This window comes from Mycobacterium sp. NGS56 (assembly GCF_059812425.1).
This window is the reverse complement of record NZ_JCALCQ010000001.1, coordinates 570,327-685,669: the sequence shown is the minus strand read 5'-3', so window position 1 is coordinate 685,669 and position 115,343 is coordinate 570,327. Positions and strand designations below refer to the sequence as shown.

General features: G+C 66.8%; 97 protein-coding genes, 2 tRNA genes and 1 pseudogene (2 of these 100 cut by a window edge). 53 read left to right on the top strand and 47 right to left on the bottom strand.

Annotated features, from left to right (window positions below):
* From ku to AC5Y4F_RS03140, 5 genes are all read right to left on the bottom strand, one after another.
* Positions 1 to 872, bottom strand: partial view of a non-homologous end joining protein Ku gene (gene ku, locus AC5Y4F_RS03160; protein WP_499995077.1) — the 5' portion only. Its footprint begins 34 nt before the window's first position; only the first 872 of its 906 coding nucleotides appear in the window; its start codon is at positions 870 to 872; the stop codon falls past the left edge of the window.
* A 98-nt stretch (positions 873 to 970) separates the two neighbouring features.
* Entirely contained in the window at positions 971 to 1,879 is a 909-nt protein-coding gene (locus tag AC5Y4F_RS03155; protein ID WP_499995076.1) for a carbohydrate kinase family protein, read from the bottom strand.
* Positions 1,876 to 3,288, bottom strand: coding sequence for a mannitol dehydrogenase family protein (locus AC5Y4F_RS03150; RefSeq protein ID WP_067930145.1), 1,413 nt, complete (start codon positions 3,286 to 3,288; stop codon positions 1,876 to 1,878). The genes AC5Y4F_RS03155 and AC5Y4F_RS03150 overlap by 4 nt, the downstream gene beginning before the upstream one ends.
* Before the next feature lie 34 nt (positions 3,289 to 3,322).
* Positions 3,323 to 4,177 (bottom strand): HAD family hydrolase, encoded by an 855-nt coding sequence (locus tag AC5Y4F_RS03145; RefSeq protein ID WP_499995075.1) that lies wholly within the window; start codon positions 4,175 to 4,177, stop codon positions 3,323 to 3,325.
* A complete protein-coding gene (locus tag AC5Y4F_RS03140) occupies positions 4,174 to 5,700 on the bottom strand; it encodes a mannitol dehydrogenase family protein (protein WP_499995073.1) in 1,527 nt (508 codons plus the stop codon). The genes AC5Y4F_RS03145 and AC5Y4F_RS03140 overlap by 4 nt, the downstream gene beginning before the upstream one ends.
* Before the next feature lie 134 nt (positions 5,701 to 5,834).
* Here AC5Y4F_RS03140 and AC5Y4F_RS03135 point away from each other — a divergent pair, with 134 nt between their 5' ends.
* Positions 5,835 to 8,090, top strand: coding sequence for an ATP-dependent DNA ligase (locus AC5Y4F_RS03135; RefSeq protein WP_499995072.1), 2,256 nt, complete (start codon positions 5,835 to 5,837; stop codon positions 8,088 to 8,090).
* 21 nt (positions 8,091 to 8,111) lie between these two features.
* Here AC5Y4F_RS03135 and AC5Y4F_RS03130 read toward each other — a convergent pair whose 3' ends face one another.
* Positions 8,112 to 10,904, bottom strand: coding sequence for a helix-turn-helix transcriptional regulator (locus tag AC5Y4F_RS03130; RefSeq protein ID WP_067930133.1), 2,793 nt, complete (start codon positions 10,902 to 10,904; stop codon positions 8,112 to 8,114).
* Positions 10,905 to 11,080: 176 nt separating this feature from the next.
* Here AC5Y4F_RS03130 and mdlC point away from each other — a divergent pair, with 176 nt between their 5' ends.
* From mdlC to AC5Y4F_RS03110, 4 genes are all read left to right on the top strand, one after another.
* On the top strand, positions 11,081 to 12,697 hold the full coding sequence (gene mdlC, locus AC5Y4F_RS03125; RefSeq protein ID WP_067930132.1) for a benzoylformate decarboxylase: 1,617 nt from the start codon (positions 11,081 to 11,083) through the stop codon (positions 12,695 to 12,697).
* Positions 12,698 to 12,700: 3 nt separating this feature from the next.
* Entirely contained in the window at positions 12,701 to 13,108 is a 408-nt protein-coding gene (locus tag AC5Y4F_RS03120; protein ID WP_067930130.1) for a tautomerase family protein, read from the top strand.
* On the top strand, positions 13,108 to 14,979 hold the full coding sequence (locus tag AC5Y4F_RS03115; RefSeq protein WP_067930128.1) for an FAD-linked oxidase C-terminal domain-containing protein: 1,872 nt from the start codon (positions 13,108 to 13,110) through the stop codon (positions 14,977 to 14,979). Before AC5Y4F_RS03120 ends, AC5Y4F_RS03115 begins: the two co-directional genes overlap by 1 nt.
* A 345-nt stretch (positions 14,980 to 15,324) precedes the next feature.
* Positions 15,325 to 17,274 carry a fumarylacetoacetate hydrolase family protein gene (locus AC5Y4F_RS03110; RefSeq protein ID WP_499995068.1) on the top strand — a complete coding sequence of 650 codons (1,950 nt, stop codon included), beginning with the start codon at positions 15,325 to 15,327 and terminating at the stop codon, positions 17,272 to 17,274.
* Here AC5Y4F_RS03110 and AC5Y4F_RS03105 read toward each other — a convergent pair.
* Positions 17,222 to 17,638: a hypothetical protein gene (locus AC5Y4F_RS03105; protein WP_067930119.1), complete on the bottom strand. Its 417-nt coding sequence runs from the start codon at positions 17,636 to 17,638 to the stop codon at positions 17,222 to 17,224. The genes AC5Y4F_RS03110 and AC5Y4F_RS03105 overlap by 53 nt on opposite strands.
* A 76-nt stretch (positions 17,639 to 17,714) precedes the next feature.
* Here AC5Y4F_RS03105 and AC5Y4F_RS03100 point away from each other — a divergent pair, with 76 nt between their 5' ends.
* Positions 17,715 to 18,521: an enoyl-CoA hydratase/isomerase family protein gene (locus AC5Y4F_RS03100; protein WP_067930118.1), complete on the top strand. Its 807-nt coding sequence runs from the start codon at positions 17,715 to 17,717 to the stop codon at positions 18,519 to 18,521.
* A gap of 170 nt (positions 18,522 to 18,691) precedes the next feature.
* Here AC5Y4F_RS03100 and AC5Y4F_RS03095 read toward each other — a convergent pair whose 3' ends face one another.
* The 4 genes from AC5Y4F_RS03095 to AC5Y4F_RS03080 all read right to left on the bottom strand — a co-directional run bounded on the left by AC5Y4F_RS03095 (position 18,692) and on the right by AC5Y4F_RS03080 (position 22,917).
* Positions 18,692 to 19,558 carry an LLM class flavin-dependent oxidoreductase gene (locus tag AC5Y4F_RS03095; protein WP_067930117.1) on the bottom strand — a complete coding sequence of 289 codons (867 nt, stop codon included), beginning with the start codon at positions 19,556 to 19,558 and terminating at the stop codon, positions 18,692 to 18,694.
* Positions 19,559 to 19,673: 115 nt separating this feature from the next.
* Positions 19,674 to 20,420 carry an STAS domain-containing protein gene (locus tag AC5Y4F_RS03090; RefSeq protein WP_067930116.1) on the bottom strand — a complete coding sequence of 249 codons (747 nt, stop codon included), beginning with the start codon at positions 20,418 to 20,420 and terminating at the stop codon, positions 19,674 to 19,676.
* Positions 20,421 to 20,785: 365 nt separating this feature from the next.
* On the bottom strand, positions 20,786 to 21,775 hold the full coding sequence (locus AC5Y4F_RS03085) for a DUF4873 domain-containing protein (protein WP_499995758.1): 990 nt from the start codon (positions 21,773 to 21,775) through the stop codon (positions 20,786 to 20,788).
* A gap of 236 nt (positions 21,776 to 22,011) precedes the next feature.
* Positions 22,012 to 22,917, bottom strand: a complete 906-nt coding sequence (locus tag AC5Y4F_RS03080) for an AurF N-oxygenase family protein (RefSeq protein WP_499995066.1) — start codon at positions 22,915 to 22,917, stop codon at positions 22,012 to 22,014.
* A 124-nt stretch (positions 22,918 to 23,041) separates the two neighbouring features.
* Between AC5Y4F_RS03080 and cobF the strand changes: the two genes are divergently transcribed.
* The 4 genes and pseudogenes from cobF to AC5Y4F_RS03060 all read left to right on the top strand — a co-directional run bounded on the left by cobF (position 23,042) and on the right by AC5Y4F_RS03060 (position 25,448).
* Complete coding sequence (gene cobF / locus AC5Y4F_RS03075; protein ID WP_067930114.1) at positions 23,042 to 23,788, top strand: precorrin-6A synthase (deacetylating); 747 nt, start codon at positions 23,042 to 23,044, stop codon at positions 23,786 to 23,788.
* A gap of 4 nt (positions 23,789 to 23,792) precedes the next feature.
* Positions 23,793 to 24,035, top strand: a pseudogene (locus tag AC5Y4F_RS03070) (DNA-formamidopyrimidine glycosylase family protein); the annotation flags it as partial.
* 162 nt (positions 24,036 to 24,197) lie between these two features.
* Positions 24,198 to 24,656 (top strand): zinc finger domain-containing protein, encoded by a 459-nt coding sequence (locus AC5Y4F_RS03065; RefSeq protein ID WP_231986250.1) that lies wholly within the window; start codon positions 24,198 to 24,200, stop codon positions 24,654 to 24,656.
* A gap of 42 nt (positions 24,657 to 24,698) precedes the next feature.
* Entirely contained in the window at positions 24,699 to 25,448 is a 750-nt protein-coding gene (locus tag AC5Y4F_RS03060) for an SDR family oxidoreductase (protein WP_067930110.1), read from the top strand.
* A 3-nt stretch (positions 25,449 to 25,451) separates the two neighbouring features.
* Here AC5Y4F_RS03060 and pgi read toward each other — a convergent pair whose 3' ends face one another.
* Both pgi and AC5Y4F_RS03050 read right to left on the bottom strand, forming a co-directional pair.
* On the bottom strand, positions 25,452 to 27,116 hold the full coding sequence (gene pgi, locus AC5Y4F_RS03055; protein WP_499995063.1) for a glucose-6-phosphate isomerase: 1,665 nt from the start codon (positions 27,114 to 27,116) through the stop codon (positions 25,452 to 25,454).
* A gap of 78 nt (positions 27,117 to 27,194) precedes the next feature.
* Positions 27,195 to 27,515 carry a chorismate mutase gene (locus AC5Y4F_RS03050; protein WP_067930104.1) on the bottom strand — a complete coding sequence of 107 codons (321 nt, stop codon included), beginning with the start codon at positions 27,513 to 27,515 and terminating at the stop codon, positions 27,195 to 27,197.
* Between the two features lie 374 nt (positions 27,516 to 27,889).
* On the opposite strand from AC5Y4F_RS03050, the gene pcrA reads away from it, so the two are divergent.
* On the top strand, positions 27,890 to 30,247 hold the full coding sequence (gene pcrA / locus AC5Y4F_RS03045; RefSeq protein WP_499995062.1) for a DNA helicase PcrA: 2,358 nt from the start codon (positions 27,890 to 27,892) through the stop codon (positions 30,245 to 30,247).
* Positions 30,248 to 30,333: 86 nt separating this feature from the next.
* Here the strand turns inward: pcrA and AC5Y4F_RS03040 are convergent, their stop codons facing one another.
* A complete protein-coding gene (locus AC5Y4F_RS03040; protein ID WP_067930101.1) occupies positions 30,334 to 30,924 on the bottom strand; it encodes a hypothetical protein in 591 nt (196 codons plus the stop codon).
* 1 nt (position 30,925) lies between these two features.
* Positions 30,926 to 31,963 carry a M23 family metallopeptidase gene (locus AC5Y4F_RS03035; protein WP_499995060.1) on the bottom strand — a complete coding sequence of 346 codons (1,038 nt, stop codon included), beginning with the start codon at positions 31,961 to 31,963 and terminating at the stop codon, positions 30,926 to 30,928.
* Between the two features lie 329 nt (positions 31,964 to 32,292).
* On the opposite strand from AC5Y4F_RS03035, the gene sucC reads away from it, so the two are divergent.
* The 3 genes from sucC to AC5Y4F_RS03020 all read left to right on the top strand — a co-directional run bounded on the left by sucC (position 32,293) and on the right by AC5Y4F_RS03020 (position 36,014).
* Positions 32,293 to 33,456: an ADP-forming succinate--CoA ligase subunit beta gene (gene sucC, locus AC5Y4F_RS03030; RefSeq protein WP_067930100.1), complete on the top strand. Its 1,164-nt coding sequence runs from the start codon at positions 32,293 to 32,295 to the stop codon at positions 33,454 to 33,456.
* A 12-nt stretch (positions 33,457 to 33,468) separates the two neighbouring features.
* Positions 33,469 to 34,371 (top strand): succinate--CoA ligase subunit alpha, encoded by a 903-nt coding sequence (gene sucD / locus AC5Y4F_RS03025; protein ID WP_067930099.1) that lies wholly within the window; start codon positions 33,469 to 33,471, stop codon positions 34,369 to 34,371.
* Between the two features lie 119 nt (positions 34,372 to 34,490).
* Positions 34,491 to 36,014: an acetyl-CoA acetyltransferase gene (locus tag AC5Y4F_RS03020; protein WP_067930098.1), complete on the top strand. Its 1,524-nt coding sequence runs from the start codon at positions 34,491 to 34,493 to the stop codon at positions 36,012 to 36,014.
* Between the two features lie 21 nt (positions 36,015 to 36,035).
* Here the strand turns inward: AC5Y4F_RS03020 and AC5Y4F_RS03015 are convergent, their stop codons facing one another.
* On the bottom strand, positions 36,036 to 36,884 hold the full coding sequence (locus AC5Y4F_RS03015) for an LLM class F420-dependent oxidoreductase (protein WP_067930097.1): 849 nt from the start codon (positions 36,882 to 36,884) through the stop codon (positions 36,036 to 36,038).
* Positions 36,885 to 37,126: 242 nt separating this feature from the next.
* On the opposite strand from AC5Y4F_RS03015, the gene AC5Y4F_RS03010 reads away from it, so the two are divergent.
* From AC5Y4F_RS03010 to AC5Y4F_RS02980, 7 genes are all read left to right on the top strand, one after another.
* Positions 37,127 to 38,035 carry a DUF5336 domain-containing protein gene (locus AC5Y4F_RS03010; protein WP_067930095.1) on the top strand — a complete coding sequence of 303 codons (909 nt, stop codon included), beginning with the start codon at positions 37,127 to 37,129 and terminating at the stop codon, positions 38,033 to 38,035.
* 46 nt (positions 38,036 to 38,081) lie between these two features.
* Positions 38,082 to 39,542 (top strand): cell division protein PerM, encoded by a 1,461-nt coding sequence (locus tag AC5Y4F_RS03005; RefSeq protein ID WP_499995059.1) that lies wholly within the window; start codon positions 38,082 to 38,084, stop codon positions 39,540 to 39,542.
* A 220-nt stretch (positions 39,543 to 39,762) separates the two neighbouring features.
* Positions 39,763 to 40,410: a phosphoribosylglycinamide formyltransferase gene (gene purN / locus AC5Y4F_RS03000; protein WP_067930093.1), complete on the top strand. Its 648-nt coding sequence runs from the start codon at positions 39,763 to 39,765 to the stop codon at positions 40,408 to 40,410.
* A complete protein-coding gene (gene purH, locus AC5Y4F_RS02995; protein ID WP_499995057.1) occupies positions 40,407 to 41,990 on the top strand; it encodes a bifunctional phosphoribosylaminoimidazolecarboxamide formyltransferase/IMP cyclohydrolase in 1,584 nt (527 codons plus the stop codon). Before purN ends, purH begins: the two co-directional genes overlap by 4 nt.
* A gap of 93 nt (positions 41,991 to 42,083) precedes the next feature.
* Positions 42,084 to 43,475, top strand: a complete 1,392-nt coding sequence (locus AC5Y4F_RS02990) for a sigma 54-interacting transcriptional regulator (protein ID WP_156749896.1) — start codon at positions 42,084 to 42,086, stop codon at positions 43,473 to 43,475.
* Positions 43,468 to 45,501, top strand: coding sequence for a vWA domain-containing protein (locus tag AC5Y4F_RS02985; RefSeq protein ID WP_499995056.1), 2,034 nt, complete (start codon positions 43,468 to 43,470; stop codon positions 45,499 to 45,501). Before AC5Y4F_RS02990 ends, AC5Y4F_RS02985 begins: the two co-directional genes overlap by 8 nt.
* A gap of 105 nt (positions 45,502 to 45,606) precedes the next feature.
* The gene (locus AC5Y4F_RS02980; RefSeq protein ID WP_499995054.1) at positions 45,607 to 46,455 is read left to right on the top strand and encodes an aldo/keto reductase; all 849 of its coding nucleotides are present in this window, start codon (positions 45,607 to 45,609) and stop codon (positions 46,453 to 46,455) included.
* Positions 46,456 to 46,463: 8 nt separating this feature from the next.
* Here the strand turns inward: AC5Y4F_RS02980 and AC5Y4F_RS02975 are convergent, their stop codons facing one another.
* The 7 genes from AC5Y4F_RS02975 to AC5Y4F_RS02945 form a co-directional block, all read right to left on the bottom strand.
* Positions 46,464 to 47,066: a DUF1707 SHOCT-like domain-containing protein gene (locus tag AC5Y4F_RS02975; protein ID WP_067930076.1), complete on the bottom strand. Its 603-nt coding sequence runs from the start codon at positions 47,064 to 47,066 to the stop codon at positions 46,464 to 46,466.
* 131 nt (positions 47,067 to 47,197) lie between these two features.
* Positions 47,198 to 48,022 carry an enoyl-CoA hydratase family protein gene (locus AC5Y4F_RS02970; RefSeq protein WP_067930075.1) on the bottom strand — a complete coding sequence of 275 codons (825 nt, stop codon included), beginning with the start codon at positions 48,020 to 48,022 and terminating at the stop codon, positions 47,198 to 47,200.
* The gene (locus AC5Y4F_RS02965; protein WP_499995051.1) at positions 48,022 to 49,188 is read right to left on the bottom strand and encodes an acyl-CoA dehydrogenase family protein; all 1,167 of its coding nucleotides are present in this window, start codon (positions 49,186 to 49,188) and stop codon (positions 48,022 to 48,024) included. Before AC5Y4F_RS02965 ends, AC5Y4F_RS02970 begins: the two co-directional genes overlap by 1 nt.
* Entirely contained in the window at positions 49,185 to 51,173 is a 1,989-nt protein-coding gene (locus AC5Y4F_RS02960) for an acetyl/propionyl/methylcrotonyl-CoA carboxylase subunit alpha (RefSeq protein ID WP_499995049.1), read from the bottom strand. Before AC5Y4F_RS02960 ends, AC5Y4F_RS02965 begins: the two co-directional genes overlap by 4 nt.
* A 5-nt stretch (positions 51,174 to 51,178) precedes the next feature.
* Positions 51,179 to 52,768: an acyl-CoA carboxylase subunit beta gene (locus AC5Y4F_RS02955; protein WP_499995757.1), complete on the bottom strand. Its 1,590-nt coding sequence runs from the start codon at positions 52,766 to 52,768 to the stop codon at positions 51,179 to 51,181.
* A 2-nt stretch (positions 52,769 to 52,770) separates the two neighbouring features.
* Positions 52,771 to 53,919: an acyl-CoA dehydrogenase family protein gene (locus AC5Y4F_RS02950; RefSeq protein WP_067930063.1), complete on the bottom strand. Its 1,149-nt coding sequence runs from the start codon at positions 53,917 to 53,919 to the stop codon at positions 52,771 to 52,773.
* Positions 53,916 to 55,646 (bottom strand): acyclic terpene utilization AtuA family protein, encoded by a 1,731-nt coding sequence (locus AC5Y4F_RS02945; protein WP_067930061.1) that lies wholly within the window; start codon positions 55,644 to 55,646, stop codon positions 53,916 to 53,918. Before AC5Y4F_RS02945 ends, AC5Y4F_RS02950 begins: the two co-directional genes overlap by 4 nt.
* Before the next feature lie 285 nt (positions 55,647 to 55,931).
* Here AC5Y4F_RS02945 and rpmF point away from each other — a divergent pair, with 285 nt between their 5' ends.
* The 5 genes from rpmF to AC5Y4F_RS02920 all read left to right on the top strand — a co-directional run bounded on the left by rpmF (position 55,932) and on the right by AC5Y4F_RS02920 (position 60,681).
* Positions 55,932 to 56,105 (top strand): 50S ribosomal protein L32, encoded by a 174-nt coding sequence (gene rpmF / locus AC5Y4F_RS02940; RefSeq protein WP_036454720.1) that lies wholly within the window; start codon positions 55,932 to 55,934, stop codon positions 56,103 to 56,105.
* Positions 56,106 to 56,274: 169 nt separating this feature from the next.
* The gene (mprA, locus tag AC5Y4F_RS02935) at positions 56,275 to 56,961 is read left to right on the top strand and encodes a two-component system response regulator MprA (protein ID WP_067930060.1); all 687 of its coding nucleotides are present in this window, start codon (positions 56,275 to 56,277) and stop codon (positions 56,959 to 56,961) included.
* A 16-nt stretch (positions 56,962 to 56,977) separates the two neighbouring features.
* On the top strand, positions 56,978 to 58,546 hold the full coding sequence (locus AC5Y4F_RS02930) for a HAMP domain-containing sensor histidine kinase (RefSeq protein ID WP_067930059.1): 1,569 nt from the start codon (positions 56,978 to 56,980) through the stop codon (positions 58,544 to 58,546).
* A gap of 72 nt (positions 58,547 to 58,618) precedes the next feature.
* A complete protein-coding gene (locus AC5Y4F_RS02925; protein ID WP_067930058.1) occupies positions 58,619 to 60,124 on the top strand; it encodes a S1C family serine protease in 1,506 nt (501 codons plus the stop codon).
* Positions 60,125 to 60,183: 59 nt separating this feature from the next.
* A complete protein-coding gene (locus AC5Y4F_RS02920) occupies positions 60,184 to 60,681 on the top strand; it encodes a MogA/MoaB family molybdenum cofactor biosynthesis protein (protein ID WP_067356524.1) in 498 nt (165 codons plus the stop codon).
* A 37-nt stretch (positions 60,682 to 60,718) separates the two neighbouring features.
* On the opposite strand, the gene mscL is transcribed toward AC5Y4F_RS02920, so the two are convergent.
* The 4 genes from mscL to AC5Y4F_RS02900 form a co-directional block, all read right to left on the bottom strand.
* A complete protein-coding gene (gene mscL / locus AC5Y4F_RS02915) occupies positions 60,719 to 61,177 on the bottom strand; it encodes a large-conductance mechanosensitive channel protein MscL (RefSeq protein ID WP_067930057.1) in 459 nt (152 codons plus the stop codon).
* A gap of 67 nt (positions 61,178 to 61,244) precedes the next feature.
* On the bottom strand, positions 61,245 to 61,925 hold the full coding sequence (locus tag AC5Y4F_RS02910; protein ID WP_067930055.1) for an SAF domain-containing protein: 681 nt from the start codon (positions 61,923 to 61,925) through the stop codon (positions 61,245 to 61,247).
* A 64-nt stretch (positions 61,926 to 61,989) separates the two neighbouring features.
* Positions 61,990 to 62,340: an FmdB family zinc ribbon protein gene (locus tag AC5Y4F_RS02905; RefSeq protein ID WP_082947411.1), complete on the bottom strand. Its 351-nt coding sequence runs from the start codon at positions 62,338 to 62,340 to the stop codon at positions 61,990 to 61,992.
* Positions 62,341 to 62,428: 88 nt separating this feature from the next.
* Positions 62,429 to 63,028: a 5-formyltetrahydrofolate cyclo-ligase gene (locus AC5Y4F_RS02900; RefSeq protein ID WP_499995046.1), complete on the bottom strand. Its 600-nt coding sequence runs from the start codon at positions 63,026 to 63,028 to the stop codon at positions 62,429 to 62,431.
* A 76-nt stretch (positions 63,029 to 63,104) separates the two neighbouring features.
* On the opposite strand from AC5Y4F_RS02900, the gene AC5Y4F_RS02895 reads away from it, so the two are divergent.
* The 5 genes from AC5Y4F_RS02895 (at position 63,105) to AC5Y4F_RS02875 (ending at position 67,491) form a co-directional block, all read left to right on the top strand.
* Positions 63,105 to 64,016 carry a UTP--glucose-1-phosphate uridylyltransferase gene (locus AC5Y4F_RS02895; RefSeq protein ID WP_067930045.1) on the top strand — a complete coding sequence of 304 codons (912 nt, stop codon included), beginning with the start codon at positions 63,105 to 63,107 and terminating at the stop codon, positions 64,014 to 64,016.
* 137 nt (positions 64,017 to 64,153) lie between these two features.
* On the top strand, positions 64,154 to 65,443 hold the full coding sequence (gene glp, locus AC5Y4F_RS02890; RefSeq protein ID WP_067930042.1) for a molybdotransferase-like divisome protein Glp: 1,290 nt from the start codon (positions 64,154 to 64,156) through the stop codon (positions 65,441 to 65,443).
* A gap of 20 nt (positions 65,444 to 65,463) precedes the next feature.
* The gene (locus AC5Y4F_RS02885) at positions 65,464 to 66,117 is read left to right on the top strand and encodes a GNAT family N-acetyltransferase (RefSeq protein ID WP_197520442.1); all 654 of its coding nucleotides are present in this window, start codon (positions 65,464 to 65,466) and stop codon (positions 66,115 to 66,117) included.
* A 195-nt stretch (positions 66,118 to 66,312) separates the two neighbouring features.
* The gene (gene sepX, locus AC5Y4F_RS02880) at positions 66,313 to 67,368 is read left to right on the top strand and encodes a divisome protein SepX/GlpR (protein ID WP_499995044.1); all 1,056 of its coding nucleotides are present in this window, start codon (positions 66,313 to 66,315) and stop codon (positions 67,366 to 67,368) included.
* Between the two features lie 50 nt (positions 67,369 to 67,418).
* Positions 67,419 to 67,491, top strand: a tRNA-Ala gene (locus tag AC5Y4F_RS02875).
* A gap of 111 nt (positions 67,492 to 67,602) precedes the next feature.
* Here the strand turns inward: AC5Y4F_RS02875 and AC5Y4F_RS02870 are convergent.
* From AC5Y4F_RS02870 to AC5Y4F_RS02860, 3 genes are all read right to left on the bottom strand, one after another.
* Entirely contained in the window at positions 67,603 to 68,412 is an 810-nt protein-coding gene (locus AC5Y4F_RS02870) for a DUF1906 domain-containing protein (RefSeq protein WP_499995042.1), read from the bottom strand.
* A gap of 98 nt (positions 68,413 to 68,510) precedes the next feature.
* Positions 68,511 to 69,740, bottom strand: a complete 1,230-nt coding sequence (locus AC5Y4F_RS02865) for a cytochrome P450 (RefSeq protein ID WP_499995040.1) — start codon at positions 69,738 to 69,740, stop codon at positions 68,511 to 68,513.
* 261 nt (positions 69,741 to 70,001) lie between these two features.
* Positions 70,002 to 70,139: a hypothetical protein gene (locus tag AC5Y4F_RS02860; RefSeq protein WP_156749890.1), complete on the bottom strand. Its 138-nt coding sequence runs from the start codon at positions 70,137 to 70,139 to the stop codon at positions 70,002 to 70,004.
* A 485-nt stretch (positions 70,140 to 70,624) separates the two neighbouring features.
* Here AC5Y4F_RS02860 and AC5Y4F_RS02855 point away from each other — a divergent pair, with 485 nt between their 5' ends.
* The 5 genes from AC5Y4F_RS02855 to AC5Y4F_RS02835 all read left to right on the top strand — a co-directional run bounded on the left by AC5Y4F_RS02855 (position 70,625) and on the right by AC5Y4F_RS02835 (position 76,455).
* Positions 70,625 to 72,418, top strand: a complete 1,794-nt coding sequence (locus AC5Y4F_RS02855; protein WP_499995039.1) for a CocE/NonD family hydrolase — start codon at positions 70,625 to 70,627, stop codon at positions 72,416 to 72,418.
* 108 nt (positions 72,419 to 72,526) lie between these two features.
* A complete protein-coding gene (locus AC5Y4F_RS02850) occupies positions 72,527 to 73,660 on the top strand; it encodes a M20/M25/M40 family metallo-hydrolase (RefSeq protein WP_499995037.1) in 1,134 nt (377 codons plus the stop codon).
* Positions 73,661 to 73,943: 283 nt separating this feature from the next.
* Entirely contained in the window at positions 73,944 to 74,888 is a 945-nt protein-coding gene (gene pat / locus AC5Y4F_RS02845) for an acetyltransferase Pat (protein WP_156749894.1), read from the top strand.
* A gap of 199 nt (positions 74,889 to 75,087) precedes the next feature.
* Positions 75,088 to 75,777 carry a DUF5642 family protein gene (locus AC5Y4F_RS02840; RefSeq protein ID WP_499995036.1) on the top strand — a complete coding sequence of 230 codons (690 nt, stop codon included), beginning with the start codon at positions 75,088 to 75,090 and terminating at the stop codon, positions 75,775 to 75,777.
* Between the two features lie 27 nt (positions 75,778 to 75,804).
* The gene (locus AC5Y4F_RS02835; protein ID WP_067930025.1) at positions 75,805 to 76,455 is read left to right on the top strand and encodes a DUF5642 family protein; all 651 of its coding nucleotides are present in this window, start codon (positions 75,805 to 75,807) and stop codon (positions 76,453 to 76,455) included.
* A gap of 189 nt (positions 76,456 to 76,644) precedes the next feature.
* On the opposite strand, the gene AC5Y4F_RS02830 is transcribed toward AC5Y4F_RS02835, so the two are convergent.
* A complete protein-coding gene (locus AC5Y4F_RS02830) occupies positions 76,645 to 77,241 on the bottom strand; it encodes an alpha-ketoglutarate-dependent dioxygenase AlkB (protein WP_197520448.1) in 597 nt (198 codons plus the stop codon).
* A 93-nt stretch (positions 77,242 to 77,334) separates the two neighbouring features.
* Between AC5Y4F_RS02830 and arcA the strand changes: the two genes are divergently transcribed.
* Complete coding sequence (gene arcA, locus AC5Y4F_RS02825; RefSeq protein WP_067930021.1) at positions 77,335 to 78,546, top strand: arginine deiminase; 1,212 nt, start codon at positions 77,335 to 77,337, stop codon at positions 78,544 to 78,546.
* 76 nt (positions 78,547 to 78,622) lie between these two features.
* On the opposite strand, the gene AC5Y4F_RS02820 is transcribed toward arcA, so the two are convergent.
* On the bottom strand, positions 78,623 to 80,218 hold the full coding sequence (locus AC5Y4F_RS02820) for a dolichyl-phosphate-mannose--protein mannosyltransferase (protein WP_067930019.1): 1,596 nt from the start codon (positions 80,216 to 80,218) through the stop codon (positions 78,623 to 78,625).
* Between the two features lie 24 nt (positions 80,219 to 80,242).
* Here AC5Y4F_RS02820 and rsmI point away from each other — a divergent pair, with 24 nt between their 5' ends.
* Positions 80,243 to 81,079, top strand: a complete 837-nt coding sequence (gene rsmI, locus AC5Y4F_RS02815) for a 16S rRNA (cytidine(1402)-2'-O)-methyltransferase (RefSeq protein WP_499995033.1) — start codon at positions 80,243 to 80,245, stop codon at positions 81,077 to 81,079.
* Positions 81,080 to 81,089: 10 nt separating this feature from the next.
* Here the strand turns inward: rsmI and AC5Y4F_RS02810 are convergent, their stop codons facing one another.
* Genes AC5Y4F_RS02810 through AC5Y4F_RS02800 form a run of 3 tightly spaced genes read right to left on the bottom strand, consistent with a single transcriptional unit; the run spans position 81,090 to position 84,486 of the window.
* On the bottom strand, positions 81,090 to 82,340 hold the full coding sequence (locus tag AC5Y4F_RS02810) for an aminodeoxychorismate synthase component I (RefSeq protein WP_499995032.1): 1,251 nt from the start codon (positions 82,338 to 82,340) through the stop codon (positions 81,090 to 81,092).
* Between the two features lie 50 nt (positions 82,341 to 82,390).
* Complete coding sequence (locus tag AC5Y4F_RS02805; RefSeq protein ID WP_067930013.1) at positions 82,391 to 83,302, bottom strand: RNA polymerase sigma-70 factor; 912 nt, start codon at positions 83,300 to 83,302, stop codon at positions 82,391 to 82,393.
* The gene (locus AC5Y4F_RS02800) at positions 83,299 to 84,486 is read right to left on the bottom strand and encodes an NAD(P)/FAD-dependent oxidoreductase (RefSeq protein ID WP_067930011.1); all 1,188 of its coding nucleotides are present in this window, start codon (positions 84,484 to 84,486) and stop codon (positions 83,299 to 83,301) included. The genes AC5Y4F_RS02805 and AC5Y4F_RS02800 overlap by 4 nt, the downstream gene beginning before the upstream one ends.
* Positions 84,487 to 84,863: 377 nt before the next feature.
* Between AC5Y4F_RS02800 and AC5Y4F_RS02795 the strand changes: the two genes are divergently transcribed.
* A complete protein-coding gene (locus tag AC5Y4F_RS02795; RefSeq protein WP_067930009.1) occupies positions 84,864 to 86,528 on the top strand; it encodes a hypothetical protein in 1,665 nt (554 codons plus the stop codon).
* Positions 86,529 to 86,590: 62 nt separating this feature from the next.
* Here the strand turns inward: AC5Y4F_RS02795 and metG are convergent, their stop codons facing one another.
* Positions 86,591 to 88,162 (bottom strand): methionine--tRNA ligase, encoded by a 1,572-nt coding sequence (gene metG / locus AC5Y4F_RS02790; protein ID WP_067930007.1) that lies wholly within the window; start codon positions 88,160 to 88,162, stop codon positions 86,591 to 86,593.
* Between the two features lie 33 nt (positions 88,163 to 88,195).
* On the opposite strand from metG, the gene AC5Y4F_RS02785 reads away from it, so the two are divergent.
* The 5 genes from AC5Y4F_RS02785 (at position 88,196) to AC5Y4F_RS02765 (ending at position 94,230) form a co-directional block, all read left to right on the top strand.
* The gene (locus AC5Y4F_RS02785) at positions 88,196 to 89,038 is read left to right on the top strand and encodes a TatD family hydrolase (RefSeq protein ID WP_067930005.1); all 843 of its coding nucleotides are present in this window, start codon (positions 88,196 to 88,198) and stop codon (positions 89,036 to 89,038) included.
* Positions 89,039 to 89,197: 159 nt separating this feature from the next.
* The gene (locus AC5Y4F_RS02780; protein ID WP_197520441.1) at positions 89,198 to 90,325 is read left to right on the top strand and encodes a resuscitation-promoting factor; all 1,128 of its coding nucleotides are present in this window, start codon (positions 89,198 to 89,200) and stop codon (positions 90,323 to 90,325) included.
* Positions 90,289 to 91,242 carry a 16S rRNA (adenine(1518)-N(6)/adenine(1519)-N(6))-dimethyltransferase RsmA gene (rsmA, locus tag AC5Y4F_RS02775; RefSeq protein ID WP_499995029.1) on the top strand — a complete coding sequence of 318 codons (954 nt, stop codon included), beginning with the start codon at positions 90,289 to 90,291 and terminating at the stop codon, positions 91,240 to 91,242. The genes AC5Y4F_RS02780 and rsmA overlap by 37 nt, the downstream gene beginning before the upstream one ends.
* Positions 91,243 to 91,301: 59 nt before the next feature.
* Positions 91,302 to 92,258 carry a 4-(cytidine 5'-diphospho)-2-C-methyl-D-erythritol kinase gene (locus AC5Y4F_RS02770; RefSeq protein WP_067929997.1) on the top strand — a complete coding sequence of 319 codons (957 nt, stop codon included), beginning with the start codon at positions 91,302 to 91,304 and terminating at the stop codon, positions 92,256 to 92,258.
* Between the two features lie 337 nt (positions 92,259 to 92,595).
* Complete coding sequence (locus tag AC5Y4F_RS02765; RefSeq protein ID WP_067929996.1) at positions 92,596 to 94,230, top strand: fatty acyl-AMP ligase; 1,635 nt, start codon at positions 92,596 to 92,598, stop codon at positions 94,228 to 94,230.
* A gap of 13 nt (positions 94,231 to 94,243) precedes the next feature.
* On the opposite strand, the gene pth is transcribed toward AC5Y4F_RS02765, so the two are convergent.
* The 8 genes from pth to AC5Y4F_RS02725 form a co-directional block, all read right to left on the bottom strand.
* Positions 94,244 to 94,819, bottom strand: coding sequence for an aminoacyl-tRNA hydrolase (gene pth / locus AC5Y4F_RS02760; RefSeq protein ID WP_067929994.1), 576 nt, complete (start codon positions 94,817 to 94,819; stop codon positions 94,244 to 94,246).
* A 12-nt stretch (positions 94,820 to 94,831) separates the two neighbouring features.
* Entirely contained in the window at positions 94,832 to 95,500 is a 669-nt protein-coding gene (locus AC5Y4F_RS02755; protein ID WP_067929992.1) for a 50S ribosomal protein L25/general stress protein Ctc, read from the bottom strand.
* 336 nt (positions 95,501 to 95,836) lie between these two features.
* Positions 95,837 to 96,706 carry an oxidoreductase gene (locus tag AC5Y4F_RS02750; protein ID WP_067929990.1) on the bottom strand — a complete coding sequence of 290 codons (870 nt, stop codon included), beginning with the start codon at positions 96,704 to 96,706 and terminating at the stop codon, positions 95,837 to 95,839.
* Positions 96,707 to 96,907: 201 nt separating this feature from the next.
* The gene (locus tag AC5Y4F_RS02745) at positions 96,908 to 97,537 is read right to left on the bottom strand and encodes an LpqN/LpqT family lipoprotein (protein WP_369829662.1); all 630 of its coding nucleotides are present in this window, start codon (positions 97,535 to 97,537) and stop codon (positions 96,908 to 96,910) included.
* A gap of 17 nt (positions 97,538 to 97,554) precedes the next feature.
* Positions 97,555 to 97,911 carry an arsenate reductase (glutaredoxin) gene (gene arsC, locus AC5Y4F_RS02740; protein WP_499995026.1) on the bottom strand — a complete coding sequence of 119 codons (357 nt, stop codon included), beginning with the start codon at positions 97,909 to 97,911 and terminating at the stop codon, positions 97,555 to 97,557.
* Complete coding sequence (locus AC5Y4F_RS02735) at positions 97,912 to 98,892, bottom strand: ribose-phosphate diphosphokinase (RefSeq protein ID WP_064878996.1); 981 nt, start codon at positions 98,890 to 98,892, stop codon at positions 97,912 to 97,914.
* A 94-nt stretch (positions 98,893 to 98,986) separates the two neighbouring features.
* Positions 98,987 to 100,492 (bottom strand): bifunctional UDP-N-acetylglucosamine diphosphorylase/glucosamine-1-phosphate N-acetyltransferase GlmU, encoded by a 1,506-nt coding sequence (gene glmU / locus AC5Y4F_RS02730; protein ID WP_067930321.1) that lies wholly within the window; start codon positions 100,490 to 100,492, stop codon positions 98,987 to 98,989.
* Positions 100,493 to 100,591: 99 nt separating this feature from the next.
* Positions 100,592 to 100,663: transfer RNA gene (locus AC5Y4F_RS02725), tRNA-Gln, on the bottom strand.
* Between the two features lie 162 nt (positions 100,664 to 100,825).
* Between AC5Y4F_RS02725 and AC5Y4F_RS02720 the strand changes: the two genes are divergently transcribed.
* Positions 100,826 to 101,419, top strand: a complete 594-nt coding sequence (locus tag AC5Y4F_RS02720) for a TetR/AcrR family transcriptional regulator (RefSeq protein ID WP_156656103.1) — start codon at positions 100,826 to 100,828, stop codon at positions 101,417 to 101,419.
* 4 nt (positions 101,420 to 101,423) lie between these two features.
* Here AC5Y4F_RS02720 and lysA read toward each other — a convergent pair whose 3' ends face one another.
* Entirely contained in the window at positions 101,424 to 102,764 is a 1,341-nt protein-coding gene (lysA, locus tag AC5Y4F_RS02715) for a diaminopimelate decarboxylase (RefSeq protein ID WP_499995024.1), read from the bottom strand.
* Between the two features lie 131 nt (positions 102,765 to 102,895).
* Between lysA and mfd the strand changes: the two genes are divergently transcribed.
* The 8 genes from mfd to AC5Y4F_RS02675 all read left to right on the top strand — a co-directional run bounded on the left by mfd (position 102,896) and on the right by AC5Y4F_RS02675 (position 112,633).
* Positions 102,896 to 106,552 carry a transcription-repair coupling factor gene (gene mfd, locus AC5Y4F_RS02710; RefSeq protein ID WP_499995022.1) on the top strand — a complete coding sequence of 1,219 codons (3,657 nt, stop codon included), beginning with the start codon at positions 102,896 to 102,898 and terminating at the stop codon, positions 106,550 to 106,552.
* A 73-nt stretch (positions 106,553 to 106,625) separates the two neighbouring features.
* On the top strand, positions 106,626 to 107,669 hold the full coding sequence (locus AC5Y4F_RS02705; protein WP_067940104.1) for a nucleoside triphosphate pyrophosphohydrolase: 1,044 nt from the start codon (positions 106,626 to 106,628) through the stop codon (positions 107,667 to 107,669).
* A 312-nt stretch (positions 107,670 to 107,981) separates the two neighbouring features.
* Positions 107,982 to 108,710: a lytic transglycosylase domain-containing protein gene (locus AC5Y4F_RS02700; protein WP_156750235.1), complete on the top strand. Its 729-nt coding sequence runs from the start codon at positions 107,982 to 107,984 to the stop codon at positions 108,708 to 108,710.
* Positions 108,711 to 108,777: 67 nt separating this feature from the next.
* Positions 108,778 to 110,067 (top strand): phosphopyruvate hydratase, encoded by a 1,290-nt coding sequence (gene eno, locus AC5Y4F_RS02695; protein ID WP_499995019.1) that lies wholly within the window; start codon positions 108,778 to 108,780, stop codon positions 110,065 to 110,067.
* 20 nt (positions 110,068 to 110,087) lie between these two features.
* A complete protein-coding gene (locus AC5Y4F_RS02690) occupies positions 110,088 to 110,786 on the top strand; it encodes an FtsB family cell division protein (protein WP_067940110.1) in 699 nt (232 codons plus the stop codon).
* Positions 110,779 to 111,267, top strand: a complete 489-nt coding sequence (locus tag AC5Y4F_RS02685; protein WP_499995017.1) for a DUF501 domain-containing protein — start codon at positions 110,779 to 110,781, stop codon at positions 111,265 to 111,267. Before AC5Y4F_RS02690 ends, AC5Y4F_RS02685 begins: the two co-directional genes overlap by 8 nt.
* Positions 111,261 to 112,217 carry a Ppx/GppA phosphatase family protein gene (locus AC5Y4F_RS02680; RefSeq protein WP_499995015.1) on the top strand — a complete coding sequence of 319 codons (957 nt, stop codon included), beginning with the start codon at positions 111,261 to 111,263 and terminating at the stop codon, positions 112,215 to 112,217. Before AC5Y4F_RS02685 ends, AC5Y4F_RS02680 begins: the two co-directional genes overlap by 7 nt.
* A gap of 101 nt (positions 112,218 to 112,318) precedes the next feature.
* On the top strand, positions 112,319 to 112,633 hold the full coding sequence (locus AC5Y4F_RS02675; RefSeq protein ID WP_499995011.1) for a hypothetical protein: 315 nt from the start codon (positions 112,319 to 112,321) through the stop codon (positions 112,631 to 112,633).
* A 96-nt stretch (positions 112,634 to 112,729) separates the two neighbouring features.
* On the opposite strand, the gene AC5Y4F_RS02670 is transcribed toward AC5Y4F_RS02675, so the two are convergent.
* On the bottom strand, positions 112,730 to 113,410 hold the full coding sequence (locus tag AC5Y4F_RS02670; RefSeq protein ID WP_499995009.1) for a response regulator: 681 nt from the start codon (positions 113,408 to 113,410) through the stop codon (positions 112,730 to 112,732).
* Between the two features lie 49 nt (positions 113,411 to 113,459).
* A protein-coding gene (locus AC5Y4F_RS02665; protein WP_499995004.1) for a DUF4118 domain-containing protein crosses the window boundary here: on the bottom strand, positions 113,460 to 115,343 show its 3' portion. The gene runs 693 nt beyond the window's last position; the window shows 1,884 of its 2,577 coding nt (coding positions 694-2,577); the start codon falls outside the window, past its right edge; the stop codon is at positions 113,460 to 113,462.

The following is a 115,343-nucleotide window of genomic DNA, read 5'->3' as shown; positions in this document are numbered from 1 at the left end:
TTGGCCGGCGCCTTTTTGGCGGCCGTTTTCTTCGCCGGGGCCTTCTTCGCCGCGGCCTTCTTCGCGGGTGCCTTGCCGTTACCGGAACGCGCCTTCACGCTGGCCTCCAGCTTGGCGAGCAGATCCGAAACGTCCTCGGTCTCGTCCAGTTCCTTCGGCTGCTCCTCGGTGGTAAATGCTTCTCCGCCTTCGAGTTTGGCGTCGACCAGTTCTTGTAGCTGCTCCTGGTAGGTATCGTGGTAGCGGTCGGGGTTGAAGTCCTCGGCCATCGACTCCACGACCTGACCGGCCATCTTGAGTTCGGCCGGCTTGATCTCGACCTTCTTATCCAGGATGGGGAAGTCCGGATCGCGGATCTCGTCGGGCCACAACAAGGTATGCACCACCATCACGTCGCGCTTGCCGAAGTCCTTGACGCGCAACGCCGCCAGCCGGGTTTTATTGCGCAGCGTGAAGTGAACGATTGCCATCCGATCGGTCTCGGCGAGCGTTTTGGCCAGCAGCACATAGGATTTGGATGACTTAGAGTCCGGCTCCAAGAAGTAGCTGCGGTCGAACAGCATCGGGTCCACCTCGGTGGCCGGCACAAACTCCAGCACTTCGATCTCGCGACTGCGTTCCTCGGGTAACGTGGCGAGGTCGTCGTCGGTGATGATGACCATCTGACCGTCGTCGGATTCATAGGCCCGCGCGATGTCGCGGTATTCAACGACTTCGCCGTCCACCTCGCACACGCGTTGGTAGCGAATGCGGCCGTTGTCCTTGGCGTGCACCTGGTGGAACTTGATGTCATGGTCCTGGGTGGCGCTGTACACCTTGACCGGCACATTGACCAGCCCGAACGCGATGGAACCCTTCCAGATGGAGCGCATGCAAGTCAGTATGCCCGTAGGGCCGGTGGCAAAACAGCACGACAGGGCTACGACGCGGGATCGACCGGCCAGACTTCGAACTACGGGGGGGTGCGCGGCTAACGACGCGAAGCCGCGTCCAGCGCAGCCCGATCCGGCAGGTCGGCTCCCGCGCGAGCGACGGTGAGCGCCGCACACAGGCTCGCCACCTCCAACGCCGCAGTCAGCTCGTCGATGCCGATTCCGTGCAACTCGGCGCGCCGGTCGCCGCCCAACAACCCCGACTGCCACAGCGCGTCGAGCAGACCGGCCATGAACGAGTCACCGGCGCCGACGGTGTCAACGACGTGCACCGCCCGCGTCGGCACCCGGGCGACGCCGTCCGCGCAGAGCGCCATCGCGCCGCGGCCGGCCAAAGTCACCGCCACGATGGCCGGACCCAGCCGCAACCAGGTTTGTGCGATCTGCTCGGGGGGACGTGCGGGGTCCATCCAGCGCAGGTCTTCCTCACTGACTTTCACGATGTCGCTGCGCTCGACGAGGTGCTCGATGCGCTCCACCGCCAGTTCCCGGTCCGCGATCAGCGAGGGCCGGACGTTGGGGTCGAAGGTGACCGTGGCCGAAACACGATAGGTGTCGATCAGCGCGGCGACCGCCAGGCAGCCCGGATCCTGCACCGCCGCAATCGATCCGGTATGAACGAACAGCGGCGGCGCGACCGGCGGCGTTCCAGAGAGCCGCCAGTCCAGGTCGAACACGTAGTCGGCCGCCCCGTCTTCGGCGATGGTAGACCGTGCGGTCGCCGTGCGCTGCGCGGTCCGGCTTTCCGAAACCAGCTGCACCCCTGCGGCTTCGACGTAGTCGACGATGCGGCGTCCATGCGAGTCGTCGGCGATCGAGGTCAGGAAGTCGACCTCGCGGCCAAGCCGGCCGAGTCCGACGGCGACGTTGAGCGGACTACCGCCGACATGCTCGTCGGTCCCGACGACATCGATCAGCGACTCGCCGATCACCAGCCCGCGGGTCATCGCACCAAGGCATCGAGCGTCGCCCGAGCCCCCTTGCTGTGCAACGAATCCAGCGCCCAGCGGTACGCCTCGACGAAGCGGGGTTGGTGGGCCAGATCGCAGAACACCGCGGTGATCTCGATGAACGCGGTGGGATTCTCGCGCTGCGACCGGGCGATCGGAATGAGCGAGTCCGCCAGCTGGTCCAGTACCTCGTATGGCTTGCCCCACTCGTCGACGCCCTCGGCGTATCGTGCCCAGCTCGCCACCACGGCTGCCGCCAGCCGAACCGGCCCGCCGTTGGCCAGGTTGTCGCAGATGACCGGATACAGCCATTTCGGAATGCGATCCGACGAGTAGGCGCACAGCCGCGCGACCGTGTCGCGCACGGCCGGGTTGGCGAACCGCTCGACCAGCGTGCGGCCGTACGCTTGCAGGTCGATTCCCGGCACCTGCGGCAGCGTGGGAATGGCCTCCGATTCGAAGTAGGCAAGCAGGAATTCGGCGAACAACGGATCGCTTGCGGCCTCGTGGACGAACTTGAACCCGCAGAGATGGGCAAAGTACGCCAGGCACTGATGCCCCGCGTTGAGCAGTCGCAGCTTCATCAGCTCGTACGGACGCACATCGTCGACCAGCAGCACGCCCGCTTGTTGGAGCGGTGGCCGGCCATCGGCGAAGTCGTCTTCGATCACCCAGGCGGTGAACGGCTCGGCCACCACCGGCCACCGGTCGTTGACGCCGAAGTCGCGCCGCACCTCCGCGGCCATCTCCAAAGTCGTTGCCGGAGTGATGCGGTCGACCATCGAACTCGGAAACCGCGCGTGCTCCGCCACCCACTCGGCCAACTCGGGATCTATGCGGTCGGCGCTTGCGAGCACGGTACGCCTGGCGACCTCACCGTTGTTCTCGATATTGTCGCAGGAGACGATTGTCGGCGCGGTTATGCCGCGCCGGCGTCGGCGGTCCAGCGCCTCGACGATCAACGCGAACGCGGGGCCGTCCGGGTCGCGATAACCTCCCTCGGTGATGGTCAGCGAGATGATCCGGGTGGACGGGGCGGCCAGCACCTCCAAAGCTGAATCCGGATCGTCCGGGGCGTAGCGATAGTCGATGATCGAGCCGATCACCTGAGCATCCCGGGTGCCGTTGGGGTTCTCCAGGATCAGCGTGTAGAGGCCGTCCTGACCCTCGAGTACGTCCCGCATGGTCCAGTCCGCCGGCATGACCCCCACACCGCAGATGCCCCACTCGTGCGCCAGGCCTTGCTGCAGCAGCAGGTTGATGTACGCGGCCTGATGCGCGCGGTGGAAATGACCGGCGCCGATATGCGCGATGCCGACGGTCACCGTGCTGCGGTCGTAGCTGGGCGCGTCGATCGGCACCGTCGCGAGTGCCGCATTGTTCAAATTGATTCCGCTGGGCTCCATTGGCCAACTCCTCCCCGGGTCAGCGCCCGGGTCGTCACCGGGCCGCTGAACCTCCGGCCGGCATTGCCGATAGCAGCAACACATCCGCGAGCGCGCGCCATGAATCGGTGATAGCGACTGCGCCGGCATCGATCAATTCCACACGGCGGCAATCCCGTTCGTCGGGTAGCACGAACATCAGGTTGCCGATGGTGGCATAGCCGGCCGCGACTGCGGATGTCACGCCTGCCACGGAGTCCTCGATGGCCAGCCCCTGTTCGGCTGCGACGCCCAGCACCTGGCCGCAGTGCAGGTACACCGCCGGGTCGGGCTTGCTCGTCGGCACCGGAAGAGAATCCTCCGCGCTGAACGTCGCCGCCTCCGGTATGAGCGAGTCGAGGCCGGTGGCGGTGAAGCAGGCACGCAGACGCTGGGTGGCGCTGGAACTCACGGCGGCGAGCGCATAGCGGCCGGCGAGGCTTCGCAACGGCTCCAGCACCTCCGGATCCGGGGTCAATGTGACGGCCAGATGAGCCGTGACCCGCTCGCGCTCCTCGCGCACCCACTGCTCGAGCTCGTCGGCGGACAGCGCGTTGCCGCTCGCGAGGTCACTGGCCGAGGCGACCACCGCCGCGGGACGGCCCTGGACCAACGTTTCCTCAAGCGGCACTTCGCACTGCACCGCCAGATCGAGAGCCGTGTTACGGAAGTTCTTCCCGACGGCCCGCTTGCGCAGCTCCTCGCAGCTAAGCGGCGAGGTCACGCCGAACCTGGCCAGGAAACGGTTGGTCACCTCGGTCGAGGCGTCGAACGCCGGCCTCTCCGAGCCGAACAGGTTGTCATCGGCGTCGCAGAGCAAGGTCGTGATCGGCGCCGCGTCGAAGGTGCGCACAAAGCTCAGGCCGTTCATCGCGACACCAACTCTCGCTCGTGGTCGCGCATCGCGTCACGCAGGGTGGGCACGACACCACGCTCGTCGATATCGGCGATCATGGCGCCGAGGCGCTCGGCAAAACCGGGAACCGCGCGTACCTCGGCGAACATCTCATGGCTAAGTAGCGGATCGGGGTTCGTGCTCGCCATGTTGGCCAACCTAGTCACCGGAATCGCCTGGGAGTCTTCGAGGCGGAGCTTTCGCCCCTTGAGGTCGTGGCCGCGCATGTAGCGCGCCCATCCCGCAACCGCCAACATCAGCAGCGTGTGCGGCCTGCCCCGCGCGATCGCCTCCTGCAGGGAGGGCAGCACAAACGAGGCGATCTTGCTCGTTCCCCGCCGCGCCAGCCGCGACAATTGGTCACTCATGCGGGGATTGCCGAGCCGGTCGAGCAGGATGCCCCGATATCCGGGTGTGTTCATCCCGGGGACGGCGGGTAGCAGCGGCTGAATCTCGTCGCGCAGGAGGTTTTCGACGTAGTCGAAGATGACGCGGTCCCGCATCGCCTCGTCGGTGGACTGGTAACCGGCCAGCGTGGCCAGGCATGCAAGTGCGATATGGGTTCCATTGAGAAGTCGGGTCTTGATCAGCTTGTGGTCGCTGACATCGGCAACGAATTCGGCGCCGACCTCGTCGAGCGGCGGCCGCCCGTTGCTGAAGGAGTCCTCGATCACCCATTGGCGATGAGGCTCGGTCACCACCGGCCATTTGTCGGCGACCCCGAAGGTCCGCTCAACGAAATCGCGCTCCGATGTCGAGGTTTGCGGGGTGATGCGATCGACCATGGTGGACGGGAACGCGACATGCGTGTGGATCCAGCGGGCGAGCTTCGGGTTCTTCAGGGCGGCGAACGACACCAGTGCGGTTTTCGCCGGCCGGCTGTCACCGGGAATGTTGTCGCAGCAGAGCACGGTGAACGGCGTGACGCCCGCGCGCCGCCGTCGGTCGAGAGCCTCGGCCAGATATCCCCACGCGGTGGCATAGCCACCGGACGCGACGACGTCAGCGCGCACGTCGGGGTGGTCGGCGTCGAACTCGTCGGTGGCCGGATTCAGGAAATATCCGTTGCCGGTGATGGTCAGGCTGACGATCCGGGTTTGGGGATCTGCCAAGGCGGCGCGGACCGCTGCGTCATCATCGGGTGCGTAGTGAACGGCGCCGATCGAGCCGACCACGCGGGCAGTCTGGCGGTCGTGGCCACGCTGCACGACGGTGTACAGGCCATCTTGCGCTGACAGCAGGTCTTTGACGTCAGGGGAGTGCAGGCTGACGCCGGTGACGCCCCAGCGATCCGAAATACCCGAGCAGGCAAGGTCATCGAAGTACACGGCCTGATGCGCGCGGTGAAAGTTCCCCGCACCGATGTGAACGACACCACGCTGAAGGCTCGATCTGTCATACGCGGGCACGTCCACCCGCTGGGAATGCAGTCGCAATGTCGCGTCGCTCAAGGGGACGGCGCCGTCCCGACGCCAAGGGGGTGGGATGACATCAAACATTGCACTCCACCTGTACCCGTGCCCTGGGGGTCGGTCAACGCGTCCGTGGGTGATGTCACAAAACAGATCGACTGGGATATCGATAGTCGGTGGTCAGGCCTGTTCGACACTAGTCGAACGCGTAGGTTGACAACATGGCACCGCGGGTGAAACTGACCAACGCCGGCAAGGTGCTGTATCCCGCCACCGGAACCACGAAAAGCGACATCTTCGACTACTACACGCGCATCGCCGAGATGATGATCCCGCACATCGCCGGGCGGCCGGCCACGCGCAAGCGCTGGCCCAACGGCGTCAATGAAGAACCATTCTTCGAAAAGCAATTGGCCTCGTCGGCGCCGGCCTGGCTGCCGCGCGCCAGCGTGACCCATCGATCCGGGACGACCACGTATCCGATCATCGACAGCGTCGACGGGCTGGCGTGGATCGCCCAGCAGGCTGCGCTGGAGGTCCACGTACCGCAGTGGCGCTTCGTCGCCGAGTGGACCCGCAGCCGGGCCGAAGAACTGAAACCCGGCCCGGCGACTCGCCTGGTGTTCGACCTGGACCCGGGCGAAGGCGTCACGATGGCCCAGCTGGCCGAGGTGGCGCGCGCCGTCCGCGAACTGATCACCGGAATCGGACTGACGACGTATCCGCTGACCAGCGGCAGCAAGGGCCTGCACCTCTACACGCCGCTGCAGGAGCCGGTGAGTAGCAAGGGCGCCACCGTATTAGCCAAACGTGTTGCGCAACAACTGGAAAAGGCGATGCCCACACTAGTGACGTCGACCATGACCAAGAGCCTGCGGGCCGGAAAGATCTTTCTCGACTGGAGCCAGAACAACGGCTCCAAGACGACCATCGCGCCATACTCGCTGCGAGGACGTGAACAACCCACCGTCGCTGCTCCGCGCACCTGGGAGGAGCTCGACGACCCGTCGCTGCGCCAGCTGCGTTACGACGAAGTTCTGGACCGGGTCGCCCGTGACGGCGACCTGCTGGCACCGCTGGACGAGGATGCACCGATGCCGGATCGCCTGAGCAAATACCGCAGCATGCGCGACGCCTCGAAGACGCCCGAACCGGTGCCGGCAGCGAAACCCATTATAGGGCAAGGAAATAGCTTCGTCGTCCAAGAACACCACGCCCGTCGGCTGCATTACGACTTCCGGCTGGAACGAGACGGCGTGCTGGTGTCGTGGGCGGTACCGAAGAACCTGCCCGAAACCACCTCGGTGAACCACCTGGCGGTCCACACCGAGGACCACCCGCTGGAGTACGGCGGATTCGAGGGCATCATCCCCAAAGGGGAGTACGGCGCGGGGAAGGTGATTATCTGGGACTCCGGCACCTACGAGGCCGAGAAGTTTCGTGACGACGAAGTCATCGTTAATCTGCACGGCAGCAAGATCTCCGGACGCTACGCACTGATTCAGACCAACGGGGACCAGTGGCTGGCTCACCGGATGAAGGACCAAAAGCTTTTCGAGTTCGACACCATCGTCCCCATGCTGGCCACCCACGGCTCGGTCACGGCGCTGAAGGCAAGCCAATGGGCGTTCGAAGGCAAATGGGATGGCTATCGGCTCTTGATCGAGGTCGACCACGGCGCCATCCGGGTACGTTCTCGGCGCGGCCGCGAAGTCACCAGCGAATATCCCGAACTTCGTTCGCTGGCAGACGCTCTCGCGGAGCACCACGTGGTCCTCGACGGCGAGGCCGTCGTCCTGGATTCTTCGGGTGTGCCCAACTTCCACGAGATGCAGAACCGTGGCCGCGGCTCACGCGTCGAATTCTGGGCGTTCGACGTGCTGTACCTCGACGGCCGCTCGCTGCTGCGGGCCAGTTATCGGGACCGGCGAAAGGTGCTGGAAATGCTGGGCGCCGGCAGCGATCTCATCGTTCCCGAGCTACTGCCCGGAGACGGCGCACAAGCGCTGGAATACTCGGGCAAGCGCGGCTGGGAGGGGGTGATCGCCAAGCGGCGTGACTCCACCTACCAGCCCGGGCGGCGCTCGTCGTCATGGATCAAGGACAAGCACTGGAACACCCAGGAGGTCGTGATCGGCGGGTGGAAGGCGGGGCAAGGTGGACGCACCAGCGGCATCGGCTCACTGCTGATGGGCATCCCCAGCGCCGACGGCCTGCATTTCGCGGGGCGCGTCGGCACCGGGTTCACCGAGCGCGACCTGGCCAACTTGAAGAAGACGCTGGCGCCGCTGCACACCGACGAATCCCCGTTCCACCCCCCGCTGCCCAGGAGCGAAGCCCGGGGCGTGACCTACGTCAAACCCGTTCTGGTCGGGGAGGTGCGCTACAGCGAGTGGACCCCAGACAACCGGCTACGCCAATCGAGTTGGCGGGGGCTGCGACCGGACAAGGAAGCGAGTGAGGTGGTACGCGAGTGAATGATGTTCAAAAGCACTGTGTCACTTGCGCTGGACGAGGTCGAACACGGACGTACTGGCGTCTGACTTCAAGCCGTCACTCGAGCGGGCCCGCAAGTCGCGGCGGGACGATACTCCGAGCTTGGCGAAGATCCGACTGAGGTGCCATTCCACTGTGCGCGGGCTGATGAATAGATGACTGGCGATCTCGGAGTTGCTGTAACCGTCGCTTGCAAGTCGGGCGATGTAGCTTTCTTGTGTCGTCAAAGTCGTCGCCGTTCTGTCGCCCCGCTCTTTTTGTAGCGGCTCGCCCGCGGCCTGGAGTTCGCGGCGCGTCCGCTCGGCGAAGCCGTCGGATCCCATTTGTCGGAACATTTCATGAGCGATGCGCAATTCGGCGCGTGCTTCCGCTCGGCGGTTCTCGCGGCGCAGCCACTCACCGAAAATGAGGTGGGTGCGCGCGGTCATGACCTTCAGTGGTGAGCGCTCCAGTCCTTCTATTGCGTTGCGATACTCGTTTTCGGTTGCGGGTCCCGTGGTAGTCAGCGCTTTGGCGCGCGCTGCGTATCCGAATGCTGTTGGAGTTCCGGTTGCTTCGGCCCTCTCGATCACCTGTTCTGCTGTTGATTCAGCGATGCTGGTGTTGCCGGAACGTGCCGCAGCTTCCACCGTCTCGTTGAGTAGGTGGCCGTACATTCCTACGTCGTCGTATTCCAGCGCGGCCGTGCACGCCGTGAGCGCTTCGTCGTACTGGCCGAGTCCGTTGTGCAGGATGGCCAGCGAGAAGAGCACGACGGTGATTTCGCTGCCTTCGCCACGCGCGGTGGCGTCCCGGATGGTGGTTTGCGCGAGTTCTCTGCCGAGTTCCTCTTGCCCGCGACAGGCGGCGAGGTATGTCTGGATGGAGCGGTGCGGCGGCGCGCCGGTCGCGGTGCAGATCGCTTCCGACTGCGCGAGCAGATTCGCGGCCTGCGCGAAGTCGCCGGCGGTGACACATCCCCCTGCGTAGGTGGTCAAAGCGGCGGGGAGAACCGCCAATTCGCCCGCGGCACGGAGGAGTTCGACTTGGCGGCGGTTGAGCGAGTTGTAGGTATCCTGATCGAACAGATCGAGGAGGACCCGCAGTGTGATGTCATGTGACCGTGGATCCGCGATACCCGCTTCGTCTTCCTTCAGGTACTGGTTGATGGCCCGCCGCAGCAGTGGTGCCGCGACGGCGTGTCCCTCGGTGAGCCGGACGACGATTCCTTCGAGGAAAAGGTCGGCGGCCGTGGGACGGCCGGACGGGGGTAGGGCGTGTCGCGCGGCAGTCGCTATTGCTGCCGCGGATGTCTGTTCCTCCGCGAGGCGGCCGACGATCATCGCCGCCACGAGTGCGTCGAGATAGGTCTCGCGCGCGAGTCCGGCATCCAGTGGCTGCAGCCGTTGGGCGGCCGCCAGCAGCAGTGGAGGTGCGTCTCGGCCTCGTTGGGCGGCGAAGGCGATCTTGGCTCGCAGCAAATCCAGACGCGCACTGAGCATTTCGTTTTCGGTCCCCGCGACTGCCGCTAGCAACCGCGTTGCGGCCTCTGGGTCACCTGCGTCCAGCTTGGACAGGGCCGCGTCGAGTGCGCGCTCGGCCCGTCGCTCGGGGTCGGGCGTCAGTTCGACGGCATACGCCAGGAATGCCGCGGCGGCGGCGGTGCCACCGCGTCGGCGGACGCGCTCGGCGGACTGTATGAGCTCGACAGCGACAGTCTCATCGGGTGCGCTCGTGGAGTGGGCGCGATGCCAGGCACGGTGCTCGTTTGCGGCCGGGCCAATTATGACGTCGGCCAACGCGGCATGCGCCTGTCGCCGTTCAGACGGGGACGCGTTGCGGTAGACAGCCGAACGAACCAGTGGGTGGCGAAAGCGCAGACGGGATTCGACGGTGATCAGGCCGCAGCGCTCCGCCGGAACGACGGCATCGGCGTCGATGTGGAGTTGGGCGGCCGCGGCCCACAGCCATGTTGGGTCGCCGGTCGGTTCCGCAGCCGCAATAAGCAGAAGAGTCCGTGTCGCCGGCGGCATTTCGCGTAGGCGCTGGTCGTATTCTCGCTCGATCCGCTTCGCGACCGACGTCGCGGCCGTGAGCCCGTATCCGCCTGCTAACACCGCTGGTGCCATGGCGTGGCGTAGCTCGAGTAGCGCCAGCGGGTTTCCGTCCGCTTCGGCCAGGATGTTCTCTCTGACGGTGTGGTCCAACTGACCCGGCATGACTTCGGACAGCAGTGTGCTGGCATGGGTGTGTGCGAGCCTGCTCAGATTCAGCTCGGGTAGGCCGTCCAACTCGTGATGGGCGCCGGGTGAGCGGTTGGCGAAGATCATCACCACCGGGTCTGCGAGAAGCCGGCGTGCGGCGAACGCCAGCGCTTGCAGTGACGCGCGGTCGATCCATTGAGCGTCGTCGATAAGGCAGACGGTCGGGCGCTCCGCGCCGGCATCTCCGAGAAGCGTCAGCACGGCCAAATTCACCAGGAGGCGATCCGGTGCCGTACCTTCGCGCAGGCCTAGCGCCACCCGCAGCGCGTTCTTCTGTGGGTCAGGTAATCGGTCGATGTGAGCGAGAATCGGGCCACACAGCTGCTGCACGCCGGCGTAGGCGAGTTCCATCTCCGATTCCGCACCGCTGATGCGGATGATGCGAAGCCCGTCTTCAGCCGTCGCAAGTACCTCAGTGAGCAACGCCGTCTTCCCGATGCCGGCCTCGCCGTGAACGACGAGGACGCCGCTCTGGCCGGCTCGGGCGCGGTCACACAGCTCGACGAGCCGCTGCTGCTCGTCCTCTCGGCCGATGAGCGCACGGCTACCCATGCCGGTGATCTTGACATGCCAGCGAGCTGGCAGCGACCGGAGCCGCAGACGGATGTCAACCCACGGGGCTTCCCTGGTTTCGTCCAACCCGTCGTTTCCACGGGGTCCACGAAACCTCCCAGAGTGTGTGATCTCTGCATGCTTTGCCCACACGTGATCGACGAGGGATTAAAACGATGACCAGTGCCAAAACCGTCCACGAGGTCACCTACGACCTCCTGCGAACATTGGGATTGACCACGATATTCGGCAACCCCGGCTCCACCGAACAAACCTTCTTGCAGCACTTCCCAGACGACTTCACCTACGTGCTGGGCCTGCAGGAGGCCTCCGTGCTCGCGATGGCTGACGGCTTCGCGCAATCGACCGGCAAGCCCGCGCTGGTCAATCTACATACCGCGGCGGGCACCGGCAACGCGATGGGCAGCCTCGTCGCTGCCTACCGAGCCAATACGCCACTGATCGTCACCGCCGGTCAGCAGACCCGCGAAATGTCGCTGTGCGACCCGTATCTGAACAATCCCGACGCGACCCTGATGCCGCAGCCGTGGGTCAAGTGGGCCTACGAGCCCGCCCGCGCCGAGGATGTGCCCGCGGCATTTATGCGCGCCTACGCGGTGGCGACCCAGCCGTCGGCCGGTCCGGTGTTCCTGTCCATCCCGCTCGACGACTGGAATAAGCCGGCACTGGGCCCGGCCGTGGTCCGGACGGTCAGCCAACGCGTGCAGCCCGACGTCGAGCGGTTGCGTGAGTTCGCCACGCGGATCAGTCATGCGGAGCGTCCACTGTTGGTGCTCGGCCCTGAGGTGGACCGTGCCGGTGCCTGGGACGCCGGTATCGCGTTCGCGGAGAAGCTGCGCGCGCCGGTCCGCGGCAGTGGGCTCTCGGACAGGTGCTCGTTCCCCGAGGACCACTCCTTGTACGGTGGTCCGCTGCCGTTGACGATCGCCGGTGTCAGCGAGGCACTGGCTGGTTACGACCTGGTTATCGTGATCGGCGCGCAGGTGTTCCGGTACTACCCCTTCGTCGCCGGTGATTATCTGCCCGAGGGCACCGAGCTACTGCAGATCACCGCCGATCCCCATCTCGCCGCGACCGCGCCGGTGGGTGACAGCCTGCTCGGCGACATGGGCACCGTGCTCGCACAGCTCCTGAACCTCGTTGAGGTGCCGCGCGACCGGAAGCCCCCGCCGGGATTGAGCAAGGACTTGAGCGTCGAACTGCCGGTGGCCTCGGCGCCACTGGCGCCCAACGACGTCTACGCGGTACTCAGTTCGGTCAAGCCCGACGACGCTGCGGTCGTGATGGAGTCGACCTCGACGCTGGCGGACCTCATCAAGTGGTGGCCGACCCGACGGCCGGGGAGCTTCTTCGCCACGGGTAGCGGAGGCATCGGCTGGGGAGTGCCGGCAGCTGTGGGCATCGCGCTTGGAGACCAGGCCCGCGGGGTGAAGCGGACCATCGTCGCCTCGATCGGCGACGGTTCGTTCCAATATTCGATACAGGCCATCTGGACGGCTGCGCAACACAAGCTTCCCATCGTGTTCGTGGTGCAGCGCAATGGCGAGTACGCAGTACTCAAGTCGTTTGCGCTGCTCGAGAAAACTCGCAATGTGCCCGGAATGGACTTGCCTGGACTTGATATCGCCTCGCTGGCAACAGGTTTCGGATGCCGCGCGGCCACTGCGGACGGTACCGAGAGCCTGGTGCGCGAATTCAAGGCGGCCCTGGACGCCGACGGGCCCACCGTCCTGGTGGTGCCCACCAAGCCGCAACTGCCGTTCCTGGGCTGAGAGATGCCGGTCTACACGTGCACGGCAGTGCAATCGACGCTGAGCTCCGACACCAAGGCCAACCTGGCGGCCGAAGTCACCCGCATTCACTCGATGATCAACCACGTTCCAGGCACGTACGTCAACGTCGTCTTCCATGAACTGGCCCCCGACGACGTATACACCGATGGGAAACCGGCACAACCGCTTCTGATCAACGGCTGGGTTCGTACCGGACACCCCGAAGCGCAAAGTAGCCAACTGGTGGCTGAGATCGCTGCAGCGGCATCTCGAGTCACCGGCATCCCCGCCAAGCGGGTGCTGGTCGTCATCCAAAACAGTCCAGCGCATTTCGCGATCGAAGGTGGGCGGGTGCTACCCGCCCCGGGGGAAGAAGAGTCGTGGTTGCGACAGCAGAAGGAAGCAGATTGATGTCCACTCACGCTTCGCAAAACCCTACGGCTGCAGACGGTGTTGCCATTGAGCGGTTCGCCGCGGCGGCCGCTGCCCATGGCGACGTGACCACCGATTTGGGCCAGCTCGCCGAACGCGGCCGTGACTACTGGGGCGTCGGGGGGGTGGCAGGCCTACTGCTACGCCCCCGCGGCCGCGACGACATCGCACCGATCATGCGGCTGGCATCCCGGCACAACGTGGCGATCGTGCCGCGCGGCGGAGCCTCGAACTGCTCGGGCGGGATGATGCCCACCGCGGGCCGCGTCCTGCTCGACTTGTCCGGCCTCAACCAGATCCTTCACATCGATGCCGAGAATCGCCGCGCCCGCGTCGAACCCGGCGTCATCAACTCCGACCTGCAAGCCGCGCTGGCACCGCACGGATTGTGCTTCTCACCCGATCCCGTCTCAGCACACCTGGCCACCGTGGCGGGCAACATCATCGAGAACGCTGGCGGCCCACACGCGTTGAAGTACGGCGTCACCTTCAACCACATCCTGAGCGTCAACGTCGTCCTGCCCGACGGGTCGTCTGTCACCTTCAGCGCCGACGACGAGGGACCTGACCTCCTCGGTGTCCTCATCGGATCGGAGGGAACTCTCGGCATCGTCACCGAAGCCACCGTCGCACTGCGGCCGCTCGCCGAGGTCACCCACAGTCTGATGGGCGCGTTCGCCACCGCCAGAGAAGCCGCCGATACCATCGCCGCGGTCATCGCCACCGGCGTGGTGCCCGCCGCCGTGGAGTGGCTCGACCGAGCGGGCATCGCCGGACTGCAGCAGTTCTACGACACCGGCTATCCGCTTGATGCCGATTCCATCGTGCTGATCGACGTCGACGGCACCCCTGCCGAGGTGGCCCACGACCAGGCGATCGTGGAAAGGGTACTGCGTGAGCGGGCAACCGAAGTGCGGATAGCAAAGGACGAGAAGGACCGCGACGCCCTGTGGTACGGCCGCCTCAACGCCCCCAACTCGGTGGTGCAAAGCGGCAAGGGCTTCTTCATCGGTGACGTCACCGTGCCCCGTGACCGTATCCCCGAGATGCAGGAAGCCATTCAGGCCACCGCAGCACGCCATTCCGACGGCCTGCTGTTCATCGCGGTGTGCGGTCACGCCGGCGATGGCGACCTGCACCCCACGACGTTCTACGACAAGGACAACCCGCTGGCGACGTCCGCCCTGGAGGCCGCCAACAATGAGATCATAGAAGCCGCATTGGAATTGGGCGGCACCATCACCGGCGAGCACGGTGTCGGCACCGAGAAGATCCAATTCATGACCAAGCGCTTCACCCCGGTGGAGATCGCCGCACAACGCTCGATCAAGAAGGCATTCGATCCCGCCGGACTGCTCAACCCCGGGGTCATGTTGCCCGAACATAGTCCCGAGGAGCCCGACACCAGCGCGTTCGGCGCCGCGGTGCGTGCCGCCCTCACAGGCAGCCTGACGCCGGCGTCGGACCTCCCGCTCACCGTGGGTGACAACACCGACATGACAGTCAACCTCGGCAACCTCAGCCTGGTCGTCGGCGCCGATGCCACCGTCGAGTCAGTCAACCGCTACCTCGACGAGCACGGAGTCGCGTGCGCTGCGGTCCCCACTGCGGGCGGAAGGCGCACCATCGGACAACTCATGGCCACCGCGACTGGGGTCGAACGGGACCACATCAGGCACGCCCTGCTCGGTGCCGACGTCACCGTGACGGACGGACATACCCCCGCCCGATTCGGCGCTGAGACCATGAAGGATGTCGCCGGATATGACACCAAACGGCTGTATATCAGCGCACACGGCGCGTTCGGCGCCCTGACCGCCCTGATCTTCAAGATATCCGTCAAGGCGTGACCGGCCCGCTACGGCTACCGGTGGAGCGATTACCCGGCAGTGTCGATGGCTCGAGCGAACACGCCTGCCGCTTCCGACGATGGCCCGCAGCTTGGCGCTGATCTCACATGCAGTCATGACCGGATGGTCAATGCACGCCACCGGTGGCTGACTGCGATCAGAGTCCAGTCACAAGCTGCACATGCCGATCTCGTCGGTCGCTCGCCCCGGGTTTCCCCGTGGGGCAGACGGCCCGAAGGCGTCGATCGATCGCCTGCCTACACTCGAAAGGATGCTTATACGTCGCAATGTTGGCCTACGAATACCGCGCCCATTGAATACTGCGCCTTCGTCGGGTGTGCGCGAATGAAATGGGTGACCTACCTTGACGCCGATGGTGAACGCACCGGGTTGCTCTCCGACGACACCATCTACGCGATGCGTGTGGGTGTGACGCTGCTTGACCTGATCGGCCGCGGTGCCGACGGGTTACGCGCGGCCGGCGAGGATACGTTGCAAGCCCCGGCGGCGACAGTGCCCCTGGGTACGGTGCGGCTCTTGGCGCCCATCCCGCGCCCGCCGTCCATCCGGGATTCCCTGTGCTTCCTCGACCACATGCGTAACTGCCAAGCCGCGATGGGCGCCGGGCGGCTGCTCGCCGACAGCTGGTACCGCATCCCCGCGTTCTACTTCGCCTGTGCGGCAACCGTTTTAGGGCCCTACGACGACGCGCCGACGGCGCCCGGAAGTGCTTGGCAAGACTTCGAATTGGAGATCGCCGCGGTGATCGGCACCGGCGGAAAGGATCTCACCGTCGAACAGGCCGAGCGGGCGATCATCGGCTACACCATCTTCAACGACTGGTCCGCGCGCGACCTGCAGCAGATGGAAGGCCAATTGGGTATCGGACAGGGCAAGGGCAAGGACAGCGGCGTCACGCTGGGTCCTTACCTGGTGACCCCCGACGAACTCGAGCCGTACCGCCATCCCTCCCATCCGGGCAAGCTGGACCTGCGGGTCACCGCCCTGGTCAACGACGCCGTCATCGGTACGGGGTCGACGGCCCAGATGGACTGGACCTTCGGCGAAGTCATCTCCTACGCCTCGCGCGGCGTGACCCTCAACCCCGGCGATGTCATCGGCTCCGGGACGGTGCCCACCTGCACACTGGTCGAGCACCTCAATCCCCGTGCGCTGGAATCGTTTCCCGGTTGGCTACACGACGGCGACGTCGTCACGCTGCAAGTCCAGGGTTTAGGGGAGACCCGGCAGACCGTCCGCGCGAGCAGCGCGCCACACGCGTTGACCGCTCGGCCCAACCCCGACGTCGCGCCCGCAGCGCCGCGGGTCAATCGGGCACCGACCCGGGTGCCCTACACCCGCGGGCTGCATCAGGTGGCCGACCGGGTGTGGGCATGGACGCTGCCGGACGGGGGCTACGGGTGGAGCAACGCCGGGCTGATCGCCGGCGAGGGCGCGTCGGTGTTGGTGGACACCCTGTTCGACCTGGCGCTGACCCGCGAGATGCTCACCGCCATGCGGCCCATCACCGGGTCCGCACCCATCACCGACGCGTTGATCACCCACTCCAACGGCGACCACACCCACGGCAACCAACTGCTCGACAAGTCGGTCCGCATCATCGCCGCGCACGGCACCGCCGAGGAGATCGAGCACGGGATGGCGCCGGAGATGCTGGCCATGGCGCAAACCGCCAACCTCGGGCCGGTGGCGACCCCGTACACGCGAGAACGCTTCGGGCACTTCGACTTCAGCAACATCACGCTGCGCAACGCCGACCAGACCTTCGAGCGCAACCTGTCCATCGAGGTCGGCGGCCGGCGGATCGACATGCTGAATCTGGGTCCCGCGCACACGGCGGCCGACTCGGTGGTGCACGTGCCCGACGCGGGGGTGCTGTTCGGCGGCGACCTGCTGTTCATCGGCTGCACGCCCATCGTGTGGGCCGGCCCGATCGCCAACTGGGTCGCGGCGTGCGACACGATGATCGCGCTGGACGCGCCGACGGTGGTGCCCGGCCACGGCCCCATCACCGATCCGGACGGAATCCGCGCGGTGCGTGGCTATCTCGTGCACGTCGCCGAACAGGCCGAGGCCGCCTACCGCCGGGGCTTGTCGTGGGCCGAGGCCGCCGACATCATCGACCTCGGCGAGTACGCCACCTGGCTGGACGCGGAGCGGGTCGTGGTCAACGTGTATCAGCGATACCGTGAATTGGATCCGCAGACAACGCAATTGGAGGTCATGGCCCTGCTGGTGATGCAGGCCGAATGGCTGGCCAAACGGTCAGGCTGAACCGCGAAAGTGCAACTGCCAACGCGTTTCCCGAGAAGGGGCGTCGGCAGTTGCACGTTCGCGGGTAGGGTTGGACGGCCCGCACGAAAGTGATCCTCGCGGCCGCGCCCTGCCGCGCGCGCTCGTCCAGTGGCGGCAGGCCAGCCGCGGCGAACAGGTCGGTGAGCGAAAACGTGGTCGTCTCCCACCCGTCGGCGCGCAGGTGCGCGGCCACGTGGGTGTGCTCGCCCGGGTAGGCCAGCGCGGCGATATTCATGTCGGGCCCGTGTCGTCGCCGGCCCTCGGCCGTGCGCCGCGCCACCGTGGTGGCGGTGGCCCCCACGCTGTTGGTCAGGTCCCAGGTATCACCTTCGCTTCGTGCCATGTCTGCTCCGTCGACGCGGTCGCAAAACCACGGTATGCCTACTCGGTAAATGGCGATGTCGCCTACGGTTCCCCCTATGCCTGCAGTGACACTGGAACCTCTCGAAGACAACATCGCCTGCATCACCCTGAACCGGCCAGAGCGCCTCAACGCCATCGACGGGTCGTTGATCGACGGCGTCCACGAGGCTCTCGACGTGCTGGACAAAGGTGAGTATCGGGTGGCGGTCCTGACCGGTGCCGGACGCGGATTCTGCGCCGGCGCGGATTTGAGCGGCACCGGGCGGCCATGGACGCAGAACAAGCCGACCACGCCGCCGTTCAAGGCCAACTACGACGCCCAGGTTCGGTTGGCCAACCTGTACACGCGGATCTATGAGATGGACATCCCGGTCATCGGTGCGGTCAACGGTGTCGCCGTCGGGGGTGGCCTGGCGTTCGCGTTGGTCTGCGATATCCGCGTCGCCTCCGAGCAAGCCCGGTTCGGTTCGGTGTTCATCAAGGCGGGCTTCTCGTCGATGGACATGGGCACCAGCTACCTGCTGCCCAAGATCGTCGGCGCCGGGGTGGCGCGCGAACTCATGCTCACCGGACGCATCATCGACGCGGCCGAGGCCTATCGCATCAAGCTGGTGCACGAAGTCGTCGCATCCGATGAGCTGATGCCCGCCGCACTCAAGCTGGCCCGCTCGATCGCCGAGAACAACGCATACGGCGTGTGGCAGACCAAGATTGGCCTCAATGCCGCGCTGGACGCGCCAAGCCTGCGCCACGCCATCGAGATCGAGAACCGCACTCAGATCCTCAGCGGCTTCACGAACAACCCGGTCGAGGCCGCCATGGCGCACCGGGAGAAGCGCGCTCCGAAATGGGATGTGCTGTAACGCTTCACGTCATGGCGGCGGCCCACTGCGCCCGGCTGCGCCGCGCTTGTGACCACCGCTGTGCCCGATGGCGGCGGCCCACTGCGCCCGGCTGCGCCGCGCTTGTGACCACCGCGGTGCCCGATGGCGGCGGCCCACTGCGCCCGGCTGCGCCGCGCTTGTGACCACCGCTAGAGTTTCGCGATCACGTTCTCGGCAAACATCTCCAGGTTGCGGATCTTGCTGTCCAGGGGCTCGGTGTCCTTGCCCTTGATGTAGGGGATGCGGAAGCCGACGATGACGTCTGTGACGCCCTTGTCCTCGAGCCGCTTGATGCCGTCCGCGGTATAGGCGTCGGCCGAGATGACGTGGATCTCGAACGGCCCGGTCTTGCCGGCTTCTGCGCGGAACTTGTTGAGCTTGGCCAGGAGGTGGTCGAGTTCCTCGGGGTCGCCGCCGCCGTGCATCCAGCCGTCCAGGCGTGCCGCACGCCGCAGGGCGGCGTCAGCGTGCCCGCCGATCAGGATTGGGACGGGCTTGGTGGGCGCCGGCGTCATTTTGGTCTTGGGGATGTCGTAGAACTCGCCGTGGAATTCGAAGTAGTCACCGGTGGTGAGGCCCTGGATGATCTCGATGCATTCGTCCATCCGCTTGCCGCGCCGGGCGAACGGGACTCCCAGCAGCTCGTAGTCCTCAGGCCATGGGCTGGTGCCGACGCCGAAACCCACCCGATTGTCGGTCATCGCGGCCAGCGACCCAATTTGCTTGGCCACCAACGCCGGTGGCCGGATGGGCAGCTTGAGCACGAAGAAGTTGAAGCGCAGTCTCGTGGTCACCGCGCCCAATGCCGAAGTCAGCACGAAAGTCTCGATGAACTCCTTGCCGTCGAGGAAATCCCGGTTGCCGTCCGGGGTGTAGGGGTACTTCGAGTCCGATTCGAAGGGGTAGGCGATGCTGTCGGCGATCGTCATGGCGTGGTAGCCGGCCGCCTCGGCCGCTTTGGCCAGCGGGACGTAATACCGAAAGTCAGTCATCGCCTCTGCGTAGGTAAACCGCACGTCATCTGCCTTCCTGAAGGAGTCGTCCTTCGAGACTAGAACGTGTTCTAGTTTCAGCACAACCGGGCCGAGGGGCGCCACTGCCACCCGGTGGTCGCCGGAGGCAGGTATACGACTAAAGCTGGTTCTCGGGACCGATGATCGCCCACACCGTCTTGCCGGACGAGGTTGGCGTGCTGCCCCACGCGCGGGACAACGCGTCGACGATCGCCAGCCCCGACACGTCGATGCCTTTCTTCGGCGACGGCAATCGCAGCGCGGGTGTATTGCTCGCATCCGACACCGCAATAGTCGCGGTGGCGCCTTGCGCTTCGACTCGCACCGCCGGAACGCTCGCGGTGTGTTCCAGCACGTTTTCGACGAACACGTTGACCACCACCAACGCCACCGGAATGAGCTTGGACTGCGACCACGTGGTGAGCCATTCGCGGACCAGGCGCCGTGACTCGCGCAGGCTGGTCAGATCGGCGGGCAGCTGAACCTCGGCGCGCCGCACCGGGCGGCGGCTGTTCTGTCCGAGTGCCTTTAATGCGGCCTTCTCGCTCGAATAGACCGGGATGAAGTGGGTGACACCGCTACTAGTAATCGCTTCGCGGGCGGCCCGGTCGGTGCAGACCAACGCGATCGGAATGTGGGGGACGCTGCCGACCTGCCAGTACGCGCCCATGAAGGCCGACCATGCGGACTCCGTGTGCACCTTGAGCCCCGATACGTCGACGATCACGGCGGCGGTGGCATCGTCCAGCGTGGCCTTGAGGATGCGTTCGCGAAGTGGCGTCTCGTGGGCGGCATCAAGCTCACCGTCGACGGTCAGAACGGCAACCGAGCCATCCGTCCGCATTGCAACGGCCACCGGGCTCATTCCAGCTCGGTCCTGACGTCCGGTTCCATTTCCCGCTCCTCGCAATCCGCCGGGCCGATTGCTTGAGTATCCGCTCTCGGCGGCAAAAGTCTAATTCGCGGGGCGGCGGTCTCGATACCGGAGGAAACCGCAGGCCGCGTCTGGGATCGGACAAATACCGCAACACTCGTCTGCGATGAAAGCACCATGCGCCCCCCTCCGTCGGGAAGCCGACCACACCGCCCAACGCGCCACGAAGACGATCGCCCAGTACGCACTTTCTACGGGATTACCACATGGTGAGAGCCGCCAAACTTTTCGGTATGTCCGCGATCAGGGCGCTCACCGGGGCAAAGGCTCCGACGCACCGCCGCGTGTCAGCCTTCTCAGTGGTTGCTCAGCGCGTAGGGGGGAGCGCCCACTCCGGCGACCGAGTGCGTCCCCCACGGTGTTTGTTCGACGATGCGTGCCGGCGTGCTGCACTCACCGATGGTCAGCGTGCCGATCCTCGCTTGCTTGAGGATGTCGCCGCACAACGGTTCCGACGAGGAACCAAATACCGTTCCCTGCCAGTGGTAGTGGCCGTCGATCGGGTCCAGGTGGCCGGTGAGCCGGACGCGCACCGAGTGGCGGGTGCCTGCGATTTCCAGCGTGGCAGCGCCGTCGTAGGTGGCTTCGTCGGCGGGCGCGCTGGCCGAGAGATCGAAGGCGGATGCCACCGGGGGCGGCTCGGCGGCTCGCAACTGAGCCCGCTCGTTGAACACCTGCTGGCTGCTGGCCCGCACCTCGATGCGGCGACTGGCGGTACCCCGCATGATGTCCAGGCACTTGACGACGTAGCGCAACTGCGCGTCCGGATCGGGTCCGGTGAGGAAGAAGTAGTTGGGAAAGTCGCGAACGGCCACCCCGTAGAACGGCTCCATGCCCTCGTACCACGCCTGCCGAATGGTCAGGCCGGTAGCGCCGACCAAGGTCTGGTCGGCGAAGTCCTCGGGCACGGAGAACCCGGTGCCGTAGATGATGGCGTCGACGGCGTGGTCGACGCCATCGATGGTCCGCACGCCCGAGGCGGTCACCGCCTCAATGGCCGAAGCGGCGATCGCCACGCGGGCCCGGGCGGCCCGCAGGGTGCGGCGGCGCAGCCAATGTGCGGCGCGGGTGGACCACAGCGGGATTTCGGTCACGACGCGCCGCGGTGCGTAAGCGAACACGGTGACCGATGCGGCCGCCCGCGCCAGGCGCCCGAGGTGGTGTCCGGCCGCGGTGTCGGTGCCGACCACCGCGATGTGCTTGCCGGACGGATCGAATCCGGAATCCCAGGCCGCGGCGTGGAACGACACTCCGCGAAACTCGTCACGCCCGGGTATGCGGGGCAGCCATGGTCGCTGCACCGGGCGGTCGGTGGCAACGACGACATCGGCCCGGAGGTGTTCGCCGTCCGCCGCGGTCAACAGCCAGGAGTCGGAGTCGTCGTCAAAGCGCGCGTGCCGACCCCGCCCGTCCAGCGTCACCAGGTCGGTGAAATCGGCTGCCAGCAAGGCGGTTTGGGCACTTCGGCGAAATGCGCCTGCACCGACGACGGCGATATGGCAGCGGCGCTCGGGCGACCGCGTCACAGAAACCTGCTGCGCTTCCAGCCGCGGCGTGCGATCGGGCCCATCAGGCCGATCTCGGTCAAAAACGCCGCCAGTGGAGCGAAGCCGGCAACCTGCATGGCGCGCCGATGCGAACTGGTTCGCGCGACCTTGCGGGCCCGCTTAGGGTCGAGGCCGGTTCGGGCGTAAGGCACCGGATTGCTGAACAGGTAATTGAAGAAATATCCGCCCAGGCCGTTGATGTTGGCCATGAACCAGCGGTTGAACCGGGGCATCTCGACGACGCGCTTGCGCGCGCCGTCGCGCGCGAACTGGATGTGGCGCGCCTCTTCCGTGACGTGAATACGCATGAGCCGCTGAATGATCGGCTGGAGCTCCGGATCGTCCATCATCTGCCGCTGCAGCGAGTCGAAGATCTCCTCACCGATCAGGGCTGCCACCCAGAGCATGGACCCGCGCTGAAACGCCAGCGGCAGCGCGTTGATGATCCATCGGTGAAACAGTCTGGGGCGCACCGGCTTGGCGCCGATGCGTTCAATGGCCTTGCCGAACATCACCATGTGCCGCGTCTCGTCGCCCAGTTCGGTCAACTTGTAATGCGTCGACCTGCTGGTCGGGTCCTCGTGCAGGATGGTGCGCAGCAGCGACTGGTTGAGCATGTTCTCGAACCAGATCCCGGCCGACAGTGTGTTGACCAGTTCCTGCTTGGACAGCTCGATTTGTTCCTCGCGAGTCATCTCGTCCCACATCGGCGTGCCGTACAGCGACACCAGCCGGGGCGGCAGGTAGAACTTGTCCGGATCCAACGGGGCATCCCAATCGATGTCGACGACGGGCTCATAAGACTTTTTGACCGAGCCCTTCAGCAGGCGGTCGGAGAATTCTTCACGACTCGGCCCTGCGGGCTTTACCGCTGAGGTCATCGCTGGCGTCCCTCCATTGGGTGCTTCGACGGTACCCAGGGTACTGGGTACTTGTGGTCCCGGCTAGATGCTGGAGGTTGCGATTCGGCAATCTGACGGGCAACGAAGATCAGGAGGCGAGGTAGTGGGCCGGCACATCCACGTCATCGGCATCGGTGCCGGCGATCCCGCCTACGTGACCGTGCAGGCCATCGATGCGCTCAACGACGTCCAGGTGTTCTTCGCGATGGACAAGGGCGAGCAGAAGAGCGACCTGGTGGCGCTGCGACGCGAGATCTGCGGCCGCTTCATCCGCGAGCCGGGCTACCGCTTCGTGGAGCTACCCGACCCGAAGCGGACAGGTGATGCCGACTACCGGGACGCGGTTGCGGACTGGCATGCCGCCCGCGCGGCTATTTGGGCCGACGCCATCTCCGCCGAGCTGGGTCCGCATGGCGTCGGTGGTTTCTTGGCATGGGGCGATCCGTCGCTCTACGACAGCACGCTGCGCATCCTGGGTGCGGTGGCCACGCGGGTCGACTTCACCTTCGACGTCGTCCCGGGCATCACCGCGGTGCAGGCGCTGACCGCGCGGCACCGCATACCGCTAAACGAGGTCGGCGAACCCGTTCTGATCACCACGGGAAGGCAACTGCGCAACCGCGGGCCGGCCCTTGAAGCCGCCGTCGTGATGCTCGACGCCGACTGCTCGTTCCAGATTTGTCCGCCCGACACGCAGATCTGGTGGGGCGCCTACCTCGGCACCGAGAACGAACTGCTCATCGCGGGCACCGTCGGCGAGGTGGGGGCCCGCATCGTTTCGCTGCGAGCCGAAGCCCGCGCCCGGCACGGCTGGATCATGGACACCTATTTGCTGCGACCGGCACACTGAAACGGTGCCCGAACTACCCGAGATCGAAGCGCTGGTCGACCACCTGCGACGCCATGCCGTCGGCCTGACGATCGGCCGGGTCGACATCGGCGCCCTGTCCGTGTTGAAGACCTTCGACCCGCCGATCAGCGCGTTGCACGGCCAGAACGTGGCGGGCGCCGAGCGGTGGGGCAAGTACCTCGGGTTGCGGACAGACACCCTCTTCCTGATCGCGCATCTGTCGCGGGCGGGCTGGCTGCGGTGGTCGGACAAGCTGGCCGCGGCGCCGCTGCGGCCCGGCAAGGGCCCGATCGCGCTGCGGGTGCACCTGGGCACGCCCGGCGAGGCGCCGGGCTTCGACCTTACCGAGGCCGGCACCCAGAAGCGGCTGGCGGTGTGGCTGGTCGATGATCCGGCGCAGGTCCCCGGTATCGCCGCGCTCGGCCCGGACGCGCTCGACCTGGACGTGGACGCGCTGGGCAACCTGTTGGCGGGCAACACCGGCCGGATCAAGACGGTCATCACCGACCAGAAGATGATCGCCGGGATCGGCAACGCCTACAGCGACGAGATCCTGCACGTCGCCCGCATTTCGCCGTTCGCCACCGCCGGCAAGCTGTCCGAAGCGCAGCTCGCGACGCTGCACGACGCGATGGTCTCGGTGCTCACCGACGCGGTACGCCGGTCCGTCGGGCAGGGGGCGGCCACGCTCAAGGGCGAGAAGCGCTCCGGATTGCGGGTGCACGCCCGCACCGGGTTGCCCTGCCCGGTATGCGGGGACACCGTGCGCGAAGTGTCGTTCGCGGACAAGTCTTTTCAATACTGTCCAACGTGTCAGACCGGTGGGAAGATCCTGGCCGACCGGCGCATGTCGCGGTTGCTCAAGTAGTCACCCGACCGCGGACTTGACGCCTGTCGATATGCTGCCCCGATGACTCGCCAGAAGATCCTCATCACCGGCGCCAGCTCCGGGCTGGGCGCCGGAATGGCGCGCGCCTTCGCCGCCAAGGGCCGCGACCTCGCGCTGTGCGCGCGGCGCACCGACCGGCTCGATGAGCTGAAAGCCGAGCTCTCGCAGAAATATCCGGGCATCAAGATCGCGGTCGCCGCGCTGGACGTCAACGACCACGAGGCGGTCCCCAAGATATTCGCCGAACTCAGCGACGAACTGGGCGGCATCGACCGCATCGTCGTCAACGCCGGCATCGGCAAGGGTGCGAAACTGGGGTCCGGCAAGCTGTGGGCCAACAAGGCCACCCTCGAGACCAACCTGGTGTCAGCTCTGGTGCAGATCGAGACCGCCCTGGAGATGTTCAACAAGACCGGTTCGGGCCACCTGGTGCTGATCTCCTCGGTGCTCGGCAACAAGGGCGTGCCGGGAGTCAAGGCGGCCTATGCGGCGAGCAAGGCCGGGGTGAGCTCACTGGGCGAATCGCTGCGCGCCGAATACGCCAAAGGGCCCGTCAAGGTTTCGGTGCTGGAGCCCGGCTACATCGAGTCGGAGATGACGGCGAAGTCAAACAGCACAATGTTGATGGTGGACAACGAAACCGGCGTCAACGCCCTCGTCGCCGCCATGGAACGGGAGCCCGGCCGGGCGGCGGTGCCGTGGTGGCCGTGGGCGCCGCTGGTGCAGTTGATGCGGGTGCTGCCGCCTCGGCTGACCAAGATGTTCGCCTGAGATTCAGCTGGTTCGCCCACGTTCGCTGCGATAGCGACGCACCAGCGCGTCGGTGGAGCTGTCCGACTGCGGCGCCGGCGAGCCGTCCGCGGTGATCACCGGAAGCAGGGCCTTGGCCTGGGTCTTGCCCAGCTCCACGCCCCATTGGTCGAACGAGTCGATCCCCCAGATCACGCCCTCCGTGAAGACCTGATGTTCGTACAGCGCGATCAGCTGGCCCAACGCCGACGGGGTGAGCCGGTTGGCCAGAATCGATGTCGACGGCCGGTTACCGGGCATCACCTTGTGCGGCACGACGTCCGCGGGGGTGCCCTCGGCCGCAATCTCTTCGGCCGTCTTGCCGAAGGCCAGGACCTGGGTCTGGGCGAAGAAGTTGCTCATCAACAGGTCGTGCATGCTGCCGCTGCCTTCGGCGGTGGGCAGATCGTCGAGGGGCTGGCTGAATCCAATGAAGTCCGCGGGCACCAAGCGGGTGCCCTGATGCAGCAACTGGTAGAACGCGTGCTGCCCGTTGGTTCCCGGTTCGCCCCAGAAGATTTCACCGGTGTCCGTGGTGACCGGGCTGCCGTCGGCGCGGGTCGACTTGCCGTTGGATTCCATGGTCAGCTGTTGCAGATATGCGGCGAAACGCGCCAGGTCATTGGAATACGGGAGCACGGCGCGCGATTGCGCCCCCATGAAGTTGGAATACCACAGGCCGATAAGGCCAAGCAGCACAGGTGCGTTGGACTCCAACGGCGTGGTTTTGAAGTGCCGGTCGACGATGTGGAATCCGGATAGGAAGTCCGCGAAAGCTTGTCGGCCGATGACCGCCATCACCGACAGGCCGATCGCCGAGTCAACCGAGTAGCGGCCTCCTACCCAATCCCAGAACCCGAACATGTTTTCGGTGTTGATGCCGAAGTCGTCGACGAGGCGTTTGTTGGTGGACACGGCGACGAAGTGCTGGGACACCGCGGCGTCGCCGAGGGCATCGGTGATCCAGCGGCGCGCGGCCGTGGCATTGGTCAGGGTTTCCAGCGTCGAGAATGTCTTCGACGCAACGATGAATAGCGTTGTGGCGGGGTCTAAATCGGCCAGCGTGGCAATCAGGTCGGCCGGGTCCACGTTGGAGACGAACCGCGCCGAGATCCCCGCATCCGCATAGTGGCGCAGCGCCTGGTCGACCATTACCGGGCCGAGGTCCGATCCACCGATGCCGATGTTGACGACCGTGCTGATGCGTTTCCCGCTGGCTCCCGTCCATTCACCGCTGCGCAACCGGTCGGTGAAGTCGCCCATGGCGTCGAGCACCGAGTGCACGGCTTGGACGACGTTTTCGCCGTCGACGACCAACTCAGCGTCCCGGGGCAGTCGCAGCGCGGTGTGCAGGACCGCGCGATCCTCCGAGGTGTTGATGTGCACCCCCGCGAACATCTGGTCGCGCCGCTCTTCGAGGTTGGCCGTGCGCGCGAGATCGACCAAGAGCCGCAGCGTTTCTCGTGTGATGCGGTGCTTGCTGTAATCGATGTATAGGTCGCCGACCGAGACGGTCAGCTCCCGGCCGCGATCGGGATCGTCGTCGAAGAACTGGCGCAGATGAGTGTCGCCGATTTGGTCATGATGCCTACGCAGGGCGTCCCACGCCGGGGTGGCGGTGATGTCGGGGAGGATGTGCACGGAGGTCATGCCTCGACCCTATGGGCTGCGACGTGCCGGAGCCAGGTGTCGCAGCCAGCTCTGCGCCCGACCGATAAATCGTCGAGGTCAGTGACCGAGCCGTCCCCTGCCCAGACGCAGCAGCAGCATCGCCAGGTCCTTGCCTTCGGGGCCGAGGGCGCTGTAGCGCTCGATCACCTTCATTTCGCGGCTATGCACAAGCCGCGTGCCGCCGGATGCCATTCGGGCCTTGCCGATCGCCTGTGACACCTCGGTGCGCCGCTGCACGGCGGCCAGGATCGCAGCGTCGAGCCGGTCGATCTCGCGGCGCAACTCGTCGATGTCGGTGACCTCGTCGGTCTCTACCACCTCGATGTTCATTTCTGCTGACTCCGCGTCTTCGTCGTGATGTGGGGGTTCTGGTCTCATGCAGTATCGGGCCTCACAAAAGAAGAGCCCCGAATGCCGAAAGCGGACCACGGGGCTCTGCGGAAGCAGTTGACCCACGGGCGTCGCCAACCGGTACCCGTAGGGGAGTTACCGGCGCCACTCCATGAGTCGAGGAGTGTCGCCGGCACTGCGCGTTGAGCACCAATCGAGTTTGCCATTAAAAACCGTAGCCATACAAAGAAACGGATTTATGCACCGGGGTGCGAGTGCGCTGCGGGACGGGTCGAGACATCTCGTGTCGACACGCCGAATTGACGGAAGTCTGGGTGATGCCGCGGCCGCGGCTGCGGCCACTAGCCTGGTCTGATGCCAGGGCGCCGTGCGTCAGTGGGCGGCGGTAAGTTTGGACTGACATGAGTGTGCACGCAACAGATGCCAAGCCGGCCTCCGAAGCAGACCAATTGCTCGAGGGCCTCAATCCGCAACAGCGCCAAGCGGTGGTGCATGAAGGTTCCCCGCTGCTGATCGTCGCGGGCGCGGGTTCGGGAAAGACCGCGGTGTTGACCCGCCGGATCGCCTATCTGATCGCAGAACGCGGGGTCGGGGTCGGGCAGGTGCTGGCCATCACCTTCACCAACAAGGCAGCCGCCGAGATGCGCGAACGGGTGGTGCGGCTGGTGGGCAACCGGGCGCGGGCCATGTGGGTGTCCACCTTCCACTCGACCTGCGTACGGATCCTGCGCAACCAGGCGTCCGTCATCGAGGGCCTCAATTCCAACTTCTCCATCTATGACGCCGACGACTCACGGCGTCTGCTGCAGATGATCGGGCGCGACATGGGGCTCGACATCAAGCGGTACTCGCCCCGGCTGCTGGCCAACGCCATCTCCAACCTGAAGAACGAACTCATCGACCCGGCCGAGGCGGTGGGCAACCTGACCGACGATTCCGACGAGTTGTCCCGCACGGTGGCCAGCGTCTACGGCGAATACCAGCGGCGGCTGCGGGCGGCCAACGCCCTGGACTTCGACGACCTGATCGGGGAAACCGTGGCAGTGCTGCGGGCCTTCCCGCAGATCGCCCAGCACTACCGGCGGCGGTTCCGGCATGTCCTCGTCGACGAGTACCAGGACACCAATCACGCGCAGTACGTGCTGGTACGCGAACTGGTCGGCCGCGGCGGTCCTGCGAAGCTGGGACCGGCGAATGAGCCCGGCTCCGATGAGGTGCCGCCGGCGGAGCTGTGCGTGGTCGGCGATGCCGACCAGTCGATCTATGCGTTCCGCGGTGCCACCATCCGCAACATCGAGGACTTCGAGCGCGATTACCCGGACGCCACAACCATTCTGCTGGAACAGAATTACCGCTCGACGCAGAACATTCTGTCCGCGGCCAACTCTGTGATCGCCCGCAACTCCGGACGCCGCGACAAGCGGCTGTGGACCGCCGAAGGCGCCGGTGAGCTGATCGTCGGCTACGTCGCCGACAACGAGCACGACGAGGCCCGGTTCGTCGCCGAGGAGATCGACGCGCTCGCCGAGAAAGGCGCGATAACCTACAACGACGTCGCCGTCTTCTACCGCACCAACAACTCGTCTCGGTCGTTCGAAGAGGTGTTCATCCGCGCCGGAATCCCCTACAAAGTCGTTGGGGGAGTGCGCTTCTACGAGCGCAAGGAGATTCGCGACATCGTCGCCTACCTGCGGGTGCTGGACAACCCCGGGGACACGGTTAGCATCCGGCGCATCCTCAACACACCGCGCCGGGGCATCGGTGATCGTGCCGAGGCCTGCGTGGCGGTGTATGCCGAGAACACCGGCGCCAGTTTCGCCGATGCACTCGTGGCCGCGGCCGAGGGCAAAGTGCCGATGCTGAATTCGCGAGCGGAGAAGGCGATCGCCGGTTTCGTCGAGCTGCTGGACGATCTGCGCGGACGCCTGGACGACGATCTCGGAGATCTGGTCGAGTCGGTGCTCGAACGCACCGGATACCGCCGAGAACTCGAATCCTCGACCGATCCCCAGGAACTTGCGCGCTTGGACAACCTCAACGAACTCGTCAGCGTGGCACACGAATTCAGCACCGATCGGGCCAACGCCGCGGCACTGGGCGAGTCCTTGCACACCCCCGAGGACGAAGACGTTCCGGATACCGGTGTGCTGGCGGAGTTTTTGGAGCGGGTTTCGCTGGTCTCCGACAGCGACGAGATCCCCGAGGACGGCGCGGGCATGGTCACCCTGATGACGCTGCACACCGCCAAGGGCCTGGAGTTCCCGGTGGTCTTCGTGACCGGCTGGGAGGACGGGATGTTCCCCCACATGCGGTCGTTGGACGATCCGGTCGAACTGTCCGAAGAGCGGCGGCTGGCCTACGTCGGGATCACCCGGGCGCGGCAACGGCTCTACCTGAGCAGAGCCATCGTCCGGTCCTCCTGGGGACAGCCCATGCTCAACCCGGAGTCGCGCTTTCTGCAAGAGATTCCGCAGGAACTCATCGAATGGCGACGCACGGCGCCCGCCCCGTCGTTCAGCGCGCCGGTGAGCGGTGCCGGCCGGTTCGGCACGCCGCGGGCGGCGCCGACCCGCTCGGGAATGAGCAAGCGCCCGCTACTGGTGCTCGCACCGGGCGACCGGGTGACGCACGACAAATACGGGCTGGGCCGGGTCGAGGAAGTGTCAGGCGTCGGCGAATCCGCGATGTCGCTGATCGACTTCGGCAGCTCGGGCCGGGTGAAGCTGATGCACAACCACGCCCCGGTCAGCAAGCTCTAGCCCGACGACCACGACGCGTGCGTCGAACGTGCACTCAGTGCGAAAAATCGACGAAATCCTCGCCGTGCGTGCACGTTCGGCGAAACTCAGGCGTCGAGCCAGCGTTTGGTTTGCGGCAGCAGCACCAGCACCACCGTGGCGATCGGCAGTATCGGCAGCAGGTGCACCACCCAGGCGACTCGGGCCCCGGCGATGAACACCCCGATGTAGGTGAGAAAGGCGACCAGCGCACCGGCCATCAGGAGGTAGCGGCTGATCGAGCGGCGTTGCAGCAGCATGATCACGCCGGACACCGTCGTCGCCGCGAACACGAGGGCCAGGAACGCCACCGCGATGCAGAACAACCGGTCGGTTCGCCACCAACCGGCGATCAGATCCGTGGCCACCACCGACGTGGCCCAGCCGCTGATGATGCTCACCGCGCACGCGGCCACGGCGGTGCGATCGGTGGGTTCGAGGGGCGGCACTCCGGCGTAGCCGGTGCGACCTGCGCGAGAACCGGCCGGGTAGGGGGGCGATTGCGGGGCGAAGTGGGTGGTCGGAGTGTCCGGCGTGGTGGGGATGGGCCCGGTCGGCGCGCGCCGGATGATCCGCGTCCGTGAGTCGGAGGGCGGATCGTGCTCGGGCCTGGGCTCGGACGGATGCGGACCGGAAGGTTCTTCGTTCGGCGCGGTCACCTCAACCAGCGTAGTTGCCGACTGTAAGACCGCGCTTAGCGAGCCACGGCACGGGGTCGATCCGCTCGCTGCCGCCCTGCAGCACCTCGAAATGCAGGTGTGGACCGGTCGAATTGCCCCGGTTACCCATCGTGGCGATCTGATCGCCGGCCATCACGCGCTCACCGACGCTGACGAGCGCGGTATTGATGTGACCGTAGAGCGTGACCGTGCCGTCGGCGTGACGGAGTTTGACCAGCATTCCGTAGCCGCTGGCCGGGCCGGCGTCGATGACCACGCCGTCGGACACCGCATAGATCGGTGTCCCGATCGAGTTGGCCAGGTCGATACCGGCGTGCAGCACGCCCCAGCGGTAGCCGAAGTTAGAGGTGAAGATGCCTTTGGTCGGCATCACATAAAGCGGCTGCGACAACCGCGCCTCGCGCTGAGCGCGGTCGTTGGCGAAGGCGACTCCCTTGGCGAGCTCCTGATTGTGCAGCGCGGCGGTGGCCGCCGGCGCCGCCGCGACCACCTGCGGCCCGCGGACGGTGTTGGTGCCCGCCCCGCCGGTGAGCGCCGACGCGTTGGCGGCCAGCACGGCGTCGGTCTTGGGGGTCTCGGCGTGGCTGGTGGCCGTGTGGGCGGCCGCGGCGGCCGCACCCGCGGCCATCGCCGAGATCAGCAGCCGCCCCCGGGCCGCGCTGGTCGGTTCCTTGCGATGCTGTCCGCCGCGGCGGGTGACGCCTACGACGTCGGGGGCGTGCGAGCGATCCCGACGCCGCTCGGAGCGCGGTTCGACGCTCACCCGCGGAAGTACCTCGGTCACGGGTGCGGCCAGCCAGACCGGACGCACGTCGTCGGCATCGTTCAGGTCGTCGAGCTCGGGCGCCAGCAGCACCTGTGCTTCATTGTCGAACGGTGAGTCGCTGCTGAAGTCGAGGTCGCCGACATCGTCGCTGAGGTCGAAGTCGCCGAAATCAAAACCATCGAGCGGAAGGATTTCAGTGACTTCGGTGCGATGCGGTGCGTCGGCCCATCGGGCACCCGCCGCGCGACCCACCCTCACGACGCCTTCAGTTACGGCAGAAGACCGGGCAAAACGGTGCTGGGACAACCTGAAATGTCCTCGTATCGTGACCATAACGTTATCTGGACCCTAGGAAGGTATCCGCTAACGCGCGGGGCTGGCAACCTCGTTGCAAAATCCGGGCGGAATTGTGATTTGGATCACGCGAACGGTCAAACCATGGCTCGTGAGCTGTGCCACAAGGGCGGACGCGGCGGTAGGAGCCGTTTGAGGGGTGGATACAGTTCGTCCGTGCGAGTTGTCGAGTGCGGCAGCGCCCACCAAGAGGCCTAGTAGTTGAGTCGAGCGAAGACAGAGAGTCCATGGACCTTTTCGAGTATCAAGCAAAAGAGTTGTTCGCCAAGCACAACGTACCGACTACGCCGGGACGCGTGACGGACACCGCCGAGGGCGCTCGCGAGATCGCGACCGAAATCGGCCGTCCGGTGATGGTCAAAGCGCAGGTGAAGGTCGGCGGCCGTGGCAAGGCGGGCGGTGTCAAATACGCAGCGACACCCGAAGACGCCTACGAGCACGCCAAGAACATCCTCGGTCTGGACATCAAGGGACACGTCGTAAAGAAGCTGCTGGTCGCCGAGGCCAGCGACATCGCCGAGGAGTACTACATCTCCTTCCTGCTCGACCGCGCCAACCGCACCTACCTGGCCATGTGCTCGGTGGAGGGCGGCATGGAGATCGAGGAGGTCGCCGCGACCAAGCCGGAGCGGCTGGCCAAGGTTCCGGTGAACGCCGTCAAGGGTGTCGACCTGGCTACCGCGCGTTCCATCGCCGAGCAGGGCCACCTGCCCGCCGAGGTGCTCGACGCCGCGGCGGTCACCATCAACAAGCTGTGGGAGCTCTTTGTCGCCGAGGACGCCACCCTGGTTGAGGTCAACCCGTTGGTGCGCGACCCGCAAGACCGGATTCTGGCGTTGGACGGCAAGGTCACCTTGGACGCCAACGCGGACTTCCGTCAGCCCGGTCACGCCGAGTTCGAGGACCGCGACGCCACCGACCCGCTCGAGCTCAAGGCCAAGGAGCACGACCTCAACTACGTCAAGCTGGACGGCTCGGTCGGCATCATCGGTAACGGTGCGGGCCTGGTGATGTCGACGCTCGATGTCGTCGCCTACGCGGGCGAGAAGCACGACGGGGTCAAGCCGGCCAACTTCCTCGACATCGGCGGTGGCGCGTCGGCCGAGGTGATGGCCGCGGGCCTAGACGTCATCTTGAACGACAAGCAGGTCAAGAGCGTGTTCGTGAACGTGTTCGGGGGTATCACCTCGTGCGACGCGGTCGCGAACGGGATCGTGACCGCGCTGCACATGCTCGGCGACGAGGCCAACAAGCCGCTCGTGGTCCGGCTCGACGGCAACAATGTCGACGAAGGTCGCCGCATCCTGGCCCAAGCCAACCACCCGCTGGTTATCCAGGCCGAGACCATGGACGCCGGTGCTGACAAAGCCGCCGAGCTGGCGAACAAGTAAGGGAGTCAAGCCATGTCGATCTTTTTGAACAAGGACTCCAAGGTCATCGTCCAGGGCATCACCGGCGGTGAGGGCACCAAGCACACCGCGCTCATGTTGAAGGCCGGCACCCAGGTGGTCGGCGGCGTGAACGCGCGCAAGGCCGGCACCACGGTGTCGCACGTGGACCCTGTCGGCAAGGACGTCGAGCTTCCGGTGTTCGGCACCGTCGCCGAAGCGATGAAGGAGACCGGCGCGAACGCGTCGGTCGTCTTTGTACCGCCGAGGTTCGCCAAGGACGCGATCATCGAGGCCATCGACGCCGAGATCCCGCTGCTGGTGGTGATCACCGAGGGAATTCCGGTGCAGGACAGCGCCTTTGCGTGGGCATACAACGTGGACAAGGGCCAGAAGACCCGCATCATCGGGCCGAATTGTCCCGGAATCATCACCCCCGGTGAGGCCCTGGCCGGCATCACCCCGGCGAACATCAGCGGTCCCGGCCCGGTCGGCCTGGTGTCCAAGTCCGGCACGCTGACCTACCAGATGATGTACGAGCTGCGCGATTTCGGGTTCTCCACCTCGATCGGCATCGGAGGTGACCCGGTGATCGGCACCACCCACATCGACGCCATCGAAGCCTTCGAGAAGGATCCCGACACCAAGGTCATCGTGATGATCGGTGAGATCGGCGGCGACGCCGAGGAGCGCGCGGCGGACTACATCAAGGCCAACGTATCCAAGCCTGTCGTCGGCTACGTCGCGGGATTCACTGCGCCCGAGGGCAAGACGATGGGCCACGCGGGTGCCATCGTGTCCGGCTCGTCGGGCACCGCGGCCGCCAAGAAGGAGGCCCTCGAGGCGGCCGGCGTCAAGGTCGGCAAGACGCCGTCGGAGACCGCCGCGCTGGCCCGGGAGATTTTGCAGAGCCTGTAGTTCTTCACCGGACTGCGGTCAGGTCGCGTTTTCGCCCGACTCCGCGATCTGGCCGCGGTTTCGTTTTGGCTCCAGCCATCGGTTAGCCTGTCGAACTAACAGCTGCCAGGAGGTTTGTCATGCGGGTCGATCCGCGTACTCCGGTGCTCGTCGGTGTCGGCCAGTTCACCGAACGGATCGACGACCCCGAGTATCGCGGTATGTCGGCGGTCGACCTCGCGACGGCCGCCACGCGGGCAGCTCTGGCCGACACCGGTGCCAAGGCCGTTGTGAAGGCGGTCGACACGGTCTTCGGTCTACGGCAGTTCGAGATCTCTGGACCGATGCCGGCCAGGCTCGGCAAGTCGAACAACTACCCGCGTTCGGTGATGAACCGTCTCGGCGGCGATCCCGCCCGCGTGGTACTCGAACCGGTCGGTGGGCAGGGGCCGCAGAAGCTAGTGACCGAGGCGGGCACCTCAATCGTGTCGGGCGCCGCCGACGTCGTACTGATCATGGGCTCGGAGCCGGGGTCGACGGCTCGCTACTTCGCCGATCGGGTCGACAAGCCCGATTTCACTGAACACGTCGAGGGACAGCTGGAGGATCGCGGCCACCAGATTTCAAGCTACATCGACGATTACACGATCCAGCACGGCTTGACCAGTGCGCCCGTGCAGTACGGGCTCCTGGAGAACGCCCGCCGCGCCCGCCTTGGGTACAGCGTGGCCGATTACCGGTGCCAGATGGCAGAGCTGTTCGCCCCGATGTCCAAAGTGGCTGCCAAGAATCCGCTTTCATCATCACCGGTCGAGCGGTCGGTCGATGAGATCATCACGATCACCGACGACAATCGGATGATCTGTGACCCCTATCCACGTCTGCTCGTCGCCCGCGATCAGGTCAACCAGGGCGCGGCGGCGGTGCTGACCTCAGTGGAGGCGGCGATCCGCCTTGGCGTGCCGGAGGACAAGTGGGTCTATGTGCATGGCCACTCGGACATGATCGAGCAGGCGATGCTGGATCGCGTCGATCTCGGTGCCAGCCCGGCGGCGGTCCATGCGGCTCGAGAAGCGTTGCGCGTAGCTGGAATCGGCGTCGACGACATCGATACGTTTGATCTGTACAGTTGCTTCCCGTTCCCCGTGTTCGTCGCCTGCGAAGCCCTGGGGATCGACGGTGACGACCCGCGTGGCCTGACCCTGACCGGCGGATTGCCGTACTTCGGCGGTCCCGGGAACAGCTACTCGCTGCACGGTATCGCCGAAACCGTCGCGCAAATGCGGGACAGGCCAGGGCGATTCGGCCTCGTCGGCGCCAACGGCGGGATCATGAGCAAGTACTCGGTCGGTATCTACTCGACCACACCGGTGAATTGGCGCGCCGACGACTGTGCGGCGCTGAAGGCGGAGATCGACTCGCTGCCGAAGGTCGACGTCACGAAAGCACCCGATGGCGCGGCAACCATCGAGACGTACTCCGTGCGTTACGACTGGCCGGTCCGCACCGGCATCATCGTCGGCCGGCTCGCCGCGGACAACACGCGATTCATGGCCACGACCGATGATGACGATCTCGTCGCATTGATGTGCGACGGCGATCCGCTCGGCGCCCAGATCTGGGTGTGGTCGACCGACAACGGCAACCGGGCGTCGCTGGCCTAGTCCCCTCGCGCCGGCGTGGGCCTAAACCGTCGCCGAGAGCTTGCCGGCGAGCCGCTCGATGTAGGCGGCGACGTCGTTTTCGGACTTGTCCGGCAGACCGAACAGCACCTCGGTCACCCCAAGCTCGGCCCACTTGGCCAGCTTCTCGGGAACCGGCTTGAAGTCGAGTGCCACGATTTGAGGGGCGCCGTCGCGCCCCCCTGCCGCCCAGGTGTCCTGTAGCAGCTTCACCGGCTCGTCGATGTCGAAATCGCGCGGTGTGGTGATCCAGCCGTCGGCGCTGCGGGCGATCCACTTGAAGTTCTTCTCCGTGCCCGCGGCGCCCACCAGCACCGGGATGTGCGATTGCACCGGCTTGGGCCAGGCCCAGCTTGGGCCGAACTTCACGAATTCACCGTCATACTCGGCTTCTTCTTCAGTCCACAGCGCCCGCATCGCTTCGAGGTATTCACGCAGCATGGTGCGCCGCCGGCCCGCTGGCACGTTGTGGTCGGCGAGTTCGTCGGTGTTCCAGCCGAACCCGACGCCCAGGCTGACCCGTCCGCCGGACAGGTGGTCAAGGGTGGCAATACTTTTCGCCAAGGTGATCGGGTCATGCTCGACGGGGAGGGCCACCGCCGTGGACAGCCGCACCCGTGAGGTGACCGCGCACGCCGCGCCCAAGCTCACCCATGGGTCTAGTGTCCGCATGTAGCGATCGTCGGGCAGCGATTCGTCCCCTGTGGTGGGGTGAGCTGCCTCGCGCTTCACCGGAATGTGAGTGTGTTCTGGCACGTAAAAGGTCTGAAAGCCGTAATCGTCGGCGAGCTTCGCGGCCTTCGCCGGAGAGATACCGCGATCACTGGTGAAAAGCACAAGCCCGTAATCCATGCAAAGAATTAGAACGTGTTCTACCTCTATGGAGCAAGCCGTCCGTCCTGCGAGGCGGGCGCGGCACCGCCGTTATGGGTCCCGCCGTCCAAGCCAGTGGCAGCGGCACGGGTTGTCGCACGTGCGCTAGCGTGGGTGATCGACCGCGTCGCTAAGGCAGCGAGGCGCCTGTAGGCACAGCGTTGCACCGCACCGTGACGACCGCTAGGCAGTTCAAGGCACTGGAAGCAACAGGAGGAGCTATGACCTACTCTCCCGGAAGCCCGGGCTATCCACCGGCGCAAACCGGCGGCACCTATGCGGGCGGCACACCGTCCTTCGCCAAAGACGACGACGGAACGAGCAAACTGCCGTTTTACCTGAACATCGCGGTGGTGGTCCTCGGTCTTGCGGCTTACCTGCTGAACTTCGGTCCCACCTTCACCATCGGCGCCGACCTCGGCCCGGGCATCGGCGGGCGCGCCGGTGACGCGGGCACCGCCGTCGTGGTTGCCGTGCTGGCCGCCCTGCTCGCCGGGCTCGGATTGCTGCCGAAGACCAAGAACTACCCGGGGATCGTTGCGGTGATCGCGGTTCTGGCTGCGTTGCTGGCCATCACCGAGACGATCAACCTGCCCTCCGGTTTCGCGATCGGCTGGGCGATGTGGCCGCTGGTGGCGGCCGTCGTGCTCGAGGCGATCGCCGCGGTCGTGGTGGTCCTGCTGGATTCCGGCGTGATCACCGCACCGGCCCCACGCCCCAAGTACGACCCCTATGCGCAGTACGGCCAGTACGGGCAATACGGCCAGTACGGTCAGCAGCCTTATTACGGTCAGCAGCCGGGTGCCCAGCAGCACGGGGGCCAGCAGCAATCGCCGCAGGGATACGGGTCGCAGTACGGTGGCTATTCGCCGAGCGCGGCGCCCACCCAGAGCGGCGTTCCGACCGGCGGTTTCGGTGCTCAGCCCGCCGCGCAGTCCGGTCCCCAGCCGTCTTCACAGCAGCATGGCTCGTCGACACCGCCCACCGGCTTCCCCAGCTTCAGCCCGCCGCCGAGCGGCGGGGGGTCCGACACCGGTTCGGAGACGACGAACTTCTCCGAGCAGGGTGGGGGGCAGCAGTTCGGCCAGCAACAGTCGCCGTCGTCACCGTCTGGGCCAGCGCCCTCCTAACCTGCGCTCTCGCGCCTAGTCGCGGACGTGCCCCAGAGTGACACGAGTGGAGGACAACCGGGCAGCAGGCGCTCGCCAGGCGCGTGACCTCGCCAGGGTCGCGTTCGCCCCTGCGGTGGTTGCGCTGGTCATCATCGCCGCGGTCACGCTGGTCCAGCTGTTGATCGCCAACAGCGACATGACCGGTGCGCTGGGCGCGATCGCCAGCATGTGGCTGGGGGTGCACCAGGTACCTGTGTCGATCGGTGGCCGCGAACTCGGTGTGATGCCGTTGCTGCCGGTCCTCTTGATGATCTGGGCGACCGCGCGCAATACGGCACGAGCCACCACGCCCTATTCGTCATGGCTGGTCGTGCGCTGGGTCATCGCCTCGGCGCTGGGCGGCCCGCTGTTCATGACGGCGATCGCGCTGGCGGTCATCCACGACGCGTCGTCGGTGATCACCGAGCTGCAAACACCCAGCGCGCTGCGCGCGTTCCTCAGCGTGCTCGTGGTTCATGCCGTCGGCGCCGGGATCGGTGTGTGGTCCCGGGTGGGGCCGCGGGCGTTGGCGGCGTCGTCGCTGCCGTTTTGGCTAAGCGATTCCCTGCGCGCCGCCTCCGCCGGCCTGCTCGCCTTGCTGGGGCTGTCCGGACTGGTGACGGCGGGGTCATTGGTCGTGCACTGGTCGACCATGCAGGAGCTCTACGGCATCACCGATTCGATCTTCGGGGAATTCAGCCTGACCCTGCTGTCAATCCTCTACGCGCCCAACGTGATTGTGGGCACCGCGGCGATGGCCGTCGGCTCAAGCGCGCACATCGGGTTTGCGACATTCAGTTCGTTCACCGTGTTCGGTGGTGATATCCCGGCCCTGCCGGTGCTGGCCGCCGTCCCGAGGCCTCCGCTGGGCCCGGTCTGGGTGGCGCTGCTGATCATCGGCGCGTCGTCCGGCGTGGCGGTCGGCCAGCAATGCGCCCGACGCGCGCTACCGCCGCTGACGGCCGCGGCCAAGCTGCTGGTCGCCGCGGTCACCGGGGCACTAGTGCTGTCCTTGCTCGCGTACGCCGGCAGCGGCCAGCTGGGCAACTTCGGCCACGTCGGCGTGGACCAGGGCGCGTTACTCATCGGTGTCTTCTTCTGGTTTGCGGTCGTCGGCGGGGTCACCGTGGTGACGAGCGGTGGGGTCAGGCGTCGGCCCCGACGGCTCAAGGCCGCGACCGCCGCGGGGGAGGAGCCCGCGGACTTCACGGGAGTTTTCGATGACCGGCCGCCCGCGGACGTGGCGGGGGAGGGCGCGATCCCGGTCGACGCGGCCGCCGAGGCGCCGGCCGATTCGAGCGATCTTTCGGCCGACTCCGCCGAACGCGACGCGCGGTTGGACTCCGCTGAACCCGACGCGCCGCAACACTCCGCCGAGCCCGATGCGCGGGACGACTCCGCCGAACCCGACGGGCCTGTCGAAGGCGACGAGCGGCCGCCCGCCGAACCGGAGCCGGACCAGACCGAGCGAGATTCCGAGGACTAAGCGTGCTGCCCGCCTCGCAGCGACGACCGCGGCGAGCGCGGGAGGGGCACCGGGCGATTGTCGCTCGAAGGTGGCAATTCCCATGCGGCCAGCTTGATCGTCGGGGCGACCACGCCGAAAGTAGCGATGCCCGACTCTCCCCTTGGCGGCTGCGCAACGGGGGTTCCCCCACCTCCCGTCGCTGCGCGACGCGCGTCGTCGCCGGGCTAGGCTCGCCGATGTGGTCGAACCGCTCCATGTGCTCACTAACGCACCGGCACGGGTGGTGGTATTGGCGTCGGGAACCGGGTCGCTGCTGAATTCACTGTTGACATCTGCCGTCGCGGACTACCCGGCCCGGGTGGTCGCCGTCGGTGCCGACCGCGACTGCCTGGCGACTGAGATCGCCGCGGCCGCGGCCGTGCCCACGTTCACTGTCCGGCTCGGTGACCACCCGGACCGCCACGCCTGGGACGCGGCCATCACCGAGGCCACCGCCGCGCACTCACCCGACCTGGTGGTCTCGGCCGGCTTCATGAAAATACTTGGGCCGCAATTTCTTTCGCAATTCCACGGCCGCGTCATCAACACCCATCCGACCCTGCTGCCGGCGTTCGCGGGTGCGCACGGCGTGGCCGACGCGCTGGCCTACGGTGTGAAGCTCACAGGCTGTACGGTGCACCTGGTGGACGCGGGGACGGACACCGGGCCGATTCTGGCGCAGGAATCCGTTCCGGTACTCGAGGGCGACACCGAAGAGACCTTGCACGAACGCATCAAAGTCACCGAACGCAAGCTACTGGTAGACGTGGTGGCCGCGATCGCGACAGGCGGCCTGACCCTGGTCGGGAGAAAAGCGACGATCGGACGAAAGGCGATGAACCGATGAGCACCCACGACTGGCGCGAAGCCGCCAAACGGCCGATCCGGCGCGCCTTGATCAGCGTCTACGACAAGACCGGTTTGGTCGACCTCGCGCGGGGTTTGGCGGATGCGGGCGTCGAGATCGTCTCGACCGGATCGACGGCGAAGACCATTGCCGACAAGGGCATTTCGGTGACCCGGGTCGAGGAGCTGACCGGTTTTCCCGAGGTGCTCGACGGCCGGGTCAAGACACTGCACCCGCGCGTGCACGCGGGCCTGCTGGCCGACCTTCGCAAACCCGAGCACGCCGCCGCGCTCGAGGAACTCGGCATTGCGGCGTTCGAACTCGTCATCGTCAACCTGTACCCCTTCACCGAGACCGTCGACTCCGGGGCAAGCATCGACGAATGCGTCGAACAGATCGACATCGGCGGCCCGTCCATGGTGCGGGCCGCGGCGAAAAACCATCCCAGCGTGGCGGTGATCACCGACCCCCTGGGCTACGACGGCGTGCTCGTCGCGGTACGCGCAGGCGGCTTTACCCTCGCCGAGCGTAAAAAGCTGGCCTCGCTGGCATTTCAGCACACGGCCGAGTACGACATCGCGGTTGCGAGCTGGATGGAGTCGACGTTGGCCCCCGAGCACCCGCCGGCGACCTTCCCGAAGTGGCTGGGCCGCAGCTGGCGCCGCTCGGTGATGCTGCGCTACGGCGAGAACCCGCACCAGCAGGCGGCGCTCTACAGCGACCCGGGCGCGTGGCCGGGACTGGCGCAGGCCGAGCAGCTGCACGGAAAAGAGATGTCCTACAACAACTTCACCGATGCTGACGCGGCCTGGCGGGCAGCCTTCGATCACGAGCAGACCTGCGTGGCAATCATCAAGCACGCCAACCCGTGTGGAATCGCCATCTCGTCGACATCGGTCGCCGACGCACACCGCAAGGCGCATGAATGCGATCCGCTGAGTGCGTTCGGCGGGGTCATCGCGGCCAACACCGAGGTCAGCCTGGAAATGGCCGAATTCGTCAGCACCATCTTCACCGAGGTCATCGTGGCCCCCGCCTACCAGCCGGCCGCTCTGGAAGTGCTGACCCGCAAGAAGAACATCCGGGTGCTGGTGGGGTCGGAGCCACTGAGCGGTGGTACCGAGCTGCGGCCGATCACCGGCGGCCTGCTGGTGCAGCAGCGTGACGAGCTGGACGCGCACGGCGACAACCCGTTGAATTGGACGCTGGCCACCGGCTCCCCGGCCGATCCGGCGACGCTGGCCGACCTGGTGTTCGCCTGGCGGGTGTGTCGCGCCGTGAAATCGAACGCGATCGTGATCGCCGGCAGCGGTGCCACCATCGGCGTCGGGATGGGCCAGGTGAACCGGGTCGACGCCGCGCGGCTGGCCGTCGAACGCGGCGGTGATCGCGTTCGCGGCGCGGTCGCGGCCTCCGATGCGTTCTTCCCGTTCCCCGACGGACTCGAGACGTTGACCGGCGCCGGAGTGCGAGCGATCGTGCATCCCGGCGGATCGGTGCGCGACGACGAGGTGACCGCGGCGGCCGCCGACGCCGGCATCACGCTGTATCTCACCGGAGCGCGTCACTTCGCGCATTAGTCGCGGTGCGCGCCGCGACGCGGGTGTCAATAAGCGTGGAGTGAACGCCCTTGGCATGACTGGTCTGAGCGCGCGTCGTAGCGTGGAGTGGTGATGTCACCGAGCAACCTGCCCCGTACCGTCGGCGAACTGCGTGCCGCCGGACATCGTGAACGGGGAGTCAAGCAGGAGATCCGCGAAAATCTGCTTGCACGCCTAGCCGAAGGCGGAGATGGCGAAGCTATCTGGCCTGGCATTTTGGGATTCGACGACACGGTCTTGCCCCAACTCGAGCGCGCGCTGATCGCGGGCCACGACTTCGTTCTGCTCGGTGAACGCGGCCAGGGCAAAACCCGGTTGCTGCGTGCTTTGACCGGACTGCTCGATGAGTGGACGCCGGTGATCGCCGGTGCCGAACTGGGTGAGCATCCCTTCTCGCCGATCACGCCGGAGTCGATCCGCAAGGCCGCCACCCTGGGTGACGACCTGCCGGTCGAATGGAAGCACCGCAGCGAGCGCTACACCGAAAAGCTCGCCACCCCGGACACGAGCGTCGCCGACCTGGTCGGCGACATCGACCCGATCAAGGTCGCCGAGGGCCGCAGCCTGGGGGACCCGGAGACCATCGCTTACGGGCTGATTCCCCGCGCCCACCGCGGCATCGTCGCCGTCAACGAGCTGCCCGACCTCGCCGAGCGCATCCAGGTGTCGATGCTCAACGTCATGGAGGAACGCGACATCCAGGTCCGCGGTTACACGCTGCGCCTACCGTTGGACGTCCTGGTGGTCGCCAGCGCCAACCCAGAGGACTACACCAACCGCGGACGCATCATCACCCCGCTCAAAGACCGTTTCGGCGCGGAGATCCGAACTCACTACCCGCTTGAGCTCGAAGCGGAAGTCGGTGTCATCGCGCAGGAAGCGCACCTGTTGGCCCAGGTTCCCGACTACCTCATGCAGATAATCGCCCGGTTCGCCCGCTACTTGCGGGAGTCCAACTCCGTCGATCAACGCTCCGGGGTGTCGGCGCGGTTCGCGATCGCCGCCGCCGAGACCGTCGCCGCCGCCGCGCGGCACCGCGGCGCGGTGCTGGGGGAGACCGACCCGGTGGCGCGGGTCGTCGATTTGGGCACGGTGATCGACGTCCTGCGCGGCAAGCTGGAGTTCGAATCCGGCGAGGAAGGCCGCGAACAGGCCGTGCTCGAACACCTGCTGCGCCGGGCCACCGCCGACACCGCTTCGCGGGCCCTGGGCGGCATCGACGTCGGATCGCTGGTGGCCGCGGTCGAGGGGGGTTCGGCGGTGACGACGGGCGAGCGGATCTCGGCCAAAGATGTGCTGGCCGCCATCCCCCCGAACCTGCCGGTGGTGGACAAGATTGCGGCCAAGCTCGGTGCGCAGTCGGAAGGCGAACGCGCCGCGGCGCTGGAGCTGGCGCTGGAGGCCCTGTATCTGGCCAAGCGCATCGACAAGGTATCCGGGGAGGGTCAAACCGTCTATGGCTGAGTCTGATGGTGACGACCCGCTGCGCCCGGCTTCGCCGCGGCTGCGATCGTCACGAGGGCACTCCTCGCGCTATTCGGCGTACACCGGCGGCCCCGACCCGCTGGCCCCGCCGGTGGATCTGCGCGAGGCGCTCGAACAGATCGGCCAGGACGTCATGGCCGGCACGTCGCCGCGCCGTGCGCTGTCGGAGCTGCTGCGCCGCGGCACCAAGAATATGCCCGGTGCGGATCGGCTGGCCGCCGAGGCCAACCGGCGACGACGGGAATTGTTGCGGCGCAATAATTTAGATGGCACCCTGCAGGAAATCAAGGAACTTTTGGACGAGGCCGTGCTGGCCGAACGCAAGGAATTAGCCCGCGCGCTCGACGATGACGCGCGCTTCGGTGAACTGCAGCTGGACGCGCTGCCGTCGTCGCCGGCCAAGGCGGTACAGGAGCTCTCCGACTACAACTGGCGCAGCGGCGAGGCCCGCCAAAAGTACGACCAGATCAAGGATCTGCTCGGCCGCGAGATGCTGGACCAACGCTTCGCGGGCATGAAGCAGGCACTGGAAGGTGCCACCGACGAGGATCGCCAGCGGGTCAACGACATGCTCAACGACCTCAACGACCTGTTGGACAAGCACGCCCGGGGCGAGGACACTCAGCAAGACTTCGAAGACTTCATGGACAACCACGGCGAGTTCTTTCCAGAGAATCCGCGCAACGTCGAAGAGCTGCTGGACTCATTGGCCAAGCGCGCCGCCGCCGCCCAGCGTTTCCGCAACAGCCTGAGCGCCGAGCAGCGCGACGAACTGGATGCCTTGGCGCAGCAGGCCTTTGGCTCCCCATCGCTGATGCAGGCGCTGAACCGGCTTGATGCGCACCTGCAGGCGGCGCGCCCAGGGGAGGACTGGAGCGGTTCCGAGCAGTTCTCCGGTGACAATCCGTTCGGTATGGGCGAGGGCACCCAGGCGCTGGCCGACATCGGCGAGCTGGAGCAACTGGCCGAGCAGCTGTCGCAGAGCTATCCGGGCGCCACCATGGACGACGTCGACCTGGATGCGCTGGCACGACAGCTCGGGGACGAGGCGGCCGTCGATGCCCGCACCCTTGCCGAAATGGAACGCGCGCTGATGAATCAGGGTTTCTTGGACCGTGGCTCGGACGGCCAGTGGCGGCTGTCGCCGAAGGCCATGCGCCGACTCGGTGAGACGGCGTTACGCGATGTGGCACAACAACTTTCCGGACGGCGTGGCGAGCGCGATCACCGGCGTGCGGGCGCTGCCGGCGAGCTCACCGGCGCTACCCGACCATGGCAGTTCGGTGACACCGAACCGTGGAACATCTCCCGCACGTTGACCAACGCCGTTCTGCGGCAATCGGGAACCGCCACCGTGGATGGCCCGGACCGGCGGTTGAAGATCTCCGTCGACGACGTCGAGGTCTCCGAGACGGAGACACGTACGCAGGCCGCGGTCGCGCTGCTGGTCGATACCTCGTTTTCCATGGTGATGGAAAATCGCTGGCTGCCCATGAAGCAGACTGCGCTGGCGCTCAACCATCTGGTCTGCACGCGTTTTCGCTCGGATGCCTTGCAGATCATCGCCTTTGGCCGATACGCGCGAACGGTGACCGCCGCGGAGCTCACCGGACTCGAGGGCGTCTACGAGCAGGGCACCAACCTGCATCACGCGCTGGCGCTGGCCGGTCGGCATCTGCGCCGTCATCCCAATGCGCAGCCTGTGGTGCTGGTGGTGACCGACGGTGAGCCCACCGCGCACCTGGAGGATTTCGACGGCGACGGCACGACCGTGTTCTTCGATTACCCACCGCATCCGCGAACCATCGCGCACACGGTGCGCGGCTTCGACGAGATGGCGCGGCTGGGCGCCCAGATCACCATCTTCCGGCTGGGCAGCGACCCGGGTCTTGCCCGCTTCATCGACCAGGTCGCCCGACGTGTCGAGGGGCGGGTCGTGGTGCCCGATCTCGACGGATTGGGCGCGGCCGTCGTCGGCGACTACCTGCGGTCTCGCCGCCGTTAACGGCCGCCGAACTTAAAGACTCCGGGCCTGGTGAGTGGATGCGGTTCCGCATCCGGGTAGGTGTGCTCTGGGCTGGGTACAGGGCCTCGAAGAAGGAGGAGACGCATGAGCCAAGTGCCAACGATCGAACTCAATGACGGTGTCAGCATTCCGCAGCTGGGTTTCGGTGTGTTCCAGATCAAGCCCGACGAGACCGTCGCCGCGGTGCGGACGGCGCTCGAGATCGGCTATCGACACATCGATACGGCCGAGATGTACGGCAACGAAAGGGAAGTCGGACAAGGCATCCGCGACGCGGGTCTGGACCGCGGTGAGGTCTTCGTCACCAGCAAGCTCAACAACGGGTTCCACAAACCCGACGATGCGCGTCGCGCCTTCGACGACACGCTGAAGAACCTGTCTTTCGACTACGTCGATCTGTTCCTCATCCACTGGCCGCTGCCCACGCTCTACGACGGCGACTTCGTCTCGACGTGGAAAGTCCTGGAAGAGTTCGCGCGCGACGGACGCGCTCGCAGCATCGGTGTCTCGAATTTCCAAGTCGCACACCTGGATCGGCTCGCCGACGAGACCGACACCGTCCCGTCGGTCAATCAGATCGAGCTGCACCCCTACTTCGCCAACGAGGAAGTCCGGGCGTATGGACGCGAGCACGGCATCGCCACCGAGGCGTGGTCGCCCATCGCCCAGGGCCGAGTGCTCGACGACCCGGTGATCAACCGCATCGCCGACGCCCGCGGCAAATCAGCGGCACAGGTGGTGTTGCGCTGGCACATCCAGCGGGGCGACATCGTCTTCCCGAAATCGGTGACGCCGCAGCGGGTCAAGGCCAATTTCGAGCTGTTCGACTTCGAGCTGGACGGCTCGGATATGGACGCGATCTCAGGTCTGGACAAGGGGGAGTCGGGACGCACCGGCCCAAACCCCGACACGTTCGATTTCGTGCCCGACTGAAGATTCTGCTACCCGCGCGGGCGGCGAGCTTTCCGCGCGATGCCGACGCCGCCCCACAGGGAGAAGCCGCGGATGCGTACGGTCGGCGCGCCGGGCGCGCCCTGCCCGACGACTTCGCGGTCGAAGTTTCCCATCACGCCGCGGCCGTGCACCTCGACGTTGACCTCGGGCGGCAGCAAAATATTCTGCACACCCATAATCGACATCGCATGTATGTCGACCTCGGTCGAGGTGAAGTCGGCGTAGCGCAGATCGACCACCCCGCTGCCCCACAGGGTGAAGGTGGTGAGCTTCTTGGGGACGTTCCAACGGCCGCGGCGCTCGAAGCCGCTCATCAATGCCAGCAACAGCGTCGACGGCGCCGGATTGGGCTTGCCGCCGCGGCGCGGGCTGACCGGGGTCTCCGGCAGATCGGCCCGCAGCCGATCCAACTCCTCATACGTCGTCGCCGCGTAAGCCCTGGTCAAGCGGTCTTCGTAGTCGTTCAGCTGCAGGCGGCCCTGTTCGGCCGCATACGCAAGCAGCTGCGCAGTCTGAATGCGATCAGTATCAGCTGCGCGCGACGGCTCGCCGCGCGTGTCCTCCGCATCCCGTTGCGTTGAGTTGCTCATCACCAACGAGCCTACGACGTCCAGGTTTTGCCGCAAGAGAAATGGCTAAACTGCAACGTCACGCCCGCCCCTGCCGCGCCCCGGGCCGGTGCGCCGGGCCTTTTTGGACATCTGGCTAACTTCTCGGCCGGCTAACGGGCCCAGTTGGGTGGACGCTTCTCCAAGAATGCCAGCATGCCTTCGCGGGCTTCGTCGGACACGAAGAGCCGGGCCGATTCCTCGGCGAGCCGCTCGGCATCGCGGTCGAAACGTTCCAGCACCGCGGCCGTGGTCAGTGCCTTGGAAGCCGCGAGGCCCTGAGGCGAACCACGGCCGATATCGGAGACAAGTTGGTCGACCGCGGCGTCGACGTCCTCGGTGGCCTCGGTGATCAATCCGATCTCGGCCGCCTGGCCGGCGTCGAACGTCTCGCCGGTCAGGTAGTAGCGCGTCGCGGCCCGCGCGGACAATTTCGGCAGCAGCGTCAACGAGATGATCGCCGGCGCGACGCCGATCCGGGCCTCGGTCAGAGCGAAGGTGCTGCGCGGGCCGGCGACCGCGATATCGCAGGCACCCACCAGACCGAACCCGCCCGCCCGCACGTGCCCGTTGATCGCGCCGATCACCGGCAGCGGCGAGGAGACGATGGCCCGCATCAAGGCGGCCATCTCGCGGGCCCGCGCGACGGCCGTGTCATATGCCGACGGTGGCGACCCGGCTAAGCCGCCGTCGCGATCGCCCCTGGGATGACCCCCGCCGGCTTCGCTCAGATCCGCACCGGCGCAGAAGGTGCCGCCGGTGTGGCCCAGCACCACCAGCCTCGCCGCGGGATCGACAGAGGCATCGCGCAGCCCCTGGTGCAGCTGATTGACCAGCGTGGCGGACAACGCATTGCGGTTGTGCGGTGAGTTCAGCGTCAGTCGCGCGTAGGGCCCGCCGGTCCTGTCGGGACCGGCGTATTCGACGAGAGCATCCATCAGTAGCTTCGGGGCAGGCCCAGCGATGTCTGCGCGACGAAGTTCAGCACCATCTCGCGGCTGACCGGAGCGATGCGGCCCAGCCGGGCCGAGGTCAGCATGGCCGCCACGCCGTACTCCTTGGTCAGTCCGTTGCCGCCCATCGACTGCACCGCCTGGTCCACCGACCGCGTGGCCGCCTCGGCCGCAGCGTATTTGGCCATGTTCGCGGCTTCGGCCGCGCCCATGTCGTTACCGGAGTCGTAGAGGGTGGCGGCCTTCTGCATCATCAGCTTGGCCAGCTCGACCTCGATGTGGCACTGCGCCAGCGGATGTGACAAACCCTGGTGCGTGCCGATCGGCGTGCCCCACACCTGGCGGGTCTTGACGTAGTCGGCGGCCCGGCTAAGGGCGAAACGTCCCATCCCGACGGAGCTCGCCGCACCCATGATGCGTTCGGGGTTGAGTCCGGCGAAAAGCTGTGCGATGGCGGCATCTTCGGCGCCGACGAGGGAGTCGCTGGGTAGGCGGACATCGTCGAGGAAGACCTGGAACTGGCGCTCGGGGCTGATTAATTCCATCTCGATCGGGGTGTAGCTGAAGCCCGGCGCGTCGGTGGGCACGACGAACAGCGCGGGGCGCAACTTGCCGGTCTTGGCCTCCTCGGTGCGGGCCACCACCAACACCGCCTGCGCCTGGTCGATGCCCGAGATATAGACCTTCTGGCCCTTGAGGATCCAGTCGCTGCCGTCCCGGCGGGCGGTTGTGGTGATCTTGTGCGAGTTGGAGCCGGCGTCCGGCTCGGTGATGGCGAACGCCATCGTCAGCGTGCCGTCGGCGATACCGGGAATCCAGCGCTGCTTCTGCTCCTCGGTGCCGAACTTGCTGATGATGGTGCCGTTGATCGCGGGCGAGACGACCATCAGCAGCAGTGCGCTGCCCGCGGCCGCCATTTCCTCCATGACCAGCGACAGCTCGTACATTCCGGCGCCGCCACCGCCGTACTCCTCTGGCAGGTTCACCCCGAGGAAACCGAGTTTGCCTGCTTCCGACCACAATTCGTCGGTGTGCTCATGCGCGCGGGCCTTACGCAGGTAGTATTCGCTGCCGTAATTGGCCGCCCAGGCCGCCACCGACTTGCGTAGGGCCTGACGCTCCTCGCTCTCGATGAAGCTGGTGTCGGTCATGCTTGATCTCCTTCTGATTTCGGCGCTTCCACTCTTGCCAGCACAGCGCCAACTTCGACTTGCTGACCGGTTTTGACATCGAGTTCGGCGAGCACCCCGTCGACCGGGGCGGCGATGGTGTGTTCCATTTTCATGGCCTCCAGCCAGATCAATGGCTGGCCGGCGGTGACGGTGTCGCCGATCGCGGCGCCGAGCCGGATGACACTGCCGGGCATCGGCGCCACCAGTGAGCCCTTCTCGACGGTCGAACCCGGTTCCGGGAACCGCGGCTGCGCGATCAGGTGCACCGGCCCGCGCGCGGAATCCACATAGACATCGGAATCGCCGGCGCGGTAGCGGCGTACGGCGAAGCTGTGGTCGACGCCGTCGACTCGCAGCACCACGTCATTCGCCGTGGCCGACACCAACTGCACCGACGGGTCTTCGGGGAGCACCAAAGCGGTTCTGGTGAAGCGGTATTGGACGAGGTACTCGTCACCCTGGTCGTCATGATAGGTCTTGGTCTGGTGGCCTGATGCCAGATTGCGCCAGCCGCTGGGAACGGTCCGCAGCACGGGCGCTGTGGCGCGGTTATGTGCGGCATCGGCGAGTGCCGCCGCGATGGCGGACAGACGGATCACCGCGGTGTCACCGAGTGGCGCCGCCAATCGCGCCAGGCCGTGGGTGTCGAAAAACGCTGTGTCCGTTGCGCCGTCGAGGAACGCCGGATGCCGCAGGACGTTCACCAGCAGATCGCGGTTGGTGCGCACCCCGTGCACACGGGCCCGGGCCAAGGCGTCGGCGAGAATCAGCGATGCCTGACGGCGGGTCGGGGCGTAGGAGATGACCTTGGCCAGCATCGGGTCGTAGTGAATGGAGACGGTGAATCCGTCGACGATGCCCGAGTCAACCCGAATCCCGGTCCGCTGCCCCAGCGAGCCGAACTCAGTCCGAACCGACGGCACCTCGAAAGCGCGCACCAGACCGGCCTGCGGCTGCCAGTTCTTCGCAGGGTCCTCGGCGTAGAGTCGCGCTTCGATCGAATGCCCTTGCGCGACAGGAGGTTGTGCGCCGAGACGGTCGCCGTCGGCGACGGCGAGTTGCAGTTCGACGAGGTCGAGTCCGGTGGTCTCCTCGGTGACGGGGTGTTCGACCTGCAGCCTGGTGTTCATCTCCAGGAAGTAGAATTCGCCGCCGTCGTCGGCCAGGAACTCCACAGTCCCGGCCCCGGTGTAGCCGATGGCCTCGGCGGCCAGCCGGGCAGCGTCGAACAGCTTGGCGCGCATGCCCACGGTGCGCTCCACCAACGGCGCCGGGGCCTCCTCAATGATCTTCTGGTGGCGGCGCTGGATTGAGCATTCGCGTTCACCGACGGCCCAGACGGTGCCGTGGGTGTCGGCCATGACCTGCACCTCGATGTGGTGCCCGGTCGGTAGATACCGCTCGCAGAACACCGTGGGGTCACCGAAGGCGGACTGCGCTTCGCGACGCGCGGCCTCGACTTCGCCGGACAGAGCGGCTAATTCGTGCACGACCCGCATGCCGCGGCCACCGCCGCCCGCGGACGCTTTCACCAGCACCGGCAGCTGCGCTTGCGTGACAGTCTCCGGGTCGAGTTCTTCGAGCACCGGCACGCCCGCCGACGCCATCAACTTCTTGGACTCGATCTTGGAGCCCATGGCGCGCACCGCGTCCACCGGTGGCCCGATCCACGTCAGCCCGGCGTCCAGGACGGCGGCCGCGAAGTCGGCGTTCTCCGAGAGGAACCCGTAACCGGGGTGAATCGCGTCGGCGTCGGCGGCACGCGCGGCGGCGATGATGGCCCCGGCGTTGAGGTAGTCGCTGGTCTTGTCCAGCCGCACCCGGGCATCGGCCTCGGCGACGTGCGGCGCGCCCGCGTCTGGGTCGGTGTAGACAGCGACGGTGCCCAAGCCGAGCCGGCGGCAGGTGGCGAACACCCGGCGGGCGATCTCGCCTCGGTTGGCGACCAGAACTCGAGTAACCATGGAGCTCACATCCGGAAGACGCCGAAGTTCGACGTCCCCTTGATCGGGCCATTGGCGATGGCGGACAGACACATTCCCAACACGGTGCGGGTATCTCGCGGGTCGATCACCCCGTCGTCGTAGAGCATCCCGGACAACACCAATGGCAGCGACTCGGCTTCGATCTGACCCTCGACCGCGGCCCGCATCGCCGCGTCGGCCTCCTCGTCGACCTGCTGGCCGCGCGCCTCGGCCGCCGCTCGTGCCACGATCGACAGCACGCCCGAAAGCTGGGCGCCACCCATTACGGCCGACTTCGACGTCGGCCACGCGAAGAGGAACCGCGGATCGTAGGCGCGCCCGCACATGCCGTAGTGGCCCGCGCCGTAGGATGCGCCGATCAGTAGCGAGATGTGCGGGACCGTCGAATTGGACACGGCATTGATCATCATGGAGCCGTGTTTGATCATCCCGCCCTCCTCGTAGTCCTTGCCCACCATGTAGCCGGTGGTGTTGTGCAAGAACAACAGTGGCGTGTCAGAGCGGTTGGCCAACTGGATGAACTGGGTGGCTTTTTGAGACTCCTCACTGAACAGCACCCCGCGCGCATTGGCCAGGATGCCGATCGGATAACCGTGCAACTGAGCCCAGCCCGTCACCAACGAGGATCCATATAACGGCTTGAATTCGTCGAATTCGGAGCCATCGACGATGCGGGCGATCACTTCCCGGGGATCGAACGGAATGCGCAGATCCGCCGGCACGATGCCGATGAGTTCCTCGGTGTCGAACAACGGCGCGGTGACCGGCTTGGGCTTCGGCCCCTGCTTGACCCAGTTCAATCGAGCGACCACTCGACGGCCGATGCGGATCGCGTCGAGCTCGTCGACGGCGAAATAATCGGCTAAACCCGAGATGCGGGCATGCATCTCGGCGCCGCCGAGCGATTCGTCGTCGGATTCCTCACCGGTGGCCATCTTCACCAGCGGGGGACCCGCGAGGAAGACCTTGGAACGTTCCTTGATCATCACCACGTGGTCGGACATGCCCGGGACGTAGGCGCCGCCCGCGGTGGAATTGCCGAACACCAATGCGATGGTGGGGATACCGGCCGCCGAGAGCCGGGTCAGGTCGCGGAACATTCGTCCGCCGGGAATGAAGATCTCCTTTTGCGTGGGCAGGTCCGCGCCGCCGGACTCCACCAGCGAGATCACCGGAAGTCGGTTCTCGAAGGCGATCTGGTTGGCCCGCAGAATTTTTTTCAGGGTCCACGGGTTGCTGGTGCCGCCTTTGACCGTCGGGTCGTTGGCCACGATCATGCATTCGACGCCTTCGACCACGCCGATGCCGGTGACCGTGCTGGCGCCGACCTTGAAGGCGCTGCCCCAGGCGGCCAGCGGGCTGAGTTCCAAGAACGGCGAATCCTGGTCGACCAGCAATTCGATGCGTTCACGCGCCGTCAGCTTGCCCCGGGCATGATGACGCTCAACGTATTTGGGCCCGCCGCCGGCCAGCGCGTTGGCCAGCTCGCCGTCGATCTGCTCGAGTTTCGTCATCGCCGCCGATGCCGCGTCGGTGAAGGTGGTGGCCTCCGCATCGAGGGTCGACTGCAGCACGGTCACGATTGATACCCCAGAAGTTTGGCGGACAGTGCGGTGAGGATTTCGGTGGTCCCTCCGCCGATGCCCAGGATCCTCATGTCCCGGTATTGGCGTTCGACCTCGGATTCGGCCATGTAACCCATGCCCCCGAACAACTGAACGGCTTGGTGGGCCACCCATTCGCCGGCCTCGACCGAGGTGTTCTTGGCGAAACACACCTGCGGAATCAGGTTGGTCTCCCCGGCGAGCTGCCGTTCCACCACGCTGCGCGAGTAGACCCGGGCGACGTCGATGCGACGGGCCATCTCGGCCAATGTGTTCTGCACCGACTGGCGCGATATCAGTGGGCGACCGAATGTTTCGCGGTCGCGACACCACTGGACTGTCAGGTCCAAGCACCGCTGCGCACTCGAATAGGCCTGTGCAGCAAGGCCGATGCGCTCGGAGACGAAGGCCTGGGCGATCTGGGCGAACCCGGTGTTCTCGGCGCCGACCAGGTTGGCCGCCGGGACACGGACGTCGGTGTAGGACAGCTCGGCGGTATCCGAGGACCGCCAACCCATCTTGTCCAGCTTGCGACTCACCTCGAAGCCGGGCGTGCCCTTTTCGACCACCAGCAGCGAAACCCCGCCCGCACCCGGGCCTCCGGTGCGCACCGCGGTGACCACATAGTCGGCGCGGACCCCCGAGGTGATGTAAGTCTTGGCGCCGTTGACGACGTAGTGGTCACCGTCGCGAACCGCGGAGGTCCGCAGATGTCCGACGTCGGAGCCACCTCCCGGTTCGGTAATGGCCAACGAACCGATCATGTCGCCGGCGAGCGTCGGGCGAACGAAGGTGTCGATGAGCCGCTGATCGCCCGAGGCGATCATGTGCGGCACCGCGATGCCGCAGGTGAACAGCGACGCGAACACTCCGCCCGGGGCTCCGGTGTGATGCATCTCCTCGCAGATGATCACCGCGTCGGCGCCGTCGCCGCCACCACCGCCGACAGATTCGGGAAAGCCCGCACCCAGCAGCCCGGCGGCGCCGGCGCTCCGGTGCAATTCGCGCGGCAGGTCGCCGGTGCGCTCCCACTCGTCGACGTGCGGCAGGATCTCGCGTTCTGCGAAGGCGCGCACCGTCTTTCGCAACTGTTCTCGCTCGGGCGTGGTCCAAAGATTCACAATAGACTCTCCGGGATGTCAAGGTAGCGGCCGCGAAGCCATTCGCCCAGCCCCTTGGCCTGGGGGTCGAATCGAGCCTGATAGGCGACGCCCTGGCCGAGGATGCCGTCGATGACGAAGTTCACCGCACGCAGGTTCGGCAGCACGTGGCGGGTGACGTCGAAGTCCACCGCTTCTGGCAGCAGCTCCTTGAGCAGCTCTACAGTCAAAGTGTTGGCCAGCCATCGCCATTGCTCGTCGGTGCGCACCCAGACCCCGACATTCGCCGAGCCGCCCTTGTCGCCGCTGCGGGCGCCGGCGACGCGGCCCAGCGGCACTCGTCGCGTCGGGCCGGCCGGCAGGGGGTCGGGCAGCGGCGGGGGATTGGCGGGCGCCAATGCCAAAGTCTCGGTGGCGCAGGCGATGTCGGTACGTGTGCCGTCGGCGTGGACCGCGACGTGCGGCACCTGGGCGACATCGACGAAGCCGGGCGTGAACACACCGTAGACCTGACCGTCACCCGGCGGCGCGGTCGCATGAAATCCCGGATAGCTGGCCAACGCCAATTCGACGGCGGCCGAAGAGAATTGACGTCCTACGTTGGCGGGATCGGGATCGCGCACGACGCAGTGCAGCAGGGCGCTGGCGGTTTCTTCGGTGTCGGCGTCGGGGTGGTCGGTGCGGGCCAGCGACCACTGCAGTTCGGCGGGCTTGACGGTGAGCGCGGCGTCGAGTTGCCGGCGCAAGAGTTCGGCCTTGGCCTCGATGTCCAGTCCGGTCAACACGAAGGTCATCGAGTTGCGGAACCCGCCGATGCTGTTCATCGACACCTTGTAGGTGGGTGGCGGGGCTTCACCGCGCACCCCGCTGATGCGCACGCGATCCGGCCCGTCGGACGACAGCTCGACGGTGTCCATCCGCGCGGTGACGTCCGGGTTGGCGTAGCGCGCTCCGGTGATCTCGTAGAGCAGCTGCGCGGCTACGGTGTCCACGCTGACCAGACCGCCGGTGCCCGGGTGTTTCGTGATCACCGAGGATCCGTCGGCGCTGACCTCGGCCAGCGGAAAACCGGCGTGGGTGAGGTCGGCCACCTCGGTAAAGAACGAATAATTGCCTCCCGTGGCCTGAACCCCGCATTCGATGACGTGTCCTGCGACCACGGCGCCGGCGAGTTGGTCGTAGTCGGTGCGGTCCCAGCCGAAGTGCGCAGCGGCCGCCCCGACAATCACCGAGGCGTCGGTGACGCGGCCGGTGACGACGACGTCGGCGCCGTGGTCGAGGCAATCGACAATGCCCCAGGCGCCCAGGTACGCGTTCGCGGTCAGCGGGTTGCCCAACCCGAGTTCGGCCGCGCGCGGCAACAGGTCGTCACCCTCGACGTGGGCGACTTGGGCGTCAATGCCCAGGCGTTCGGCCAGCGCGCGAATCGCGTCGGCCAGGCCGGCCGGGTTGAGGCCGCCGGCATTGGCGACGATACGAACCCCGCGCTCGCGGGCCTCGCCTAGACAATCCTCGAGCTGCGTCAGGAAGGTCTTCGCGTAGCCGCGCTCGGGGTGCTTCATCCGATCCCGGCCCAGGATCAGCATGGTGAGCTCGGCCAGGTAGTCGCCGGTGAGGTAGTCGACGTCTCCGCCGGTGAGCATCTCGCGCATGGCCGACAGCCGGTCGCCGTAGAACCCCGAGCAGTTGGCGATCCGGACGGCGCCGGAACTGCCCGAGGCGCCGGAGGCGCCGGAAGCAGAGGCCATGCCTGTCCTCCATTCACGAATTCACCGGTTCGGATCAACCAACCAACCGGTAGGTTAGCGGGTACCGTCGGTGCCACGTCAAGGATCCCACTTCGGAGTGAGAGACCCGTAGCGCGCCCGATGGGCGGGCGATCGGCGCGCGGCGCCCATTTTGGCGACAAGCGGACCAGCGACTATCCTGGGATGCGATCGTCGCCCGTTCGGCCCACCAGCCACGCCGCGCGACAGCCGAACTGCAAGTTCCACGTCGAATTACCGAAGCAACACGAGGAGTCAGGGCCGACCATGGCCGTACCCAAGCGCAGAATGTCGCGCGCGAACACCCGTAGCCGGCGCGCGCAGTGGAAGGCCGAGAAGGCCGAACTGGTCGGTGTGACGGTCGCAGGTCAGCGGCACAAAGTGCCCCGCCGGCTGCTCAAGGCGGCCCGCCTCGGTCTGATTGACCTCGACCGCCGCTAGCTCTGGATGGCGGCGGCCCGCTGCGCCCGGCTTTGCCGGGCTTGCGACCGCCGCGAACCTGGATGGCGGCGGCCCGCTGCGCCCGGCTTTGCCGCGCTTGCGACCGCCGCGAGTCCCCTCACGGCGCGCCTCTCAGGTCAGTCTCAGGCGGTGGGACGAAACTAGGGCCGTGCGAATATTGGTCGTCGACGACGATCGCGCGGTGCGCGAGTCGCTGCGCAGGTCGTTGTCCTTCAACGGCTACTCCGTCGAATTGGCCCACGACGGGGTCGAGGCCCTCGAACTGATCGCGAGCGATCGCCCCGACGCGCTCGTCCTGGATGTGATGATGCCGCGCCTGGACGGCCTCGAGGTGTGCCGTCAGCTCCGCAGCACCGGTGATGACCTGCCGATTCTGGTGCTCACCGCGCGCGATTCGGTGTCGGAGCGGGTCGCCGGGCTGGACGCCGGAGCCGACGATTATCTGCCGAAGCCGTTCGCCCTGGAAGAACTGTTGGCACGGATGCGCGCGCTGCTGCGCCGCACCAAGCCGGAGGACGACGCCGAATCGGTGGCGATGACGTTCTCCGACCTGACGCTGGACCCGGTGACCCGCGAGGTCACCCGCGGACAGCGCCGGATCAGCCTGACCCGCACCGAATTCGCATTGCTTGAAATGCTGATCGCCAATCCGCGCCGGGTGCTCACTCGCAGCCGCATCCTCGAGGAGGTCTGGGGGTTCGACTTTCCCACCTCGGGCAACGCGTTGGAGGTGTACGTGGGTTACCTGCGGCGCAAAACCGAAGCCGATGGCGAGCCGCGCCTGATCCACACAGTGCGCGGCGTGGGTTACGTCCTTCGGGAGACGCCCCCGTGACGATGCGGGTCCGTCGATGATCCGGTTTCCCCGGCCCCAACGTCCACCGCTGCGCCCACCGTTGCGCGCAACGCCCTCCCTGTCGTTGCGGTGGCGGGTGATGCTGCTGGCGATGTCGATGGTCGCCATGGTCGTGGTGCTGATGGCCTTCGCCGTGTACGCCGTGATTTCGGCCGCGCTGTACAGCGATATAGACAACCAATTGCAAAGCCGGGCGCAACTGCTGATCGCCAGCGGCTCGCTGGCCGCCGACCCGGGCAAGGCCATCGAAGGCACCGCCTATTCAGATGTCAACGCGATCCTGGTGAACCCGGGCCACGCGATCTACACCGCCCAGCAGCCGGGTCAGACCCTGCCGGTCGGCGCACCGGAGAAAGCGGTCATCCACGGTGATCTGTTCATGTCGCGGCGCACCGCGGGTGATCAGCGGATCCTTGCCGTGCACCTGCAGAACGGCACGTCGTTGCTGATCTCCAAGAGCCTCAAGCCCACCGAAGCGGTGATGAACAGGTTGCGCTGGGTACTGCTGATCGTCGGCGGTGTCGGTGTGGCGGTCGCCGCGGTGGCCGGCGGCATGGTCACCAGGGCCGGACTGCGACCGGTGGCACGTCTGACCGAAGCGGCAGAGCGGGTGGCGCGCACGGACGACCTGAGACCCATCCCCGTGTTCGGTAGTGACGAATTGGCCAGGCTCACCGAATCGTTCAACCTGATGCTGCGCGCGCTCGCCGAGTCCCGGGAGCGGCAGGCGCGGCTGGTCACCGACGCCGGGCATGAACTGCGCACCCCGCTGACGTCACTGCGAACAAACGTTGAGCTGCTGATGGCCGCGATGGAGCCTGGGGCGCCGCGGCTGCCCGAGCAGGAGATGGTTGATCTGCGCGCAGATGTGATCGCCCAGATCGAGGAATTGTCAACGCTGGTAGGCGATTTGGTGGACCTCACCCGTGACGACGCCGGCCAGGTGGTGCACGAGCCGGTCGACATGACCGAGGTCTTCGACCGCAGCCTGGAGCGAGTCAGGCGGCGGCGCAGCGACATTCATTTCGACGTCGACGTGACGCCGTGGCAGATGTATGGCGACGCCGCCGGGCTGTCGCGGGCGGTCCTGAACCTGCTGGACAACGCGGCCAAGTGGAGCCCGCCCGGTGGCCACGTCGGCGTCACCATGCGCCAGCTCGACCCGTCACACGCCGAGCTGGTGATCGCCGACCACGGTCCCGGCATTCCGCCGCAGGAGCGCCGCCTGGTGTTCGAACGGTTCTACCGCTCGACGACGGCACGGGCCATGCCGGGCTCCGGACTCGGGCTGGCGATCGTGAAAAAGGTGGTGCTCAATCACGGGGGACTGCTGCGTGTCGAGGACACCGTTCCGGGAGGCCAGCCGCCGGGTACCTCCTTTTATGTGCTGCTGCCCGGCCGGCCGTTGCCCGCCTCACCGTACGGCGCGGCCGCTGCGGAGCCACAAGCCGACCAGGTTGATGCCGCGCCCGGCCCCGCCCAAGCACCGGCCGGCAATCAGGAGAACTCTCGGGAATCGGCGAACGTTATCTCAGTGGACTCTCAGTCCGCGCGGGCAAGGTAGGTCTGCGACTACTGTTGAACCCAGCCGTCGACTTGCCGAAACACTGAGATAGAGGAAGAGCGACTTAGCGACATGACGAATGACCCGAGGTATTCGCCACCGCCGCAGCAGCCGGGGTACCCCCCCGTGCCCAATCAGACTGCGCCCGTCCCGAGCCATGCGGGGTCCCCCGGTTATGCCCCGGGACAACAGCCCTATAACCAGCAATACGACTGGCGCTACCGGTCGCAGCCACCGTCTTCGCCGACGACACAGTTCCGTCCGCCCTACGAGCCCTTCAGCAGCACCGGGCCCGGCCGGATTCCCGGGGGAACCGGTGTAGGCCCCGTACCGGGAGGTACCGGCCCGGGTCCGATTCCCGGCATGCCGCCCGGCATCCCCGGTCCGCAGGAACCCCAAAAGCGTTCTCGCACAGGGTTGATGGTCGTCGGTGCGTTGGCCGTCGCGGTGGTGTCGGCCGGCATCGGTGGTGCCGCGGCCACGGCTGTCGAACTCGGCACGCACTCGACGGGCAACGGTGGTGGCCGGGTCATCGGGGCGGCGCCCAGCGTCCCCGCCGCGAACATGCCGCCCGGCAGCGTCGAACAAGTCGCCACCAAGGTGGTACCCAGCGTCGTGATGCTCGAGACCGACATAGGTCGGGCGTCCGAAGAGGGCTCCGGCATCGTCCTGTCCACCGACGGGCTCATCCTGACCAATAATCACGTCGTCGCGGCCGCGGCGGGAGCGCCCAAGGGTCCTGGAGGCCTCCCGGGAGGCCCGCCGGGGGCCCCCGTTCCACCCGGCGGACCGGGTGGCCCCGGTTCTCCTACGCCTAAGACGACGGTGACCTTCTCTGACGGTCGCACCGCGCCGTTCACGGTGGTCGGCGCGGATCCCACCAGCGATATCGCCGTGATTCGAGTGCAGGGTGTTTCCGGGCTCACACCCATTTCGCTGGGTTCCTCGTCCGACCTTCACGTCGGCCAGCCGGTCGTCGCGATCGGGTCGCCGTTGGGCCTGTCCGGCACGGTGACCACCGGCATCGTCAGCGCGCTGAACCGGCCGGTGTCCACCACCGGTGAGTCGGGCAACCAGAACACCGTGTTGGACGCGATTCAGACCGACGCGGCGATCAACCCCGGCAACTCGGGTGGCGCGCTGGTCAACATGAACGGCCAGCTGGTGGGTGTCAACTCGGCCATCGCCACCCTGGGCGCCGACTCGGCGGATGCCCAAAGCGGTTCGATCGGTCTGGGCTTCGCGATTCCGGTCGACCAGGCCAAGCGCATCGCCGATGAGCTGATCGCCAGCGGCAAAGCGTCCCACGCCTCGCTCGGCGTTCAGGTGATGAACGACAAGGGCACCCCCGGCGCCAAGGTCGTCGACGTCGTCTCGGGGGGTGCGGCGGCGGCCGCCGGCGTCCCCAAGAACGTGGTCGTCACCAAGGTCGACGACCGGCCTATCAACAGCGCCGACGCGTTGGTCGCGGCCGTGCGGTCCAAAGCACCCGGCGACAAGATCTCGCTGACGTTCCAGGATCCCGCTGGTGGCGGCAGCCGGACGTTGCCGGTGACCCTTGGAAAGGCGGATCAGTAGTGAGAGTGGACGAACCCTCGGCACCCGGATTGTCTGAGCTCGGATATACGGTGGCACCCATGGAAACGGGTGCGGAATTGGTGGTTGGCCGAGCTCTTGTTGTGGTGGTCGACGATCGCACCGCTCATGGGGATGAGGACCATAACGGTCCGCTGGTAACCGAGCTGCTGACCGAGGCGGGCTTCGTCGTCGACGGCGTGGTCGCGGTCGCCGCTGACGAGATCGAGATCCGCAACGCGCTGAACACCGCTGTGATCGGCGGGGTCGACCTGGTGGTTTCGGTCGGCGGGACGGGCGTCACCCCGCGCGACGTCACACCGGAGGCCACCCGCGAGATCTTGGATCGCGAAATCCTCGGTATCGCAGAGGCTATCCGCGGTTCGGGGCTGTCGGCGGGGATCATCGATGCCGGATTGTCCCGCGGTCTGGCCGGGGTGTCGGGCAGCACGCTGGTGGTCAACCTGGCCGGTTCCCGCTACGCGGTTCGCGACGGGATGGCGACGCTGAATCCGTTGGCGGCCCAGATCATCGGTCAGTTGTCGAGCCTGGAGATTTAGACCTCACGGCCAGCTGAACCCTGCCGGGTCGACGCGGCTATTTCGATTCGGCTTCCGCGCGCGGCCCGTGCTCGGGAGGGGGGGTGGTGGTGGCACTCCCGTGCTTGCCCGGCGATTCGCCGTTGGTCTGTGCGAGCAGGTCGCGGATCTCCTTGAGCAGGACCACCTGCGCGTCGTCGGCCGGTTCGACCTCACCGCGCTTGCGCAGCGTCGTGTATGGCAGCACGACCAGGAAGTAGACGACCGCGGCGATGATCACGAAGTTGATGGCCGCCGACAATACCTCGTTCAGGTCGATAGTCTGGCCGCCACCGATGCCAATCCGCAAGACGCCGAGATCGGACTTTTGGTTGACGCCGATCCGGTTGATCAACGGCTTGATGATCGCGTTGGTGAAAGTCGTGACCAGTGCGGTGAAAGCAGTACCGATGACCACTGCGGTGGACAGATCGATGATGTTGCCCCGGGAGAGAAAATCCTTGAACCCTTTGAGCATTGGAGACGGCCTTTCTGGGACTGGACAGAGTTGGCTGTCGGCTAGCTGACCAACAACGGCGAGGGACTCAGTGCAGGGTTAGCGTCACCGTCTGGCCCAGCGCCGAACCTGCCACCGCGTTCGCCACACGAGCCGGCAGCGCAACTAACACTACGCGGTCGCTGTCGGCCGCTTGCATCTTTTCCTTGGCCGATACCAGCACCACCACGGCGTCCGTGGCCACCACCTTGGGGGTGGCATGGGAGCTCTCCGGCGCACTGGTGACGGGCGCCGCCAGCACGTCGACGACGTCACCGACCCGCACGAGGTCGATCAGGGCGCCATCGGCCAAATGCAGCGGCACGATGCGGGCGCCCGGCCCGGCCTTCGACCCAATTGCAGCCTCCGCCAACCGGCTGCCCAACAACCGGACGTCGGTGAGTATCTCACCGCGTCGCGTCGGGCCGGCCAGCGTCGAACCCACCACTGCACCCACGTCGGCTCGGGCGCCGTCGGGAATGGTTGCAGCCAAACGCTTTTCGAGCCGAACATCGGCCGGTGTCAACGCGGCACCGGGACGAAGGTCATGATCGGCCACCACGACTTCTGCGTAATCACCGGAGGGGTTGGAGCGCAGCGTCGCGATGCCGGCCAGCACGACCAGCCCACCCGCGGCGACTCGGCGTGCCAGCACGGTGCGAGTCCAATCCGGGCGCAACCACAGGGACAGCCGGCTCAATAGGCTTGGGTTCAGCGATGATTCGCCCACGCTGCAACGGTAGGCGCAACCCGGTACCCGGGCTTGCGGCCGGGAAGGCCGGTGTGGATAGCCGTCAGCTGGTCGCGGCGGCCGCCGACGTTGTCGAGCTGCTGTTCGACTTGTCGCTCGGACTGGAACTGGACTTCTCGCTCGAGCCGTTGCCGTTCTTTTCGCTGGTTGGCGAGCCGCTCGATCCGGCGTCGCTCGACGAGGAGCCGTTGCTCGTACTCGACGGCTTCTTGCCCGATTCGCGGCTGTCGGTGCGGTAGAAACCGCTGCCCTTGAAGACCACGCCGACGGAGTTGAAGCGCTTGCGCAGCCGCCCGGAACAGCGCTTACACGTCGTCAGCGCGTCGTCGGTGAAGGCTTGCACGATGTCGAAGCGATCGTCGCACTCGGTGCACTGATAGCTGTAAGTCGGCACGAAAACCTCCGGAGGATTGCAAACCTGGTTAGCACTCTAACGTCTCAAGTGCTAGAACCGCCACGTGACATGTCTCATTCCCGATATGTCAGCGCCCAACGAGGTCGATCAACCCCTGTCGCGGCGTGAGCGCGTGGGTCATGGGGATGTCGTGCGGATCGGCCGGTAGTTCGTCGAGCACTTCCGCGTCGCGAACCACCGCGATCAGCCGCGCGCGTGGGGCGCGGCCGCCCAGCGAGCGGTCGTAGAAACCCCGGCCCCGGCCAAGCCGCACGCCGCGGCGGTCCACGGCCAACGCAGGCACCAGCACCACGTTGGCTTGCGCCAAAGCCGACGACGGGAGCCACGGGCGCGGCGGTTCGAGCAACCCCCACCGCCCGGTGGTCAGCGTGCCCGGCCGGTATTCCCCCCACGACAACGCCAGTGGGGTGTCGTCGGCAGCGGTGCGCGCAACCGGCAACAGGACCCGTCCGGCGCACCGCAGCAACATGTCGAGCATCTCGATCGATCCTGGCTCGTTGCCCACCGGCACGTAGGCGCACACGGTGTCGCCGCTGGTCACAAGGCTTTGCAGGGCTTCCAGCCGGGCGCATATCTGCTGCGCCTCGGTGGCGCGAACGTCGTCGGCAACGCGGCGGCGGGCGGCAAGCAGCTGGTCGCGCAACGCGGCTTTGCTGGTGGTCGCCATGCGTCAACCATGACAGCCAGGTCTTTACACGCGCCACATCGACTCGGCCGAGCGGATGCGGGTTATCGTGTGAACAATGTCAAGCCCAAACGTGGTGGTGCCACGCACTGCGGTCGTGCCCGCCGCGGGTCTCGGTACCCGCTTCTTGCCGGCGACCAAAACCGTCCCCAAGGAGCTGTTGCCGGTTGTGGATACGCCGGGCATCGAGTTGGTGGCTGCCGAGGCGGCCGAGGCCGGTGCCGAGCGGCTGGTCATCATCACCTCCGAGGGCAAGGACGGTGTCGTCGCGCACTTCGTTGAAGACTTGGTGCTGGAGAGCACATTGGAGGAGCGCGGCAAGACGGCGATGCTCGACAAGGTGCGCCGCGCGCCGCAGCTGATCAGGGTCGAGTCCGTGGTGCAGAGCGAGCCGCTCGGCCTGGGGCACGCGATCGGCTGCGTGGAGTCGCGGCTGGCCGACGACGAGCACGCCATCGCGGTGCTGCTGCCCGACGACCTGGTGCTGCCTACCGGCGTGTTGGGGACGATGTCGAAGGTGCGGGCGCATTACGGCGGCACGGTATTGTGCGCCATCGAAGTAGCGCCCGAAGATGTCAGCGCCTACGGCGTTTTCGACGTCGAGCCGATTGCCGACGACGACAATCCCGACGTGCTCAAGGTCAACGGCATGGTCGAGAAGCCGAAGGCCCAAGACGCCCCGTCGCTGTTCGCCGCGGCCGGCCGTTACGTGCTCGACCGCGCCATCTTCGATGCCTTGCGCCGCATCGACCGTGGGGCCGGCGGCGAAGTGCAGCTCACCGACGCGATCGCGCTGCTGATCGCGGAGGGTCACCCGGTGCACGTGGTCGTGCATCGCGGATCTCGACACGACTTGGGAAATCCTGGCGGCTACCTCAAGGCTGCGGTTGACTTTGCATTGGATCGTGACGATTACGGCCCGGATTTGCGGCAGTGGTTGGTGGCCCGATTAGGCCTGGCGGAGCAGTAGCCGAGCGATAGCCCCGGCTGGCGGACGGCAGACCGGCGGAGCGCGTAGCGGTCCCGGGCGGGGGATGCCCCGCCTGCGCAGTGAGCGGGTCGCCGTGTGCGCGGGGCCCGCCGGGTTTGAGGGCAGAGAGGCGCGCTGTGCGTTCGGTGGAAGAGCAGCAGGCCCGGATCACGGCGGCCGCGGTTGCCCCGCGGCCGATACGTGTCGCGATCGCCGAGGCGCAGGGATTGATGTGCGCCGAGGAAGTGGTGACCGAACGCCCGATGCCCGGCTTCGACCAGGCGGCGATCGATGGCTACGCGGTGCGCAGCGTCGACGTACTCGGTGTGGGCGAGGTGGGCAGCGAGAGCTTGCCCGGCCCGTTCGACGATTCCGGCGAGAACGACGCGCGCGAGGGCCTGGTACTGCCGGTGATGGGCATCATCGAGGCCGGTTCGCGCACGCCCAGCCGGCTGCAGCCGCGCCAGGCCGTACGCGTGCAGACCGGTGCCCCTCTGCCCACCTTGGCCGACGCGGTTCTGCCGTTGCGGTGGACCGATGGCGGCACGCAGCGGGTGCGGATTCTGCGGGGTGCCCCGTCGGGCGCCTACGTGCGTCGCGCGGGCGACGACGTCCAACCCGGTGACGTGGCGGTGCGGTCCGGGACCGTGATCGGCGCAGCGCAGGTCGGACTGCTGGCCGCCGTCGGCCGCGAACGGGTGCTGGTGCACCCGCGGCCCCGGGTGACGATCATGGCGCTGGGCGGCGAACTGGTCGACATCTCGCGCACTCCGGGCAACGGGCAGGTCTACGACGTGAACTCCTACGCGCTGGCGGCCGCGGCCCGCGATGCCGGCGCCGAGGTCAACCGCGTCGGCATCGTCAGCGGCGGCCCCCGCGAGCTCCGTGAGATCGTCGAGGGCCAGATCAATCGCGCCGAGGTGATCGTGATCGCCGGTGCGGTCGGCGGTGCCGCGGCCGAGGCGGTGCGGCAGGTGCTCGCCGAGCTCGGCGAGCTCGAGGTCGTGCGCGTCGCCATGCATCCGGGATCCATCCAGGGTTTCGGGCAGTTGGGTCGCGAGGGCGTTCCGACGTTCTTATTGCCGGCCAATCCGGTGAGCGCGCTCGTGGTTTTCGAGGTGATGGTCCGCCCGCTGATTCGGTTGTCGCTGGGCAAGCGTCAGCCGATGCGCCGCATCGTGCAGGCGCGCACGCTATCGCCCATCACGTCGGTGGCCGGGCGGAAAGGATTCTTGCGCGGTCAGCTGATGCGAGACCAGGAGAGCGGCGAGTATCTGGTGCAGACGCTCGGCGGCGGCCCGGGCGCGTCATCTCACTTGCTGGCGACCCTCGCCGAGGCGAACTGTCTGGTCGTGGTGCCCACCGGTGCCGAGCAGATTCGGACCGGCGAGATCGTCGACGTCGCCTTCCTGGCTCAGCGCGGCTGAGCGAAACGACTGCATACCCTGTGAACCTGTTGCGCTCCGATTCCCGTCATCCAGGGTGGCCCATGAGCGTTGGGCCCCTGCGGGTTCCGGGCGGCGTTGTCCGGTTGCGGGCGGTGCGGTTGCGCGACGGCGCGCAGTGGAGCCGGATCCGGCTGAGCGATCGTGCGCATCTGGAACCGTGGGAGCCCAGCTCCGAGGGCGATTGGGTGACTCGTCATGCGGTAGCGGCCTGGCCGGCGTTGTGTTCTGGGCTGCGCGCCGAGGCGCGGCAAGGGCGGATGCTGCCCTACGTCATCGAACTCGACGGCCGGTTCTGTGGCCAGCTGACCATCGGCAATGTCACCCACGGAGCGCTGCGGTCGGCATGGATCGGCTACTGGGTGCCGCGGTCGGCCACCGGCGGCGGTGTGGCCACCGCGGCCTTGGCGCTGGGATTGGATCACTGCTTCGGCCCGGTGATGTTGCATCGGGTCGAGGCCACCGTGCGCCCGGAAAACGCGGCGAGCCGCGCCGTGCTGGCAAAGGTCGGGTTCCGCCAGGAGGGACTGCTGCAGCGCTACCTCGAAGTGGACAGGGCGTGGCGGGATCATTTGCTGATGGCGATCACCGCCGAAGAGGTGACCGGATCGGTGGCGTCGACCCTGGTCCGTGCCGGTAACGCCAGCTGGGTGTAGAGGCCGTCCGCCAGGGCCTGCTAGGGCTCGCGCGGGGTACAAATCGATGCCAGTTGGGACTAGCGCGACACGAGTGACTCGTGGTGCTTGTGAGAGGCAAATTACAGGTGTGTAATTGTCCTGGTCAGTAGGACCCGGCCGCGTCGGCCACCAATGGGCTTCGCGGGGGATTGACACCAAAGAGAGCAGGTCATCATGCCAAGCATCCCGCAGTCATTGTTGTGGATATCGCTCGTGGTGCTATGGCTGTTCGTCTTGGTGCCGATGCTCGTGAGCAAACGCGATGCGGTGCGACGCACCAGCGACGTGGCGCTGGCGACCCGGGTGCTCAACGGCGGGGGTAAGTCCCGGCTGATCAAGCGCAACGGCCCGGCCGCCGGACATCGCAGCGACCCCGACTGGACGCCGCCGGAAGAATCTGCCGAGCCCGACCTCGACGAGGAGCGCGATGAACTGTCCGAGGATGAAGGCCGCGAGGTAGACGACAACGCCGACACCGATGAACTGGGCCGTCGGCGCCCGGTCGTGATGCAGATGGCCGTCGCCGAACCCACCGAGCCCGACTACCTCGATGTCGATGTCGTCGAGGATTCCCACGTACTTCCGGTCGGGGCCAGCGGCGCCGAGGACGAGGCGGAGCCGACCGATATCGAGCCGGTCGAAGACCAGGTCGACACCGAGGCTGTCGCCAAACGCGACGTCGAGGACGAGGACGGCTACGAGTACGTCGAGGACTCGTCCGGTTTGGAGCCCGCTGCCGAGGACGACGACGCCGACGAGGAGGCGCCCGCGCCGATGCGGCGGAGCGCCTCGCGGCAGCGCCGCTTCGACACCAAGACGGCCGCAGCGGTCAGCGCCCGCAAGTACGCCTTCCGCAAAAAGGTCCTGGTCGTGATGGCACTCGTCCTGATCGGCTCGGCCACCGCAGCCTTCAAGGTCTCGCCGACCGCCTGGTGGGTGTGCGGCAGCGCCACTGCGATCACCCTGCTCTACCTGGGTTACCTACGCCGTCAGACGCGCATCGAGGAGCGGGTGCGTCACCGCCGGATGAAGCGGATGGCGCGGGCTCGGCTCGGCGTGGAGAACGCCTACGACCGCGACTACGACGTGATCCCGTCGCGACTGCGGCGTCCCGGCGCGGTGGTCCTGGAGATCGACGACGAGGATCCTGTCTTCGAGCACCTGGAGTACGCGATGGCGATGCGGACCTTCGGTTGGCCCCGGGACCTGCCGCGCGCCGTCGGAGAATAGTGCTCGCGGTTCGGTGGTTGGTGCCGCGGCTGGTAGCCTGCTAGCGGTCAGGGGCTATGGCGCAGTTGGTAGCGCGACTCGTTCGCATCGAGTAGGTCAGGGGTTCGATTCCCCTTAGCTCCACAGAGTTTGAGCAGTTCACACCCATAAAAGCGGCCTAGCGGCATCTGGTGAATGCAGCGGCCTGGTGTGGTCATTGAAGGAAGTGGACGACGCCGCTCGCCGGCACCAGCCTCAGGGATGAAGGTTCCACTGACCGCAATCCTTGGCAAGCACGTCGTTGACATCGACTTCGAGTCCCGCGACGACTGGGCCAGGATTCGACGCCGTACTCACCACACGTTGGTAGAGAACTGCTGCGGGCTCGATCTGGCCGCGGGACCAGGACCGGGTCTGCCAGGCCCACCGGTGGCCGGGTGTGCGCGAATTTCCGATAACGCCGTCGGCGGCGGCCCACCGGCACACATCGATGCCGCCGTAGACGCCGGTGCGCTGCACTCCTATGACCGAATTGATCCCGCGCAACCACTTGAGTGCCAAGTTGTTCCAGGTGTCGTGGTTTATGTCCTCGTCGATGCTGAAGTAGATCGGGGCACTCTGACCGCCACCCGCCGCGGTATGCAGCTTCCAGGCGGTGCGAGCATCGGCGACCCCTCCCTCGAACCCGCGCCGAAAGTCCGAAGGTGCTGTCCCGCCTGGCTTGCCGTACTGGTAATTGCTGACGATCATCAGGCCGGCAGCGGTCAGCTGCTCGGCGTAAGGCCGGGTGATCGGCTTGGCACCCATTGACGAGCCGGGGCGCGATAGCGACACGTAATTGATGACCCCGGAATAGCCGGCGGCTCGAATGTGCTCCGCTGGCAATTGGCGCATGGCGAAGTCGATCAGTTTGGGAGTGGCGGCAGCCGCGGCAGGGACGGTGCCAATTTCCGACGCGACATACAACCCAGGCAATGCGGACATAGCGATGGCATAACGCAATACGTCGCGCCGGGAAATAGCGCGTGATCGCGGGGAGCGCACATTTCCCGACAAGTCCTGCATCGCGTGATGTTAAATTTGTGGACTTTGTGAAAAGAAGTAGCGTGCAGTAGTCGATATCAAATCGGTCTTTACGGTTCACCAGCCTGAGTCAACGGCCCTCAGCTGTCGAAGGCGATGGGCAGGCTCGCCGGCCCGCTCAGTCCGACAATCGGCTTCCAGGGTGCTGGTCCGTTCTTGCGGGGGTTCGCGATCCGGCGAGTGACGGTTTTCAGCGCCTCGGCGATCTCGCGCCGCGCCAGGTTCGCCCCCAGGCAGTAGTGCACGCCTGCACCGAAATTGAGTACCGGCGGCAACCCCTCGCGGGTGATGTCGAACCGGTTGGGATCGTCATAGATCGCTGGATCGCGGTTGGCCGCAGCGGTATTCGCGAACACCAGTGTCCCCGCGGGAAAGACCACGCCGCAGAGTTCGACGTCCTCGGCGACGACGCGCAATAGCGAGGTCGCGATCGGGGAGTGCCGCATGGTCTCTTCCACGGCATTCATCGCCAAGTCGGGAGAGTTTCGCAAGAGCTCCCACTGGTCCGGGTGCTCACAAAGCACGCCGATGGACGCCGCCACCTGGTTGCGGGTCGTGTCAGTGCCCGCGAGCAACAAAGCGGCAGCGAGCATGCGCAGCTCTGCGGCGTCGAGTCGGTCCCCGTCGTGTTCGGCGCGGATGAGGTCGGAGAGCAGGTCGTCGGTCAAGGTGTCGCGACGTCTGGCGATCATGTCGTCGACGTAGTCGTCCAGTTCGCCCCACGCGCGCATCACGGCGCGCACGTCATCGACGGTGAAGGTGAAGTTGAAAGCTTTGAAGATGTCGTCGGCCCACAGCGAAAACCGTTGCCAGTCTTCGCGAGGCGCACCAAGCAAAGCGCAGATGACGGGCACGGGGTAGGGCCGCGCGATGTCGGTGACGACGTCGCAGTGACCTCGGCGGCTGATCGGTTCGACGAGTTCGTCGATGACCTCGGTGATCGTCGCGTGCAGGCGTTCGACAGCGCGCGGGGTGAAGGCCTTCGACACGACACTGCGGACGCGCTGGTGTCTTGCGCCCTCCATGCCCAACAACGAGTTGACGACTTTGTCCCAAAGGGGCCCGGAGGTGATGCCCTGGACGGCGAGAATGTAGCCGGGGGGAATCTGGAACCGATTGTCTCGCAGCAGGTTTCGCACAAGTTCGTAGGAGAGCACCTCGGGTCCATAGGGTCCCAGCGCGATCGGTGCTTGTCGCTGTGCTGCTTGAAACTGCGGGTAGACCTCGTCCGGTGTGGCGGTGGCGACGTCGTACTCGATGGTGGGCAGGCCCGCTTCGAACACGCTCGGGCTCGAGGTGCTGACGGGCATTCGCCGCCTCCGTATCGGCTTGAGGACGTTACAACCGGCAGTCGGCTGCCACTTTATCCGATCTGAAGGCGGGCGGGACAGGCCGCTGCGGTAAGACGATCGCGGCGATAGGCGCGCTGCACTCGACGAAGCAGAGCCCGCGACTTCACGACAAGGCGCCCGTACAACAGTGGCGAAGCGTTGTCCTTTAGCGGCGCGCGCCGACAGACAAAAAGTCCGCGCCACGCGCCGCTATCGGCTACAAGCGCTAGCGATTGCCGGTCAGGCCGGATTGACGGCGATTGCGCGGCCGCCGCCCCCTAGGTCGATCGTGATGCAGCCGGACGACCCCAGCATCACACCGGTCAGCACCGCGACCAGTGCGGCAGTTTTCAGCATCTTCTTCTTGCTTGCGCTCATCGGTTCACCTTTCTGCGGTAGAGACAACCGCGGCAATATCGACCGCCGGTTAGCCGATGCTATCGCGGTCTTTTTACGTGTGTGCAATATTGCGCAAAGCGCCTAAAGCTATTTATCAATGACTCCAAGTACGCGCCAATACAGCCCGTCGCCGCGTCAGCTTCGAGGACTTTATGGACGACACTTCGCCGTCCACGTCATCCGATCTCCTGCTGGCAAAGGGGTCGTGGCAACCACCCCGGTGGCCGCTCAGCCTCCGGGGTGGTTGCTCTAAGTTCTTGGAGTAATTCGCGGCAATGCCGCCGCGAGGTCAGGGGGAGCTGCCGATGGTGAAATGGACGGGATCCCGATCGTCTTTCGACCGTGGTGGAAACGTTTTGATGGCTAGGCGGCGATTGAAGCGCACGACCCGGAGGCGACGCGTTCGCACAACCAGCCCGTCGCCGTTCGCGCCGGAATGGACGCCGCGCCCAGCGACGTACGGCGTGGGCGTTCGGCACAACGTTGCGGTGCCGATGACCGATGGTGTCGACTTGAGGGCAGATATCCATCATCCCACCGTGCCCGACACTGGACAGGCCGCCGCGGGCCCGTTTCCCGTGCTGCTGTCGATCACGCCCTACGGCAAGAAGGCGCCCCCACCGGCCGCCCAGATCGGCGGCGGCCCGGCTCCTTACCTGATCAAACGGGGCTACATCGAGGTGATGGTCGACGTTCGTGGCACGGGATCCTCGGGCGGATCGTTCGAGATGTGCGGCGAGCGCCAGACGCAGGACGGAGTGGAGCTGGTGCAGTGGGCGTCCACGCTGCCCAATGCCAACGGTCGCGTCGGCATGGTCGGGCTGTCCTACTTGGCGATCAATCAGCTGTTCACCGCGGCCGCGGTTGGCCCCGATTCGCCGCTGAAAGCGATCTTCCCGGTGATGGCGGCCCGCGATTTCTATCGTGACGCCGCCACGATGGGGGGCGTGCCGCACTTGCACGCCGTCCGCGGCTACGGGTCCGTCTACACGCTCCTCAACGTCGTCAACCCGGCACTGGAGTGGCTGGCCCGCGGCGGTCACGAACGACCGCGCTCCGGCGGCCTCGCCGCGGTTCGACAGCGCGGACGCGACCAGCGGCGTTATTTCCGACCCTTGATCGCCGAGGTTGTCGCCGGCGGCGAAACCGCCTATCACGGCCCATTTTGGGACGCGATGAGTCCGGCGCTGGTCCTGTCCAAGGTCGCCGCCAATGGCATTGCGACGTTCCTCGTCGGTGGGTGGCACGACGCGTTCCAACGCGGCGCGCCGCTGAACTACGCCGCGTTGCAGAACGCGGCCGTCGGACGGCCTGACGACGCCCTGATGGAACCCGGCCAGCCGGTATCGGATCGCATCCGACTGATGATGGGCCCGTGGTATCACGTGTCGAACCACGGCGGGCTGCACCTCAATGCGCTGCAATTGCGCTGGTTCGATCACTGGCTCAAAAACGACGCCGACGCGGCCATCTCCGGAAAGCCGTTGACCTTCCAAGCGATTGGAAGCTCACAGTGGTATCGCGCCGATAACTATCCGCTCGACGAGGCGAAGCCAAGCCGCTTCTACCTGTGCCACTCGGGCCGGCTGAGTTCGGACGCCTCGCCGGAGGGTACCGCGGCGTCACTGACCTATGTGGCGCGAGGACCCCTGTCCGGTCGCAGCCTCGAACAGTGGTCGCTGGGCTTGAACAGCTTCATGCTCTCCCAACGGGGCCGTAGCATCCGCTACGACCAGGACAATCGCCGCCTGCAGCGCGGCTCGCTGACCTACACCACCGAGCCGTTCGCCGAGGCGAAGCTGGCTGCCGGGCCGATCGCATTGACCCTGCACGCGACGGCCAGCACCACCGAGACGTTGTGGGTCGCCCACCTCGATGACGTCGCGCCCGACGGCGCCAGCCGCCCGCTGACCATGGGCGCGCTGCTGGGCTCGCATCGCAAGCTGGACCCCGACCGCACGTGGTACCTGCCGGACGGCACCGTATTGCGGCCACAGCACATGAGCACCCGATCGGCCGCCCAGCCCGTCGTGCCGGGGGAGGTGACCCGCTATGACGTGGAGATCTTTCCGACGGCCGCCTTGATCGCCGCGGGCCACCGACTGCGCCTGACCATCACGACCTATGACTTTCCGCATCTGGTGCCCAGCAAGCCGGCCCGCCGAGCCTTGGCCGGCGGGCGCTACCAATTGCACCAGGGAGGACCGACGCCGTCGCACATCCTCATCTCCTTGGCAGACCCGGACGCCGTGAGTTGACAGGGATTCGGCACGTCGTCGCCGAAAAGTACCGGTTGGCCATGGTTGGGATTGCCGCAGGCCAACACGGGTACTGACCCTCTGATACGAACTCACGGAGAGGATCCGATGGCGCACCGCGACCGCGACTACATCGACGAGTTATTGCAAGAACTTCTATCGACCTATGGACCGTGCGGGCAGGAGGGGGAGGTACGCGCGGTCATCGCCCGCGAACTGCAATCCGTTGTCGATGACATGTGGACCGACGACGCCGGCAACCTGATCGGCTACGTCGCCGCCAACCCGTCGGCCGGCGATACCGGAGCCCCCAACCATCGCCACCGCACGGAGTCCATCCCCGGGACCGCGACACGGGTCATGGCGCACATGGACGAACTGTCCATGATTGTCAAGCGCGTGGAATCCGATGGCACATTGCATCTGACGCAGCTGGGCACCATGTACCCGGGCAACTTCGGACTGGGTCCCGTAGCCGTGCTGGGCGACAACGAGACCCTCACCGCCGTACTGACTCTCGGCTCCGAGCACACAACCCAGGAGAGCTCGCGAATCTGGGAGACCAAACCCGATCAGGGCGACCGTGCGCTGGATTGGCATCACGTCTACGTCTTCACCGGCCGCAGCACCGGCGAGCTGACCGCGGCGGGGGTGCACGCCGGAACCCGGGTGTGCGTCGACCGCAGCAAGAGAGCCGTTGTCGAGGTCGGAGATTACGTCGGCGCCTACTTCCTCGACGACCGCGCCGCGGTGGCCGCCCTGCTGCACGCCGCACGCCAACTGCGTGAGCGCGGGCAACGCCCCGCCGATGACGTGTACCTGGTGTTCACCACCAACGAGGAGGTCGGCGGGGTGGGGGGCACCTACGCCAGCGCCACGTTGCCCGGCGATCTGACCCTTGCCTTGGAGGTTGGCCCCACCGAACGCGAATACAACACCAGCGTCACCGGCGGCCCGATCGTCGGTTACAGCGACGCCCTATGTATCTACGACAAAGAAGTTGCCGACCGGCTCCTGACAATCGCCACCAACCTGGAGCTGTCACCGCAGGCGGCCGCCCTGGGCGCGTTCGAATCCGACGCCTCACACTCCAAGGCCAACGGGTTGACCGCACGCGCCGGCCTGCTGTGCCTGCCCACGCTGAGCACCCACGGCTATGAGGTGATCGCTCGCCGCGCGATCGACGACATGGCGGCGATTGTGGTGGATTTCGTGCTGGAGCCGAGTCAAAAGATCGCCTGACACTGCCGAACGTTGGGCGAGGCGGAGGCCGGCGCATCTGATTGCCGGTGGGCCGCCTAATTGCACGAGTGACCCGCGCATCCTTGCCGGAGCCGCAACCGTGCTCATAACCTGGCAACATCCGACCGCACCCGGGGGGTTCGGCCCGGCGCGGTAGACGACGGCAAGCAGGCGGGCAGGTCATGGCAGCATCGCGACGCGCAGAGCGGCGTCGCGATGCTGCGGGCGGCGGCCTGTAGCGGTGGCCGGACTGACCGGCGCGCGGGTGGACGAGCTGGCGACGATGGACATCTTCAAGGGGTGCCCCGCCGAAGACCTTGCGCCGCTGGCGGGTCGCCTGCAGCCACTTCGCGCCGCGGCCGGCCAGGTGCTGATGCGGCAGGGAGAGCAGGCCGTCTCGTTTCTGCTGATCTCGTCTGGTACCGCCGAGATCGAACACATGGGTGACGACGGCGTGGTGATGGTCGAGCATGCCTCCCCGGGGATGATTGTCGGCGAGATCGCCCTGCTGCGTGACATTCCCCGGACCGCGACGGTGACCACCGCCGAACCGCTGACCGGCTGGATCGGTGACACCAGGGCCTTCGCCAGCATGGTGCACATCCCCGACGTCATGTCGCGGCTGCTGCGCACAGTGCGTCAACGTCTCGCCGCATTCATCACGCCGATCCCGATTCGGGTACGTGACGGCACGCTGCTGTTGCTGCGCCCGGTGCTTCCCGGCGACAGCGAGCGCACCGTGCACGGACACATCTACTTTTCCAGCGATACGCTCTATCGGCGGTTCATGACCCCGCGTCTGCCAACCCCCGCACTGATGCACTACCTATCGGAGGTCGACTACGTCGATCACTTCGTGTGGGTGGTCACCGACGGCAGCGACCCGGTGGCCGACGCGCGCTTCGTGCGCGACGAGAGCGACCCAACGGTCGCCGAGATCGCCTTCACCGTCGCCGATGCCTATCAGGGTCGCGGCGTCGGCACCTTCTTGATCAGCGCGCTGTCCATCGCCGCCACGGTCGACGGCATCGAAAGGTTCTCCGCGCGAATGCTTTCCGACAACGCTCCGATGCGCGCGATCATGGACCGCTACGGAGCCGTCTGGCAGCGCGAAGACGTCGGCGTCATCGCCACCGTGATCGATGTGCCGCAACCGCGCGGCCTGCGGCGTGACGACGCCGAGCAGATCAAGCGCGTGGCCCGGCAGGTTATCGCGGCGGTTGGCTGAGACCGTCGCCCGCATGGTGTTGCAACCCGCGGCCAGTCGGGAGCATCAGGTGACTTCCAAATCTGCTGGCGCATCCGCTAGCACGTTTGAGTATGGCAGCGTCCTTCCTGAGCTGACTAAATGACGGAAGTCATTCCGGCCGGCCCCGGCACTGGCGTGGGGGAGACGGTACGGCGGTGTCTTGTGCTATCAACTCCTCATGCGGCCGTTCCGGATTGGCCCGCCGCTGGTTGCAGTGCTCGCGCTGGCGCTCGGCGCTTGCGGCCACTCATCGGGGCGGGCTCCGTCGGCCGTGCCCACGAAATTCGCTCCGACGACGGCCGTTGCGGTCAACCCCGCCAATATCAAACGCGTCGTGCGCGACCTGCCACCCGGGTACGAGGTGACCACCGGAATACCCAGTGCCGCCTCACCCAGGGTGATGTGGAGCCTCGGGGGCGACCCGCAGGTCAAGCCGGCCAAGTGCGCAACGTTGGCCGACCCCGGGAACGGGCGCGACCAGTTAGCGCAGGGCGTCTCGGGATCGGGGAGCGGCGGCATCGTCGACGCGGTGGTGGTCGCTTTGCCAGGGCCAGTGGATTTCCCGGAAGACCTCGTAGCCGCGTGTGCCCAATGGTCCGAGACCGCCGGGCGGACCGTGGTACACGTCCACCTCACCGACGCGCCGCATGTCGACGGTGTCGACACCGTCGGAATGGTGGCCGACGTCAAGTCATCCGTCGAATCGGGCACTGAAATAGATTCGCGCACTTACACGTTCAGCGCGTACCTGGGCAACTACTACGCATTTACCACTTTGACCACCGATCCGGGTTCGTCGCTCCCGGTGCTGCCGCCGCAATTCGCCGCGGATCTCCTCGCGAAAACGGTGTCCACGTTGCGCAGCTGAGCGCTCCGCTTGGGTAGATTGGCCTCGATGTCCAAGGTGTTGCTCGCGACAGCGGCTGTCTGCGTCGTGGCCGGCTGCTCATCGGCCACTCACCCGGAGGAGGCCGACATCAACAAGGTCGTCGACGTGAAGTCCAGCTTCGGACCCGAGTTCCAGGTCAGCGACGTCAGCAAACAAGGAATCGATCCCAAGCTGATGGCCGGCCGCAAACTGCCTGACGGGCTGACGTTCGACCCCGCGAACTGCGCGAAAGTCGCGGCCGGGCCGGACATGCCGGCGGACCTGCAGGGCAACATGTCCGCGGTCACCGCGGAGGGCCGCGGCAACCGGTTCGTGGTGATCGCGTTAGAGACCTCAAAAGCGTTGCCATTCAACGATCCTGGGAAGGATTGCAACAAGGTGACTTTCACCGGCCCGCAGCTGCGAGGCGGTGTCCAGGTGGTCGAGGTGCCTCAGATCGAGAGCACTCGCACGCTGGGCGTACATCGCGTCATGCAGGCGTTGACGCCGGGCGGTCCACGCACTGGCGAGCTGTATGACTATTCGGCGGCTTTCGGCGAATACCAGGTGATCGTCATCGCCAACCCGCTGGTAATTCCCGATCAGCCGGTTGCTCCGGTGGACACCCAGCGGGCGCGCGATTTGCTCGTCAAAGCGGTGACGGCGGTGCGTACCTGACCGCAGTGTTGATGGCGGCGGCCCGCTGCGCCCGGCGTTGCCGCGCTTGCGACCGCCGCAGTGTTGATGGCGGCGGCCCGCTGCGCCCGGCGTTGCCGCGCTTGCGACCGCCGCAGGGTTGATGGCGGCGGCCCGCTGCGCCCGGCGTTGCCGCGCTTGCGACCGCCGCAGGGTTGATGGCGGCGGCGGCTAGCGCACGCCGCGAGGGCGGAACTGGATGCTCACCCGGGGGCCGACGGACGCCGTCGTCTTCGGCACGGAGTGCTCCCAGGTGCGCTGGCACGATCCGCCCATCACCAGCAGATCGCCATGCGCTTGGGGCAGCCGCAGGGACGGGCCGCCGCCGCGGCGGCGCATCGCGAACGAGCGGGTGGCACCTAGGCTGACGATCGCGACCATGGTGTCCTCGGTACTGCTACGGCCGATGGTGTCGCCGTGCCAGGCCACGCTGTCCGAGCCGTTGCGATAGCAACACAAGCCGACCGTGGTGAACGGCTCACCTAGCTCCCCGGCGTAGATGTCATTGAGCCGCCGCCGCAGCCGGGCCAGCTCCGGATGCGGCGGCTCGTCAACGGCAAGGTCATGGAAGCTCACCAGCCGTGGCACGTCGACAACGCGGTCGTACATCTGCCGGCGCTCCTCGCGCCACGGCACCGTCGACAACAAGGCGTCCAGCAGGTCGTCGGCATCGGTGAGCCAGCCGGCGCGGATCTCGATGAACGCGCCGTCGCCGAGTTGTCGGCGCTCGGTGTGCTGGAACAGGGAGCCTTGGACCGCGATCTCCACGAAGGCGAGTTTATCGCACATCCGTTCGATGGTCCGAGGCGCGCGACGGGCGTGTGCCGGGACCGCGCGGCCCCGCGCCGCTACGGTTGACCCGTGGGTGTTGTCGAGCTGGGCACCAATTCCGAGGTCGGCGCGCTGCGCGTGGTCATCCTGCACCGCCCCGGCGCCGAGTTGCTCCGCCTCAATCCGCGCAACGTCGACCAGCTGCTGTTCGACGGACTGCCGTGGGTCGCCCGCGCGCAAGACGAGCATGACCAGTTCTCGGCACTGCTGCGGTCCCGCGGCATCGAGGTGCTGCTGTTGTCGGATCTGCTCACCGAGGCGCTGACGTACAGTGGAGCCGCCCGCATGCAGGGCGTCGCGGCCGCCGTCGACGCGCGACGACTCGGAGTGCCTCTGGCTCAGGAACTTTCGGCGTACCTGAGGGGACTCGAGCCGGCGCGGCTGGCCCAGATTCTGATGGCCGGCATGACGTTCAACGAGTTGCCCCCGGGCACCCGGACCGACGTGTCGTTGGTGCTGCGCATGCATCACGGCGGCGACTTCGTCATCGATCCGCTGCCCAACCTGGTGTTCACCCGCGACTCGTCGATCTGGATCGGCCAGCGGGTGGTCATCCCTACGCTGGCACTGCGTGCCCGCGTGCGCGAGGCGTCGCTGACCGATCTCATCTACGCCCATCACCCTCGGTTCACCGGCGTGCGGCGTGCCTACGAGTCGCGCACCGCCCCCGTCGAGGGCGGCGACGTGCTGTTGCTGGCGCCGGGCGTGGTGGCGGTCGGGGTCGGCGAGCGCACCACTCCGGCCGGCGCGGAAGCGTTGGCGCGCAGCCTGTTTGACGACGACCTCGCGAACACGGTGCTCGCGGTGCCGATCGCGCAGCGGCGCGCCCAGATGCACCTGGACACGGTGTGCACGATGGTCGACACCGACACGGTGGTGATGTACGCGAATATCGTCGACTCGTTGTCGGCCTTCACCATTGCGCGCACGCCCGACGGGGTCGCCATCAGCGACGAGGCCCCGTTCCTGGAGGCCGCGGCCAAGGCGATGGAGATCGACAAGCTGCGGGTCATCGACACGGGACTGGATCCCGTTGTGGCCGAACGTGAGCAGTGGGACGACGGCAACAACACGCTGGCCCTGGCGCCCGGCGTGGTAATCGCCTACGAACGCAACGTGCAGACCAACATTCGTCTACAGAACGCCGGCATCGAGGTGCTGACCATCCCGGGATCCGAACTCGGTACCGGCCGCGGCGGACCCCGGTGCATGTCCTGCCCGGTCGCCCGCGACCTGCTGTGACGATGCCGCGAAACTGCAACTGGCAACGCATTTCCCGAGTTGGGCCGTCGCTAGTTGCAGTTTCGCGGAGAACCAACTAGCGCCAGCTGGGCAGCCAGATCTCCATATTCCACGTCTGCTGCGAAATCGGCAGACCGGTGAGCACCGGGAACAGCCAGGCGAAGTTGGTCACCACCAAGGCCACGTAACAGCACACGGCGATCAGCCCCAGCGTGCGTCGCTCCGAATACGCCCGCGGCCGCAGCCGCCGGGGCGGGGCTCCCGGGGTGTAGAGAATGTCGCCGCAGGTAAGCGCGATGGCCATCACCAAAAACGGCGCCATGGTCGCGGCGTAGAAGAAGTACATCTGTCGGTCGATGTCGGCGAACCAGGGCAGCCAGCCCGCGCAGTAACCGACCAGCACCGCGGCGTACCGCCAGTCGCGGCGCACCAACATGCGCCACAACGCGAAAATGAGGACGGGCACCGCCAGCCACCACATCGCCGGGGTGCCCACCAGCATCTCGGCCTTGACGCACGATTGTGCCCCGCACCCGGCGACGTTCTGCTCGTCGATGGCATAGAGTACCGGCCGCAGTGACATCGGCCAACTCCACGGTTTGGATTCCCACGGGTGATAGTTGCCGGCGGAATTCGTTAAGCCGGCGTGGAATTGGAACGCCTTGGCGGTGTAATGCCACAGCGATCGGATGGCGTCGGGCATGGGCACCACCGAATGCGGGCCGATCGTCTGGCCCACCTCGTGCCGGTCGATGGCGGTCTCGGAGGCGAACCACGGTGCGTAACTGGCCAGATACACCAACGCCGGCATGACGGCCAGCGCGTACGCGGTCGGGACGAGGTCACGCCGCAGGGTCCCCAGCCAAGGTCGGGTCACCTGGTACTGACGGCGCGCCGCCACGTCGAACGCCAGCGACAGGGCACCGAAGAACAGCACGAAGTACAGGCCGGACCACTTTGTGCCGCAAGCCAATCCGAGGAGAATTCCGGCGCCGAAGCGCCACCAGCGCACGCCCAGCCGCGGACCCCACGCCGTGTCGCCGATGCGGCCCTCCTGCAGCGCGATGTGCATTCGCTGCCGAACCTGGTCGCGGTCGACGATCAGCGCACCGAACGACGCGACCACGAAGAACGTGAGGATGCCGTCGAGCAATGCGGTCCGCGAGGCGACAAAGCTGACACCGTCGCAGATCACCAGCACGCCGGCGATCGCGCCGATCAGCGTCGAGCGGCTGAGCCGCCGGACGATCCGCATCACCAGCGCCACCATGACCACGCCGAGCAATGCACCGGTGAACCGCCAGCCGACCCCGTTGTAGCCGAAGATCGCCTCACCGAGGGCGATCAGTTGCTTGCCGACCGGCGGATGGACGACCAGTCCGAACCCGGGGTTGTCTTCGACGCCGTGGTTGTGCAGGACCTGCCAGGCCTGCGGCGCGTAGTGCTTTTCGTCGAAGACCGGGGTGCCGCCATCGGTGGGCGAGCCCAGGTTCAAAAACCGCGTCACCGCCGCCACCAGGGTGATAACCCCGGTCACCACCCAGCCGCGGACCTGATCGGTCGGCCCGAAATCGGCGACCGGCACCAGCGGCCCGGGACTGACGACGGGCACCGCGCGCTCGGTATCGGCACCCTCTGTGTTCGAGAGGGATTCGCGGGGCGGGGCGGTCATCACGTCGATCGTAGGCTGTCGGTCATGACCACCGGCCGCCTGTTGCTGGGCGCAACCCCTCTAGGCCAGCCGTCGGACGCCTCCCCCCGGCTGATCGACGCCCTGGCCCGAGCCGATGTGGTGGCCGCCGAGGACACCCGTCGGGTGCGCACGCTGGCCAAGTTCCTCGATGTGCAGATCAGCGGTCGGGTGATCAGCATGTTCGACCAGGTCGAGAACGCCCGGGCGCAGTCGGTGATCGAGGCGATCCGCGCGGGTGCCACGGTGCTGGTGGTCAGCGACGCCGGGATGCCGCTGATCAGCGACCCCGGCTACCGGCTGGTGACGGCCTGTGTCGAGGCCGGGCTGCCGGTGGGATGCCTGCCGGGACCGTCGGCGGTGACGACCGCGCTGGCGCTGTCCGGTCTGCCGGCCGAGAAGTTCTGCTTCGAGGGATTCGCGCCGCGTAAGAAGGGCGCGCGGCGGACCTGGCTGGATTCACTTTCCGACGAGCGGCGCACCTGTGTGTTCTTCGAATCGCCGCGTCGGTTGTCCGCCTGCCTGCGGGACGCGGTCGAACGGCTCGGCGGCGCACGCCGGGCGGCGGTATGCCGGGAGCTGACCAAGGTGCACGAGGAGGTGGTCCGCGGATCGCTCGACGAACTGTCGGCGTGGGCGGCCGACGGCGTGCTCGGGGAGATCACCGTCGTACTGGCCGGCGCCGCTCCCAGCGCCGACGTCCCGTCGCTGGTCGCCGAGGTGGAGGAGCTGATTGCACGCGGTGCCCGCGCCAAGGACGCCTGCGCTCAGGTGGCCGCCGCACATTCTGGGGTGCGTGCGAGGCAACTCTACGACGCGGTGCTGCAAGCGCGACGCGACTGAGGTCGCCCGGTCAGCCGGCCGGACTCGCGGCGGCGACGGACGGCAGCCCGACGACGGGGGACGCCTTATGGAGGCATTCCGCCCACTCGGCGTCGGGATCGGAGTCGGCGGTGATCCCGCCGCCGACGCCCAGCACCGCGCCGCCCGCGGCATCGAATTCGACGGTTCGGATCGCGACGTTCAGCTCACAACCGGCCACCGGCGATGCCAATCCTATTGTGCCGCAATATATTCCACGACGATTTGGTTCCCACTGCGAGAGCAGTTGACGGGCGCGATGTTTGGGTGTCCCGGTGACCGAGGCCGGTGGGAAGGTGGCGTCCAGCAACGCCGACGTCGGTAACTCGCTGGGAACCTGCGCGGACACCGTCGACACGAGGTGCCACACGCCCGGTGCGCGGCGCACCACCAACAACTCGGGCACGGTCACCGTGCCGACGATGGCCACCCGGCCAAGATCGTTGCGCACCAGGTCGACGATCATGATGTTCTCGGCGACCTCTTTGGCTGACGCGCGCAGTGCGGATGGCCAGGCATCCAGCGGCAGCGTGCCCTTGATCGGGCTGGACGTCACGATCGTGCCGCGCCGCCGCAGGAAAAGCTCCGGCGACAGCGACGCCACCGCGCCCCACGTGCCGGCGAGGTAGGCCGCCCGGGCCGGGGAGGTGCGCGCCACGGCGTCGATGAAGAAGTCCAGCGGGGCGCCGGTGACCGTTCCGGTGAACTGCGTGCACACGCAAGCCTGGTAGACCTCGCCGGCGCGGATGGCTTCCAGGCATGCCAGCACCCCGTCACGGTGCGCGGCCTGGTCGGCGATGGCCCAATCGATGTGGCATTCGCGCGCCACGACCGCCGGCGCCGCCAGCGCGGTGGCGAGCCAATCCGGCATCGGCGCGCCGGAGAGGCTCTCGTACCACCAATGCCCGTCGCGGTCGCGGCGCAGCACGCAGTCGGTCCAGCCGCCCGCGGCCTCAGGGATCTGGTAGGCCTGCGCGTCGGCGGCGGGGTCGGGATAAGACAGGTAGCCGATCCAGCCGCCGCCCACTGCGTGCGGCTCCGGTGTCGGCGATGCCTGAACCGCGAACACGTCGTCGGCGTGCACCGGGCGCACCGACAGGCTCGGCGCGATCACCGCCAGCGCGCCGAACCATTCGCCGGTCAGCGCGGCCGGCGGCGGCAAACCGAGCCGGCGGGTGGCGTTGCCCACGGCGCGCAGCACCTGGGGTGCGGCGCCAAGATCGCCGAGCCGGTCGATTCGCACAGCCCTAGCTTGACAGAGCGGCGGTGTGTCGCATCCGCGGTGCCCGCTGCTCAGCTACGGCTGATGTCGCGGGCGGTCGCCAGGGCGGCCAGTTTCTGCGGGTTGCGCATCACATAGAAGTTGGTGATCTTGTCCTCGGCGATCTCCAGGGTGATCACGCCCTCGAGCTGTTCACCGAGGTAGAGCAACACCGCCGGGGCGCTGTTGCAGGTCACCATCTCCACCCGCATCGTGCCCAGGGCCGCGGCCCGGCGCATCAGGCCGGCGATCGCGCGGGCGACCTTTTCGGCACCGACCACCGGCCGCCGGGCGGCGCTCACCACGCCGCCGCTGTCGGCCGTCCAGGTCGCGTCCGGGGCAAGCATCGCCATCAGCGCTTGCACGTCTCCGCCGGCCGCCGTCGCCATGAACTGCGCCGTGATTTCGGCGTTGCGTTCCGGGTCGACCGAGTCGAATCGCTTGCGCCGGGCACGCACGTGTTCGCGAGCCCGGTGCGCCACCTGCCGTACGGTGGGCGCCGGCCTGCCCACCGCCTCGGCGATCTCGCCGTAGTCGAAGCCGAACACCTCGCGCAGTACGAACACGGCCCGCTCGTCGGGATTCAACGTCTCCAGCAACACCAGCATCGCCATCGAAATCGATTCCGCCAGAACGACGTCGGTCGAGGGATCCTGCTCGTCGAGCAACAGCGGCTCGGGCAGCCACGGCCCCACGTAATCCTCGCGCCGGCGGGCACCGGCCCGCAGCGAGTTCAGCGCCTGACGGGTGACCAGCTGGGCCAGATACGACTTGGTGTCACGCACCGTCGCCAAGTCGACCGCCGCCCACCGCAGATAACTGTCCTGCAAGACGTCGTCGGCCTCGGTCGCCGAGCCCAGCATCTCGTAGGCGATGGTGAACAGCAGTGGCCGCAGCAAGGTGAACCGTTCGGCGTGCTCGCTGCCGATCGGTGCTTGCGTCATCGCGCGGCGACCTCCTCGTCGGCCGGTGACTGCGCGGGCCGCTTACCGCCCTTGATCCAGCGGTACGAACCGGGCTTGGCGGCTTCCCGCCGGATCGACCACACCGTGCCTTTGCAGATCGCTTCTTTGATCGACGCCGCCGCCCGGCCGCCGAGGAACATGTTCACCGGCGTGTCGTCGGTGCGGGAGAACTGCACGGTGGCGTGGGTGCGGCCCAGGCTGATGCACTGGCCGACGAACGCCTGGCTCAGCGCCGCGGGAGCCTCGCCGGCGATACGGCTGAGCACGGTGTTGGCGGCCTGGGCACCCATCGGGCCGGCGGCCTGGCAGCTCATCCGCAACGGTTGACCCGACGGCGCGGCGGCATCACCCGCGGCGACGACCCGTTCGTCGTCGATGCTGGTGAGCGTCTCGTCGGTGAGCAGCCGGCCCATCGGGTCGGTGTGCAGTCCGCTGCGCGCGGCCAGATCCGGCACCGCGAATCCGGCCGTCCAGATGGTCGCCGCGCTGGGCAGCACCACGCCGTCGGTGAGCACCACCTCATTCCAGCGCACCTCGGCCACCGCCACGGACTCCAGCACGTTGACACGCAGGCCGCGCAACTGTTTGGCCACCGAACGCCGGCCCCGCTTGCTCAGCGACGGACCCAGCACCGGGCCGCAGACCAGCGTCACCGGGCGCCTGCTCTCAGCCAGTTCGGCGGCCGTCTCGATGCCGGTCAATCCGCCACCCACCACGGTGACGGGTGCGGGTAGCGGCAGATCGGTGAGCGCGTAGTGCAGTCGCTGCGCGCTTTCCAGGTCGGCGACCGAATGGGCGAATTCGGCGTAGCCGGGCACCGTCTCTGCGGGGGCGCCGGTGCTGCCCACGGCGTAGATCAGGTAGTCGTAGTCCAGCTCGGCGCCGGAGGCCAGCAAAACACGCCGGCCGGCGGCGTCGATGTGATCGACGCTGCCCACGACCAACTGGATCCCCTCGCCGAGCAGCGTCGCGTAATCGGCGGTCGCCGTGCCGGTGTCGGCAACCAACTGGTGCAAGCGGATTCGCTCGACGAAGACGGGTCGCGGGTTCACTACGGTGATGTCGACGTCCGGGTGCTGGCGCAGATGGTTGGCCGCCAGCGTTCCGGCGTATCCGGCGCCGACGACGACGACATGGGTTCTCCGGCGTGCCACCTCGGTCATGGCTGTCTCCTTCTCGTAAGGTCCTGTGCCCTTGAGACACCGCAGAGCCGCCGAGCGTGACAGGCAGGCGCGCAATTGTGACCCGTCTCACTGCGCGCCAGCGGGCGGCGCCGGCCGTTTCGCCGTCGAACGCCGCTGAGCTGCAGCGAAGCTATGCCGAAACGCGCATGATACGCTGCGCTACGCCAATCAAGGCCTGCCCCGGGCCGGATCACGCACCGCTGGAACGCGCGAAACATGGGGCCACTTGCACTCGCAACGCTGTGTATTGGGAGAAACAACCTTGACGACGACGATCGCTTCGCCTGGGCCAGGCGCCGCGCCGGTATCGGCGCAGGCGCGCAGCCCTCGGTCGTCGGACGCGATCTGACGTCGCCATGGTGTGCTCATTGCGGAAACGCGCGCTGGCCGCTGTCGTGTGCGCGGCGGTGGCGCTCAGCGGCTGCGGCGGAAAGAGCGACCCGGGACCGCTGTCGGCGATGGTCAGCCCGGCCATCCCGCCCACCGCGCAGGAGATACCCAACCCATTGCGCGGCCAGTATGAGGAAATGCTGAATCCGCTTTTCCCGCAGGGTAATTCAGCGCAACAGCGATACTCTGCCTGGCCCGCGTCGTACGACGCCAGCTTGCGTGTCTCGTGGCGGCAGTTGCAGCCCGTCGATCCGCGCACCTTGCCCCCGGACGCACCCGACGACCGCAGGTTCGATTTCAGCGCCATCGATGACGCACTGGCCAAACTCGGCAGCCGCAACATGCGCCTCATCCTGGGGGTGTACGTCTACAAGTCCTGCTGCAACGATTCCTACGCCGACAACACCAACATCGCGATTCCGGACTGGCTGCGCCCGTCGGCGGCCAGCTATCCCGCGCCGTCGACCGGTTCGGGCCCGGGCATCACCCAGGTGGTACCGAACTTCAACGACCCCGACTACCTCAATGGCGCCAGCCACCTTTTGGGCGCGCTCGGCCGCCGTTATGACGGCGACGAGCGGCTGTCCGTGTTCGAATTCTCCGGCTACGGTGACTTCGGCCAGAACCAGCTCGCGTATCTGCGCGATTCGCTAGGGGCTGCGGGTCCCACCCCCGACGACAGCACCGCAAAACTGGGCTATTACAGCCAGTTCCGCGACCAGAGCATCACCAAAGCCTCCATCGCCCAGCTGGTCGCGGCCAACGTCAACGCCTTCGGCCACACCCAACTGGTAGTTGCTCCGCAGAATCCGGAGATCGTCCGCCAGCTGTTCGCCGACGACGTCACCAAGAAGTTGGCCGCGCCGGTGGGCATCCGCACGGACTGCCTCGGGGTGCAGGCGCCGTTGCCGGAGTGGGCCGAGGCCAACGACTCCCAATACGTCCGGTCCAACGACGCTGTCGTCAATGCGATCAGGCAGCGGCTGATGACGGCGCTGGTGATCAGCCAGTGGTGCCGATTGCCCAGGGGTGCCGATGCGCGGTCGTACTACGAGAAGGGGCTGCACGATGTCATCCGGTATCACGTGTCGATGACGTCGAGCGCCGATTTCCCGGACCGCGATGCGACGTCCGCGATGGACCCCAAGCTGTTTGAGTTGTGGAGCCAGGCCAATACCTCTGCCGGCTACCGGTATTCGGTCGAGGCAAAGCCCGGATCGCAATCGATGCAGGGGAAGGTGGCGACGATCTCGGTCGAGTGGACCAACTACGGCTCGGCGGCGGCCACCGAGCACTGGGTGCCCGGCTACAAACTGGTGGATTTCTCGGGTGCGGTGGTTCGCAGCCTGCCCGCGGCGGTCAATCTCAAGACGCTGGTCCACGATGAATCCAGCCAGTCTCGCGAGGAGCCGGTTGCGGAGTCGGCCGCCGAGTCGGTGCACGTGGACGTGACGGGCCTGGCGCCGGGCCACTACACGGTGCGAGCCTCGGTCGAATGGCAACAGCACATACCGGGCGCCTCGCACGTCGTGAACTACGCGCCGATGGCCCTGGCGCGAGACGGCCGCGATGGCTCCGGGTTGTATCCGATTGCCACACTTGATATCCCGAGCGACCCGACCAGCGCATAGTGAGGATCCGAAGTCCTCACGTGAATCCAAACAAATTGTGGCGCAGCTAATTCACTCGCCGCTCATTGTTCGTTCTGCTCATTCGTGTCGGAAACCGCCTGGTAGCGCGGGAATACGCCCGCGGGAGCGGGCAGCGCCGTGCCCGGTGTCAGCCGGGTGCCGACGACGGCAAACGCTCGTTGGTCCTGCGACTGTCCGAGCAGATCGAGCAGCTTGCCCGCCGATTCGGGCATGACGGGCTGAACCAGCAGCGCGGCGATGCGGACCACCTCGCAGGTGACGTATAAGACGGTGCGGAAACGTTCCTGGTCGGCCTCGGATTCGCTCTTGCGCAAGACCCACGGCTGCTGCGCCGAGAAATACTTGTTGGCGTCCCCGAGCATCAGCCAGATCGCTTCCAGCCCAAGGTGCATCGCCTGGGAGTCGAAGCTGGCCCGTACCCGGTCCAGCAAGCCGTCGGCCGTCGCGAGCAACTCGGAGTCGGCGGCAATCAGCTCACCAGGTTGGGGAACGACCCCATCGAGGTTCTTGGCGATCATCGACAACGACCGCTGGGCCAGGTTGCCCAACTCGTTGGCCAGATCGGAGTTGACCCGGGTGACGATGGCGTCTTCGCTGAAGCTGCCGTCCTGCCCGAACGGAACTTCCCGCAACAGGAAATAGCGCACCTGATCCACGCCGAACGTGTCGACCAGATTTATCGGATCGACGACATTGCCCACCGATTTGCTCATCTTCTCGCCGCGGTTGAGCAGGAACCCGTGCGCGAAAACCCTTCGCGGCAGCTCGATTCCGGCCGACATCAAAAAAGCCGGCCAGTACACGGTGTGGAATCGGATGATGTCCTTGCCGATCATGTGTAGGTCGGCCGGCCAATAGCGCCGGAACGATTCGGATTCGGTGTCGGGGTAACCAACTCCGGTCAGGTAATTGGTCAGCGCGTCGACCCAGACGTACATCACGTGGTCGGGATGCTCGGGCACCTGTACGCCCCAGTCGAACGACGTGCGCGAGATGGACAGATCGCGCAGGCCGCCCGAGACGAAGCTGACCACCTCGTTGCGTCGCACGTCGGGCGCGATGAAGTCCGGGTTGGCCTCGTAGTGGGCCAACAGTTTGTCGGTATACGCCGAGAGCCGGAAGAAGTAAGTCTGCTCCTCGGTCCATGTCAGCGGGGCGCCGGTCTCCACGGCAAGCCGGGTGCCGTCATCGAGGAGTTTGGTCTCGGATTCGACGAAGAACCGTTCGTCGCGCACCGAGTACCAGCCCGAGTAGACGTCCAAATAGATGTCTCCGGCCGCCGACATCTTGCGCCAGATCTCCTTGGACGCCTCGTGGTGGTCGGGATCGGTGGTGCGGATGAACCGGTCGAAGGAGATGTTCAACCGCTCCTGCAGCCGCTGGAACACATCGGAGTTGCGCCGGGCCAGCTCGGCGGTCGGAATGCCCTCGGCCGCCGCCGTTTCAACCATCTTGAGGCCGTGTTCGTCGGTGCCGGTCAGAAACCGGACATCGAACCCGTCGAGCCGCTTGAACCGGGCGATCGCGTCGGTGGCGATGTACTCGTACGCGTGTCCGATGTGCGGCTCGCCGTTCGGGTAGGTGATCGCGGTGGTGACGTAATAGGGCCTCATCGCCCTCAACCTTATTTGTGGGCACCTTATTGTGTGCGCGTGAGTTCCAAACGTCAGCCGCCTCCTGCCCCCGTGCCGTTGAGCCCACTCGTCGATGCGCACACCCATCTGGATGCGTGTGGCGCGACCGACGCCGAGGACGTGAACGCCATCGTGGACCGCGCTGCGGCTGTCGGGGTGATCGCGGTCGTCACGATCGCCGACGACCTCGATTCGGCGCGCTGGGTAACGCACGCCGCGGAGTGGGACCCGCGCGTCTACGCCGCGGTGGCATTGCACCCGACCCGTGCCGACGCGCTCGACGACGCCGCCCGCGCCGAGATCGAGCGACTGGTGGGCCATCCCAGGGTGGTGGCCGTCGGCGAAACCGGGCTGGACTTGTACTGGCCCGGCCGGCTGGACGGCTGCGCGGAGCCGGCCGTGCAACGAGAGGCGTTCGCCTGGCACATCGATTTGGCGAAGCGGTCCGGCAAGCCTCTGATGATCCACAACCGGGACGCCGACGCAGAAGTGCTCGATGTGCTGGCCGCCGAGGGCGCCCCGGAGTCCGTGATCTTTCACTGCTTTTCCTCAGACGCCGCCATGGCCCGCCGCTGCGTGGACGCCGGGTGGGTGCTGAGCCTGTCCGGTACCGCGAGCTTCCGCAACGCGCACGCCCTGCGCGAAGCCATCCCGTTGATACCGCCGGCGCAGCTGCTGGTGGAGACCGACGCGCCATTTCTGACGCCGCATCCATATCGGGGGACGGCGAATGAGCCCTATTGCCTTCCTTATACTGTTCGGGCGATCGCCGAACTGGTGGGTCGTCGCCCGGAAGAGCTGGCCGAGATAACGACGGGCAACGCTGCGCGGGTGTATGGATTGGTCACAGTGTGAGGTGAACGACCAGGCGATTCTCTCTAGATCGCTGCGTCGGAGTTGCCCAACCTTGACCGGTTCGTTACCGTCTTGTGATCGAACGACTGGGCCTGCGGGCCCTTAATTTTGTGACCTTGCTGCTGAATGAGTGGGTTGTTGAGGGTTGGGTAGCGCGCGTTGAGTGTATTGACAAAACTGCATCAGAATCCTTCGCCGATGTTGCGTCTCGTTGTCGGAGGGCTGCTGGTAGTCCTGGCATTCGCGGGCGGATACGCGGTCTCGGTGTGCAAGACGGTGACATTGACCGTCGACGGGGTCGCCATGCAGGTGACGACCATGAAGTCGCGGGTGATCGACGTCGTCGCAGAGAACGGTTTCTCCATCGACGAACGCGACGACCTGTACCCCGCCGGTGATGTCGCGGTGCACGACGCCGGCAAGATCGTGTTACGACGCAGCCGCCCGCTGCAGATCTCGTTGGACGGCCATGACACCAAGCAGGTGTGGACCACCGCGTCCACTGTCGATGAGGCGCTGGCCCAGCTGGCGATGACCGACACCGCACCTGCCGCGGCTAATCGCGGCAGCCGCGTCCCGCTGGCCGGCATGGCGCTGCCGGTTGTCAGCGCCAAGACGGTCCGCATCAACGACGCCGGCGCGATCCGCAACGTGCACCTGGCGGCACCGAATGTCGCCGGCCTGTTGAGTGCCGCCGGCGCACCGCTGCTCGACAGCGACCAGGTGATGCCGCCCGCGAACACGCCGATCGCCGACGGGATGGAAGTCCAGGTGACCCGCAACCGGATCCAGCAGGTCACCGAGCGAATCCCGCTGCCCCCCAACGCCCGTCGCATCGAAGATCCGGACATGAACATGAGCCGCCAGGTCGTCGAGGATCCCGGCAGCCCGGGCACCCAAGACGTCACCTTCTCGGTGGCCAGCGTCAACGGCGTCGAGACCGGTCGGCTGCCGATCGCCAACACGGTGATCACGCCGGCCCGCGACTCGGTGGTCCGCATCGGCACCAAACCCGGCACCGAGGTGCCTCCGGTCAGTGACGGCTCGATCTGGGACGCGATCGCGAGCTGCGAGGCCGGCGGAAACTGGGCGATCAACACCGGAAACGGGTACTACGGCGGTGTGCAGTTCGATCAGGGCACGTGGGAGCGAAACGGAGGATTGCGGTTCGCCTCCCGCGCCGACCTCGCCACGCGCGAGGAGCAGATCACCGTCGCCGAGGTGACCCGAGAGCGCCAGGGTTGGGGCGCGTGGCCAGTGTGCAGCGGAAGAGCTGGTGCACGCTGACCATCCGGCTGCTCGGGCGTACCGAGATCAGGCGGCTGGCCAAAGACCTTGAATTTCGGCCACGGAAATCCCTCGGCCAAAACTTCGTCCACGACGCCAATACGGTGCGCCGGATAGTCTCGACCTCCGGGGTGAGCCGCTCTGACCACGTCCTGGAAGTCGGACCCGGACTGGGGTCGCTGACCCTGGCACTGCTGGACCGGGGCCCGGCGGTCACCGCCGTCGAAATCGATCCGGTGCTGGCCGAGCGGCTGGCCCAAACCGTCGCCGAGCACTCGGGAAGCGAAAGCCAGCGCCTGACGGTCATCAACCGCGACGTCTTGACCCTCCGCCGCGGCGAGCTGGATGTCCAGCCGACAGCAGTCGTCGCCAACCTGCCGTACAACGTCGCCGTTCCGGCGCTGTTGCATCTGCTTGCCGAGTTTCCGTCCATTCACACGGTGACGGTCATGGTGCAGGCCGAGGTCGCCGAGCGGCTGGCCGCCCAGCCGGGCGGCAAGGAATACGGGGTGCCCAGCGTCAAGGTGCGCTTCTTCGGTCGGGTTCGCCGGTGCGGCATGGTGCCGCCGACCGTCTTCTGGCCTATTCCTCGCGTCTACTCCGGGTTGGTCCGCATCGACCGGTACGCGACCTCGCCGTGGCCCACCGAGGAAGCCTTCCGCCGTCACGTGTTCGAACTGGTCGACATCGCGTTCGGGCAGCGCCGCAAGACATGTCGCAACGCGTTCGTGGCCTGGGCCGGCTCGGGCAACGAGTCGGCGGATCGGTTGCTGGCCGCCAGTATCGACCCTGCCCGCCGCGGTGAGACGCTCTCCATTGACGACTTCGTGCGGTTGTGGCAGCGGTCCGCCGATCGGCCCCACAGCACCGCAGCGACGACCGCGCGGGCCGCCCAGCAGGGGGCGTCTGCCGGCTGACGGCGGGACCCAGGGCGCCGTTGCGTGTGATCGGTCGGCAGCAGCGATAGTCTGCTGCGGTGTCAGCGTCTGATGGCAACACCGCCGCGCAGTGGGTTCCCACCGGATCGGTCACCGTCCGAGTGCCCGGAAAAGTCAACCTCTACCTGGCGGTGGGTGACCGTCGCGAGGACGGCTATCACGAGCTGGACACGATCTTCCAGGCCGTCTCGCTGCTCGACGAGGTGACGGTCCGCAATGCCGATGTGCTCTCGCTCGAGATCGTCGGCGAGGGCGCCGAGACGCTGCCCACCGACGAACGCAACCTCGCCTGGCAGGCTGCCGAGCTGATGGCCGAACACGTCGGCCGGGCGCCGGATGTGTCGATCATGATCGACAAAACCATTCCGGTCGCCGGCGGCATGGCCGGTGGCAGCGCCGACGCGGCGGCCGTGCTGGTCGCGATGAACTCGCTGTGGGAACTCAACGTGCCCCGCCGGGATCTGCGCATGCTGGCCGCCCGGTTGGGCAGTGATGTGCCGTTCGCGCTGCACGGCGGAACCGCGCTGGGCACCGGCCGCGGCGAGGAGTTGGCGACGGTGTTGTCCCGCAACACTTTTCACTGGGTGTTGGCGTTCGCCGACAGTGAGCTGCTGACGCCGGCCGTCTTCGCCGAACTGGACCGGTTGCGGGAGGCGGGGGATCCGCCGCGGCTGCCCGCTCCGGGGCCGGTGCTGGCCGCACTGGCCGCCGGTGACGCGGAGCAGTTGGCGCCGCTATTGGGCAACGAGATGCAGGCTGCCGCGGTGAGCCTGCACCCCGCCCTGCGGCGGACCTTGCGCGCCGGTGTCCAGGCCGGGGCGCTGGCCGGCATCGTGTCCGGTTCGGGCCCGACGTGTGCCTTCCTGTGCTCATCGGCGGCGGCCGCGGTCGACATCGGCACCGAGGTGTCCGGGGCGGGTGTCTGCCGCACCGTGCGGGTCGCCAGTGGGCCGGTGGTGGGCGCGCGGGTGGTCCCGTCACCCACCGAGGTGTGAATTTTTTCCCAACGTGTGCGGTGGTTTGGCGCTTCCCTAAGAGGAGTTTAAGATGAGGCGCGGTGACGGGAAGCGTTGAGCAGGATCACATAGTTCCATCGCCTGCCGGGCGTTCCGGTGGGCGATCATCGAATCGGGCCCGCAAAGGTCTTGCGGGTCCGTTTCACGCTCATCGAGCGGCCGAACGCGGCCGGCCTGTGGCGGATGCGGAAGCATCATCGATCCGAGACCTAACCGCCGCCCAACTGTGTTGGCGTGCTTGCGGCGCAGCGCTGCCCAGCGGGCGGACCATGAAATCCGGGGCGTTGGGGCGAGGGCTGGAACCGAGGAGGATTTTGTGAGCAGGTTTACCGAGAAGATGTACCGCAATGCCCGGTCGGCAACGACGGGCATGGTCACCGGTGAACCCCACGAACCGGTCCGTCACACCTGGGGCGAGGTTCACGAGCGGGCGCGCCGTATCGCGGGTGGCCTGGCTGCCGCGGGCATCGGGCCCGGCGACGCGGTCGGTGTGCTCGCCGGTTATCCGGTGGAGATCGCGCCGACGGCGCAGGGCCTGTGGATTCGCGGGGCGAGCCTCACCATGCTGCACCAGCCCACGCCACGCACAGACCTCGCCGTGTGGGCTGACGACACCATGAACGTCATCGGCATGATCGAGGCGAAGGCCGTCGTCGTCTCGGAGCCCTTCCTGGTGGCGATCCCGGTCCTCGAGGAGAAGGGCATCCATGTCCTCACCGTCACCGACCTGCTCGCGGCGGAACCGATCGATCCCGTCGAGGTCGGCGAGGATGCGCTCGCCCTGATGCAGCTGACGTCCGGGTCTACCGGATCTCCCAAGGCGGTCCAGATCACCCACCGCAACATCTACTCCAACGCGGAGGCGATGTTCATCGGCGCCCAGTACGACGTCGACAAGGACGTCATGGTCAGTTGGCTGCCCTGCTTCCACGACATGGGCATGGTCGGATTCCTCACCATCCCCATGTATTTCGGTGCCGAACTAGTCAAGGTCACCCCGATGGACTTCCTGCGGGACACGCTGCTGTGGGCCAAGCTCATCGACAAGTACAAGGGCACCATGACCGCGGCACCCAACTTCGCCTACGCGCTGCTGGCCAAGCGGTTGCGTCGTAACGCCAAGCCCGGCGACTTCGACCTGTCCACCCTGCGGTTCGCGCTGTCCGGAGCCGAGCCCGTCGAACCCGCCGACGTCGAGGACCTGCTCGACGCGGGCAAGCCGTTCGGCCTGCGGCCGTCGGCGATCCTGCCGGCCTACGGCATGGCCGAGACCACGCTGGCCGTGTCGTTCTCGGAGTGCAACGCCGGCCTGGTGGTCGACGAGGTCGACGCCGACCTGCTGGCCGCCCTGCGCCGCGCCGTCCCCGCCACCAAGGGCAACACCCGCCGGCTGGCCACGCTGGGCCCCCTGCTCAAGGACCTCGAGGCCCGCATCGTCGACGAGAACGGCGAGGTGATGCCCGCGCGCGGCGTCGGTGTCATCGAGCTGCGCGGCGAGTCGCTGACGCCCGGCTACCTGACCATGGGCGGCTTCATCTCCGCCCAGGACGAGCACGGCTGGTATGACACGGGTGACCTCGGCTACCTCACCGAGGAGGGCCACGTGGTGGTGTGCGGCCGCGTGAAGGACGTCATCATCATGGCGGGCCGCAACATCTACCCGACCGACATCGAGCGCGCCGCCTGCCGCGTCGAGGGCGTGCGGCCAGGGTGTGCGGTCGCGGTGCGCCTGGACGCCGGCCATTCCCGCGAGACGTTCGCCGTGGCCGTGGAATCCAACGCCTACCAAGACCAGGCCGAGGTGCGTCGCATCGAGCATCGGGTCGCGCGTGAAGTGGTGGCCGAGGTCGACGTCCGGCCACGCAACGTGGTGGTGCTCGGTCCCGGGACCATCCCGAAGACGCCGTCGGGCAAGCTGCGCCGATCCACGTCCCTCGACCTGGTGACCTAGTCAGGCATCCTCGCTACCAGGCGTGGACGCGGTTCTGTGCGGTCTCTAGCCCCAGTTCGATCAGCAGTTCGGTTGCATCCGCAGCCTGCTCACAGATGGTGGGAACTTCGGCGCGCTCGAGGGCGCTGAAGCTTTCCAGCACAAACACCGCCGGATCCTTGCGTCCCGGAGGGCGGCCGATTCCGATCCGGACTCGCTGGAAGTCCTTGCTGCCCAAGGCATTCCCTACCGAACGCAGACCGTTGTGGCCGCCTTCGCCGCCGCCGATCTTGAGCCGGATACGGCCGAAGTCCAAGTCGAGATCGTCGTGGATGACGATGACGTCGCCCGGTGCCACCGAGTAGAACTTCGCCAAAGGGCCTACCTGACGCCCGGATTCGTTCATGTAGCAGCGTGGCTTTGCCACGATCACCGAGTGCCCGGCGAGGCGGCCGCTGACCATCTCGGCACCGGAACGCTTGTGCGCCTTGAACTTCGAACCCATCCGCGCGGCGAGCAGGTCGGCGACCATGAACCCGATGTTGTGTCGGGTCCGGGCGTAGTTGTCTCCGGGATTGCCCAGGCCGACCACCAGCAACGGCTCGGCCACTTCGTGATCCGCCTACTCGGACTCGGCTTCGGCGGCCTCTTCTCCGCCGGCCTCCGCCTCTTCTTCGCCTTCGGGCGCCGCGGCTTCCTCGGTGACCTCGCCGGCGCCCTCTTCGGCGAGTTCCTCGGCCGTCGGCGCGGTGACCACGTTGACCACCAGCGTTTCCGGGTCGGAGATCAGGTTCACACCCTTAGGCAGGGTGATCTGTCCGGCGGAGAACTGGGTACCGGGTTCGGCACCCTCAATCGACACCGTCAACTGCTCGGGAATCGACATGGCGTCGGCCTCGATCTCGATGGCGCTGGCGTCTTGGGTCACCAGGGTGCCGGACACGGCCTCGCCTTCGATGACGACACGGACCTCGACGACGACCTTCTCGCCGCGACGCACGACCAGCAGGTCGGCGTGCTGAATGGTGCGGCGAATGGGGTGGATGTCCAGTGACTTGGTCAGCGCCAGTTGCTCCTTGCCCTCGATGTCGAGGGTGAGCACCGCGTTGGTGCCCGCGTGCCGCAGCACCGCGGCGAAGTCATGGCCGGGCAGCTCCAAGTGCTGCGGGTCGGCGCCGTGGCCGTAGAGCACGGCCGGGATCTTGCCGTCGCGGCGGGCTCGCCGGGACGCGCCCTTGCCGGTCTCGGCGCGGACCGCAACCTTCAACTGGTTGACTGATTGCTTAGCCATTTGTCGCTCCTGTGTGCTCGCCTGTCTTCGGGGCACGGCCGGGTCGCGACGATTCGTCGGTCTCCGTCGATAACGGTGCTGGCCAGCCAGCCACCCTCGCCGTGACGCCCGGTCAGGTTAGCGCATCTGCACCTCAGAGGGGAAATTCCGGATCGGTAGCGAACGGGCGTCACTTCTGTCACTCGGCACTTCTGTTACTCGGCGAGGACGGTGTTGCGAGTGCCCGCCTTCGAGCGACAAATCGGCACCGGGCGGCCAGCCCCGTTGTCGCTCAAAGGCGGGCAAAACGTCCACCGCCTCCTCCGGAAACTGGCGTGGCGTTTGTGACTGGCGTGATCAGAGGGGGAAGTGGGTCTTGGTGAGCTGCTCGGACAGCGACCACAGCGCCGCCGCGGTGGCGCTGTCTCGGGCACGCCGGCTGCGCGCAACCGGCTGGGTGCGGCCGACCTGACCGAATCGCGGGCCGACAAAGGTGTCGCCGGGCACATCCGCGGACGCCGCGTACAGGGTTTGCCGCGCACCAAAATCTGCGTCGGTGGCGACCACCGACGTCACGGCCGACATCATCGCGTCACCCAGCTTGCGGCCCGAGGCGCCCTGCAGGTTGGTGTGCGAGTAGCCAGGGTGGGCGGCGAGGGCACGCAGCGGGGAACCGGCAGCGGTGAGGCGGCGCTGCAGCTCGCTGGTGAACAGCAGGTTGGCGAGCTTGGATTGGCTATAGGCCAGCCACGGCGAGTAGCGACGGTTCTGCCAGTTCAGGTCGTCGAGGTCGATGCGTCCGGCCCAGTGCGCCATCGACGACACCGTCACCACCCGATCGGTCAGCTTGGGCAGCAGCAGGTTGGTCAGCGCGAAGTGACCGAGATGATTGGTGCCAACCTGGGTTTCGAAGCCGTCGACCGTCAGCGCGAAGGGGGCCGCCATGATGCCGGCGTTGTTGATCAGCACGTCGGCCCTGCTGACCCCGTCGGCGAATCGGCGCACCGACGACAGGTCCTGCAGGTCGAGCTCACGCACCTCGACCTGACCGGCCATCCGACGGGCTGCGGTCTCGCCCTTGCGGATGTTGCGGACGGCCATGACGATCGTGGCCCCTCGTCGGGCCAGCTCACGGGCGGTCACGGCGCCCAACCCGCTGTTGGCGCCGGTGATGATGACGGTGCGTTCGGCGAACGACGGCAGATCTGCGGCGGTCCAGCCAGTCATGGCAGACAACACTAATCGTGCGGCGCGTACCGCCTAGTGGTGACGTCCGCTGCCGGTCTTTTACGGGCTGGTTCGGCGGGGATAGGGACGTGGCTCAGTCGGCACGGCCGGTGAGATTGCCGTGAGGGCTGTGACGGGATCGCCTATCACGACCATGACGGCAATCTCGGTGAGATCAGAGCAGCGCCGCGATAGCACCAATCACTTTGCCGCGACGACGAATCCGTGAATGATCGTGTTGATGTCGGTTGACTGCGCGGCCGCCTGATCAGCCAGGCCGGTGATGGTCAGCTGCACCAGATAACGCTGGCGCGCGGGCGGTGATCCGGTGGGGATGACGATGCGGTTCCAGCTGTGCAACCGCATGCCGTCGATGTCGTAGCTGCCCTGGATCATCGACGACGGAAAGCCGTTGTAGGGCGCGCCCGAGGCGTCCAGCTGTTTGAAGTTCTCGAACAGTTGCGCATCGTCGTTGCCGTGCTTGATGACTTGCGCCGGGTCGAAGTCACCGTTGAGCTTGAACACCACCAGCCGTGCCGTCGGGAATTTGCCGCCCTGGGAGATGATCAGGGTTTGCGGGTTGATGTTCGGGCTGGTGAACCGCGACCAGCCCGCAGGTGTCGGTATCGAGACCGTCAGGTCGGGCAGCGATCCCGGTTCCACCGGTTGTCCGGTCACTCCGATGCTTTGCAGATACTGCGACAGCGGAACCGGCTTCTCCGTCGCCTTGGTTGTCGTGGTCGCAGAGGTCGTCGACAGGATCGATTGGTAATCAGGCGGTTTCGGAGCGCATCCGGCGGCGAAGAAAGCCACCGCAACCAACGCGGCCACGAGGCGGCCGGGCCGATTCACAGAATCTCGCGGACCGCGTCGATCGGACGGGCCAGCCGCGTGCCCTTAGCTGTGATGACGAAGGGTCGTTCGATGAGGATGGGATGTTCGATCATTGCGTCGAGCAGCTGATCATCACTCGCATCGGCGAGATTCAGCTCCTCGTAAAGCGACTCGCGCTTGCGGATCGCGGTGCGCACGTCGATGCCCGCGTCGCGGATCATTTTCACCAGCTCGGCGCGCGACGGCGGGGTCTTCAAGTATTCGACGATGGTGGGTTCGAACCCGTTGTCGCGCAGCAGGTCCAGCGTCTTGCGCGAGGTGCTGCAGCGTGGGTTGTGAAAGATAACGGCGTCGTGTGGCTCCGCAGCCATCTAGGCGTCTCCGTCGAAGAGCCCGGTGACCGAACCGTTTTCGAATACGGCGCGGATGGTGCTGGCCAGCAGCGGCGCGATGGAGAGGACCGTCAGCTGGGGGAATCGCTTCTCCTCGCCGATCGGCAGGGTGTTGGTCACGATGACTTCCCGCGCGCCGCAGGCGGCCAGCCGCTCGGCCGCCGGATCGGATAGCACACCGTGGGTGGCCGCGATGATCACGTCGCCGGCGCCCTCATCGCGCAGCAGCTTCACCGCACCGGCGATGGTGCCGCCGGTGTCGATCATGTCGTCGATCAGCACGCAGGTGCGCCCGGCCACCTCACCGACGACGCGGTTGGACACCACCTGGTTGGGCACCCGCGGGTCGCGGGTCTTGTGAATGAAGGCCAGCGGGACGCCGCCGAGCGCGTCGGCCCATTTCTCGGCGATGCGCACGCGCCCGGAGTCGGGCGAGACGACCACCATGTTGCCGTCCGGGTAGTTGTCGCGGATGTAGCCGGTCAGCAGGTTCTGCCCGCGCATGTGATCGACGGGCCCATCGAAAAAGCCCTGGATCTGGTCCGTGTGCAGGTCGACGGTGACGATCCGGTCGGCGCCGGCGGTCTTGAGCAGGTCGGCGACCAGCCGGGCCGAGATCGGCTCGCGGCCACGGTGCTTCTTGTCCTGCCGGGCGTACGGGTAGAACGGCATGACCGCGGTGATTCGCTTGGCGCTGCCCCGCTTGAGGGCGTCGATCATGATCAGCTGTTCCATCAGCCAGTTGTTGACCGGGTCGGGGGCGGACTGCAGCACGAAGGCGTCACATCCGCGCACCGATTCGTGGAACCGCACGAAGATCTCGCCGTTGGCGAATTCCCGCGCCGTTTGCGCGGTGACGTGGACGTCGAGCTCTTTGGCCACCTGCTCGGCCAGCTCCGGATGCGCGCGACCGGAGAAGAGCATCAAGTTTTTGCGGTTATCGGTCCAGTCGTGGCTCAACGCACTGCCCTCGCCATATCGGGGTGGGGGATGGAAGGCCCCATCGTACGAAGCGAATCGTACGGAACTATGGCCGGGTTGCCAGCTAGCAAATTCACGGTGTCGAGTCGGCTTCTGGTGCTTGGTCGGCCTTGGAGACCGGCGGGGTGCTCTGACCGGCGGCTTTCTCGGCGGCCTGGGCCGCTTGCGCGGCCGCGCTGCCCGGGCGCTTGCGGTGCACCCAACCTTCGATGTTGCGTTGCGGACCCGCGGACACCGCGAGCGTTCCGGGCGGGACGTCGTTGCGCACCACCGTGCCCGCGCCGGTGTAGGCGCCGTCGCCAACGGTGACCGGCGCCACGAACATGGTGTCCGAGCCGGTGCGCACGTGCGAGCCGATGGTGGTCCGCCGTTTGGATTCGCCGTCGTAGTTGACGAAAACACTGGAAGCGCCGATGTTGCTGTGTTCGCCGATGTCCGCGTCCCCGACATAGGTCAGGTGCGGCACCTTGGACCCTGTGCCGATGGTGGAGTTCTTGGTCTCGACGAAGGCGCCGAGCTTGCCGTCGTCGCCCAGCACCGTGCCGGGCCGCAGGTAGGTGAACGGCCCGACGGTCGCGCCGGCACCGATCGACGACGCGGTGCCGTGGGTGCGCACCACGGAGGCGCCGTCACCGACGCTGACATCGGTCAGGGTGGTGTCCGGGCCGACGACGCAGTGGCTCCCGACCTGAGTGCGGCCGAGTAACTGCGTTCCCGGGTGGATGACGGTGTCGCGGCCGACGCTGACGTCGACGTCGATCCAGGTGGTGGCGGGGTCGACGACGGTGACGCCGGCCATCTGGTGGGTGGCGATGATGCGGCGGTTCAGTTCGGCGCCCAGCTGGGCGAGTTGGACGCGGTTGTTGACGCCGGCCACCAGCGCGCTGTCGTCGACGTGGCGGGCATGGATGGCCAGGCCGTCGCCGCGCAGGATTGCAATGACGTCCGTCAGGTACAGCTCCTGCTGGGCGTTGTTGGAGCTCAGGCGGTTCAGCGCGGAGCGCAGCGCCACGGTGTCGAAGGCGTAGACGCCGGCGTTGACCTCACGGATCTCGCGTTGCGAGGGCGTAGCGTCGGCGTGTTCCACGATCGCCATGACCTCGTCGTCCTGGGTGCGCAGGATGCGGCCATAGCCGCTGGGGTCGTCCACCGTCGTGGTCAGCACGGTGACCGCGGCCCGCGCCGCGCTGTGGGCGGCGATCAGATCGGCCAGGGTGTCGGCATCCAGCAGCGGGGTGTCGCCTGAGGTGACGACGACCATGCCGGCGTAGTCGGTTGGCAGCGCGGACAGGCCGCACAGCACGGCGTCGCCCGTGCCGCGGGGGCGGTCCTGCAGAGCCACATCGATGGGGCGTCCCAGGGCGTCGGCCCAGTCGGCGACCAGCGGCGCGATGCGCTCATGATCATGGCCCAGGACGACGGCCAGGTGCTGGGGAGCCACCTTGGTGATCGCGTGCAGGAGATGGGACAGCATGCTGCGCCCCGCGATCGTGTGCAGGACTTTCGGGGTGTCCGACCGCATCCGGGTGCCGGGCCCGGCCGCTAGCACCAGGACCGCGGTATCACCAGGAGACGACATCAACCCTCCTCTTGGATTTCTCCCGCACGGGCTGCGCGCGAAAGGCCGATACGCCGATAAGCGTGTCACTTCAGCTGCGGTGAAGGCAAAAAATCGAAGCTCCGTCGCCAGGACTCGAACCTGAACTATCTGAACCAAAATCAGAGGTGCTGCCGATTACACCACGACGGATCGCTAATCCATTGGCGAGCGGCGGGTTGATACCGACCGCGCCAAGAAGACTTTAGTCTGACCACGATGCGGCCCGCTTGTCGGCTGTTGACCGATACGCTGATTGACGTGGCCGTGCTGGACAAGGAACCGGACAAAGAGGCCCGGGCGCCGCGCGCGCGGATGACCGGCACCGAGCGCCGCCAGCAGCTCGTGGGCATCGCGCGCACGCTGTTCGCCGAACGCGGGTACGAAGGCACCTCGATCGAGGAGATCGCGCTGCGCGCCAACGTGTCCAAACCGGTCGTCTACGAGCACTTCGGCGGCAAGGAAGGCCTGTACGCCGTCGTCGTCGACCGCGAGATGTCGGCGCTGCTGGACGGCATCACGTCGTCGTTGACCAACAACCGGTCTCGGGTGCGCGTCGAGCGGGTCGCGCTGGCGCTGCTCACCTACGTCGAACAGCGCACCGACGGCTTCCGGATCATGATCCGCGACTCGCCGGCCGCGATCAGCTCGGGCACCTACTCCAGCCTGCTCAATGACGCCGTCAACCAGGTCAGCTCCATCCTGGCCGGTGACTTCTCCCGCCGTGGCCTGGATCCCGGGCTGGCTCCGCTGTACGCCCAGGCGCTCGTCGGCTCGGTGTCGATGACGGCGCAGTGGTGGCTCGATACCCGGGAGCCCAAGAAGGAAGTGGTGGCGGCCCACCTGGTCAACCTGATGTGGAACGGGCTGACGCACCTGGAGGCCGACCCTCGACTGCAGGACGAGTAGCCGGCTAACCGCAGTCTCGCGCCAGCAGGTCGGCAACGGTCTCCCGGCGAACAAGTTCGCGGGCCCGCCCGTCCTTGACCGCCACCAGCGCGGGTCGGCCCACCATGTTGTAGTTCGACGCCATGCTGTGGTGGTAGGCGCCGGTGCAGGCCACGGCCAGCAGGTCGCCGGGGTGCAGGTCCGCTGGGAGTTCGATGTCGCGCGCGATCTCGTCGCCCGCCTCACAATGTCGGCCGACGACTGTCACCCGCTGCTTGACTCCGAGCGCATGCCGGTTGGCCAGCGCCGCGGTGTATCGCGCGCCGTACAGCGACACCCGCGGGTTGTCGCTCATGCCGCCGTCGACCGCGACGAAGGTGCGTCCACCCGGCTGGGTTTTGATCGAGCACACCCGGTACAGCGTCACGCCGGCCCGGCCGCAGACGGCCCGTCCCGGTTCCACCACGATCTGCGGTCGCGGGAAATGCTCCGCGGCGCAGGCCTCGTCGAGTGCGTTTTCGATGACATCGGCCAGCTGCTCGAGGTTGAGCTCGCGGTCGCCGGAGACGTAGGGGATGGCGTGCCCGCCGCCGATGTTCAGCTCGGTGAGGATGACGCCGTGTCGGGTCCGGATGTCGGCCATCGCGCTGATCATCCGGCGGATCGCTTCGCCATAGAGGGCGGGGTCGGTGACCTGCGAGCCGATGTGGCAGTGCAGCCCGACGAGGTCGAGGATCGGGTGCGCCAGCACCCGCTGGGCCGCGACATCGGCCCGGTCGCCGTACAGCGTGAATCCGAACTTCTGGTCGCTGACACCGGTGGTGACGGCTCGGTGTCCGTGAATATCGATGTCGGGGGTCACCCGAATGAGCACCCGTTGGCGCCGCTGCGCCAGGCCGGCGAGGTAGGCGATTTCCATGCCGGAATCCACCACGATGCGTCCGACCCCGACTCGCACCGCTTCGCGCAGCTCCTCCGCCGATTTGGCGTTGCCGTGCATGACGATGCGTGCCGGATCGACTCCACCGGCAAGGGCGACGGCCAGCTCGCCGCCGGAGCACACGTCGAGGCCGAGGCCCTCTTCGCGGGCCCAGCACGCCACCGCGGTGCTCAGTAGCGACTTCCCGGCGTACACCACCTCGATCCCGCGCAGGGTCGCGCGGTAGCGACGGACGCGATGCCGAAAGTCGGTTTCGTCGATGACGTAGGCCGGGGTGTGAAACTCGTCGGCGATATCGGCCAGTGGTATACCGCCGACGCACAGCCTGCCCTCGTCGTCGGGGTGCGCGGTGATGGGCCAGATCGCGGGATCGAAACGCGGGGGAGCCGCCTGACCGACAGACGGCAGGATATCCAGCAATGTCATGAATTCAACGTGCGCCCGCGGGTAACCCCGGCGGTGCCTTCCTTACGCTCCTTTGACGGCCGCGAGCTCGATATTGACGGGGTTCGGTCTGTCCGGCCCTGTCGGACAGGGCCCCTAGAATGGGATTCATCATGACCGCACCGGGGGCTGCTCGCCCAGAAACCCCGATCGCGGGGCTCGTTGAATTGGCGCTCACCGCGCCGACCTTCCAGCAGTTGATCGACAGCGCGGCCGCGTCGCCGGCCGAGTTGAACCTGGTGGGTCCAGCCAGCGCACGGCTATTCGTCGCCAGCGCGCTGGCGCGGTTGGGTCCTCTGCTGGTAGTCACCGCGACCGGGCGCGAAGCCGACGACTTGACCGCTGAACTGCGCGGCGTCTTCGGCGATGCCGTCGCGGTCTTCCCGTCGTGGGAAACGCTGCCGCACGAGAGACTTTCGCCCGGCGTCGACACCGTCGGCGCTCGTTTGACCCTGCTGCGCCGACTGGCCTATCCCGATGACGCGCGGCTGGGTCCGCCCCTGCAGGTGGTGGTGACCGCGGTGCGCTCGCTGCTGCAGCCGATGACGCCGCAGCTGGGGCTGGTGGAGCCGGTCACGTTGAGCGTCGGTGCGGAAATCGAATTCGAGGGCGTGATCACGCGGCTCGCCGAGCTGGCCTACACCCGGGTCGACATGGTCGGCCGGCGCGGCGAATTCGCCGTGCGCGGAGGCATTCTCGACGTGTTTCCGCCGACCGCCGAGCACCCGGTGCGCATCGAGTTCTGGGGCGACGAGGTCAGCGAGATGCGGATGTTCTCGGTCGCCGACCAGCGGTCGATCCCCCAGATCGAGGTCGACACCCTGATCGCGGTGGCCTGCCGCGAACTGCTACTGACCGATGAGGTGCGGGAACGCGCCGCTGAACTGGCCGCGCGGCACACCACCCCCGAGCCCGCCATCACCGGCAGCGTCACCGACATGCTGGCCAAGATCGCCGAGGGCATCGCGGTCGACGGCATGGAGGCGTTGCTGCCGGTGCTTCGGCCCGGCGAGCACGTCCTGCTGACCGACCAATTGGCCCAGCGCACACCGGTCTTGGTCTGCGACCCGGAGAAGGTCCGCACCCGCGCCGCCGACCTGATCAAGACCGGTAGCGAATTCCTCGAAGCGTCGTGGTCGGTCGCGGCGTTGGGGACCGACGCGCCCGTCGACGTCGCGCAGTTCGGCGGATCGGGGTTCGCCGAACTCGATGACGTTCGCGCCGCGGCGGCTCGTGGCGGGCATCCGTGGTGGACGCTGAGCCAGCTGTCCGACGAGTCGGCCGTGGAGCTCGAGATCCGGTCGGCGCCGTCGGCGCGCGGGCACCAGCACGATATCGACGGCATCTTCGCGATGCTGCGCGCGCACGTCAGCACCGGCGGCTACGCCGTCGTCGTCGCACCCGGCGCCGGCACCGCGCATCGCGTGGTGGAACGGCTCGGCGAATGCGACACCCCCGCCGCCATGCTCGACTCGGGTGCCGCGCCCAAGCCCGGTGTGGTCGGAGTGCTCAAGGGACCGCTGCACGACGGCGTGATCATCCCCGGCGCCACGTTGGTGGTGATCACCGAGACGGACCTGACCGGAAGCCGGGTGACGGCCGTCGAGGGCAAACGCCTGGCGGCCAAGCGGCGCAACACCGTTGATCCGTTGGCGCTGACCGCCGGCGATCTGGTGGTGCACGACCAGCACGGCATCGGCCGGTTCGTGGAGATGGTAGAGCGCACCGTCGGCGGCGCCCGCCGCGAGTACCTGGTGCTCGAATACGCCTCGAGCAAGCGCGGCGGTGGATCAGACAAGCTCTATGTCCCGATGGATTCGCTGGACCAGCTGTCGCGGTACGTCGGCGGCCAGGCGCCCGCGCTGAGCAAGCTGGGCGGCAGCGACTGGACCAACACCAAGACCAAGGCCCGGCGCGCGGTACGGGAGATCGCCGGTGAACTGGTGTCGCTGTACGCCAAGCGGCAAGCCAGTCCCGGGCACGCATTCGGCCCGGACACCCCCTGGCAGGCCGAGATGGAAGACGCGTTCGGGTACACCGAGACGGTCGACCAGCTGACCGCCATCACCGAAGTCAAGGCGGATATGGAAAAGCCGATCCCGATGGACCGGGTGATCTGCGGCGACGTCGGCTACGGCAAGACCGAGATCGCCGTGCGGGCGGCGTTCAAGGCGGTCCAGGACGGAAAGCAGGTCGCCGTGCTGGTGCCGACCACGCTGCTGGCCGACCAGCATCTGCAGACCTTCAGCGACCGGATGGCCGGATTCCCGGTGACCGTCAAGGGCCTGTCCCGGTTCACCGACGCCACCGAATCCAAGCAGGTCATCGAGGGCCTGGCCGACGGATCGGTGGACGTGGTGATCGGCACGCACCGGCTGCTGCAGACCGGGGTGCGCTGGAAGGACCTCGGTCTGGTGGTGGTCGACGAGGAGCAGCGGTTCGGCGTCGAGCACAAGGAGCACATCAAGTCACTGCGCACCCACGTCGACGTGCTGACCATGAGCGCAACCCCCATCCCGCGGACGCTGGAGATGAGCCTGGCCGGCATCCGCGAGATGTCGACGATCCTGACGCCGCCCGAAGAGCGGTATCCCGTGCTGACTTACGTCGGCCCGCAGGACGACAAGCAGGTCGCGGCCGCCCTTCGCCGCGAGCTGCTGCGCGACGGGCAGGTCTTCTACGTGCACAACCGGGTCAGCTCGATCGACCGGGCGGCGGCCCGGATCCGGGACCTGGTGCCCGCGGCGCGGGTGGTCGTCGCGCACGGGCAGATGCCCGAAGACCGGCTGGAGCGCACGGTGCAGGGGTTCTGGAATCGCGAGTACGACATCCTGGTGTGCACCACGATCGTGGAGACCGGGCTGGACATCTCCAACGCCAACACGCTGATCGTGGAGCGCGCCGACACGTTCGGTCTCTCGCAGCTGCACCAGCTGCGCGGCCGGGTCGGCCGCAGCCGAGAGCGCGGCTACGCGTACTTCCTGTATCCGCCGCACGCGCCGCTGACCGAGACGGCCTACGACCGGCTGGCCACCATCGCGCAGAACAACGAGCTGGGCGCCGGCATGGCCGTCGCGCTGAAGGACCTCGAAATCCGCGGCGCCGGCAACGTGTTGGGAGTCGAGCAGTCGGGGCACGTCGCCGGGGTCGGCTTCGACCTGTACGTCCGGTTGGTGGGCGAGGCGGTCGAGGCTTACCGGGCCGCCGCCGACGGCCAGACGGTCACCACCGCCGAGGAGCCCAAGGACGTGCGGATCGACCTGCCCGTCGACGCGCACCTGCCGCCGGACTACATCGCCAGCGACCGGCTCCGGCTGGAGGGTTACCGTCGGCTGGCCGCGGCGGCCTCCGACGGGGAAATCGACGCGGTCGTCGAGGAACTCATCGACCGGTACGGGTCGCTGCCCGAACCGGCCCTTCGGCTGGTGGCGGTGGCGCGACTGCGGTTGCTGTGCCGCGGCGCCGGCATTACCGAGGTGTCGGCGGCGTCGGCGTCGACGGTCCGGCTGTCGCCGATGACGTTGCCGGATTCGGCTCAGGTGCGGCTCAAGCGGATGTATCCGGCCGCGAGCTACCGCGCCACGACCTCGACCGTGCAGGTTCCCATTCCGCGATCCGGCGGCGTGGGCGCGCCGCGACTGCGCGATGTCGAGTTGGTGCAGATGGTGGCCGACCTGGTGACGGCACTGCAGGGCACACCGCAGACCGACATTGGTATAACGAGTGAACTGTCGTCGTCGATGGCAAGTGAGCAGCGACAGGCGCGATGATCCGCGCCCGCGACGATGCAGTGGGGGTAGGGCCCGCTTGCGGGGGCCGAAGCGATGCGGAGGAGGGGCGCGAATGATCGTCGTCTTGTTCGACCCCCGTCGCCCCTCGCTGGTGCCCGTCGAAGCCATCGAGCACCTCAGCGGCGAGGTGCAGTACACCGAGGAGATGCCCGTCGCCGTGCCTTGGTCGCTGCCTGCGGCGCGCCCGGTGCATTCCGGCGAAGACGCCCCCGTGCTGCTGTCGTCCGACCCCGACCACCCCGCCGTCGTCGCCCGGTTGGCGGCAGGTGCGCGGCTGATCTCGGCGCCCGAGACGCCGCGTGGTGAACGGCTGGTCGATGCGGTGGCGATGATGGACAAACTGCGCACCGCCGGGCCCTGGGAAAGCGAGCAGACGCACGATTCGCTGCGCAGATTTCTGCTGGAGGAGACCTACGAACTGCTGGACGCGGTCGGCAGTGGCAGCGCAGACCAGTTGCGCGAAGAGCTCGGCGACGTGTTGCTGCAGGTGTTGTTTCACGCCCGCATTGCCGAAGATGCTCCGCATCTGCCCTTCACCATCGACGACGTCGCAACCACCCTGATGCGAAAGCTGGGCAATCGGGTACCCGGAGTACTTGCCGGGCAACCTATTTCGCTCGAAGAACAGCTGGCACAGTGGGAGGAGCGCAAGGCCGCCGAAAAGCCGCGGAAATCGGTGATGGACGACGTGCACACCGGGCAGCCCGCATTGGCGCTGGCCCAAAAGGTCATTGCGCGTGCCGGCAAAGCGGGCTTGCCCGCCGATTTGATCCCCGAGGCGATCAGCACAATTTCAGTGTCGGCCGACGTCGATGCCGAAAGTGCCCTGCGCGCGGCCGTTCTGGACTTCGTGGAAACGGTCCGCGGAGTCGAGCGGACGATCTCGGCCGCACGCCGCGGTACCGATGTTCCCGAGGAGTTCGATGTGGCCCCGGTCGGCGAGATCTCGCAGGAGGAGTGGCGTGCGCACTGGCCGGCCGATGCACCGGCATTCGAAAATCGACAGCAGGAGTCGGCGGCCGAGACCGACGCCGAGCCCCACACCGCCTTGGTCGAGGTGGAATCCAGCGCCGACGCCACGGCCGGCGACGCCTGACGAAACGGCGCCGTTTCCACCGCGCCGCCGCGCAATATCTCACACTTTCGCCTGCGAAGGCGAGGATCACCGGAATGTTTGCCGTATTTGACGTGGAGCGGTCGGTAATATCGCGGATGAGGTTGCGAATACCCGTGTTCGGGCTCGGTCTGGCCGCGCTCTCCGAGGCGACTAGCAGCTAACCGAAAATTAGCTGGATCCGACGACAGGTTGGTGCGGCGAGGCCCGAGACGACCGGGTAGTTCCCGAATGCGTGGGACGATGGTGTGGCGGAAGTTGGTGCAGGCGAGTGTGGGGAGCCCAGGAAGCATGGTGTCGCCGAGGCGTTGGATGCGCGCGGCCGCCGTGATTGGCGCGACCTCGATCGTGCTGGCTTCTAGCTGTACCTGGCAGCTCAGCCTGTTCATTCCCGACGGCGTCCCGCCACCGGCCGGGGATGCCGTGCCGGCGGTGGACACTCATGCCACTGGCCGGCCCGCGGATCAATTGCGGGAGTGGGCTCAGCAGCGGTCGGCGGGGCTGGAGATCCCGGTGATCGCGCTCGAGGCCTACGCCTACGCCGCCCGGGTCGCCGAAGTCGAAAACCCGAAATGCCACATCGCGTGGACCACTCTTGCGGGCATCGGCCAGGTCGAGAGCCATCACGGCACCTACCGGGGCGCGCGGCTGGCGCCCAACGGCGATGTGAGCCCCCCGATCAGGGGTGTCCGCCTCGACGGCAGCGGCGGCACGCTGCGCATCGTCGACGCCGAGGAAAGCGTCACCGACGACGACGGTGTGACGCGGGCCATGGGTCCGATGCAGTTCATCCCGGAGACGTGGCGGCTCTACGGTGTCGACGCTCACAACGACGGCCGGGTGAGTCCGGACAACATCGACGATGCCGCGCTCGCGGCGGCGGGCTATCTATGTTGGCGCGGAAAGGATCTCGCAACGCCCCGCGGCTGGATCACCGCGCTGCGTGCCTACAACAATTCCGGTGTCTACGCGCGCGCGGTCCGCGATTGGGCGACCGCCTACGCAAAAGGTCACCCGCTGTAGCAGGATGTATCGCTGACCGGCGAAAGCACGCACCGGCGACCCACCAAGTTCAGGCAAGGAGAACTCAGTGCCGATTATCGAGCAGGTCGGGGCCCGCGAGATCCTCGACTCCCGCGGTAACCCGACGGTCGAGGTCGAGATAGCCCTGATCGACGGAACCTTTGCCCGCGCGGCGGTGCCGTCCGGCGCGTCGACGGGCGAGCACGAGGCGGTCGAGCTGCGCGACGGCGGCGAGCGTTACGGCGGCAAGGGCGTGCAGAAAGCGGTGCAGGCTGTGCTGGACGAAATCGGTCCCGCGGTGATCGGCCTGAACGCGGATGATCAGCGGTTGGTGGACCAGGCGCTGCTGGATCTGGATGGCACCCCCGACAAGTCGAGGCTGGGCGGCAACGCGATTCTGGGTGTGTCCCTTGCGGTGGCCAAGGCGGCCGCCGATTCCGCCGAGCTGCCGCTGTTCCGTTACCTCGGCGGCCCGAATGCGCACATTCTGCCGGTGCCGATGATGAACATCCTCAACGGCGGCGCACACGCCGACACCGCCGTCGACATCCAGGAGTTCATGGTCGCACCGATCGGTGCGCCCAGCTTCGCCGAAGCGTTGCGCTGGGGCGCCGAGGTGTATCACGCGCTGAAGTCGGTGCTCAAGAAGGAGGGGCTGAGCACGGGCCTGGGCGACGAGGGGGGCTTCGCCCCCGATGTCGCGGGCACCACCGCGGCCCTGGATCTGATCAGCCGGGCCATCGAATCGGTCGGTTTCAAGCTCGGCGCCGACGTGGCGTTGGCCCTCGACGCGGCCGCCACCGAGTTTTTCACCGACGGGACCGGCTACCAGTTCGAGGGTGCCACGCGCACCGCCGAGCAGATGGCCGAGTTCTACTCCGGTCTGCTCGGCTCGTATCCGCTGGTGTCCATCGAAGACCCACTGTCAGAAGACGATTGGGACGGCTGGGCGACGTTGACCGCGTCGATCGGCGAACGGGTGCAGCTGGTCGGCGACGACATCTTCGTCACCAATCCCGAGCGGCTGGAAGAGGGCATCGACAAGGGCGTCGCAAACGCGTTGCTGGTCAAGGTGAACCAGATCGGCACGCTGACCGAGACACTCGACGCCGTCGCGCTGGCCCACCACAGCGGCTATCGCACGATGATGAGCCACCGCAGCGGCGAGACCGAGGACACCACCATCGCCGACCTGGCGGTAGCCGTCGGCAGCGGGCAGATCAAGACCGGGGCGCCGGCTCGCAGCGAGCGCGTCGCCAAGTACAACCAGCTGCTGCGGATCGAAGAGGCGCTCGGTGACGCCGCACGCTACGCCGGCGACCTGGCCTTCCCGCGGTACGCCGTGGAGGCGAAATAGCTTGACGTCCAACGGCTGACATGGCTGACGCGAAACGGCCCGACTCGAAGCGGCGCTCCCCGGCATCCCGCCCGGGGAAGGCCGGTGATTCGGGTCGGGGCCGTCCCACGGCCAAGCCGTCCTCCAAGCCGTCTTCGCGTACGTCCTCCACGGCCAACCAGGCCGGGCGGACCCCCACGCGAACGCAGCAAGAGCATGTCGTCGAACCCATCACGCGCCAAGCCGCCCAATCCCTCGAGCAGCGCTCCGAACAACGACTGGGTTTCACCGCGCGCCGCGCGGCGGTGCTGGCGGCGGTGATCTGCGTGCTGACGCTGACCATCGCCGGCCCGGTGCGCACTTACTTTGCGCAGCGCACGGAGATGAATCAGCTGGCCGCCACCGAGGCCGCGCTGCGCAGTCAGGTCGCTGACTTAGAGCAGCGGAAGGCCAAACTTGCTGACCCGGCGTACATTGCGGCGCAGGCTCGCGAACGGCTCGGCTTCGTCAAGCCCGGAGACATCCCGTTCCAGGTTCAGCTTCCGCCGTCGGCGGCCCAGCCCACGGAGCCGGGATCTCCGTCGGCGAAGCCGGCCAACGGTGAGCCGTGGTACACGTCGCTGTGGCACACCATCGCGGACACTCCGCACCTGCCTCCGGCCAATCCCCCGCCCCCTCCGGCCGAACCGGCACCAGCCGGTCCGGTGCCGACAGCGAATCCCACGGGTCCCGGTGGTTGATCATGCCGACCTGGAGGCGGTGGCGCGCCAGCTCGGGCGCGAGCCGCGCGGGGTGCTCGAAATCGCCTACCGGTGTCCCAACGGTGAGCCGGGCGTGGTGAAGACGGCGCCGAAACTGCCTGACGGCACGCCGTTTCCGACGTTGTACTACCTGACCCATCCGGCGCTGACGGCCGCCGCAAGCAGGCTGGAGACCACGGGGTTGATGCGCCAGATGACCGAGCGGCTGGCCCAGGACGCGGAGTTGGCGGCCGCGTACCGGCGCGCCCACGAGTCGTATCTCGCCGAACGGGACGCGATCGAATCACTGGGGACCACGTTCTCCGGCGGCGGAATGCCTGACCGGGTCAAGTGTCTGCATGTGCTGATCGCCCATTCGCTGGCCAAGGGTCCCGGCGTCAATCCGTTCGGGGACGAGGCGCTGGCGATCCTGGCCGACGAGCCGGCGATGGCGGGCATTTTGGCGGCCGGGCAATGGTAAGCGGCCGGCTCGCGGGAATCGACTGCGGTACCAACTCAATCCGGTTGCTGATCGCGGACTTCGACGGTGGCCGGTTACGCGATGTGCACCGGGAGACGCGGATCGTGCGGCTGGGGCAGGGTGTCGACGCGACGGGTGAGTTCGCCGCGGACGCGATCGCCCGTACCCGCGCGGCGCTCACCGATTACGCGGCCTTGATCAACGCGCACGGTGCGCGGCGCGTGCGAATGGTGGCCACATCCGCGGCCCGCGATGTCGCCAACCGCGACGCGTTTTTTGCGATGACGGCCGACGTGTTGGGCGCGGTGCTGCCTAAAGCGGTGGCAGAGGTGATTACCGGCGCTGAAGAGGCCGAGCTATCCTTCCGCGGAGCGGTCGGCGAGTTGGACAGTGCTGTCGGCCCTTTCGTCGTCATCGACCTGGGTGGCGGCTCCACCGAGATTGTGGTCGGCGCCGATGCCGAAGACGGCGTGACGGCCAGCTACTCGGCCGACATCGGCTGCGTCCGGCTGACCGAGCGTTGCCTGCATTCGGACCCGCCGACGCCCGAGGAGGTCGCGGCGGCGCGCCGGGTGGTACGCGAACGGCTGGAGGCCGCGCTGGGGGTCGTGCCCGTGGAGGGGACGAAGACGTGGGTGGGGCTGGCCGGGACCATGACTACGTTGTCCGCACTGGCGCATAATCTGACGGCGTATGACTCTGCCGCCATTCATCTTTCGCGTGTTCCCGGCCACGACCTGCTGGCGGTGTGCGAACGGCTGATCGGCATGACACGAGCCGAGCGTGCGTCGCTGCCGCCTATGCACGAGGGTCGGGCCGACGTGATCGGCGGGGGTGCGATTGTGGTCGAGGAGTTGGCGCGCGAGCTGCGCGAGCGAGCGGGCATCGACGAGCTGACGGTCAGCGAGCATGACATCCTGGATGGCATCGTGTTGTCCATCACCGAATAAATCACACTTGCCACATTGGCCTCTGGGAAAGTGGGTACATCTTTTGCCCGCCTCATAGCGACAGCTCGGTCGGTGTCGGACCCGTGTGCAACGGTCGGGGGATGAGCTATTCACTCAGAGGGATCGAACTGCGCTACGTGTTGGCGATGCAGTTGGCGGTGCATGGACCGGCCACCATCACGGAGCTGACTGAAGCGCTTGACTGGCATGGGTTTTGCGTCCGGGCCAGACCGTCGAAGGTGATCTCGGATGCACTGCGGTGGGAAATCGAACGAGGCCGGGTAACGAGACTCGGACGGGGCCGGTACGGGCCGGGATACATGCCGCGTGGCACCGAACACCGAATTCACCAAAGGGTTTTAACGTTGCGGGAGGCGGCTGCCTCAGTTGTCGCTATGAGGCGGGCACTTGACTAACCCACCTGTGCGGGGGCCAAAGTGGTGGGTGGGGCGCGCCTGGCTGGACGAGGCAGGTGGGACGAGGACGACGGGACGCGGTTTCAAACACGGGGCTCATCCCTCGAAGCGATACCCCATCCCCGACTCGGTCAGCAGGTGCTTTGGATGCGACGGATCGTTCTCGAGTTTGCGGCGCAGCTGCGCGAGATACACACGGAGGTAATGTGTTTCGGTCGCATATGCCGGGCCCCACACCTCTTTGAGGAGTTCCTCGCGGGTCACCAGCTTGCCGCGATGGCGGACAAGGACCTCGAGCATCCCCCACTCGGTCGGGGTGAGGTGGACTTCGCGGCCGTTCTTGGTGACCTTCTTGGCGGCCAGGTCGACCGTGAACGATTCGGTCTCGACCACCGGTTGCTCCAGTTCGGATGCAGCTGCGTTGCGCCGCACGGCGGCGCGCAGCCGCGCCAAGAACTCATCCATCCCAAAGGGTTTCGTCACATAGTCGTCGGCGCCGGCGTCCAGCGCCTCGACCTTGTCCGACGAATCGGTGCGCGCCGACAACACGATCACCGGTGCGGTGAGCCAGCCACGCAGACCGGCCAGCACGTCGATGCCGGAGATGTCGGGCAGGCCGAGGTCGAGGATCACCACGTCAGGTTTGTGCTCGGCGGCCGCGCGCAACGCGCCGGCACCGCTGGACGCGGTGATCACGTCATAACCCCGCACCGTCAGGTTGATGCGTAGCGCACGCAGGATCTGCGGTTCGTCATCGATGACCAGGACCCTCGTCATATGCGCCGCTCCTCAGCATCGCTGCGCTCTGCATCGTCGCCGGCGCGCGTCATAACGCATCAATCGCCTGTGGCGCAGCCAGATCCACGATCACGGTCAGCCCACCTCCCGGGGTGTCGGTGGCGGCAATCGTCCCGCCCATCGCTTCGACGAAGCCAAGCGCCACCGACATCCCCAGGCCGACACCGATCGTGTTGTCGTGATCGCCGAGACGCTGAAACGCTTCAAAGATCTGTTCCTCGGCCCCATGCGGAATCCCGGGGCCTTCGTCGATGACGTTGATCAGCACGCGATCACCCACCCTTCCGGCGTTCACCCGGACCACACAGTTGGGCGCGTAGCGCAGCGCATTGTCGATCAGGTTGGCCAGCACCCGTTCAAGCAGCCCCGCATCGGCCATCACCATGGCGTCGGCCACCTCTACCTTGACCCGATCGATGGCGGACCGGAAGAATCCGGTGGCGCCCTTGCCGATGCTGACCAGTGCCCGTTGCACGATCTCCTCCAGATACACGCGGTTCAGTTCAGGGTGGATCACCCCGGCGGCCAGACGCGACGAGTCGAGCAGGTTTGCGACCAAAGCGGTCAGCTGGTCAATCGACTCCTCGATGGTGGCCAGCAATTCTGCGGTGTCGGCGGGGGAGAAGGCGACGTCCTCGGCGCGCAGGCTGGAGACGGCGACCTTGGCCGCGGCCAGCGGCGTGCGCAGGTCGTGGCTGACCGCAGATAGCAGTGAGCGCCGAAGTTCGTCGGCCCGGACGATCGCCTCGGCTCGGCTCGCCTCTTCGGCAAGCTCGCGCTGCCTGATCAAACCCGCGGCCTGCTTGGCCACCGCCCCCAGTACCCGCCTATCACGTGCGGACAGCTTGCGTCCCGCCAGCAGCATCCAGAACTCGTCGTCGCCGATTTCGATTGCGGTGTCGGCGGAATCGACGGTGACACAGGGATCGCGGCCCACACAGGCGACGACCTCACTCGTGTTGCCACCCGCTCGCATGTCGTCGGCGGTCTCGCGCAGCATGCTGACCGCACGCTGCGCGTAGGTCTCTCGTACCCGTTCGAGCAGCGTTTCCAGGTCGGCGCCGCGCAGCACCGAACCCGCGAACAGGGTCAGCAGCTCGGCTTCCTGCGAAGCGCGACGGGCCTCCCGGGTGCGTTTTGCCGCGAAGTCGACCAGCACCGCGACGGCGACCGCGATGAGCAGCAACACCAATTCGGTGATTGCGCTGTTGGGTTCGGCGATGGTGAAGCTGTGCCGCGGGGGGATCAGGTAGTAGTTCAGCAGCAGGCCGGACAGCACGGCCGAAAGCGCCGCGGGCGCAACGCCTCCCAGCAGGCCGACCAGCAGCACGCCGATAAAGAACAGCGCGCTCTCGCCGCCGGTGTCCAAATACGGATCCAGCGTCGTGACCGTGACCGCGCAAATGACCGACGGCACGATTAAGGCCGCCAGCCACGACGGCACCCGCCGCTCGCGGGGCGCGAGTGACGACACCCGGAAGCCGCGCTTGGACTCCCCGTGGGTGACCAGGTGCACGTCGATCTTTCCCGACAGCTCCACGATCCTAGGACCGATGCCCTCCTCGAACAGGCGTGCCCAGCGCGATCGCCGCGAAGTGCCGATCACCAGCTGCGTGGCGTTCATTTCGCGGGCGAACTCGAGCAGCGCCCTGGGAACCTCATCACCGACCACGGTGTGCATCGAGGCGTCCAGGCTGCTCGCCAACTCACGGATCTTGGCGATCCGCGACTCCGACAGGCCGGCCAGACCGTCACCGCGGATGACATGCACCACCATCAGCTCCGCGGTGGACTTCGATGCGATCCGCGATGCCCGTCGCACCAGTGTTTCGGATTCGGGACCACCGGTGACCGCGACTACCACCCGCTCGCGGGCCTCCCACATGTCGGTGATCTTGTTCTCCGCGCGGTA

Coding starts and splice junctions, on each gene's coding strand:
- AC5Y4F_RS03155 (WP_499995076.1), bottom strand. CDS start 1,879: ATGACCCGCGGGCTGGTGATCGGCGAGTCGCTGATCGATGTCGTCGGG.
- AC5Y4F_RS03150 (WP_067930145.1), bottom strand. CDS start 3,288: ATGGAGCCCAGCGGAATCAATTTGAACAATGCGGCACTCGCGACGGTG.
- AC5Y4F_RS03145 (WP_499995075.1), bottom strand. CDS start 4,177: ATGAACGGCCTGAGCTTTGTGCGCACCTTCGACGCGGCGCCGATCACG.
- AC5Y4F_RS03140 (WP_499995073.1), bottom strand. CDS start 5,700: ATGTTTGATGTCATCCCACCCCCTTGGCGTCGGGACGGCGCCGTCCCC.
- AC5Y4F_RS03135 (WP_499995072.1), top strand. CDS start 5,835: ATGGCACCGCGGGTGAAACTGACCAACGCCGGCAAGGTGCTGTATCCC.
- AC5Y4F_RS03130 (WP_067930133.1), bottom strand. CDS start 10,904: ATGGGTAGCCGTGCGCTCATCGGCCGAGAGGACGAGCAGCAGCGGCTC.
- mdlC (WP_067930132.1), top strand. CDS start 11,081: ATGACCAGTGCCAAAACCGTCCACGAGGTCACCTACGACCTCCTGCGA.
- AC5Y4F_RS03120 (WP_067930130.1), top strand. CDS start 12,701: ATGCCGGTCTACACGTGCACGGCAGTGCAATCGACGCTGAGCTCCGAC.
- AC5Y4F_RS03115 (WP_067930128.1), top strand. CDS start 13,108: ATGTCCACTCACGCTTCGCAAAACCCTACGGCTGCAGACGGTGTTGCC.
- AC5Y4F_RS03110 (WP_499995068.1), top strand. CDS start 15,325: ATGAAATGGGTGACCTACCTTGACGCCGATGGTGAACGCACCGGGTTG.
- AC5Y4F_RS03105 (WP_067930119.1), bottom strand. CDS start 17,638: ATGGCACGAAGCGAAGGTGATACCTGGGACCTGACCAACAGCGTGGGG.
- AC5Y4F_RS03100 (WP_067930118.1), top strand. CDS start 17,715: ATGCCTGCAGTGACACTGGAACCTCTCGAAGACAACATCGCCTGCATC.
- AC5Y4F_RS03090 (WP_067930116.1), bottom strand. CDS start 20,420: ATGAGCCCGGTGGCCGTTGCAATGCGGACGGATGGCTCGGTTGCCGTT.
- AC5Y4F_RS03080 (WP_499995066.1), bottom strand. CDS start 22,917: ATGACCTCAGCGGTAAAGCCCGCAGGGCCGAGTCGTGAAGAATTCTCC.
- AC5Y4F_RS03060 (WP_067930110.1), top strand. CDS start 24,699: ATGACTCGCCAGAAGATCCTCATCACCGGCGCCAGCTCCGGGCTGGGC.
- pgi (WP_499995063.1), bottom strand. CDS start 27,116: ATGACCTCCGTGCACATCCTCCCCGACATCACCGCCACCCCGGCGTGG.
- AC5Y4F_RS03050 (WP_067930104.1), bottom strand. CDS start 27,515: ATGAGACCAGAACCCCCACATCACGACGAAGACGCGGAGTCAGCAGAA.
- pcrA (WP_499995062.1), top strand. CDS start 27,890: ATGAGTGTGCACGCAACAGATGCCAAGCCGGCCTCCGAAGCAGACCAA.
- sucC (WP_067930100.1), top strand. CDS start 32,293: ATGGACCTTTTCGAGTATCAAGCAAAAGAGTTGTTCGCCAAGCACAAC.
- sucD (WP_067930099.1), top strand. CDS start 33,469: ATGTCGATCTTTTTGAACAAGGACTCCAAGGTCATCGTCCAGGGCATC.
- AC5Y4F_RS03020 (WP_067930098.1), top strand. CDS start 34,491: ATGCGGGTCGATCCGCGTACTCCGGTGCTCGTCGGTGTCGGCCAGTTC.
- AC5Y4F_RS03015 (WP_067930097.1), bottom strand. CDS start 36,884: ATGGATTACGGGCTTGTGCTTTTCACCAGTGATCGCGGTATCTCTCCG.
- AC5Y4F_RS03010 (WP_067930095.1), top strand. CDS start 37,127: ATGACCTACTCTCCCGGAAGCCCGGGCTATCCACCGGCGCAAACCGGC.
- purH (WP_499995057.1), top strand. CDS start 40,407: ATGAGCACCCACGACTGGCGCGAAGCCGCCAAACGGCCGATCCGGCGC.
- AC5Y4F_RS02990 (WP_156749896.1), top strand. CDS start 42,084: ATGTCACCGAGCAACCTGCCCCGTACCGTCGGCGAACTGCGTGCCGCC.
- AC5Y4F_RS02985 (WP_499995056.1), top strand. CDS start 43,468: ATGGCTGAGTCTGATGGTGACGACCCGCTGCGCCCGGCTTCGCCGCGG.
- AC5Y4F_RS02980 (WP_499995054.1), top strand. CDS start 45,607: ATGAGCCAAGTGCCAACGATCGAACTCAATGACGGTGTCAGCATTCCG.
- AC5Y4F_RS02975 (WP_067930076.1), bottom strand. CDS start 47,066: ATGAGCAACTCAACGCAACGGGATGCGGAGGACACGCGCGGCGAGCCG.
- AC5Y4F_RS02970 (WP_067930075.1), bottom strand. CDS start 48,022: ATGGATGCTCTCGTCGAATACGCCGGTCCCGACAGGACCGGCGGGCCC.
- AC5Y4F_RS02965 (WP_499995051.1), bottom strand. CDS start 49,188: ATGACCGACACCAGCTTCATCGAGAGCGAGGAGCGTCAGGCCCTACGC.
- AC5Y4F_RS02960 (WP_499995049.1), bottom strand. CDS start 51,173: ATGGTTACTCGAGTTCTGGTCGCCAACCGAGGCGAGATCGCCCGCCGG.
- AC5Y4F_RS02945 (WP_067930061.1), bottom strand. CDS start 55,646: ATGGCCTCTGCTTCCGGCGCCTCCGGCGCCTCGGGCAGTTCCGGCGCC.
- rpmF (WP_036454720.1), top strand. CDS start 55,932: ATGGCCGTACCCAAGCGCAGAATGTCGCGCGCGAACACCCGTAGCCGG.
- AC5Y4F_RS02930 (WP_067930059.1), top strand. CDS start 56,978: ATGATCCGGTTTCCCCGGCCCCAACGTCCACCGCTGCGCCCACCGTTG.
- AC5Y4F_RS02925 (WP_067930058.1), top strand. CDS start 58,619: ATGACGAATGACCCGAGGTATTCGCCACCGCCGCAGCAGCCGGGGTAC.
- AC5Y4F_RS02920 (WP_067356524.1), top strand. CDS start 60,184: ATGGAAACGGGTGCGGAATTGGTGGTTGGCCGAGCTCTTGTTGTGGTG.
- mscL (WP_067930057.1), bottom strand. CDS start 61,177: ATGCTCAAAGGGTTCAAGGATTTTCTCTCCCGGGGCAACATCATCGAT.
- AC5Y4F_RS02900 (WP_499995046.1), bottom strand. CDS start 63,028: ATGGCGACCACCAGCAAAGCCGCGTTGCGCGACCAGCTGCTTGCCGCC.
- AC5Y4F_RS02895 (WP_067930045.1), top strand. CDS start 63,105: ATGTCAAGCCCAAACGTGGTGGTGCCACGCACTGCGGTCGTGCCCGCC.
- sepX (WP_499995044.1), top strand. CDS start 66,313: ATGCCAAGCATCCCGCAGTCATTGTTGTGGATATCGCTCGTGGTGCTA.
- AC5Y4F_RS02870 (WP_499995042.1), bottom strand. CDS start 68,412: ATGCAGGACTTGTCGGGAAATGTGCGCTCCCCGCGATCACGCGCTATT.
- AC5Y4F_RS02865 (WP_499995040.1), bottom strand. CDS start 69,740: ATGCCCGTCAGCACCTCGAGCCCGAGCGTGTTCGAAGCGGGCCTGCCC.
- AC5Y4F_RS02860 (WP_156749890.1), bottom strand. CDS start 70,139: ATGAGCGCAAGCAAGAAGAAGATGCTGAAAACTGCCGCACTGGTCGCG.
- AC5Y4F_RS02850 (WP_499995037.1), top strand. CDS start 72,527: ATGGCGCACCGCGACCGCGACTACATCGACGAGTTATTGCAAGAACTT.
- pat (WP_156749894.1), top strand. CDS start 73,944: ATGGACATCTTCAAGGGGTGCCCCGCCGAAGACCTTGCGCCGCTGGCG.
- AC5Y4F_RS02840 (WP_499995036.1), top strand. CDS start 75,088: ATGCGGCCGTTCCGGATTGGCCCGCCGCTGGTTGCAGTGCTCGCGCTG.
- AC5Y4F_RS02835 (WP_067930025.1), top strand. CDS start 75,805: ATGTCCAAGGTGTTGCTCGCGACAGCGGCTGTCTGCGTCGTGGCCGGC.
- AC5Y4F_RS02820 (WP_067930019.1), bottom strand. CDS start 80,218: ATGACCGCCCCGCCCCGCGAATCCCTCTCGAACACAGAGGGTGCCGAT.
- rsmI (WP_499995033.1), top strand. CDS start 80,243: ATGACCACCGGCCGCCTGTTGCTGGGCGCAACCCCTCTAGGCCAGCCG.
- AC5Y4F_RS02805 (WP_067930013.1), bottom strand. CDS start 83,302: ATGACGCAAGCACCGATCGGCAGCGAGCACGCCGAACGGTTCACCTTG.
- AC5Y4F_RS02800 (WP_067930011.1), bottom strand. CDS start 84,486: ATGACCGAGGTGGCACGCCGGAGAACCCATGTCGTCGTCGTCGGCGCC.
- AC5Y4F_RS02795 (WP_067930009.1), top strand. CDS start 84,864: ATGGTGTGCTCATTGCGGAAACGCGCGCTGGCCGCTGTCGTGTGCGCG.
- metG (WP_067930007.1), bottom strand. CDS start 88,162: ATGAGGCCCTATTACGTCACCACCGCGATCACCTACCCGAACGGCGAG.
- AC5Y4F_RS02755 (WP_067929992.1), bottom strand. CDS start 95,500: ATGGCTAAGCAATCAGTCAACCAGTTGAAGGTTGCGGTCCGCGCCGAG.
- AC5Y4F_RS02750 (WP_067929990.1), bottom strand. CDS start 96,706: ATGACTGGCTGGACCGCCGCAGATCTGCCGTCGTTCGCCGAACGCACC.
- arsC (WP_499995026.1), bottom strand. CDS start 97,911: ATGGCTGCGGAGCCACACGACGCCGTTATCTTTCACAACCCACGCTGC.
- glmU (WP_067930321.1), bottom strand. CDS start 100,492: ATGTCGTCTCCTGGTGATACCGCGGTCCTGGTGCTAGCGGCCGGGCCC.
- AC5Y4F_RS02720 (WP_156656103.1), top strand. CDS start 100,826: ATGACCGGCACCGAGCGCCGCCAGCAGCTCGTGGGCATCGCGCGCACG.
- lysA (WP_499995024.1), bottom strand. CDS start 102,764: ATGACATTGCTGGATATCCTGCCGTCTGTCGGTCAGGCGGCTCCCCCG.
- mfd (WP_499995022.1), top strand. CDS start 102,896: ATGACCGCACCGGGGGCTGCTCGCCCAGAAACCCCGATCGCGGGGCTC.
- AC5Y4F_RS02705 (WP_067940104.1), top strand. CDS start 106,626: ATGATCGTCGTCTTGTTCGACCCCCGTCGCCCCTCGCTGGTGCCCGTC.
- AC5Y4F_RS02690 (WP_067940110.1), top strand. CDS start 110,088: ATGGCTGACGCGAAACGGCCCGACTCGAAGCGGCGCTCCCCGGCATCC.
- AC5Y4F_RS02680 (WP_499995015.1), top strand. CDS start 111,261: ATGGTAAGCGGCCGGCTCGCGGGAATCGACTGCGGTACCAACTCAATC.
- AC5Y4F_RS02675 (WP_499995011.1), top strand. CDS start 112,319: ATGAGCTATTCACTCAGAGGGATCGAACTGCGCTACGTGTTGGCGATG.
- AC5Y4F_RS02670 (WP_499995009.1), bottom strand. CDS start 113,410: ATGACGAGGGTCCTGGTCATCGATGACGAACCGCAGATCCTGCGTGCG.